Annotated in this window: 95 protein-coding genes and 1 pseudogene (2 of these 96 only partly in view); 56 read left to right on the top strand and 40 right to left on the bottom strand. The window is 38.0% G+C overall.

Annotated elements, in window-relative coordinates; all coding sequences use genetic code 11:
• From H1R81_RS11340 to H1R81_RS11330, 3 genes are all read right to left on the bottom strand, one after another.
• Positions 1-724, bottom strand: the start of a protein-coding gene (locus H1R81_RS11340) for a S10 family peptidase (protein WP_181840817.1). Its footprint begins 794 nt before the window's first position; only the first 724 of its 1,518 coding nucleotides appear in the window; the start codon lies at positions 722-724; the stop codon falls past the left edge of the window.
• A gap of 347 nt (positions 725-1,071) precedes the next feature.
• Positions 1,072-1,833, bottom strand: coding sequence for a carboxypeptidase-like regulatory domain-containing protein (locus H1R81_RS11335; protein WP_181840816.1), 762 nt, complete (start codon positions 1,831-1,833; stop codon positions 1,072-1,074).
• A 60-nt stretch (positions 1,834-1,893) separates the two neighbouring features.
• Positions 1,894-3,378 carry a PKD domain-containing protein gene (locus H1R81_RS11330; RefSeq protein WP_229251102.1) on the bottom strand — a complete coding sequence of 495 codons (1,485 nt, stop codon included), beginning with the start codon at positions 3,376-3,378 and terminating at the stop codon, positions 1,894-1,896.
• 439 nt (positions 3,379-3,817) lie between these two features.
• Here H1R81_RS11330 and H1R81_RS11325 point away from each other — a divergent pair, with 439 nt between their 5' ends.
• From H1R81_RS11325 to H1R81_RS11305, 5 genes are all read left to right on the top strand, one after another.
• Entirely contained in the window at positions 3,818-4,255 is a 438-nt protein-coding gene (locus H1R81_RS11325; RefSeq protein ID WP_181840815.1) for a hypothetical protein, read from the top strand.
• A gap of 154 nt (positions 4,256-4,409) precedes the next feature.
• On the top strand, positions 4,410-5,468 hold the full coding sequence (locus H1R81_RS11320; RefSeq protein ID WP_229251101.1) for a sensor histidine kinase: 1,059 nt from the start codon (positions 4,410-4,412) through the stop codon (positions 5,466-5,468).
• Between the two features lie 115 nt (positions 5,469-5,583).
• Positions 5,584-6,699: a sensor histidine kinase gene (locus H1R81_RS11315; RefSeq protein ID WP_181840814.1), complete on the top strand. Its 1,116-nt coding sequence runs from the start codon at positions 5,584-5,586 to the stop codon at positions 6,697-6,699.
• A 42-nt stretch (positions 6,700-6,741) separates the two neighbouring features.
• Complete coding sequence (locus H1R81_RS11310; protein ID WP_181840813.1) at positions 6,742-7,533, top strand: LytTR family DNA-binding domain-containing protein; 792 nt, start codon at positions 6,742-6,744, stop codon at positions 7,531-7,533.
• Between the two features lie 227 nt (positions 7,534-7,760).
• Positions 7,761-9,089: a hypothetical protein gene (locus H1R81_RS11305; RefSeq protein WP_181840812.1), complete on the top strand. Its 1,329-nt coding sequence runs from the start codon at positions 7,761-7,763 to the stop codon at positions 9,087-9,089.
• A gap of 56 nt (positions 9,090-9,145) precedes the next feature.
• Here H1R81_RS11305 and fmt read toward each other — a convergent pair whose 3' ends face one another.
• Positions 9,146-10,057 carry a methionyl-tRNA formyltransferase gene (fmt, locus tag H1R81_RS11300; protein WP_229251099.1) on the bottom strand — a complete coding sequence of 304 codons (912 nt, stop codon included), beginning with the start codon at positions 10,055-10,057 and terminating at the stop codon, positions 9,146-9,148.
• Positions 10,058-10,295: 238 nt separating this feature from the next.
• Here fmt and greA point away from each other — a divergent pair, with 238 nt between their 5' ends.
• Positions 10,296-10,769 (top strand): transcription elongation factor GreA, encoded by a 474-nt coding sequence (greA, locus tag H1R81_RS11295; RefSeq protein ID WP_181840811.1) that lies wholly within the window; start codon positions 10,296-10,298, stop codon positions 10,767-10,769.
• A gap of 95 nt (positions 10,770-10,864) precedes the next feature.
• Here greA and H1R81_RS11290 read toward each other — a convergent pair whose 3' ends face one another.
• On the bottom strand, positions 10,865-12,118 hold the full coding sequence (locus H1R81_RS11290; protein ID WP_181840810.1) for an MFS transporter: 1,254 nt from the start codon (positions 12,116-12,118) through the stop codon (positions 10,865-10,867).
• Between the two features lie 218 nt (positions 12,119-12,336).
• Between H1R81_RS11290 and H1R81_RS11285 the strand changes: the two genes are divergently transcribed.
• Positions 12,337-13,980 carry a M1 family metallopeptidase gene (locus H1R81_RS11285; protein ID WP_181840809.1) on the top strand — a complete coding sequence of 548 codons (1,644 nt, stop codon included), beginning with the start codon at positions 12,337-12,339 and terminating at the stop codon, positions 13,978-13,980.
• Here the strand turns inward: H1R81_RS11285 and H1R81_RS11280 are convergent, their stop codons facing one another.
• The 4 genes from H1R81_RS11280 to H1R81_RS11265 form a co-directional block, all read right to left on the bottom strand.
• Positions 13,981-15,687: a two-component regulator propeller domain-containing protein gene (locus tag H1R81_RS11280; protein ID WP_181840808.1), complete on the bottom strand. Its 1,707-nt coding sequence runs from the start codon at positions 15,685-15,687 to the stop codon at positions 13,981-13,983.
• 25 nt (positions 15,688-15,712) lie between these two features.
• Positions 15,713-16,855: a hypothetical protein gene (locus H1R81_RS11275; protein ID WP_181840807.1), complete on the bottom strand. Its 1,143-nt coding sequence runs from the start codon at positions 16,853-16,855 to the stop codon at positions 15,713-15,715.
• Positions 16,856-17,046: 191 nt separating this feature from the next.
• Positions 17,047-19,578 carry a cytochrome c biogenesis protein CcsA gene (gene ccsA, locus H1R81_RS11270; RefSeq protein ID WP_181840806.1) on the bottom strand — a complete coding sequence of 844 codons (2,532 nt, stop codon included), beginning with the start codon at positions 19,576-19,578 and terminating at the stop codon, positions 17,047-17,049.
• Positions 19,579-19,655: 77 nt separating this feature from the next.
• The gene (locus tag H1R81_RS11265) at positions 19,656-20,093 is read right to left on the bottom strand and encodes a hypothetical protein (RefSeq protein ID WP_181840805.1); all 438 of its coding nucleotides are present in this window, start codon (positions 20,091-20,093) and stop codon (positions 19,656-19,658) included.
• Between the two features lie 110 nt (positions 20,094-20,203).
• Here H1R81_RS11265 and H1R81_RS11260 point away from each other — a divergent pair, with 110 nt between their 5' ends.
• The 6 genes from H1R81_RS11260 to hemB all read left to right on the top strand — a co-directional run bounded on the left by H1R81_RS11260 (position 20,204) and on the right by hemB (position 26,624).
• Entirely contained in the window at positions 20,204-20,938 is a 735-nt protein-coding gene (locus H1R81_RS11260) for a hypothetical protein (RefSeq protein WP_181840804.1), read from the top strand.
• Positions 20,939-21,027: 89 nt separating this feature from the next.
• The gene (purD, locus tag H1R81_RS11255; protein ID WP_181840803.1) at positions 21,028-22,326 is read left to right on the top strand and encodes a phosphoribosylamine--glycine ligase; all 1,299 of its coding nucleotides are present in this window, start codon (positions 21,028-21,030) and stop codon (positions 22,324-22,326) included.
• Positions 22,327-22,600: 274 nt separating this feature from the next.
• Positions 22,601-24,454: a regulatory iron-sulfur-containing complex subunit RicT gene (gene ricT / locus H1R81_RS11250; RefSeq protein WP_181840802.1), complete on the top strand. Its 1,854-nt coding sequence runs from the start codon at positions 22,601-22,603 to the stop codon at positions 24,452-24,454.
• Positions 24,455-24,477: 23 nt separating this feature from the next.
• Positions 24,478-24,957 (top strand): gliding motility lipoprotein GldH, encoded by a 480-nt coding sequence (locus H1R81_RS11245; protein ID WP_181840801.1) that lies wholly within the window; start codon positions 24,478-24,480, stop codon positions 24,955-24,957.
• Between the two features lie 41 nt (positions 24,958-24,998).
• Complete coding sequence (locus tag H1R81_RS11240; protein ID WP_181840800.1) at positions 24,999-25,628, top strand: LON peptidase substrate-binding domain-containing protein; 630 nt, start codon at positions 24,999-25,001, stop codon at positions 25,626-25,628.
• Positions 25,629-25,652: 24 nt separating this feature from the next.
• Positions 25,653-26,624: a porphobilinogen synthase gene (hemB, locus tag H1R81_RS11235; protein WP_181840799.1), complete on the top strand. Its 972-nt coding sequence runs from the start codon at positions 25,653-25,655 to the stop codon at positions 26,622-26,624.
• Between the two features lie 138 nt (positions 26,625-26,762).
• On the opposite strand, the gene H1R81_RS11230 is transcribed toward hemB, so the two are convergent.
• Entirely contained in the window at positions 26,763-27,257 is a 495-nt protein-coding gene (locus H1R81_RS11230) for a dihydrofolate reductase (protein WP_181840798.1), read from the bottom strand.
• A 136-nt stretch (positions 27,258-27,393) separates the two neighbouring features.
• Here H1R81_RS11230 and H1R81_RS11225 point away from each other — a divergent pair, with 136 nt between their 5' ends.
• Complete coding sequence (locus H1R81_RS11225) at positions 27,394-28,101, top strand: 2-phosphosulfolactate phosphatase (protein ID WP_181840797.1); 708 nt, start codon at positions 27,394-27,396, stop codon at positions 28,099-28,101.
• A 70-nt stretch (positions 28,102-28,171) separates the two neighbouring features.
• Complete coding sequence (locus tag H1R81_RS11220) at positions 28,172-29,179, top strand: dipeptide epimerase (protein WP_181840796.1); 1,008 nt, start codon at positions 28,172-28,174, stop codon at positions 29,177-29,179.
• Between the two features lie 166 nt (positions 29,180-29,345).
• Here H1R81_RS11220 and H1R81_RS11215 read toward each other — a convergent pair whose 3' ends face one another.
• From H1R81_RS11215 to H1R81_RS11200, 4 genes are all read right to left on the bottom strand, one after another.
• On the bottom strand, positions 29,346-30,368 hold the full coding sequence (locus H1R81_RS11215) for a PmoA family protein (protein ID WP_181840795.1): 1,023 nt from the start codon (positions 30,366-30,368) through the stop codon (positions 29,346-29,348).
• A 250-nt stretch (positions 30,369-30,618) separates the two neighbouring features.
• Positions 30,619-31,110, bottom strand: a complete 492-nt coding sequence (locus H1R81_RS11210) for a DUF6691 family protein (protein ID WP_181840794.1) — start codon at positions 31,108-31,110, stop codon at positions 30,619-30,621.
• Positions 31,111-31,120: 10 nt separating this feature from the next.
• Positions 31,121-31,675: a YeeE/YedE family protein gene (locus H1R81_RS11205; protein ID WP_181840793.1), complete on the bottom strand. Its 555-nt coding sequence runs from the start codon at positions 31,673-31,675 to the stop codon at positions 31,121-31,123.
• Positions 31,676-31,786: 111 nt separating this feature from the next.
• Positions 31,787-32,296: an HNH endonuclease gene (locus H1R81_RS11200; protein WP_181840872.1), complete on the bottom strand. Its 510-nt coding sequence runs from the start codon at positions 32,294-32,296 to the stop codon at positions 31,787-31,789.
• Between the two features lie 209 nt (positions 32,297-32,505).
• Between H1R81_RS11200 and H1R81_RS11195 the strand changes: the two genes are divergently transcribed.
• On the top strand, positions 32,506-33,051 hold the full coding sequence (locus H1R81_RS11195; RefSeq protein ID WP_229251097.1) for a YqgE/AlgH family protein: 546 nt from the start codon (positions 32,506-32,508) through the stop codon (positions 33,049-33,051).
• Here H1R81_RS11195 and H1R81_RS11190 read toward each other — a convergent pair.
• From H1R81_RS11190 to H1R81_RS11160, 7 genes are all read right to left on the bottom strand, one after another.
• Positions 33,029-34,660, bottom strand: coding sequence for an amidohydrolase family protein (locus tag H1R81_RS11190; protein WP_229251096.1), 1,632 nt, complete (start codon positions 34,658-34,660; stop codon positions 33,029-33,031). The genes H1R81_RS11195 and H1R81_RS11190 overlap by 23 nt on opposite strands.
• Positions 34,661-34,816: 156 nt before the next feature.
• The gene (locus H1R81_RS11185; RefSeq protein ID WP_181840791.1) at positions 34,817-35,308 is read right to left on the bottom strand and encodes a DUF6691 family protein; all 492 of its coding nucleotides are present in this window, start codon (positions 35,306-35,308) and stop codon (positions 34,817-34,819) included.
• Positions 35,309-35,343: 35 nt separating this feature from the next.
• Complete coding sequence (locus H1R81_RS11180) at positions 35,344-35,919, bottom strand: YeeE/YedE family protein (RefSeq protein WP_181840790.1); 576 nt, start codon at positions 35,917-35,919, stop codon at positions 35,344-35,346.
• Between the two features lie 14 nt (positions 35,920-35,933).
• On the bottom strand, positions 35,934-37,334 hold the full coding sequence (locus tag H1R81_RS11175; protein WP_181840789.1) for an OprD family outer membrane porin: 1,401 nt from the start codon (positions 37,332-37,334) through the stop codon (positions 35,934-35,936).
• 176 nt (positions 37,335-37,510) lie between these two features.
• A complete protein-coding gene (locus H1R81_RS11170) occupies positions 37,511-38,557 on the bottom strand; it encodes a c-type cytochrome (RefSeq protein WP_181840788.1) in 1,047 nt (348 codons plus the stop codon).
• 152 nt (positions 38,558-38,709) lie between these two features.
• The gene (locus tag H1R81_RS11165) at positions 38,710-40,125 is read right to left on the bottom strand and encodes a rhodanese-like domain-containing protein (protein ID WP_181840787.1); all 1,416 of its coding nucleotides are present in this window, start codon (positions 40,123-40,125) and stop codon (positions 38,710-38,712) included.
• 80 nt (positions 40,126-40,205) lie between these two features.
• On the bottom strand, positions 40,206-41,012 hold the full coding sequence (locus H1R81_RS11160) for a sulfite exporter TauE/SafE family protein (protein ID WP_181840786.1): 807 nt from the start codon (positions 41,010-41,012) through the stop codon (positions 40,206-40,208).
• 259 nt (positions 41,013-41,271) lie between these two features.
• Between H1R81_RS11160 and H1R81_RS11155 the strand changes: the two genes are divergently transcribed.
• The 3 genes from H1R81_RS11155 to H1R81_RS11145 all read left to right on the top strand — a co-directional run bounded on the left by H1R81_RS11155 (position 41,272) and on the right by H1R81_RS11145 (position 46,331).
• Positions 41,272-42,345 (top strand): transglutaminase domain-containing protein, encoded by a 1,074-nt coding sequence (locus tag H1R81_RS11155; protein ID WP_181840785.1) that lies wholly within the window; start codon positions 41,272-41,274, stop codon positions 42,343-42,345.
• Positions 42,346-42,425: 80 nt separating this feature from the next.
• Positions 42,426-44,300, top strand: a complete 1,875-nt coding sequence (locus H1R81_RS11150) for a beta-N-acetylhexosaminidase (RefSeq protein WP_181840784.1) — start codon at positions 42,426-42,428, stop codon at positions 44,298-44,300.
• A 78-nt stretch (positions 44,301-44,378) separates the two neighbouring features.
• Positions 44,379-46,331, top strand: a complete 1,953-nt coding sequence (locus H1R81_RS11145; RefSeq protein ID WP_181840783.1) for a hypothetical protein — start codon at positions 44,379-44,381, stop codon at positions 46,329-46,331.
• 10 nt (positions 46,332-46,341) lie between these two features.
• On the opposite strand, the gene H1R81_RS11140 is transcribed toward H1R81_RS11145, so the two are convergent.
• Positions 46,342-47,520: a WD40 repeat domain-containing protein gene (locus H1R81_RS11140; RefSeq protein ID WP_181840782.1), complete on the bottom strand. Its 1,179-nt coding sequence runs from the start codon at positions 47,518-47,520 to the stop codon at positions 46,342-46,344.
• Between the two features lie 147 nt (positions 47,521-47,667).
• Between H1R81_RS11140 and H1R81_RS11135 the strand changes: the two genes are divergently transcribed.
• From H1R81_RS11135 to H1R81_RS11110, 6 genes and pseudogenes are all read left to right on the top strand, one after another.
• Positions 47,668-49,005: a DEAD/DEAH box helicase gene (locus H1R81_RS11135; protein WP_181840781.1), complete on the top strand. Its 1,338-nt coding sequence runs from the start codon at positions 47,668-47,670 to the stop codon at positions 49,003-49,005.
• A gap of 88 nt (positions 49,006-49,093) precedes the next feature.
• A complete protein-coding gene (locus tag H1R81_RS11130) occupies positions 49,094-50,131 on the top strand; it encodes a 6-bladed beta-propeller (protein ID WP_181840780.1) in 1,038 nt (345 codons plus the stop codon).
• Between the two features lie 157 nt (positions 50,132-50,288).
• Complete coding sequence (locus tag H1R81_RS27710) at positions 50,289-51,020, top strand: tail fiber protein (protein ID WP_310588068.1); 732 nt, start codon at positions 50,289-50,291, stop codon at positions 51,018-51,020.
• A 562-nt stretch (positions 51,021-51,582) separates the two neighbouring features.
• Positions 51,583-51,810 (top strand): annotated as a pseudogene (locus H1R81_RS27455) (phage tail protein); the annotation flags it as partial.
• Between the two features lie 26 nt (positions 51,811-51,836).
• Complete coding sequence (locus H1R81_RS11115) at positions 51,837-53,519, top strand: S8 family serine peptidase (protein WP_181840778.1); 1,683 nt, start codon at positions 51,837-51,839, stop codon at positions 53,517-53,519.
• A 65-nt stretch (positions 53,520-53,584) separates the two neighbouring features.
• Positions 53,585-55,486 carry an AAA domain-containing protein gene (locus H1R81_RS11110; protein ID WP_181840777.1) on the top strand — a complete coding sequence of 634 codons (1,902 nt, stop codon included), beginning with the start codon at positions 53,585-53,587 and terminating at the stop codon, positions 55,484-55,486.
• A 128-nt stretch (positions 55,487-55,614) separates the two neighbouring features.
• Here the strand turns inward: H1R81_RS11110 and H1R81_RS11105 are convergent, their stop codons facing one another.
• On the bottom strand, positions 55,615-56,553 hold the full coding sequence (locus H1R81_RS11105) for a LysR substrate-binding domain-containing protein (RefSeq protein ID WP_181840776.1): 939 nt from the start codon (positions 56,551-56,553) through the stop codon (positions 55,615-55,617).
• 275 nt (positions 56,554-56,828) lie between these two features.
• Here H1R81_RS11105 and H1R81_RS11100 point away from each other — a divergent pair, with 275 nt between their 5' ends.
• Positions 56,829-59,186, top strand: a complete 2,358-nt coding sequence (locus tag H1R81_RS11100; protein ID WP_181840775.1) for an ABC transporter permease — start codon at positions 56,829-56,831, stop codon at positions 59,184-59,186.
• A gap of 92 nt (positions 59,187-59,278) precedes the next feature.
• Entirely contained in the window at positions 59,279-59,578 is a 300-nt protein-coding gene (locus H1R81_RS11095; protein WP_181840774.1) for a hypothetical protein, read from the top strand.
• A 100-nt stretch (positions 59,579-59,678) separates the two neighbouring features.
• On the opposite strand, the gene H1R81_RS11090 is transcribed toward H1R81_RS11095, so the two are convergent.
• The gene (locus H1R81_RS11090) at positions 59,679-60,755 is read right to left on the bottom strand and encodes an AI-2E family transporter (RefSeq protein WP_181840773.1); all 1,077 of its coding nucleotides are present in this window, start codon (positions 60,753-60,755) and stop codon (positions 59,679-59,681) included.
• A gap of 124 nt (positions 60,756-60,879) precedes the next feature.
• On the opposite strand from H1R81_RS11090, the gene H1R81_RS11085 reads away from it, so the two are divergent.
• Positions 60,880-61,716 carry a hypothetical protein gene (locus H1R81_RS11085; protein ID WP_181840772.1) on the top strand — a complete coding sequence of 279 codons (837 nt, stop codon included), beginning with the start codon at positions 60,880-60,882 and terminating at the stop codon, positions 61,714-61,716.
• A gap of 16 nt (positions 61,717-61,732) precedes the next feature.
• On the opposite strand, the gene H1R81_RS11080 is transcribed toward H1R81_RS11085, so the two are convergent.
• Complete coding sequence (locus H1R81_RS11080; RefSeq protein ID WP_181840771.1) at positions 61,733-62,389, bottom strand: DUF1361 domain-containing protein; 657 nt, start codon at positions 62,387-62,389, stop codon at positions 61,733-61,735.
• A 50-nt stretch (positions 62,390-62,439) separates the two neighbouring features.
• On the bottom strand, positions 62,440-62,748 hold the full coding sequence (locus tag H1R81_RS11075) for a hypothetical protein (RefSeq protein ID WP_181840770.1): 309 nt from the start codon (positions 62,746-62,748) through the stop codon (positions 62,440-62,442).
• Between the two features lie 161 nt (positions 62,749-62,909).
• Here H1R81_RS11075 and H1R81_RS11070 point away from each other — a divergent pair, with 161 nt between their 5' ends.
• The gene (locus tag H1R81_RS11070; protein WP_181840769.1) at positions 62,910-64,202 is read left to right on the top strand and encodes a sterol desaturase family protein; all 1,293 of its coding nucleotides are present in this window, start codon (positions 62,910-62,912) and stop codon (positions 64,200-64,202) included.
• Between the two features lie 72 nt (positions 64,203-64,274).
• On the opposite strand, the gene H1R81_RS11065 is transcribed toward H1R81_RS11070, so the two are convergent.
• Entirely contained in the window at positions 64,275-65,192 is a 918-nt protein-coding gene (locus tag H1R81_RS11065) for a patatin-like phospholipase family protein (RefSeq protein ID WP_181840768.1), read from the bottom strand.
• Positions 65,193-65,498: 306 nt separating this feature from the next.
• On the opposite strand from H1R81_RS11065, the gene H1R81_RS11060 reads away from it, so the two are divergent.
• Positions 65,499-66,473, top strand: a complete 975-nt coding sequence (locus tag H1R81_RS11060) for a polyprenyl synthetase family protein (RefSeq protein WP_181840767.1) — start codon at positions 65,499-65,501, stop codon at positions 66,471-66,473.
• A 226-nt stretch (positions 66,474-66,699) separates the two neighbouring features.
• Positions 66,700-67,548: a serine hydrolase gene (locus H1R81_RS11055; RefSeq protein ID WP_181840766.1), complete on the top strand. Its 849-nt coding sequence runs from the start codon at positions 66,700-66,702 to the stop codon at positions 67,546-67,548.
• A gap of 4 nt (positions 67,549-67,552) precedes the next feature.
• On the opposite strand, the gene H1R81_RS11050 is transcribed toward H1R81_RS11055, so the two are convergent.
• Entirely contained in the window at positions 67,553-68,008 is a 456-nt protein-coding gene (locus H1R81_RS11050; RefSeq protein WP_229251095.1) for a beta-carotene hydroxylase, read from the bottom strand.
• Between the two features lie 164 nt (positions 68,009-68,172).
• Here H1R81_RS11050 and pafA point away from each other — a divergent pair, with 164 nt between their 5' ends.
• Positions 68,173-69,804, top strand: coding sequence for an alkaline phosphatase PafA (gene pafA, locus H1R81_RS11045; RefSeq protein ID WP_181840765.1), 1,632 nt, complete (start codon positions 68,173-68,175; stop codon positions 69,802-69,804).
• 58 nt (positions 69,805-69,862) lie between these two features.
• Here pafA and H1R81_RS11040 read toward each other — a convergent pair whose 3' ends face one another.
• The 3 genes from H1R81_RS11040 to H1R81_RS11030 all read right to left on the bottom strand — a co-directional run bounded on the left by H1R81_RS11040 (position 69,863) and on the right by H1R81_RS11030 (position 73,344).
• Positions 69,863-70,927 (bottom strand): serine hydrolase, encoded by a 1,065-nt coding sequence (locus H1R81_RS11040; protein WP_181840764.1) that lies wholly within the window; start codon positions 70,925-70,927, stop codon positions 69,863-69,865.
• A 54-nt stretch (positions 70,928-70,981) separates the two neighbouring features.
• On the bottom strand, positions 70,982-72,076 hold the full coding sequence (locus H1R81_RS11035) for an AraC family transcriptional regulator (RefSeq protein ID WP_181840763.1): 1,095 nt from the start codon (positions 72,074-72,076) through the stop codon (positions 70,982-70,984).
• Positions 72,077-72,258: 182 nt separating this feature from the next.
• The gene (locus tag H1R81_RS11030; protein ID WP_181840762.1) at positions 72,259-73,344 is read right to left on the bottom strand and encodes a hypothetical protein; all 1,086 of its coding nucleotides are present in this window, start codon (positions 73,342-73,344) and stop codon (positions 72,259-72,261) included.
• A 418-nt stretch (positions 73,345-73,762) separates the two neighbouring features.
• Between H1R81_RS11030 and H1R81_RS11025 the strand changes: the two genes are divergently transcribed.
• From H1R81_RS11025 to recA, 3 genes are read left to right on the top strand one after another with little or no spacing between them, the layout of a single operon-like run.
• Entirely contained in the window at positions 73,763-74,302 is a 540-nt protein-coding gene (locus H1R81_RS11025; RefSeq protein ID WP_181840761.1) for an SRPBCC family protein, read from the top strand.
• Positions 74,303-74,312: 10 nt separating this feature from the next.
• A complete protein-coding gene (locus H1R81_RS11020; protein WP_181840760.1) occupies positions 74,313-74,543 on the top strand; it encodes a hypothetical protein in 231 nt (76 codons plus the stop codon).
• Between the two features lie 49 nt (positions 74,544-74,592).
• Positions 74,593-75,660, top strand: coding sequence for a recombinase RecA (gene recA, locus H1R81_RS11015; protein ID WP_181840759.1), 1,068 nt, complete (start codon positions 74,593-74,595; stop codon positions 75,658-75,660).
• A gap of 119 nt (positions 75,661-75,779) precedes the next feature.
• Here recA and H1R81_RS11010 read toward each other — a convergent pair whose 3' ends face one another.
• Positions 75,780-76,448, bottom strand: coding sequence for a pseudouridine synthase (locus H1R81_RS11010; protein WP_181840758.1), 669 nt, complete (start codon positions 76,446-76,448; stop codon positions 75,780-75,782).
• Positions 76,448-78,001, bottom strand: a complete 1,554-nt coding sequence (locus H1R81_RS11005; RefSeq protein ID WP_181840757.1) for an NFACT RNA binding domain-containing protein — start codon at positions 77,999-78,001, stop codon at positions 76,448-76,450. The genes H1R81_RS11010 and H1R81_RS11005 overlap by 1 nt, the downstream gene beginning before the upstream one ends.
• A gap of 177 nt (positions 78,002-78,178) precedes the next feature.
• On the opposite strand from H1R81_RS11005, the gene H1R81_RS11000 reads away from it, so the two are divergent.
• From H1R81_RS11000 to tatC, 8 genes are all read left to right on the top strand, one after another.
• The gene (locus tag H1R81_RS11000) at positions 78,179-79,684 is read left to right on the top strand and encodes a xylulokinase (protein WP_181840756.1); all 1,506 of its coding nucleotides are present in this window, start codon (positions 78,179-78,181) and stop codon (positions 79,682-79,684) included.
• Positions 79,685-79,922: 238 nt separating this feature from the next.
• Positions 79,923-80,345: a hypothetical protein gene (locus H1R81_RS10995; RefSeq protein WP_181840755.1), complete on the top strand. Its 423-nt coding sequence runs from the start codon at positions 79,923-79,925 to the stop codon at positions 80,343-80,345.
• A gap of 115 nt (positions 80,346-80,460) precedes the next feature.
• Positions 80,461-81,444 (top strand): M48 family metalloprotease, encoded by a 984-nt coding sequence (locus H1R81_RS10990; RefSeq protein ID WP_181840754.1) that lies wholly within the window; start codon positions 80,461-80,463, stop codon positions 81,442-81,444.
• Between the two features lie 69 nt (positions 81,445-81,513).
• Complete coding sequence (locus H1R81_RS10985) at positions 81,514-82,938, top strand: M48 family metalloprotease (RefSeq protein ID WP_181840753.1); 1,425 nt, start codon at positions 81,514-81,516, stop codon at positions 82,936-82,938.
• Between the two features lie 369 nt (positions 82,939-83,307).
• Positions 83,308-85,767 carry a penicillin acylase family protein gene (locus H1R81_RS10980; protein ID WP_181840752.1) on the top strand — a complete coding sequence of 820 codons (2,460 nt, stop codon included), beginning with the start codon at positions 83,308-83,310 and terminating at the stop codon, positions 85,765-85,767.
• Between the two features lie 50 nt (positions 85,768-85,817).
• Complete coding sequence (locus tag H1R81_RS10975) at positions 85,818-86,174, top strand: hypothetical protein (protein WP_181840751.1); 357 nt, start codon at positions 85,818-85,820, stop codon at positions 86,172-86,174.
• A 123-nt stretch (positions 86,175-86,297) separates the two neighbouring features.
• Entirely contained in the window at positions 86,298-86,909 is a 612-nt protein-coding gene (locus tag H1R81_RS10970; RefSeq protein ID WP_181840750.1) for an OmpH family outer membrane protein, read from the top strand.
• A gap of 49 nt (positions 86,910-86,958) precedes the next feature.
• Positions 86,959-87,843, top strand: a complete 885-nt coding sequence (tatC, locus tag H1R81_RS10965; RefSeq protein ID WP_181840749.1) for a twin-arginine translocase subunit TatC — start codon at positions 86,959-86,961, stop codon at positions 87,841-87,843.
• A gap of 66 nt (positions 87,844-87,909) precedes the next feature.
• Here tatC and H1R81_RS10960 read toward each other — a convergent pair whose 3' ends face one another.
• Complete coding sequence (locus tag H1R81_RS10960) at positions 87,910-88,344, bottom strand: (4Fe-4S)-binding protein (RefSeq protein ID WP_181840748.1); 435 nt, start codon at positions 88,342-88,344, stop codon at positions 87,910-87,912.
• Positions 88,345-88,528: 184 nt separating this feature from the next.
• On the opposite strand from H1R81_RS10960, the gene H1R81_RS10955 reads away from it, so the two are divergent.
• The 8 genes from H1R81_RS10955 (at position 88,529) to H1R81_RS10920 (ending at position 98,392) form a co-directional block, all read left to right on the top strand.
• Positions 88,529-89,758: a carboxypeptidase-like regulatory domain-containing protein gene (locus H1R81_RS10955; protein ID WP_181840747.1), complete on the top strand. Its 1,230-nt coding sequence runs from the start codon at positions 88,529-88,531 to the stop codon at positions 89,756-89,758.
• Positions 89,759-90,001: 243 nt separating this feature from the next.
• Positions 90,002-91,120 carry a Re/Si-specific NAD(P)(+) transhydrogenase subunit alpha gene (locus H1R81_RS10950; RefSeq protein ID WP_181840746.1) on the top strand — a complete coding sequence of 373 codons (1,119 nt, stop codon included), beginning with the start codon at positions 90,002-90,004 and terminating at the stop codon, positions 91,118-91,120.
• 49 nt (positions 91,121-91,169) lie between these two features.
• On the top strand, positions 91,170-91,478 hold the full coding sequence (locus H1R81_RS10945; RefSeq protein WP_220275200.1) for an NAD(P) transhydrogenase subunit alpha: 309 nt from the start codon (positions 91,170-91,172) through the stop codon (positions 91,476-91,478).
• A 35-nt stretch (positions 91,479-91,513) separates the two neighbouring features.
• Positions 91,514-92,914 (top strand): NAD(P)(+) transhydrogenase (Re/Si-specific) subunit beta, encoded by a 1,401-nt coding sequence (locus H1R81_RS10940; protein WP_181840745.1) that lies wholly within the window; start codon positions 91,514-91,516, stop codon positions 92,912-92,914.
• Between the two features lie 130 nt (positions 92,915-93,044).
• The gene (locus tag H1R81_RS10935; protein ID WP_181840744.1) at positions 93,045-94,841 is read left to right on the top strand and encodes an FAD-dependent oxidoreductase; all 1,797 of its coding nucleotides are present in this window, start codon (positions 93,045-93,047) and stop codon (positions 94,839-94,841) included.
• Positions 94,842-94,877: 36 nt separating this feature from the next.
• Complete coding sequence (locus H1R81_RS10930) at positions 94,878-96,716, top strand: 2-oxoacid:acceptor oxidoreductase subunit alpha (protein WP_409013548.1); 1,839 nt, start codon at positions 94,878-94,880, stop codon at positions 96,714-96,716.
• A 4-nt stretch (positions 96,717-96,720) separates the two neighbouring features.
• Positions 96,721-97,773: a 2-oxoacid:ferredoxin oxidoreductase subunit beta gene (locus H1R81_RS10925; RefSeq protein WP_181840743.1), complete on the top strand. Its 1,053-nt coding sequence runs from the start codon at positions 96,721-96,723 to the stop codon at positions 97,771-97,773.
• A gap of 112 nt (positions 97,774-97,885) precedes the next feature.
• A complete protein-coding gene (locus H1R81_RS10920; protein WP_181840742.1) occupies positions 97,886-98,392 on the top strand; it encodes a DUF6265 family protein in 507 nt (168 codons plus the stop codon).
• Between the two features lie 98 nt (positions 98,393-98,490).
• On the opposite strand, the gene H1R81_RS10915 is transcribed toward H1R81_RS10920, so the two are convergent.
• The gene (locus H1R81_RS10915) at positions 98,491-100,590 is read right to left on the bottom strand and encodes a BatA domain-containing protein (protein ID WP_181840741.1); all 2,100 of its coding nucleotides are present in this window, start codon (positions 100,588-100,590) and stop codon (positions 98,491-98,493) included.
• A gap of 269 nt (positions 100,591-100,859) precedes the next feature.
• On the opposite strand from H1R81_RS10915, the gene H1R81_RS10910 reads away from it, so the two are divergent.
• Positions 100,860-103,214, top strand: coding sequence for a prolyl oligopeptidase family serine peptidase (locus H1R81_RS10910; RefSeq protein ID WP_181840740.1), 2,355 nt, complete (start codon positions 100,860-100,862; stop codon positions 103,212-103,214).
• Between the two features lie 39 nt (positions 103,215-103,253).
• On the opposite strand, the gene pnuC is transcribed toward H1R81_RS10910, so the two are convergent.
• Together pnuC and H1R81_RS10900 are read right to left on the bottom strand one after the other, a co-directional pair.
• Positions 103,254-103,907, bottom strand: coding sequence for a nicotinamide riboside transporter PnuC (pnuC, locus tag H1R81_RS10905; protein ID WP_181840739.1), 654 nt, complete (start codon positions 103,905-103,907; stop codon positions 103,254-103,256).
• 3 nt (positions 103,908-103,910) lie between these two features.
• On the bottom strand, positions 103,911-106,976 hold the full coding sequence (locus tag H1R81_RS10900; RefSeq protein ID WP_181840738.1) for a two-component regulator propeller domain-containing protein: 3,066 nt from the start codon (positions 106,974-106,976) through the stop codon (positions 103,911-103,913).
• Between the two features lie 255 nt (positions 106,977-107,231).
• Between H1R81_RS10900 and H1R81_RS10895 the strand changes: the two genes are divergently transcribed.
• Positions 107,232-107,633, top strand: a complete 402-nt coding sequence (locus H1R81_RS10895) for a hypothetical protein (RefSeq protein WP_181840737.1) — start codon at positions 107,232-107,234, stop codon at positions 107,631-107,633.
• 308 nt (positions 107,634-107,941) lie between these two features.
• Here H1R81_RS10895 and H1R81_RS10890 read toward each other — a convergent pair whose 3' ends face one another.
• Together H1R81_RS10890 and H1R81_RS10885 are read right to left on the bottom strand one after the other, a co-directional pair.
• Positions 107,942-111,661, bottom strand: coding sequence for a HAMP domain-containing sensor histidine kinase (locus H1R81_RS10890; RefSeq protein ID WP_181840736.1), 3,720 nt, complete (start codon positions 111,659-111,661; stop codon positions 107,942-107,944).
• Between the two features lie 53 nt (positions 111,662-111,714).
• Positions 111,715-111,993: an iron-sulfur cluster assembly accessory protein gene (locus H1R81_RS10885; protein ID WP_181840735.1), complete on the bottom strand. Its 279-nt coding sequence runs from the start codon at positions 111,991-111,993 to the stop codon at positions 111,715-111,717.
• Between the two features lie 113 nt (positions 111,994-112,106).
• Between H1R81_RS10885 and H1R81_RS10880 the strand changes: the two genes are divergently transcribed.
• Positions 112,107-112,631 carry a hypothetical protein gene (locus H1R81_RS10880; protein WP_181840734.1) on the top strand — a complete coding sequence of 175 codons (525 nt, stop codon included), beginning with the start codon at positions 112,107-112,109 and terminating at the stop codon, positions 112,629-112,631.
• Here the strand turns inward: H1R81_RS10880 and H1R81_RS10875 are convergent.
• A complete protein-coding gene (locus tag H1R81_RS10875) occupies positions 112,624-113,169 on the bottom strand; it encodes a DUF421 domain-containing protein (RefSeq protein ID WP_229251094.1) in 546 nt (181 codons plus the stop codon). The two genes, H1R81_RS10880 and H1R81_RS10875, sit on opposite strands and share 8 nt — an antisense overlap.
• A gap of 164 nt (positions 113,170-113,333) precedes the next feature.
• Here H1R81_RS10875 and H1R81_RS10870 point away from each other — a divergent pair, with 164 nt between their 5' ends.
• Positions 113,334-113,918, top strand: coding sequence for an RNA polymerase sigma factor (locus tag H1R81_RS10870; protein WP_181840733.1), 585 nt, complete (start codon positions 113,334-113,336; stop codon positions 113,916-113,918).
• A gap of 33 nt (positions 113,919-113,951) precedes the next feature.
• Positions 113,952-115,343, top strand: the 5' portion of a protein-coding gene (locus H1R81_RS10865) for a hypothetical protein (RefSeq protein WP_181840732.1). The gene runs 246 nt beyond the window's last position; 1,392 of the gene's 1,638 nt are visible here — the first part of the coding sequence; the start codon lies at positions 113,952-113,954; the stop codon falls past the right edge of the window.

The following is a 115,343-nucleotide window of genomic DNA, read 5'->3' as shown; positions in this document are numbered from 1 at the left end:
ACAAGGCTGTCTGAAAATTCAGGATAGAAGAAATCAGGGAGATACCATTGATATACATATTGTATTTATCTTGCAGATAGCCTGATAAACCCGCTGCTCTGGTGGTACCGTAACTTTCGCCTGCTAAAAATTTTGGAGATGCCCAACGACCATACTTGGTAGCATGCAGGCGGATAAACTCCCCTACTGACTCGATATCTTCTACATATCCTAAAAACTGGCGTTCGTTTTCACCTTGCACAGCCCGGCTGTAGCCTGTGTTTACAGGGTCAATAAATACCAGATCTGTTTTATCTAACCAACTGTACTCATTATTTACATAAGAATATGGCGGTGCTAAGGCTTCCCCTTTATCACTCATTGGAATACGTTTTGGCCCGATACACCCCATATGCAACCAAACCGAAGCCGAACCCGGACCACCATTAAAGGTATAAGTAACCGGGCGTTTTGATAAGTCGCTTACGCCATCTTTGGTGTAAGCAATAAAGAAGATATTGGCCTTGGCCTTACCGCTTTCATCTTTTAATACCATATAGCCAGTGCGGGTGGTATAATTAATGGTTTGCCCGCCAATAGTTACCTGCCCTTTGGTTTCTATAGGTGCCGGAACAGGAGGCAGAACCGCTGGTTTTTCGTCTGGTTTTTTGTCTGTATTCTGGGCAAAAGCTGAGATAGTAATACAAGTAAATAGAAAAAAGATAGCTTGTCGAAGTCTGGTCATGAGCGTTCAGGTAATTGTTATAGGGCAAAAATAGAAAAATTTGTGAGTAAGCAAGCACATATCAGCTATAAAAAAAGTATTCTCGGGATGAAGAATACTTTCGTGGGATTGTGATTAAAAGTTGTGTGATAAATCCTGATTCTAAACCTACTTCTATTTTCTAAATATCTTTTACTACTTGATTAATAATGTCAGTTCATAATGCTCAGCCAATTCATAAGTAAGCAAGCACATATCAGCTATAAAAAAAGTATTCTCGGGATGAAGAATACTTTTGTGGAATTTTGATTAAAAGTTGTGTGTAAATACTGATTCTAAACCTACTTCTATTTTCTAAATATCTTTTACTACTTGATTAATAATGTCAGTTCATAATGCTCAGCCAATTCATAAGGAGGTATAAAAATTCCGGTAGTTGAGTCGCTATAATCTTTCTCATCGTATCTTACTTTAACCTTTAGTTTTTTGCCTGTACTCACGTCTTTTGCCATAATTTTATACTTACCTACAGCTACATCATAAATATGGTAATCATTAGCAGCTACACGTCTTACCAAGGTGTGTCCGGCACTACCATCTACCAATGGTCCATCAGGCACTAAGGTTACTTCTATGTTCTCTACTTCCAGATTATCGAAATCATGTAGTATTTCAATCGTACCACCATAGAAACCATCATCTCCAAAATTGCCTGTACGTTTACCTGTCAATTTCAAAGTAAGGTTTTTAATAGCACCATCATAGGGGGAAAACTGTCCGTCGTTTTCCGTAAAAAGTGCTAAATCATAGTTTTGTCCATTATATTTTACTTTTACACTCCCTCTTACATAAAAAGAACCTGAACCAATACCTGTTGGCAGTTTGATGCTATAATTGCCATTTGCGTCTGTATAACCAATGCGTGCATCAGCATAATCGAGGCTATTGGCTACAATTTTAGCATTGGCAATCGGTTTGTTATTGCTATCAGTCACCCTTCCTTTTACTATCCCTTTCTCTACTTTACCCGGGTGTGAATCAGTGTCGTCTGGCGTAGGTATATTACCTGCCTCTATGGTACATGCCATTGTTGTTAAGGATATTAGCAAAAAATATATAATCGATTTCATGGTTTTATAAATGTTGAGGTAAATAGGCAGAGAGAATTATCTCTCTGCCAAAAAACTGATTTAAAACTTGGCTACATTAGCAGCATTGTTGCTGGCAAAAGTGTTAGTCGTGGCTGCATCACTGTTTACGTCGGCATCAGAGGTGTACAAGATACCATAGCCCCCACTATAGGTCAATCTGGTATTTTTGATAGTTAACTTAGCTCCTTTGCCATAAGCCACTACATTTGCTCTTCTGCCTGATACAATGACAGCACTACCCCCGCCGCTTATTTCTGCATGCTGAATCACGTTCTGATTACTCACTGAATAAATGATAATTCCTCTCCAGTACACTTCATTTCTTCTGACTCCTGTTATCACTACTTTCTTGTCTGTTGTTCCTTGCGCAGATAAGTAGCCGTTCCGATTCACACTAATCATCACATCTCTTTCTACCTCTACCGTTACACCCGGCTTTAGTGTCCAGCCTGTTTCTACTTCCATATTACCTAATATTCTGTATTTAGTTTCGTCCTTAAAAGCAGGCCAGCTTACGTTAGTCCCTTCTTTGATTATAGATGAACTTACTTCCACTACATCACGCTCATTGGCTCCCGTAAATTTCGAATCTGCATCCAGATAGGTAGCATTGATTGCATCAATCAGAATACCCGCCTGCGATTGTCTCTCAAAGCTGTTTCTTTTAAAGTCTTTGAGTACCGCACCCGTTTGTACATATAAACCATAGCCATCGTTCGTAGCGAAAAGACAATCGGATAAACTTATCTGTGCTTTTTTATTGCCGAACATAGCCAGGCCTGCTTTGGTATTTGTAAAGGCAATTTTACCTGCGCCATATTCTACATTCACGAAAGCCATCTTGTTGGCTGCACCTGGCGAATACAGTTTTATACCTGCCCAATATCCTTTTTGCAATTGCATACCGGTAAATCTGATGCGATTTTCGCTCAATCCTACGGCGTCAATCATTCCTTTTTCTTCAATGCTTAAGGCTTTATCACGGTCAAATGCCATCGTTACACCCGGAGCAACAATTAGTTCGGCATTTACTGAAATATCCTTTGTTACCAGATAGTCAGGTTTCATAGGGTCAATAAAACGGTCAGCCAGATGTGTTTTTTCATTGATAGGTTTGTCAATTGTAATAGGCTCTTTGTATTCAACTTTAACTCTAACCCTGTCCTGACTTTTTTCGTTGCCCTGCGTTACTGTCAGTTCAAATTCGTAATACCCAACAATATCAGGTGTGAAAGTTGGCTTTACTGCCGTAGGTTGAGCCAGTGTCAGTTTGCTATTGCTGGGTTTGCTAACGATTGTCCAACTAAAAGTTTTGGTATTGTTTCCGGTAGAGGCCGAGCCATCAAGCGTTGTTGCCTGTATAGGTAATACATCCTGGTCTGCTCCGGCATTGGCTTTCAGATTTACGACGGGGGTCGGTTCAGGTGTTTCTTCTGTTTCTTTACAGGAAATCAAAGCACTGAACAAAGCCAGTGAAAGGGGGATAATAATTGATGTGCGTTTCATTGTGTTTAACTTTTTCATAATTGATAAAATGCTTTAAATCGAAGTATTAATAATTTTCTTTGGCTATCAGTTTGTGATGCAAAACTATGGGTGTGCTTTTTCTGCTCCCATTGTTGCCTGTTTCAATTGCCGGATTCGGGTTATTAATTGTAGTTATGGTCACATGAACTGGTAAATTTTCGGCTGATACCCAAAGGAGATTTCTCTAAATTCTTAGAAAGTATTAATGCATTTTGAGTCCTTTCTGCTCTTATTTAATTACAGATCGACAATAATCTCTTATTTACAACTTATCCGTCTAAAATTACATTTCACACCAGAGAGCCTGCATTTCAGTGAGGATAGCATTTCAGATCAGGTGTCTAAGCCATCATCTTTGCAGAGCGAACAGGAAATCTGTGTAGCAGAAAACTGATTTGCTTTATCAATTATTCAAACAAAATTATTTTTACACGTTATGAAAGCTTTACGTTACTCATTAAAATCTGTTTTAGGCATCTGTATGATGCTAAGCTTATTTCTTACTTCTTGCGATAAGAATAAAGAAAAAGACCCGGCACCGGATTTAGCTACGCAAATCGAAGGTAATTATGCCTTTACCGAAGTGGTGATTGATGGACAAACCATCCCTGCTACCCAGACAAACATTAAAGGCTCTGTTAAGATTACACGTGCTACTGAAACAACAGTAGATGTAGATTTGAATATCCGTCAGAAAACTACCAATGAAGATTTTCTGGTAGGAAAGGTAACAGGTGTGATAGCTTCGCAAGGTAGCGGTATTATTAATTTAATTTATGAGGGAGAGAATGTAGGCTCGGTAAAAGGCAATAAATTATCAATCAAGAGTGTAGATGAAACAGATCAGGAGTTTACTTTAGTAGCGGTCAAGTAATTTAGACCAATAAAATATCCACACTTTTACAAATCGCACATCACTTTTAGCAATTCATACATAAATATGGCCTCATAAGGTACGGTGCATGCAAACATTCGTGAAAGAATTTTTATTTTTGAAAATTGCCTGACACGCACTGTACTGAAATTTCATGAGGCCCCGATTTTTTTCAAAATACGAATGGTGGTATCACCTCACAATGATGCCCATCTTTTTTGTGGCAGGTAACTATTACTTTATTGGTGATAGTTACTTTGCTGATTTTAAGACATTCCTGATTGGAACCGAGCTTGTTTTTGTTCTCTACTGGTTTTCTATTGTCGTGCTTACGATAGCCATTCGATGGGTAATAGCGCGCTTCCCGCATTTCCGCCAAAACGGAATCCGCCTGTTGGTAATGCTTATACTGGTTGGTAGCATGACCATGCTATTAGCTATTTTTGATGTATGGGCATATAGCATCTTCCCTTATCTGAAAGTAGGTTTTGTCTGGGACAAAATATGGCCTATCATGATATTAGGTGTATTCTTCGATTTTTTCCTCTGCGCAGCGCTGGGCTTATTCTACGCCTTCGAAAAGTGGAAACAGAACCAGACTGAAAGCGAAAAATTAGAAAGAATTGCGCTGCAACAACAGTTTGATACACTGAAAGGGCAGGTGAATCCGCATTTTCTTTTTAATAGCCTCAATACCCTCTCATCTTTAATCGGCGAAGATAAAGACATGGCCGAGCAATTTGTAGAAGACCTCTCCAGAATATACCGCTATATGCTACAGGCTGCCAAAGTAGAGTATGCCTGCCTTTCTACCGAATTGGAGTTTCTGGAAACATACGCCCGACTTTTAAAAGTTCGCTATGGTGATGGTTTACAATTTAACTTCCCTGAACCAAATTTCTATAAAGGTATTGTTTTGTCTCCACTAAGTTTGCAGAATCTGGTCGATAATGCCATCAAGCACAATATGATGACAATCAGTAAACCTCTGATCATTACAATTAATGTTTTGCCTGACAGACGGATAAGTGTACAAAATAACCTGCAGAGAAAAATCAGAAGTATAGATACTCAGGAAGCCCTACTATCTAATCTTGTGGCTAAATACAGTTTTTTATCTAATGAGCCTGTTGAGGTAATTGAGCAAGACAACAATTTTACGGTGATCCTTCCGGTAATTATAGAAAAAGAATTAAGCAATTGGTCGGGATAAATCCTCAATTCATACATGGTTTATGAGGATTGATGTAAAGCAGAGGATAGAATCAGCATAAGACCTGCTTATTTTGTTTGTAAAGAAAAAATAAAATGTTTTGATTAATAGTCTGATGAAGAATCCTTTCGCCAATGCTTTAAATGAAAAACCTGAAGCCAAAACAAGCTGGTCGTATGCACTGACCATGCCTGTGTTTCTGATGTTTTTCAGTTATCTGTTGATTGGCTCAGGTTATTTTTCTGACATCAGAACATTTGTTGGGGCTACCATACTGAATGGTTTTTTATTGACCTGTACTTTTTTGATTCAGAATCGAGTCAATACCATTATTGCTCATAGATATTCCAGCTTGAATCAGACCATTCAGCGGGTAGCTGTATCTGTATTTGTTCATGCTGTTTTGTCAGGATTATTTCTGCTGTTGATTGCTACATTATATGTTAAATTCAGGTGGTTTGGTGCTACTGTCAGCTATAAATCTATCATTATAGTCTATGTGATTAATATGATGGCTATTGTTCTGACAATGGTCATTCAAGAGACGTTCCACTCATTAGGGCACTGGAAACACCATGAGTTTAATAAAGAAAAATTGTTAAAAGAAAATATACAAGGACAACTACAAAGCCTGAAAGCGCAGATAAGTCCGCACTTTTTATTTAATAGCCTTAATTCACTCTCAACCCTTATTGCTGAAGATTCTGAAAAAGCGGAAGAATTTGTTGACCAGATGGCAAGGGTGTACAGGTATCTGTTACAAACCAATCAGTCAACGGTAGACGAAGACCAGGTTAATCATCTGACTTCATTAAACAATGAACTCTCATTTATTGAGTCTTATTACCATTTATTAAAGACACGCTATGGAGAAGGTATGCATCTGACTATTAGTGTCAACGAAAAATATTTGTCGTACCTGCTGCCCCCTCTTACACTACAATTGTTGGTAGAAAATGCAGTAAAACATAACATCATCAGGTCAAGCCGACCGTTAACTGTGGAGATTTTCAGTACTAATGACGGCTTCTTGCAGGTACGGAATAACCTTCAAAAGAAAAATGTATCAGGCCTGGAAAATCTGGAGTCAACACGGATCGGCCTGGCTAATATTCAGGCCAAGTACAATCTGTTGGCACAAAATAAGTTTGTAGTATCTGAACCTGTTATTGAAAACGGGCCGGATTATTTTATAGTCACTTTGCCATTGATTGCAAAGTCTATAAGCTAAATAGTAAGGATATAAAAGAAAATTAAACTAATAACTGTTGATATGAATGCATTGATTGTAGAGGATGAAGCATTGTCAGTCCGCCGATTAAAGAAGATTATTAATGAAATCACTTCTGAGATTCATGTAGTAGGCGTAACTGATAGTATAGAAGATACAGTTGATTGGCTGGAGAAAAACAGAGCCAGCCAGCATGGCGATCCTGACCTGATTTTTCTGGATATAGAATTATCTGACGGACAGAGTTTTGAGATTTTTAACCGAACAGAAGTAAAAAGCACGGTTATTTTTACTACTTCATACGATGAATATGCTTTGCAGGCATTTAAGGTAAATAGTATTGATTATTTATTAAAACCAGTTCATCGGGATGATTTACAGAGAAGCCTTAATAAATATGAAGCACTTAAGGCAAAACCGACACAACCTGCTCAAGATTCGCTAAGTGGTATTAAAAAGCTATTAGAAGATTTAAAGCTAAGTGCTACGCCTGAATACCGTGAGCGTTTTTTAGTCAAACAAAATCAGAAGCTACTTTCTATTGAAGTAGGCGAAATTGCTTATTTCTTTACCGATGAACGATATAGTTTCTTTACCACGCACAACAACCAGAAATTTCTGGTAGATTATACTTTAGACGAAATTGCCGAAACATTGAATCCAACCCGTTTTTTCAGAATTAACAGAGGGATGATACTTACGCACAAAACTGTTGAGAAAATGGAACCGTATTTCGGTAATCGCCTGGCTTTGACGCTACGCCCGTCTCATGCCAAACAAGCCCTTGTCAGCCGGGAAAAAGTGGCAGATTTTAAAGATTGGATGGGGAAATAAAAATAATTAAAATTTTATCTGAGGAGAGCAATGCTCTCCTTTTTTGTTGCAATAGACTCGCATTATTCATCTTCCGATTTTGCAATTCATCACATGGTTTTAGCAATTGCCGCGAGCTATTATACAGTTCATGTGTTAGTTGATTTATGGAGTTTTCTCCATCTACTAAGTTTGCATCATGTTATTTGATATCACTCAATTATATGAAAAGCTATTACTTTAAAATTATGAAAACTTTACAAATTGTCGCCATTACACTTCTCACACTCACAGGATTATTATCTTGTGAAACTGACCAGCAAAGTCCTAAACCCGAGCAACCTTCAAAAGGAACAGCAACCGAAGTTGGCAAACCATTGGGAGCCACTACCTCAAAAATAATTGGCGCACAAGGCGGTAGTATCTCTACCCCTGACGGTAAGCTTACCTTGGCTTTCCCGGCAGGTGCCTTAACCAAAGAAACCAATATTACGATACGCCCCGTAGAAAATAAAGCTTGGGGTGGTGTAGGTACAGGCTACGAATTTGGTCCTGATGGCAGTGAATTTGCCAAGCCTGTTACTTTTACTTACAAGTACAATGATAAGGAAATGAGTGGCGTTTCATTGGATAATATGGCATTGGCTTTCCAGGATCAAACCAAAATCTGGCAAATGACTGCACCTTTAACGGTTAATACCAGCCAGAAAACTATTACGGGGGCTATCAGACATTTTAGTTGGTGGTCTATGATTACCCGTTATCGTCTCTTGCCTGAATACGATACAGTACAAATAAAACAGACAAAAGAATTACAGGTAGAATTTTTAGATAATGGTTTTGAATGGCCCTGGACAGACAGCAAAACCCCACCTGCTGATTTGGCCCTACTCATTCCTTTGAATGCGCCTAAATTAGCCGATCGAACAGACATTACTAAACTTTACCTGAATGGCGTAGATTGTACAAATCAACCACCTAAAGATGCAACTTCAGGGTTGTTAGGATTTGTCAATAAAGGAAATAAAGCGGTTATTTTATATACTGCACCAAATAAAAAGCCAGCAGATGCTTACAATCCGGTTGCTATTAGTGTAGAACTATCACATGGTGGTAAAGCCAAACTATTATTAGTAAGTAATTTGTATATTAATACCGAAAACTCATTTAGTGTAGATGGTTCAGACCCAACCAACATTGCTATTCATGCTACGGCCAGTTCAGGTTTATTGTATATGAATTTTGAAGACAATCTGGGAAATACACTGACTGTCTACTGTGAAAATTTAAAGGTTGGTAAATTTCCATTCAATATTAAAAATACCTATGTTGGGGCAGTGCATCCATCAAAGAAAAAAGCGGGGTCTTCCATATACAAACATTGCAGAGAAGATAAGAGTGAATCGGGTACTATTATTATTGAAAAGCTCTATAAAGCTGACGGAAAGACTATCATGAAAGGACAAATTACAGGCACAGTTTGTACCAGACATGAAGCTGATGAAAAATGCAATGTGATTGTGCATGAGACGATGAAAGTTTCAGCCGATTTCACAACTGTGCTGGATATGTATTAAGAAAAGAATCGTCCTTTGGTTTATGAGTAAACCAAAGGACAATTCTTTTTTTTAGCCTACAACCTGAATCCCCTCAAAAAATCTTCTACTCCCATTTTCTTTTTCCCTTCTATCTGTAGCTCTTTTATTCTCAGGAGTTTATCGGCGCACTTAAAGGCTAAAAAAGTCTTTCCGTTTGTTTCCATTTCTCCGGGTTTTATATCTTTGCCCTCCATATCGGTTAATTCAGATTGATATATCTTACATATTTTACCCGATAATGTAGTCCAGGCCGCCGGATATGGCGAAAGTCCACGTATGAAATTATGAACCTTCTCAGCGGGTTGGTTCCAGTTAATTTCACAGGTTTCTTTAAAAATTTTTGGCGCAGGTTTCAATTCAATATCATTTGCCTGTGGTAGTTGCGGGTAATCTCCTGCTTCAATAGCTTTAACTGTTTTCAATACCAGATTTGCTCCTCTTTCCATCAAGCGGTCATGCACCGTACCCGCATTATCGTGCAGGTAAATTGGTTCTTTGTCTACAAATATGATATTACCTGTGTCAATCTCATGTTTGATAAAAAATGTTGTCACTCCCGTTTCCACATCTCCGTTAATCACGGCCCAGTTAATAGGTGCTGCACCCCGGTATTGAGGTAAAAGCGAGCCATGCAGATTAAAAGTACCTTTTGGCGGCATATTCCAGACCACTTCCGGCAACATTCTGAATGCCACAACCACCTGCAAATCAGCCTGATAGGTTTTTAGCTGTTCAATAAAATCCGCGTTCTTCAATTTTTCGGGTTGTAACACCGGAATTCCCTTAGAAACAGCATATTGCTTAACGGGCGTCTGGTTCATATGTAACCCTCTGCCAGAGGGTTTATCCGGTGCCGTTACTACCGCTACTACCTCACACCCGTTGTCTACCAACTTACGTAAACTTGCTACAGCAAAATCGGGTGTCCCCATAAAAACTATTTTCATCTTTTAATCGTTATATAATTATGTGGTCTCAAAAATACTTGATTTAAAAAAAATCTTTGTACCTTTGTTATCTAAATTGCACAAATGAAACAAAATCGAGCAAATAAAGTATTTTTTCGAGTAAAATTCAGGTAGTTTCTGTGATAAAATTTAAAATTTTATCAGGAACGGTCGAATTGTCGCCGTTCTTTTTTTGTCCGCCCCTCAGAAGAAAGGGGTTTTTAAATTTATAAGAGATATGTCAAAACTTCAGTACTACACAGAGGAAGGTTACAATAACCTGAAAAATAAGCTTCATGACCTAAAAGGTAAAGGCAGGGCTGATATTGCCCGCCAGATTGCAGAAGCTCGTGATAAAGGCGACTTATCGGAGAACGCCGAATATGACGCTGCTAAAGATGCACAAGGCCTGATGGAAATGGAGATTTCTAAATTAGAAGAACTGGTAGCTAATGCCCGTATCCTTGATGAATCAACTATTGATACATCTAAAGTTTCTTTATTATCTAAAGTAAAGATTAAAAGTAAGAAAAACGGTGCAATGATGGTTTATACTTTGGTTTCGGAAGAAGAAGCTGATTTAAAACAAGGTAAAATATCTGTCAATTCTCCATTTGGCAAAGGCTTATTTGGAAAAAAAGTAGGTGAAACAGCTCAGATACAAGCTCCTGCCGGTTTGGTAGAAGTTGAAGTATTAGAAATTAGCAGATAAAACATTTCTGTTGCGCCGATATATTAAGAAACCACTTTTCTCAATGATATAATAATAAAGGTCTTTTCTGATAGAAAAGACCTTTATTATTAGTACTACTTTAAGGCCTTTTCTAATTTAAAATCAAAGAGTTCTTTTGACCTTATAAAAAGCGTTCCTGCTATTACCAGAGTCATTACACCCCCAAAGATAACTGTTGGGATAGCTCCTATAAATTTGGTTAATACCCCCGACTCAAAGGCGCCGAGTTCGTTAGAACAGCTGACAAAAATACCACTGACAGAATTTACTCTACCTCGCATATCGTCGGGCGGTAATACCTGTAAGATAGTCTGTCTGATTACTACACTCACACTATCAAAAGCTCCTGTCAGGAATAATGCTGCTACTGATAACCAGAAACTCGTAGAAAAAGCAAAAACCAGTGTTGCCAACCCAAAACCTGTAACAGCAATCAGCATATTGCGCCATGCCTGACGCGTGGGTGGAAAATAGGCAGTACCCAGCATCGTTAATACAGCTCCCAGGCCAGGAGCGGCCCGCATAATACCTAAGCCCTCTGCTCCTACTTTTAAAATATCTTTGGCAAAAACTGGTAAAATAGCCACTACCCCACCAAACAATACCGAGAACATATCTAACAGAATAGCGTAAAACAGTATTCTGTTGCCTGTTACAAACCTGATTCCTTCTTTTAAGCTACTAAAAACGTCAGCTTGTTTTTCGATATTCTGAATGCCTTTTTTTGAAATCCGGGAAACAAAGACGAAGGCAAACAGAAAAAATATGATTACTAAAATAAGGGTATTAGTAAGCCCTAACCAACTGTAGAGGAATCCGGCTGAAGCAGGGCCAAGAATAGACCCTATCTGCCAGAACTGGCTGCCCCACGAGGCCGAATTGGAATAATGTTCTGCTGATACTAAAAAAGGTTTTAATGAAGACCATGCCGGGCCATAAAACCCCCGGGCTACTCCCAAAAAGAAGACGGTCAGGTAAATAAAGTTTTTTTGCTGTAAGATACTGAAACCATGCTCTGTTGACGGATGCGTTACCCAAAGCAAGAGCAGTGAACACATAATGATGATGCCGTAACAAAGCTGAATAATAGTTTTTTTCTCTTTGCGGTCGGCAAAATACCCGCCGAATAAAGCTAATGAAATATAAGGAATTGCTTCAAAAAGCCCGATTAAGCCTAATGAAAGAGGGTCATGTGTGATTTCGTATAGATAGTAACTAATTACTACTTCCTGTATTAAAATTGCTATGGTAAATAAGAATTGTGCGGTAACGAAATACCTGAATTCGGGATACCGGAGCGCAGCATAAGGGTCTTTGGTTTGCTTCATGTTTGATTAATCTGTGAGAAACGAATAAAGCTTCTCATTTTATACGCATAGAATGAAATCCTCTTTCTTAAATTAGTACAATTTTAATCTGAAAACAGTTTTCGAAAACCTAATTTATTTGCCGTTTTTAATACAGAATACAATTTTTGAAATTGTTGATGTGTTTTTATCAAACTAAAGAATTTAGATTAAATTTGCCTACCAAAATCTATTAATATATGAAAATGCTAAAAGCATCACTACTCTTTATCAACACCTTTCTATTTTTTGCTGCTTGCGGACAAATAAAAACTCCGGAATTCAGCCGGGATGATACCCTTCGTGGAAGCATCACTCCCGAAAGAAGCTGGTGGGATTTAAAATATTATGAACTCCGTACCAAGGTAAATCCACCCGAAAGATTCCTGTCGGGTAGCACTACTGTATTTTATGAAGTACTCAAACCTTATCAGGTGATTCAGATAGACCTGCAACCACCGCTCAAAGTCGATAAAGTAACACAAGACGGGGAGGAGCTTTCTTATAAATTAGATGGCAAAAATGCTTATATGATTACCCTGAAGAAAACACAGGAGAAAGGCAAAAACGAATCTATTGTGGTACATTATTCGGGGAATCCTATTGTGGCAAAGCGTCCACCCTGGGATGGGGGTGTGCAATGGGTAAAAGATAAGGAAGGCAATGATTATGTGGCTACTTCGTGTCAGGGTTTAGGTGCAAGCGCCTGGTGGCCTTGCAAAGACCATATGTATGATGAGTGCGACAGTATGCTCATAAGCATAACCGTACCTGAAAAACTGAAAGATATTTCAAACGGACGATTGCGTAAAGTAATTGATAATGATAATGGCACCAAAACGTTTGAGTGGTTTGTAAAAAATCCTATCAACAATTATGGTATCAATATGAATGTAGGCAACTACGAGCATTTTAATGAGATTTATGATGGTGAAAAAGGAAAACTCACGCTTGATTATTATGTACTGCCTGAAAATCTGGATAAAGCCAAAGAACAATTTAAGCAGGTGCCTATGATGCTTAAAGCATTTGAACACTGGTTTGGTCCTTATCCTTTTTATGAAGACGGCTATAAATTAGTTGACGTGCCGTATCTGGGTATGGAACACCAAAGCTCGGTTACTTATGGTAACAAATACCAGAATGGATATTTAGGCAGAGATTTATCTGGTACTGGCTGGGGGTTAAAATGGGATTTCATTATTGTGCATGAGTCGGGGCATGAATGGTTTGCCAACAATATTACGTATAAAGACATAGCCGATATGTGGATTCATGAGAGTTTTACCAATTACTCTGAAAACCTATTTACTGAATACTATTATGGCAAAGAGGCTGGAGCTGCTTATGTGATTGGTTGCAGGAAGAACATCCAGAACAAAACTCCTATTATTGGTATATACAATGTGAATCATGGCGGCTCGGGCGATATGTATTATAAAGGTGGAAATATGCTGCATACCATGCGCCAGATTGTGAATGATGATGAGCGCTGGAGACAGGTATTAAGAGGATTAAATAAAACTTTCTATCATCAGACTGTTGTAAGCAAACAGATTGAAGATTATATATCTGAAAATAGCGGTAAGGACTTCACTAAGGTATTTGACCAGTATCTGAGAGATATTCGTATTCCGGTATTAGAATATAAGATTGAAAAGGGTAAAATATCTTATCAATGGACCAATTGTATTGATGGGTTTAATATGCCTGTGAAAGTTTCTATCAACGGTGGGAAAATGGATTTTATTTATCCAACTACCGGCTGGAAAGCCTTAAAGAAAGATGTGAAGGATATAAAATCAGATGAGAATTTTTATGTAACACTCAAGAAAGTAGAGTAGCTATTTTACCACAGCTACTTTACCGACTAAACTTTCGGAGCCATCTTGGGCAATACAAAAGACCATATAAATACCCGAGATAGTGCGGCTTTCTGTTGAATCATTCAAATTCCAGGAAGCCGTACCTCCATTAGATTTCGTTTCATAAATTAACCTACCAGCAGCATCGGTTATTTTAATTGCACTATTATCTCTCAGGCCAGAAATGGTCATAACTCCCTGATAACCCGGACGAATGGGATTAGGGAATATTTTCACACCACTAAAATCTTCTTTAGGCTCTGAGGCATCGCTCTGGTAAGAAAGTAATCCTTTGGGTGTCAATACAAAAAGTTCTCCGCTTGCTGTATCAATGCTCAAGTCTGTTATTTCATTGGTGGGCAAAGGGCTATTTGTCTCAGTAAAATTTTGTATCAGTTCATCTACAGCAGGTACAAACAGATTCAGCCCGTTATTTGTCCCAATCCATTTTCTGTTACCTCCGTCAATTACTATCTTTTTCACGGTTTCCTGCAATAAAATCCTCCTTCCCTGATTATTAAAAGGGGTATAAGCATCTACTGCCCTTATAAAAATATCTCTTGCCGGAATCACTGCCGCAATGCCATCATTGGTGCCAATCCAGATAGTACCTTCTTTATCTATAGCAATAGCATTAACTATTGTACTTGGTAGGTTTCCTGTATTTTTCCCTATGGTATATAAGCGAGTCTGTCGGGTAGCATCATCAGTTACCCGTACACCATTAGAAACAATCTGCCACCTGAAACCATACTCATCTATCACATCTTTTGAGTATGCCGGAATCTGATTCAAAGAGATATTTTGCCACTCATTATTACTAAAAATATTTCCTGTACTTCCGATAGTATATATCTTCGATTCCAGATAAAAAAGCTCACTGATTTGTCCTTTTGGGCCATTTGGTGAGTAGCTTTTAAAAGAACCTTCCCAGTTGCTAATCAATCCATTAGTCTCATCAGCTATCCAGGCTTTGCCTTCTTTATCGGTTTCTATTTCGTGTGGGGTATTAATGAGAGGGTCTTGCGGATATTGCTTCGGTTTAAATAACTCAATGTCAATGACAGATTTCCAGTTACCAAAAAACTGGAGATTGACATCGGCGGCAAACTTTGCCCCCAGGATACCATCGGGGGTATTTATGAAAATACTATCTCTTGCAAAAGCTATCTGTTTCAGACTTACTGTCTTGCCTCCACTACCTATATTCTGATAGGTTTCTTTGATCTCGGCTTTTTTGGTATCCAACACTACCAAACCAAAATCGCTGGCTAAATAGGCAAAATCACCCTGAAATTCAATAGCATTAATGCGCTTGTTAATCTGAATTGTATTGGTGTTTTTAATGAAGTTTATATTCTGAATATCACCTATCGATCCGTCTGAATCTATCTCTGTTAAATCTAAATTTCCTGTTTCATAGGCAATCAATAGTTTTCTCAGATCCGGGCTATAGCGAATCTGCGCCAGATTGGCTTCTGAAAGACCATCTGCTTTAGATAGTTTAATAGCTTGCTTATTAGTCTTATCGAAGTAGAAAAAACCATTTTCGGAGAATGTATATATTTTTTTCTCTATTATTTCAAGCCCTTTCAGATTAACATAGTTGTTGTGTGTCTGCCAGGTATTGGTAGGGATTTGTGCAAATGCCTGAAAAGTAAAAAAACAGAGAAGAATTCTAAGCATTATATGATTCAAATAGTATTCCGTATCACATCAGAAAATACCCTACACCTCTGGTTTTGGTTGCCAATGGGTGTAAAAAACATATCAAAGCCACAATTGCTAACACAATTCTGAGTTGCCGGTCAGTCAGCCTGGCGCGTACAACCATAATCCCTAAAAAAATCATTGGGAATACATAAGAGCCGCTCCGGGTAGAGTCGTAGGTGGTCATTCCTAAAAAAAGCATTGTCAGGGTTCCACCTGCTATAGCTGTTAATTTAAGATAATCTTTAGTGCTATATAAAATACCAAAAGCCAGAAGCATAATTAGCCAGAAACCCTCTAATACCCAGGTAAACTTAAAACCAAAAGAACGCCAGCTATCCTGTATCATCTGCATAAACTCCCCCTCTTTATAAGTAGCCGACATACCCACATATTTCATCAGATACAAACGTATTGCTGCATAAGCAATAACGCCAAATACTATAGCTATCATCTGCCAGCTGGGTATAAAAGTTATTTTCCGGTTATATTTTATTGTTGGTGCAATCCACCACCATAAGAACACCAATCCGCTGGCAACCGCAGCACGCTCATCACACCAGGTAGCTAAAAATACAGAAACAAAAATAACGAGCGGATTTCGGAAATACATTCCTAAAAACAGGAAGAAAAAGGTGTAGAAGTCTCCATAGCCACAGTTTTCAATAAAAAAAGAACTTCCGAAATAAATACAGGCAAGCGAAATCATAGCCAAAAGCGTCGCCATTTTATCATTAAGCAACTCAAACAGGAACGAAGTCAGCATGAAATACAGTAAAACACCTAACATTAATTGCAAGCCATAAACAAATAAGCTCACATGTCTGATATGTAATACTTTAATAATAACTGGCAGGGTAAGCCGAAAAACACGGTTATTGGACGCTCCTTCTAAATAAACCCGGTGTTCGGTTAAGTTCTGAGCACGGTCTCTGGTTACTTTATATAGAAAAAACTCATCTTTCTTCACAATCGCTTCTTCGTAAAACAGCCTAAAATCATCAAAAGGCATAGTGTTGTTAAAAAATGATAATAGCATTAAGATGCCCGAAACCACTACCACGCGCCATCGCCAATTGCTTGCCTCTAAGAAAAGATTAATTTTCGATTCAAAACGCTGATAGCTATTTTCTAAAAAGGTCATAAATACTAAATGCTATTGTGCAAAGGTAGGTTGTATTACGGCTAAAAATGTTAGAGACGTATCGTAATACGTCTCATTGCCCTGTCTATATTTTAATGATTTTCTTTCGTTTAAAACCGCATTTCAAAATAGATTTATTGGATTACATAGCCCTTTGGAGACGTATCGCAATACGCCTCTGCATAAAAAATCTATTCCGCCCCGACTATCACAAACCTCCTGACAGCCGCAAGGCTAATGCCTGTAATGACCAACAAAAATCCAAGCCAGAGTAAATTAATATGCGGTTTCTCCAGGGCCTTTAATACAATAAACTCCCGTTGTCCTCTACTTGCTGCAAAAGTGAATTTACCAGTGGCAGGGTCAATCTTTGTCAGTTGTAGTCGTAGTCCCATTTCAGTATTTACTTCCGGCTTACTCCATATTTCATGGTTTCTGATAGCAAACACAGGGCGCATGGTTACAGCCACATTTCTGTCTAATACTTTTACAATAGCTCTGGCGGCAGCATCTCCCTCATTGAGTTTCATGCCATCAACTTCTCTTATTCCCTCTACGTTTTCTAAAACTGCCACATAGTCATTTACAAAGAAAGTATCCCCAACAGCAACCGTAAACTGTTCTGGTACACTCCACTCTCTGTCTTCGTCTAATGTTACGAAACGCACGTGGGTATAAATATCTTTATTCCAGAATTTCTTAATATCAGGCGAAGCCACATTTCCCATTTTTTCATTAATCTGAAAACGTGGATAGAGATTAAAGCTCTTTCCGTTTTTATCTGTATAAGCTACCTGATAGTAAGTATTTTCGGCTTCATATTCTAAAGTATCACCCCGTTTATAGAAAGTTTTATCTCCATCTACAACGTCAGCTCTTGCAATACCTTTAAAACTGCTACCCGGAACCGGCATAATGTATTTCTTTTCGATATAGCCCGGTACCTTTCTTACATCTACAAACTGCCCCTTGTAGGTAAAGGAAAAATCACTGAATTCGGTAGGGCGGTTCAGCCATAGCAAGGCATTCTCCTTGTTTTCTTTATCGTTGCCCTGAAATATTTCTGCTCCCGAAAAATTCAGGGAAACGATTTTTTCATAGGCTGATGAAAACATAATCCCGATTAACATCAAAGCTACTCCAATGTGGGTAATAGCTCCTCCGGCTACTTTAAATTTACCTTTCAGAATGTCAGTCAGGATACTTGCATTGGCAACAATACTAAAAGTAGAGGCAGTCAGCAAGATGATGTACTGCCAGTTATTTACTTTAGCAAAAGTGATAATCAAGGCAGTAACCAAAAGCGTAATAATAAGTGGGTTTAATAACTTTGAAAGGCTTTCTTTCTTTACACGATTCCACCAGAAAAACTGAGCAATACCTGTCAGAATTGTTATTACCACGAAAAACCACATCTGAAAGCGAGTATAGTGTTCTACCTGATTAGTAGGCAAAGCCATATTTAGTTTTATTCCAAACACTTCACCAATCTTGTTATATACCGGAATAGAAGTAGTAACGATAATCTGAAAGGCTGCCAGGCTCAATACCAATACTCCCATAAAAATCCAGAACTCACGTGAGAAGGTTGAAATCTCTTTTTCGTCTTTCGGCAAATGCTTCCAACGGGCAATTGATAAACCTGCTGAAGCAATAATGAAAGTAAATAAATAGAGCAGTAGCTGCCCAGAAAGACCTAAGTCAGTAAATGAGTGTACAGAAGCATTACCCAAAACTCCGCTTCTTGCCAGAAATGTAGAGTAAAGGATCAATACATATTGAGCTATTACTAAAATGATGGTATATTTTAGAGCTGAACTGTTTTTTCTGGCCAATAGCATTGTATGAAAACTTGCTACTAAAACTAACCAGGGAACATATACTGCATTTTCGACAGGATCCCAGTTCCAGTACCCCTCAAAGTTGAGGGTTTCATAAGCCCAGATGCCTCCCATCATAATACCTGTACCTAAAATTACGGCGGCTACCAATGTCCAGGGCAAGGCAGGTTTTATCCATTCTGTATATTGTTTTCTCCACAAACCTGCCATACAAAAGGCAAATGGCACCAAAGTGAGTGCAAAACCTAAAAAAGTGGTAGGTGGGTGAATTACCATCCAGTAGTTTTGCAGCAAAGGATTCAGGCCATTTCCATCTTTTGGAATAAAATCCGGGTTTGTTTTCCAGACAGGAATATCCGGCATCGATTCTCTCAGCGTAAGGAATGGAGAACTACCTACTTTAAATTCTCCAAAAATAACTACACCTAAAATCATAGAAGCCAGGAATGTCTGCACCAATGTAAATACAGTAAGCGTTGGTGCTTCTAAATTTTTATTTTTTCGCAGCGATGAGTTAATCAATAGTACACCAACAATCACGTTCCAGAACATCCAGAGCAAAAAACTACCCTCCTGGTCTTGCCAGAAACAAGAAATAGCATAGCCTAAGGGTAAACTCCAGGAAGAGTTATCCCAGGCATAATGGTATTCAAAATAATGATTAAAAATAATACTTAATAATGACGCACACACTGTAATAACAGCCAAAGTATGTACATAAAACGCACGACGGGCAAATCTGAGCCAATCAGTGGCTGCATCTTTCAACACCTGAGCCGTCGGGCGACTTGCTTGCCAATAGGCATATGTAGAAACTAAGGCAGCAACAAACGCAATAATAATGGACAAATGCCCTATATTTCCTAAATATGGTCTTAACATAAATTATTTGATAAACTTGAATTGGTAACTGATTCTCCTGAAGGTTTTGTCCGTTTCCGGGCTAAACCTTTACCAAATCAATTAAACCATGCACTCCAAGGAATACGACTTAAAATCAACACTAAAGCTAAACCAAAGAAAATGGCCGTTTGCTTGAATTTCTTTCCGTTACCCACTGCACGTTTCACACGGGCATTGCCGATAGTTACCAGAATAACGGCAATTAAATTAATAGTGGGGTGTTCAACAGCATACTGACGCAGAGTACTATCTTTCATCGTAGCTTTCATATCAGCAAAGGCAGTTTGTGTAATAGGTGAAATAAACAATAAAATAATCCCTAACAGAAACATGGTATGCGTAGCTATGAGAGCAAATTTATTGATTTTCAGGTGCTTCTCTTCAAAAGCTTTCTGACTACTTGATCCCATTATCCCGTTAATGGTAGCAAAAGCCAAAAGAAATAAGGTCAGATATGCCAGATATGAGTGAATCGGTTGGATAATTTGATACATTTGCTTAAGTCGTTAGATTAAAAAATTTTGCCAAAATTACGTCATAAACTTTTAATAACATACATGTTATGGTGCGAACTTTCAGTTAGCTATCAGATGTTAACAGAACAATGAGATTTCTGAAACCCATATTTATCTTACTTTTCTTCTGTTTTCTGCTTTTTATCTCGGTTTTCCCGCAGGTATTGCGTTGCTCTTTTGTAAAATATGATGACTTTATTAATATAGAGCCCAATTTGTATGCAGCCACTACTTCTACCATAAAACAACAAGATTCATTAAAAAAGTATATTAAAATCGCTAAAAAGCGTGTAGAGGATTTCTGGGGCAGTCAAAAAGGTGACGCCACAATTATATTCTGCAATGATTCAGAGGAATATCAGAAATACTGCCGGACATCTGAAGGAGCAGGTTGTACTATCGGAACACCTGTAGGGTCATGGATAGTTCTAAATACAGACGGTCTTAACCCTGATGTAATTGCCCACGAAATGTCACACGACGAATTAATGACCCGCCTGGGTTGGTGGAAAACCAGAACAAAAATCCCGACCTGGTTTGATGAAGGCATAGCTCTAATGCTTGATTACCGTTTTGTTGAGGCTCAGGATAGTATTCAGCGTTTTAAAGCCTATCGCGATGAATTGTTTTTCTTTTCAGGAAAATCTCTTCCATTAGAACAACTAAAGACTGAAAAACAGTTTTTCGGTCAGGGCGAGTTATATACGAAATTAGCTTATTTCACTTCAGCTTCTGTTGTTTCCAGAAAAATTGCTTATGGTGGGAAACAGGCTATTTATCAAACTATTCTGAAAGTAAAACAGGATAATATATTTGAATTTTAACTAATTGAGTTACCATTTTCTGCAAGCATTTTTTTCTTTTCCAAAAAACTTCCGACCTTTGCCCCTTTGAAACTCAAATTTTAGATTACATGAACATTCTGATTATTGGCTCTGGTGGTCGTGAACACGCATTTGCCTGGAAGATTTCTCAATCAAAAAATCTTACGCAATTGTTTGTTGCACCGGGTAATGCAGGCACGGCACAATTAGCTACCAACCTACCAATTGCCGTAAGTGATTTTACAGGAATTGCGCAGGCAGTAAAAGAGCACAATATCGAAATGATTATTGTAGGGCCAGAAGACCCACTTGTAAAAGGTATTGTTGATTTCTTCAAAAAAGATAAAAGTCTTAAAAAAGTTAAAATTGTAGGCCCTGATGCTGCAGGTGCGCAATTGGAGGGTAGCAAAGATTTTTCAAAGAATTTTATGCAAAAATATGGTATTCCAACTGCTGCCTCTCAAACTTTCACGAAAGATACCCTTGACGAAGGTCTTGCTTATTTAGAGAAACAATCACTCCCAATCGTATTAAAAGCTGACGGATTAGCCGCCGGTAAAGGCGTAATTATTGCAGAAACATTGGCAGAAGCCAAACAAAGCCTGCATGAAATGCTGGCAGAAGCCAAATTTGGTGATGCCAGTAGTAAAGTATTGATTGAGCAGTACCTGAGTGGTATTGAGCTATCAGTATTTGTATTATCAGATGGCAAAAACTACAAAATTTTACCTGAAGCAAAAGATTACAAACGCATTGGTGACGGAGATAAAGGCTTAAATACCGGTGGCATGGGTGCTGTTTCTCCGGTTCCGTTTGCTAATGAAGCCTTTCTGCAAAAAGTAGAAGAACGGGTTGTGAAGCCTACTTTGGCAGGCTTACAGACCGAGGGAATCAAATATGTAGGTTTTATTTTCGTTGGACTAATGAATGTGGGTGGAGAACCTTATGTGATTGAATATAATGCACGCATGGGCGACCCAGAAACAGAGGTAGTTTTACCAAGAATAAAAACCGATATGGTAAAACTGATGAAAGCAACGGCTGAAGGCAAACTGGATAAAATCAAACTTTCGCTCAATCCGAAGGTCGCTATTGCAACTGTTGTAGTTGCAGGGGGGTATCCTGAAGACTACAGAAAAGGAGATTTGATGATAATTCCTAAAGCAGAAAAAGATACCATTATCTTTCATGCTGGCACAAAACTGGCTGGTGATAAAATAGTATTAACCAATGGTGGACGGGTAATTGTATCTGTAGCAATGGCTCGCACCTTAAATTCTGCCCGTCAGAAATCACAAAGATTAGCAAAAAATATTATATTTGACGGCAGATATTACAGAAAAGATATAGGCAAAGACCTTTTAAAGTTTTTGAAAGAACAGGAATAAGATATTTCGAGACTTATTATATATAGATTTTAACACCCGAAATCATAGCTTACAAATAAGAAATAGCCCCATAATTCGCTAAAGAAATACATTATTCTCACACTTTTGCCTGTATCTGTATAAATACAATGATGTTTATAGATGATGAGTTGAGTTAGTTTTAAAAATCATTTTTATTGCGATAACCGTTTATTCGCTAATTCGCAAATCACTAATTCACCATTCTCTTCGACATCACTCTTAACCAAATATAAACTATATATATACAGAGGATATGGGCTGTGGACAATGTTCATCAGGTGGCTGCGGAGCAGTAAAAGCCTTAGATAGAACCGAAAAATCGAATCATAAAACTGTGGCAGGTTGCTCATCAGGCGGCTGTTCGACAGGTGGATGTAATAAAATGAACGCTTACGACTGGCTTTCTAATATGGAAGTGCCCATGAGTATGCGTTACAATATGGTAGAAGTAAAGTTTAAAGGTGGAAGAAAAGAGTATTTCAGAAATACCAATAACCTTGAACTTTATACAGGAGACTTTGTGGTTTGCGAAATGCAGACGGGTTTTCACGTTGGTAGTGTTTCTTTGCAAGGCGAGTTAGTTCGTTTGCAAATGATAAAAAAAGGGATTCAGGACGACGACACCATCAGGAAAATCCTGCGTGTAAGTCAGGAGAAAGACCTTGAAAAACATCAACAGGCCATTGCCCGTGATTTACCTACCATGTATCGGGTACGTGAAATTGCCAAGGAATTAAAGTTACAGATGAAAGTATCTGATGTAGAGTTTCAGTCAGATAACACCAAAGCTACGTTCTATTATTCGGCTGATGACAGGGTAGATTTCCGTGAATTAATTAAACTATTAGCTGCTGAATTCAAGATTCGGGTTGAAATGAAACAAATCAGCCTTCGTCAGGAAGCCGCCCGTGTAGGTGGGATAGGCTCTTGTGGTAGGGAATTGTGTTGTTCTACCTGGCTTACTGATTTCAGGGCTATTCCTACTTCTGCTGCCCGTTATCAGAACCTTTCACTGAACCCCGCTAAACTTTCTGGCCAGTGCGGGCGCTTAAAATGCTGCCTAAACTACGAATTAGAGACTTATCTTGATGCCCTAAGTGATATTCCTACAGTAGAAAAGCCATTGAAGACCGAAAAAGGAATTGCAGTTTTACAGAAAACTGACATCTTCCGCCGCATCATGTGGTTTAGCTACAACAATGATATTAACTGGCATTCTTTGCCTATTCATAAGGTGGTTGAAATCATGAAAATGAATGAAAAGGGGGTTGTCCCAACTTCACTCGATGATTTGAATCTACTTGATATTACTGCTATAGATAAAAATGCCCCAAGAAACTCGGACTTAGACCGTCTGGATAAAAAATATACTGATAAAGGGAAAAAACCTCAACAGTTTAACAGAGATCAGAAAGGAGAATCTAAAGCGCAGAATAATAACCAGAAACCTGCAAATCCGGCTCAGAATAACCAGAATAGCCAAAACGCTAACCAAAAGCAGACAACTCAAGGACAGAATAAAAATAATCAGGGTCAAAACCCACAAGCTAAGCAAGGGGGAAATCCTAACCAAGGCGGAAACCCTAATAAACAACAGAATAATAACCAGAATAATCAGGTTAAACCTCTGCAAAACAATCAGGGAGGCAATCAAAATCAAGGTAGCAATCCTAATAAACAACAAAATAATCAAGGCGGAAACCTAAAAGGAAATCAGCCCACTCAGGGTAATAACCAGAATAAACAACCGAATAACCCTGGTGGAAACCCGAATAATCAGAAAGGGAATCAGCCTAATCAGGGAGGGAACCAACCTAAGCAACAGAATAATCAGAACCAAGGTGGCAATCCCCGGAGTGGAGACTCAAATAATCAAAAGGGGAATCAGCCGAATCAGGGAGGAAACCAACCTAAGCAACAGAATAATCAGGGAGGGAATAAGCCACAGCAGAATCCAAATAACCAAAAAGGGAATCAGCCTAATCAGGGAGGCAACCCAAACAAACAACACAATAACCAGGGAGGGAATAAACCACAACAAGGAAATCAGCAGAAAAACACCCCTCAGGCTAACAATAAACCCAATGACCCGAATCAGCCCAGCTGACAGGTTTCAAATACATTTGCTTAATGAAAAACCTTATTATAGGCTTCGTCCTTTGTTTGAGTGTTTTTGGTTGCGACAGCAACGCTATTTATAAGTCTTTTATAGATTTTAAAGATACAAACTGGTATATCAAGGATGTTCCGTCTTTTACTTTTGAAGTAAAAGACGAAACTATCCCTTATGACATCTATCTGTTAGTCAGAAATGCCTCACAATATCCCTACAATAATCTTTATGTAACCCGATACATTTACGGGCCGGATAATAAGCTAATTAATAAGCGGCTGGAACAGGTTATTTTATTTGAGCCCAAAACAGGTAAACCGTTAGGCAAGGGTTTAGGCGATATATGGGATAGTAAAGTGCTCTCAAGCCATGGGTACAAATTTCCTAAAAAGGGAAAGTACACCATCAAGCTTCAACAATATATGCGGCAAGACCCCCTTCCTTTCATAATGTCGATTGGACTAAGCGTTGAAAAACCTTTGCCGCCGAAACAATAATGCAAAAATTCGGGTTATCCTCATAAACCAACCGGGCTTCTATGAGTTTCTTACCGCTTTTTCCGCTAAATCTGGTAGTCTTTCCGCATGAAGATTTGAATCTCCATATCTTTGAGCCTCGTTATAAGGAACTGATTAATGAGTGTCTCGAAAATCAGACAAGTTTCGGAATTCCAACTTTTGTGAATAATAAACTGGCAGGTTACGGAACAGAAGTACACATTACCCAGCTTTCTAAGCGCTATGGTGATGGCCGTATGGATATTAAAACCAAAGGGCTAAGGGTTTTCAGAATTATAGATTTTCAGAATCCTTTTGAAAATAAACTCTATGCAGGTGGTGAGGTAGATTTTATAGATAATGATGGTCTGAATGAAGCCGTAAATCCGTTTTTATTAACTTTGGTTGATAGACTTTATCTGCTACTGAAAATAAAGGTGGATTACAACAAACCCGAATATCAGCCTTTCAGTTATCGCATTGCCCATAAAATCGGTCTTTCAGTTAATGAAGAATATGAATTATTGACTGTGGCTTCTGAAATCCAGCGTCAGAAGATACTGATGACGCACCTTGAAAGAATCTTACCTATTGTTTCAGAGGTTGAACGAACCAAAGATCGTATTTCAATGAATGGCCATTTTAAGGAATTTGACGCCTTAAATTTTTAACCAGTCTAAAACATTACATAATATATGCTTATTCACCGCCCACGAAGAAACCGCAAAAGCGCTGCTATCAGAGATTTAGTGCAGGAAACTACACTTTCGGTTAATGACTTTATCTTCCCGATGTTTGTCATGGAAGGCGACAACATCAAAAGCGAAATCAAATCAATGCCTAATATCTATCGTTTTTCTCTGGATACGCTCCTTGAAGAACTCAAAGAAGTAACTGATTTAGGTATTAAATCTATCTGTTTGTTCCCGAATTATCCTGAATCAAAAAAGGATAAATATGCTACCGAAAGTTATAAAGCGGGTACACTTTACCTGAAAGCTTTAAGCGAAATCAAGAATAAATTCCCGGATTTAGCACTAATGACCGACATTGCCTTAGACCCTTATAGCAGCGACGGGCACGACGGGATAGTAGAAAACGGAAAGATTCTGAACGATGAAACCTTAGATGTACTGGGCAAAATGGCATTAGCACAAGCCCGTGCCGGAGCAGATATTCTGGGGCCATCAGATATGATGGATGGTCGTGTAGGTTATATCCGTGAGCTATTGGATGATGAAGGCTTTAGTGAAATAAGCATCATGTCGTATTGCGCTAAATATGCCAGTGCATTCTATGGCCCATTCCGTGATGCACTTGATTCTGCCCCTAAATTTGGCGATAAAAAAACTTACCAGATGAACCCAGCCAATGTAAAAGAGGCTTTGATAGAAGGACAACTGGATATGGAAGAAGGTGCTGACTTCCTGATGGTAAAACCGGCTTTCTCTTATCTGGATGTCATCAAAACTCTATCAGATAATTTCCCCTTACCGATAGCTGCTTACAATGTTTCTGGTGAATATGCGATGATTAAAGCTGCCTCACAAAATGGTTGGATTGATGGACAGAAAGCGATGTATGAGTTACTATTAAGCATCAAACGTGCAGGAGCTAATGTGATACTGAGCTACTTTGCTAAGGAGTTTGCACAACTGAAAGCGTAGAATCATTTGCGTTTCGGGCATAAAACACGTAGGGGTTCAAAATTGTGAACCCTACCTTTTATCTAAAAAGAGACAAAGCAATGCCATTGTCTCTATATTTGTTCATTTTCAGGACTTTAAAAACACCGTATTCCTATCTTACTTCCTCAACAACTCCACAATATCAAAATCATGGTCGTTATTCTCATTCTTCTGATATGATTTTCGTGATACCTCTCTCCAATCCTCTTCATTCAGTTTAGGGAAAAATGTATCACCTTCTATATTCACTTTTACTTCGGTCAGAATGATTTTATCTGTGATAGACAAAGATTGCTCGTAGATATTCCCACCACCAATAATAAAGATTTCATCCTCACCTTTTACTTCTTTGGCCATTTCAATGGCACGTTTGATAGAATTAGCTGTTATCACCGATTCATCGTCTGAAACTTTACCATGCCTTGTAATCACGATATTGGTTCGGTTAGGTAAAGGTTTACCAATTGACTCAAACGTTTTTCTGCCCATAATTATGGCATGACCACTTGTCAGGGCTTTAAACTGTTTCAAATCATCAGAGAGTCTCCATAATAATCGGTTGTCTTTTCCTATCGCGCCGTTTTCGGCTACTGCTACTATTATCGTAATCATAATCTTATTTTTATGCCTGCAATTTAGGTTTTTTAATAGGCTTTTACAGCATTTTTTGGCATCTTTGCCAAAATTTAGTCTCAAAGCCAAATCAGATAATCCAATCGCTTATCTGATTTTTTTTCTCGACCATTGAATGAAAAATATTGACGTTTGCCTGACACCCGATTTATTACATCTCCATAGTATCGACAATTCAATAGTAATTATAGCAGATATTTTCCGGGCTACTTCGTGTATGATAACCGGCTTCGCTTATGGTGTAAAAAGCATTATTCCGGTTGAAACGGTAGAAGAATGTAAGAAACTTCAGGAAATGGGCTATATTGCTGCTGCTGAACGTAATGCAAAAAAAGTAGAAGGCTTTGAATTAGATAATTCGCCCTTCAGTTATATGAGCGAAAGACTAATCGGTGAAAAAATCGCCATGACTACTACCAATGGTACCTATTCAATTACCAAAGCAAAAGCCTCGGCAGTAAAGGTTTTAGCAGGTGCCTTTTTAAATCTGAATGCCATAGTTAAGTATTTAAAAACACAACCTTACGATGTATTGGTATTGTGTGCAGGTTGGAAAGGGCGTGTGAATATTGAGGATACGCTATTTGCAGGAGCATTAATTGAAGCACTGGAAGACGAATATTTCGTACCTGAAGATAGTGCCATCATGTCACTACGCCTTTATAAACAGGCCAAGGACGATTTGATTGGTTATCTGGCTAACTCATCTCATATCCGTCGCCTGCAAAACTTAGGTATCCATAAAGACATTGCCTATTGCCTGCAAAAAGACCTGTACGACGTAGTACCTATTTTACGTGGAAACGAATTAGTAAACTTATAGATTGGTTTGAACAGAATGAGTGTAAAAAAGCACTCAATCACTAAATCGCTCATTTTTTACATCCTTCATCATGAAACTAAAATTTCATATCCTTAAGCTGCAGATGCGGCATACTTTTACCATCGCACATGGTTCGCGTGACGACATTGATGCATTTATTGTAGAACTACAAGATGGCGGATTCAGCGGTTATGGAGAGGCTACTCCTATCCCCTACTATGGTGTAACAGCCGAGGGCATGAGAGATAAACTGGCCGAATACCAAACGCTAATTGAAAACTATGATTTACAGAATCCCGAAGATTTCTGGGCATTGATATACCCCCATCTGAAAGATAACCCTTTTGCGCATTGTGCTTTAGACATGGCCGCCTGGGATTTATGGGGCAAGAAACAGGGTCAACCATTATATAAACTATGGGGACTTTCAATCGATAAAGTACCTTACTCTAATTATACCATCGGTATTGATACCATTGAGAAAATGGTATTGAAAATGCAGGAATTTGATTTCCCTATCTATAAAATCAAATTAGGTACCGACCACGATGTTGAAATCGTAAAAGAATTACGCAAACATACCGATGCGCTTTTCAGAGTAGATGCCAACTGTGCCTGGGGTGTAGAAGAAACCATCAAAAACTCGATTGAATTCAGTAAACTCAATGTGGAGTTCATCGAACAACCGATGGAAAAAGGTGCTTATGCCGCAATGGAAGAAGTGATGAAACACTCGGTATTACCTTTGATAGCCGACGAAAGTTGCATCATCGAAGAAGACGTAAAGAAATGTTTCGGAAGGTTCCACGGCGTAAATGTAAAATTAGCGAAGTGCGGAGGGCTTACCCCTGCCAGAAGAATGATCGCTGAAGCCCGAACTTTAGGTATGAAAGTAATGTGTGGCTGTATGACCGAAACGAGTATTGGCATTTCTGCCATCGGGCAATTATTACCACTCTTAGACTACGTAGATATGGATGGCTCTATCCTTATCTCTAATGACCCTGCCACAGGTGTGTATTTAGATAAGGGCAAGCCTATCTTCCCGAATGTGAATGGTACCGGGGCGATGTTGTGAAGAGGCTAAAATAAAATCCTGTAGGGATGGTATATCGGTAGTAATATTTCCCCAATGAATGTCTTAGTCCCGTAGGGACTAAGATTTTAATTCTCTATAAATCTCTACCGATATATCATCCCTATGGAATAATAAATTCGGAAATAATATATTCCTATATTATCTCTCACTTCCCAAAATCAGCTTCCAACTTATTCAAATCAGCATCTGAAACTTCGCCTGACGTTACTACTACTCGGTAGCGGAAAGTAGTTGATTGCTTAGGTGCTAAAGTCAGATTCAAAGTTTCTTTTCCATTAGAGAATACCTTTTGGCCTAATGGATTCACTGAGAAAAGACCATAGCCACGTGAGTGCCAGTAAGCAGGATAGCCAGGGTTTTTAGGATGGTCAATAATAGCTACCGAGATTTTCTCATCACCAATCTGCCCTCTGAGATTAACCCATTCCGAACGTTTTGCCCATGTATCTTCTCCTTCTATCCCCTCTTTGTTACGATAACTACCAGTAATACCTGAATTATCTAAAACGGGCACTTTAGTAGCCACCCCACTGGCATCTGTAAATACTTCAGCTTTATTTGATGGGTGTTCCAGTTGACGCGCCAAACGCATGGCAAACATACCGTCTTTCACGTCTTTAAAGACCACCTCTTTATCTGCGGCTGTCAATGTAGTGGTTCTGTCTATGATACGTTGGTTGGCTGTTCCCTGAAAGGTATAGGTAGTTTCTTCTGTAAGCATCAGTTTACCTTCTTTGTCCAACCAGTCAGCTGTTACAACCAAAGAGCCTTTCTTGCCCGATTTTACTGATTTGATACCTGTATGCACAATTGTACCATACGTGCCTTTAGGGTTCGGAGGCGTATTTGAGTTGTTCCAGAAATCATGGCCGTTTACATCTTCATAATTCAACCAGATACCTACATGGTGCGGATGGTCAACTCTTTCGCCCGGACGAGGGTCTAAAGGCCATCCACGGGTAATAACCGTCCCTTTAGAAGTATAAACAGGATACAAAACCGCTTTTTTAAGCACGTCTGGTCCCGGATAGAAGTACGAAGTAAATGGTTTACCATCTACTAATACGTTTACTTTTTTATTGGCATCGTCTCTGACTAACTTTACCTCTTTGGTTTGTGCAAAAAGTATCACAGGACTTAATAATAATAACAGAACTAATTTTTTCATGTGTTTAGAGGATTGAAAAATGAATAAGCAAAGTAACGCAACATTTTAACATCTCTCTAACGATATATTAGCTTTTTATTATATTTTTTTGACTTTAAATAAGAACTTGTGTTATAATAACACAAATTCGCTATGATGTACACAATTGAGACACCAAGTAATACTATTGTGTATTTTGTGGACATTGTGGCAACACGATCTACTTGCTTTTTTTATAATTTTAAAATTGCATCTGGAAAATATAGTTCTTTTAATGCGGCAATTTTTTCCTGATTAAGCCATAAAACCAAGTTCCGGCTAAGGCACTCAATAAAGTAACCATAAATACGGTAACTCCCGTGCCTATCTGCGCATAGATTGGCCCTGGGCAGGCACCCGTTAATGCCCAACCAAATCCAAAAAATAAACCACCGAAAATCTGCCCTTTGCTGAATGGCTTGGCATCTAATCTGATGGGCTCTCCGCTCAGGCTTTTAATCCTGAAACGCTTGATAACTTGTACAGAGATGATTCCAACGACTACGGCTGTGCCGATAACCCCATACATATGAAATGACTCTAAACGAAACATTTCCTGAATACGAAACCACGAAATAACTTCGGCTTTTACTAACACAATCCCAAAGCCAATGCCTAAAATCAGGTATTTTATCAGACTCCCTATTGTTCTTTTTTCTGTTGAGGTATCAGCCAGATTCTGGGTTTCAAAATCTAAAGTATCTATGTCTTTTATCTCTTTCATAACCTTTGAATTATAAATAAGGTATAACTAACCATGTAACTATAAACCCGCCTATCATAAAACAGATAGTAGCGATTAATGACGGTAATTGAAGATTGGATAAGCCCATGATAGAATGCCCCGAAGTACAACCACCGGCATAGCGTGTACCAAACCCCACTAAGAAGCCTCCAACCACAATAAAGGTAAATCCACGAAGGGTAAACAGGTTTTCCCAGCTAAACAGGTCAGTAGGCACTAAAGTGCCAAACTCCTGAATACCTATAGATTGCAGGTATGCTTTAGTGCTATCAGCTATTTTGATAGGTGCTGGATTAGTCAATAGATGCGATGCTATCCAACCACCTATGATAACACCTGCTACAAAAGTCAGATTCCAGCTTTCCTTTTTCCAATCGTATTTAAAGTAAGAAATCTTAGCAGGAAGAATTGCCGCACAGATATGCCTCATGGAAGACGATATTCCGAATGTCTTATTACCTACCACCAATAGCAAAGGAACAAATAGACCAATAATGACACCAGCTACTGACCAATGCCAGGGTTGTTTGAGAAGTTCAAGCATATTATAAAGTTTTTATTTTAAGGTCACTAAAAATCTATCAAATTAATAGACTGCAAACGTAAGTTTCTTAAAATAAATTCCTTAGCTACTCATGAGTATATTTCCAATCTTTTATGTTTTTTCCTTTATTCCCAGAAACGGAACCCAGTTCTCTTCAATAGAGCCTGCGAAATCGCGTAGGAACATGATAAAAGATGGTTTGTAAGGTTTTCGAGAGAGAGAGAGTTTTGCTTCTTCAGGGGAGAGGTCGCCTTTTCGGGAGTTACAGCGGCGACAAGCAGTTACGAGATTATCCCAGTTTGTTTTGCCTCCCTTAGATTTTGGTGTTACGTGGTCAAGTGTGAGGTCTTCGTGGCTTCCGCAATATACACATTTATTACCGTCCCGCCTGAATACATTCTGCCTACTGAGCATGACACCTTTAAAGGGTAAACTTACATAGCGATGGAGACGTATAACTGAGGGGAGCGGGTAAGTGGTGTCTACTGTTCGGAGGTAGCCTTTCTGGGAGTCAGACACTAACTCGGCTTTGTCGAGATAAACCAATGAAAAGGCTTTTGGAACGGTACAAATACTTAATGCACTATAATCGGCATTTAAAACTAAAACTTTCCTGCCCATACAACATTTAAGATTAGCGGTTTCATATTTGCAAGGCAATATAGCTGAAAATTTTCGGATTTCCAACAGAAGTTTTTTAAGAAATTGTTTTTTCATTCTTTTGAAAACCTCTATTTTGTAGGGCTATTATAAAAGTTCGGAAACATCTCAGATGTTAAGTGAGTTAATTATAAAATCAGAAATAATACTATAAAAAATATTCGATGGATATGTCGGTGGGTAAAGGGAAATTATTAATTGCTGAACCATTTTTAGGTGACCCCAATTTTGAACGAAGTGTAGTACTTTTATGTGAGCATAATTCAACAGGGTCGTTTGGTTTAGTCTTGAATCAGACTACCAGTTTACATTTAGATGATGTTATAGAGAATGTTTATGGCGAACTGCCCTTATTTATTGGAGGCCCCGTAGAACAAAATACACTGCATTTTATTCATCGATTAGGCAACCAGATAGAAGGTGCCGTTGATATAGGCAATGGAATCTACTGGTCGGGTGATTTTGAGAGTGTAAAGACCCTGATAAATATAGGTAAGGTATCTGAGAATGATATTCGCCTGTTTATTGGTTATTCGGGCTGGTCAGCAGGGCAATTGGTTGATGAAATGAACCGGAATTCGTGGATAGTTTCAGAAACCGATGCTCATTTCATTTTTGATACCCCTGCCGACCAGTTCTGGCGTGCCATATTAAAAAGTATGGGCGGAGAATATAAGGTTTTATCTAATTACCCTACTGACCCGCGCCTGAATTAAGTTTGCCTTTGCCATAGATAATTTCACCAGGCTTTTTGCCCGTATGTTTGCCATTCTCTAATACGATTGTTCCGTTTACCAGAACATAGTCAATACCTTCTGAATAAGCATGAGGGGTTTCGAAGGTTGCTTTATCAGCTACTGTGTTTTTATCAAAAATTACTATATCAGCAGCATAACCTGTTCTGATTAACCCCCGGTCTTCTATCTTAAATCTTTGAGCTGGCAATGACGTCATACGACGAACGGCATCTTCCAAACGAAGTACCTGTTTCTCGCGTACATACCTGCCTAATACACGGGCATTAGAACCATAGCCACGCGGGTGCGGCATATTTCTGTTAAACTGAATGACGCCTGCATCTGAGGCTATCATTGTATTTGGGTATCGTAAGATTTTAGCTACATCATCTTCGCTCATTTTATGAAATACCATCTGTGCTCCCCCTTTATCAACCATGTCCATAATCAAATCTGCTTCTGTAGCCAAGTCACTTTTTCTGCCTAAAAGCCTGTTTATTTCACTCACATTTTTTCCATTCAATGTTGAGTCGGCTCTGTAACGGGCAACAAAGGCATAATCATAATTTTTACGCTTATCGGCTTTTACACCTTTTATCATTTCATCACGAATTTTCTTTCTTGTTTCAGGGTGATTCAACCGTGCATGCACCATTGAATCACCATCGGCTAAAGCCCATGAGGGCAGCATGGTTCCCATATTAGTGCTACTGGCAGTATAAGGGTATTGGTCTACATTCACATCTATTCCTTCCAAACGGGCTTTTTCTACAATACCAATCGTCATATCACTTTGTCCCCATAGTGGTTTACTTGAAATTTTGAAATGCGATATTTCAACCGGAATATGTGCTTCTCTGCCTATATTAATTGCTTCTTCTATTGCATCCCTCACCTTCACGCCCTCATCACGGATATGTGAAGCATAAATACCCCCGAATTTAGAGGCCGCTTTTGCCAGCCCTACTACTTCCGGTGTTTTAGAGTAGGTACCTGGTATATAAATCAATCCTGTTGCCAGACCTACTGCGCCATCTTTCATAGCCTGTTCGACCAATGCCTCCATTTTTTGTTGCTCCTGAGCAGTAGGGTCACGGAATACATTCATCATTACCTGTCTTCTTACTGAGTTATGCCCGATTAATGAACCTAAATTGACACTTATCTGCAACTGTTTCAATTCATCAAAAAATTTTGCTAAATTCACCTCCGATGACCCACAGTTTCCCGTAATCACACTCGTAACACCATCATGGATAAAGTTATCAGCCGTTGATACATTTCTGATACCGTCTTCTACATGGGTATGAACATCTATAAACCCCGGACAAACAATCTGATTTCTGGCATCAATTACCTGTTTTCCCTCACTTGCTTCAAACTTCCCTATTCCGGCTATTTTAGTACCTTTAATTGCCACATCAGAGGCAAACCAGGGATTCCCCGAACCATCTGCAATCCTTCCGTTTTTAATTATCAAATCGTATTGCTGGGCAATGCTTGTTGCACTTAGCAGGTTGGCCATCAGAAATAACCCCAAAAGCCCTAATTTAAGAGAAAGTAATTTTCTTTGATGAATGAAGTTCATAATGTATAAGGTAAGTTTAGTTTATGTGTAGTTCTTAAACAAATCTACAAAATTTATCAGATTTAGTGCGTTATAACACAATAAAACCTCTTATGAGCAATAATAAAAATAGCTCCGAGGTATGCCCGGAGCTATTTTAACAAGCCTGTTTAAATATTAGTTAGGAAGTTTATTTTTGAAATAGCCATATACCCATGTTCCAGCGACAGCACTAATCAAAGTAACAATTACCACTACAAAACCACTACCAATTTGCGCAAAAAGTGGCCCCGGACACGCACCGGTAAGTGCCCAGCCCAGCCCAAAAATTAATCCACCGTAGATTTGTCCTTTCTGGAATTTTTTAGGGTGAAAATCTACTTTTTCTCCGCTCATGGTTTTAATATTGAATTTTTTAATCAGAAATACCGAAATCATACCAACAATTACGGCACTACCTATTACCCCATACATATGAAAACTCTGAAACCGGAACATTTCCTGAATACGGAACCATGAAATTATCTCGGCTTTTACGAATATAATACCAAACATAATTCCAACAATAAGGTACTTAAGATTTTCAAGCGGAGGCTCTTTTTTTACCATATTATTAGGAGCCTCGCAGACAAATTCTTCTTGTGTGGCAACTTCTTGACTATTTTTCATTTCGATTGTAATGTCTGTTTAATTAAGATTAAAAATCAGAATAACTTAAATATGTATGGCAGAATGAGATGTGTCATGGTAATTCCTCCAACCATAAAACAACAGGTAGCAATAAGCGACGGCAGTTGAAGATTTGATAAGCCCATAATGGCATGCCCGGAAGTACAACCTCCGGCATAGCGTGTACCAAATCCTACCATAAAGCCCCCTAATACAAAAAATATAAATCCTTTTATAGTAAACAGCGCATTAACAGAAAATAAATCAGCAGGCATTAGCCCTGCAAAATCATGGATTCCAAGTTTTTTTAAATCTGTAATTGTTCGCTCTGAAAGAATAAAGGTATCGGGGTTTTCAAGAAAATTAGTAGCAATTACTCCGCCAAAAAAAATGCCTGACACAAATACGAGATTCCAGATTTCTTTTTTCCAGTCATAGTTAAAAAACGGAATGCCTGCCGGCAAACAGGCGGCACATATATGCCTGAGTGAAGAGGAAATGCCAAAGGACTTGTTCCCAATCAGCAAAAGCGTAGGTACTGTAAGACCAATAAGAGGCCCGGCCACATACCAGGGCCAGGGTTGAGTGATCAACTCCATAATTTGATTCATAAGGTTCGTTTTATTTAATATTGATAATTGAGAATCAGGTTGAGGTGTGTCATATTCACTTTGTTGAGCACGAATCGGTCTTTCTGGTAGGTTTCACCGATCTGGTCTTTCCGCGCAATCAGCAAAAGAAGATTCAAGCCTTTCAGATAATTTTCAAACTGGTAGGTCAGCCCAAGGTTAACCTGGGCATAAGAAGGCATACCATATTTATTGAGCGTGAAGTTTTTTACGTCGGGCAGCTGAAAATATCCGGCACTTAGCTCAAGTCTGATATGATTCTGTATAGTACAGAAAGTATTAACTGTAACAGCGGTTAAATCGCCAAAGCCTTCGTTCTTTTCACGGGGGATAAAGGTATAAAACGGATCTCTGCCCCACTCGCGTGGCATAAGGTAGCGACCTTTATCTGTGATTCTGGTCGCATTCAGAAACCACGTAAATTTGTTTGATTGTTGCCCGAGCCGCCCTGAAATAATATTTGCGCCATTGCCCTTCTGAGCATAGGCTTTTGCAGGGTCTTCATTACCCCCATCGCCTAAAGTATTCTGATGAATGAATTGTCCGCCAAACAGCCAGTTTTTACCTGCGTTTGGTTTTGATTTCCATTCAACTTTGAGCATCCCGGTATTGTTGATATTATCAACATAATTATTCCATAGCTGAATATTCCATCTCTTATTCTGATAACTGATGCCCGCTATGCCTATACCTGAAGAGGAAGTATTATTCTTATATTTAGAGGACTCTCCTGTAACTCCAACGCCAACCGGATAAAGACCGATACTTTCGCCGATATTAAACCATCTTATAGTTGACCGGGGAGACATCTGCCAGATATACGCTCCATAAATCTTCAGGTTTTTCCACTCATTCAAATCTACAACAGCAGATTCTACAAAGGTCGGCCTCATACGCCCGTCCTGCGGATTAATGAAGGGTGTCTGTGGTATTTGCCTACCGACAATAATCTTTGATTTTGTACTTACAAATGCCTTAATATAAAGTTCTTCCAGATGGTTTAAATCTTTATGATTGTCTGGATTTTCAATATCAAATAATCCTATTTCATACCGATTCAACTGGTTGGTGCGAGGATCGGTTTTTTGTAGATTCGAAGAAGCCACATTAAACATAGAATACCCGCTCACCCTTGCCTGAAAGTACCTGAAAACTCTTGGTGTTTCATACCCTATTCCTGCGCCAATTCCCAAAGCATAGTAGTCTGTTAATCTGCCATCATTGATTGTTGTTGAAAAATAAGTCCTTGCCTGAACGTAAAACTTTCCTCCTTTTCTGAGTTGATACCCTAAATTGTTTGTATCTTTTTCTGCTATTGATTCAGGGTTTTGTGCCTGAACCAGATAAGTTGATATAAACAATGCCCCCACCACATAACAGATATTGATTTGTGTCATAATTCTTGCCATTATGATACAAAAGTACATTTGGTCATGATGGGTGTCCGTGACAAAAGTTACATTGAAGGAATAATCCTGATTAATAACCGGAAGAAAAAACTGCACTCATGAAAAAATCATAAATGCAGCTCATGCGTAAACAGAGAATATAAAAAACAGCTTATTTTAATGCTTTATTTTTTCTTATGTGCTTCTTTCCATTCTTTAATAGGCTTATAAGGCCCGTATTTATGTTGTACCTCAGAGAATGGGTCGGCATAAGGGCCAAAAGGATGGTCGAATGGTTTACCGGCTTTATCCGGCCAGTCTTTGCTTAAATCTTTTTCAGGCCGGGGCATTGAATTAACGAATGCAGCTACATCCCAGGCTTCTTCGTCTGTCAGTTGTGGTCGCTTATAGGATGTGCCAAGGGGCATATTGTATTTTACATATCCGGCAAAATTTGAGATACGATACAAGCCTGCTCCGTTATTATAGCTATGAGCTCCCCATAAGGGCGGATAGGTATAGCTTTTACCGTTTGCAGCCATTAACCCGTCACCATTAGCCTGATGGCAACTCTGGCATTTCTGTTCATATACCAGATGTCCCTTTTCTGCGTTAGTTGCTCTGCTGAGCCCTTTTAATTTGAATATGCCTGTACCCCGTGGTGTGGTTTTTCGGGGGACGTCTGAGCCAAGCCATTTAATATAAGCCAAAATAGCTTTCATTTCGTGACTGCTTGAATCAAGTTTTTTTCCATTAAGACTCCTCTCAAAACAATCATTTACTCGCTTTACCTGATTTTCTACTGCTCCTGAGCGCTCTCTGAATTTGGGATAATTGGCCTCAACCCCAAAATAATTATTCCCCCAAGGCTGAGTTCCTGCATTCAGATGGCAATTCTGACAATTCATCCCATTTGAGATTGAAGCCACACTTCCTTTTGGACCAAGGTAATCGGCTGTATGTGCAATCAACTCTTTCCCGTATTTAATCATTGATTGCTCTTCGGCACTTAAGCGAACCAATCGCCAGTCTGACGGAGCTGTCCAGAGATTTGTAAAGTTTGTATCAATCTTTACAAAGGGTTTCTTTGAATCAGTATGGAGTTTTATAGAGGTATTACTCAGAAATGTTCCGGCAATCAGGCTCCCTATTGTAATGAATATCAGTAGTACCAGAATTTTTAAAATGACAAAAAGCCGTTTAACTTCTTTTTCATTAATTTTATTATTCATTCAGACATCTCAAGTTAAAATTATATGCTACATCAGCTACTGAAATACATAGGCTGAATACCTGTTTCTATTCAAATAACCTCTTATAATAACGCTATTATCAAAAACAAAACCCTCATCCGGTAGTTCAGATGAGGGTTTGAAGTTCATTATCAGCAAAATTCACCAACCAATTCACCGATTATTACCGGATTCTCCTTGCCAATCCACTCATTCATTCCGGCTGAGTAATTTTTTACGTTATTAAATCCATTTTTCTTAAGAATTGAATAGCCAATGGCTGCTCTATCACCCCCCTGGCAATAAATTACCACTTGTTTGTCTTTACTTACTTTATCGAGATTTTGTGGTAAAGTGCCGATAAAAATATTCTCTGCACCTTCTATATGACCGCTCTTATACTCAGAAACTCCTCTTAAATCAATAACCTGTACCTCATCTTCTGCGGCTAAAGTTTTAAACTCCTCAATTGTAATAATATCGCTTTTTTCTAATTTTATACCTAAAGAGTTTACATCGGTTATATAACCTAATACATTATCTAATCCGATTCTCATCAGTTTGCGGGTTAAATCCTCAATTTGTGTATCAGAAGCTATTAACATAAATGGTTCTTCATAATTAACAAACCAGCCCATCCAGGTTGCAAATGAGTTATTGCCCTGGATATTCATGCTGCCCGGAATAAACCCTGCCGCAAAATCTCCCTTATTTCTTGTATCTATAAGTTTAATGCCTGCAACCAACCCCTCTTTTACCTGTTGGGCTGATAGTTTGGTTTGTGTTGGTACTTCTGTCAATAAAGGTCTGTTTACTTTATTAAGTTTTTTCATCATAGCAAAGTATTTCGGTGGCTCTGGTTGGTCGGCTAACAGATAATCCACGAATCCATCTTTGTCATCCTGATATTTAAAAGCCCAGTTTCTGATTTTCTCATACCCAACAGTTGAGCTTGGCACAGCACCTAATGCCTTACCACAGGCAGACCCTGCTCCATGACCAGGCCAGACCTGGATAAAATCAGGGAGTTTGTCAAACCTTCTGAGCGATTTATACATTTGTTCAGCACCTGCGTTTTGTGTACCTTTCAAGCCTGCAGCTTTCTCCAATAAATCAGGTCTGCCAATATCACCTACAAATACAAAATCACCTGTAAATAGCATAACCGGCTCAGAACTTGCCGGAGTATCGGTTAATAAAAAACTTATGCTTTCTGGTGTATGCCCCGGTGTATGAATTACTTCAAATTTCAGATTCCCTACGTAAATAACATTGCCATCTTTTAACCCCACGTGGTCAAACTCATATTGCCAGTCTTTTCCTCCCTCATCTGATAAGTACATTGACGCTCCAGTAACCTTTGCCAACTCTCTTGAGCCCGAAAGAAAATCTGCATGAATATGCGTTTCAGCAATATGGGTTATCTTCATATTGTTTTGCCGGGCTATCTCTAAATAAGTGTCTATATCTCTTTTAGGGTCAATCACCATCGCTACTCCCGCCTTCTGGCAACCAATAAAATAGCTCCCCTGAGCCAAGGATTTGTCATATATATGCTGAAAAAACATAGTTATATAAGTTTATTATTTTAAGACAAAATTATTGTTCCACTACTGAATAGTATGTGACATTTATTACACTCCTGTATTTATTTTAATAATAATTCTTTGGTAATTATATAAGCCCCCATAAGTAAGACAAACCAACCGAAAGTTGTTTTGAGTCTATCGCCTGAAATGAAACGAGCCAGATAAGAGCCAACGAAAATTCCTACTATTGATAATCCGGTAAATTCGAGTAAAAAAGGCCAGTCTACCTCAAGATTTGATAAATCACCTAAAAACCCAATCAATGACTTCGCTGCAATAATGAGTAAAGAAGTACCAACTGCTGATTTCATGGGTAGTCTGGCAAACAGTACCAGTGCAGGAATAATCAGGAAACCTCCCCCTGCCCCTACAATACCAGTCAGTACTCCTACAATACTTCCTTCTAATGCAATCATCAGATAATTAAACTTTACTTCCTGACTATTATCTGGCTTATCAGTTTTCTTACTTTTAATCATTGAGTAAGAAGCCGCCAGCATAATGAGTGCAAAGAAGAGCATAACTCCGACATTCTTTGAGATTTCAAATCCATTTAACTCCACAATAGGATCAGGAATAGCCGGAACCAGGTATTTACGGGTGAGAAAAACTGTAATAAACGATGGGATAGCAAACACAAGGGCAGCCTGATAATTGACCAGTTTTTGTTTCATATAGCTGGTTGAGCCCACTAAAGATGTAGTGCCTACAACAAACAGCGAATAAGCAGTAGACAAAATAGGATTAACATTGAGAAGATATACTAAAACGGGCAAAGTAAGAATACTCCCTCCACCACCTATAAGCCCTAAACTAATTCCAATCAATAACGAAGAAGCAAAACCGACAATTTCTATTATATTCATTTTTATAGCGTTTATCATTTAATCGGCTACAAAACTATTGCCTTATATTTTGCGTGTCCGTGATAATTGTTACATAGGCCGGCTATTCTGTTTTAGGTGATTTACTTAGTGAAGCTAATATTTATAATACAAACACACCAGTTTTGTACACTCAAACGTTAATTGTGCAATTAATAAATAGATGAGTTTATCCATCTTTTTTTTCTCATCAGAAGCAATTTTATTATTTTTATATTGAAATGACACCTTAAATGTGATTATGAAAAAGAAACTCTACATGCTGTTACTCTTTTTTACAGGGCTTACAACTACTGCTCAAACTGTTTCGCCACAGGTGAAACGCTTAGCCTCACAAATAACAGGTGGTATCAGTACAGATTCGTTAAAAGTACGTGCCATTTATGAGTGGGTGACTGATAATATTGCATATGATATTGATTTGTTTAATGAAATGAATATCAAGACTGTTGAGCAGTATGCAGAAGCCCAAAAATCTGAGAAAGTGATTCAACGCAAAAAAGCTGTATGTATGGGTTATACCAATCTTTTTCAGGATTTATGTATTGCCTTAAACATCAAAGCTTATAACGTAACAGGCTATAGTAAGAGCCCGGATCTTCACACAAATGCTCTGATCTTTTCACCTGAAAGACACTCATGGAATGCTGTAAAAATTAATAATAAATGGTACTTATGCGACCCTACCTGGAGCGCAGGTTCGATCAATGTACAGACAGGTTTATTCAGAAAACAACTGAATGAAGAGTTTTATCTAAGCGAAGGAAAGGCATTTATTAAAAGGCATATACCATTAGATCCTCTCTGGCAATTATCAGATACTCCTATAAGTATGCAGGAGTTTCGATATGGGCAGAAACCTGCCAGACCTTCAAGATTCAGTTATCTTGATACACTGAGGGTATTTGAGACTTTAGCAGTTGATCAGCAAAAACTGAATGCTGATTTCAGAAGTCTGCGGTTTGATGCCAGTAACGACGAAGCAAAGTCAGGCATTGGATATTACTATGCAAAAAAAGCTGAAATAGACTCGAAAACATGGCATGATTTAGTGATGTCGTTTATGAACAAGAATACAGGTGATTCTTACAGAAGAGCCAGAGAAGAAAAAGACAGAATATACGGTATGCTGGCAAGTATTGAAAAAGACATGAGCCAGGCCCGGTATTATTATTCGTTAGTACCCCCAAACTCCCAATTAAGCCGGATGGCCCTTAACAATATGCGGAATGCGGATAATTATCTTCAATTTATTGAGCAGAACCGGGCAAATCTGAATAAATACTATGATGCGCTAAAAAAGATGAAATACTGACTTACAATATATTTGCTCAGGCTATCGGTTTTTTACTTACTTTTGAGGCCTGTTCTGACTCAAAACCTAAACATTCGCTTATGAAAAAAACGTTTTTTTTGCTTGTATTAAGCATACTTACAATTGATGTTTTTGCACAAAATATTATTCCGAAACCCGTTGAAATTCAATCTACAGCAGGAACTTATCACATAACTGCTGCAACTACAATCGGTGCGAATGATGCTGAAAGTCAGAAAATTGCTGAAATGTTTGCAGCTAAGCTCCAACAATCAGCCGGGCTTTCACCCAAAATTCAAAAAACAGGGACTATCCAGTTTACGATTAATGCTTCTCCCAACACTATTATTGGCAATGAAGGGTACACTTTAGATGCCACAAACACAGGAGTGAAAGTTGCTGCTAATAAGCCTGCCGGATTATTTTACGGCTTGCAGTCGTTATTACAGTTATTGCCTAAAGAAATTGAAAGTAAAGTAGTAGTAAAAGGTATCAAATGGCGTGTTCCCGGTGTTAAGGTAATTGATTACCCACGTTTTGGCTGGAGAGGACTTATGCTGGATGTGAGCCGACACTTCTTCCCGAAAGCTGATGTGAAACGCTATATTGATGATATGGTACGCTATAAATTCAATACACTCCACTGGCATTTGACTGACGATAACGGATGGAGAATAGAAATAAAATCATTACCAAAACTAACCGAAGTGGGTGCCTGGCGTGTAGCAAGAGACGGTCATTTTGGCGACAGAAAAGCACCTGAAGAGGGAGAACCAACGCCCTATGGAGGATTCTACACACAAGACGATGTAAGAGAGATTCTGAAGTATGCCGATGAAAGAGGAGTTACGATTATACCAGAAGTTGATGTACCAGGCCACAGTATGGCAGCTATTGCTGCGTATCCTGAGCTTTCGTGTACAAAAGACCCTAAAACCAAAGTGAATCCCGGGACTAATTTTGCTGAATGGTATGGCGGTGGTAAATTCAGAATGTTTATTGATAATACCCTCAATCCATCGGATGAAAAGGTGTATGAGTTCCTGGATAAAGTGTTTACTGAATTAGCGGCTTTGTTTCCAAGTAAATATATACATGTAGGTGGTGACGAATGCTACAAAGGTTTCTGGGAAAAAGACCCGGGTTGCCAGGCTTTAATGAAAAAGATGAATATGCACGAAGTAGAACAACTACAAGGCTATTTCATGAAACGGGTAGAAGCTATTCTGAATGCAAAGGGCAAAAAGCTTTTAGGCTGGGACGAAATCCTGGAGGGCGGTATTTCCCCTACTGCTACATTAATGAGTTGGAGAGGTGTAAAAGGCGGGATAGAAGCTGCAAAAATGGGGCATGATGTAGTAATGACCCCAAGTACATTTGCTTATTTAGACTATAATCAGGGAGATATAACCATTGACCCTCCTATTTATGCTGGTTTGCGTTTAAGCAAAACCTATAGCTTTGACCCTGTGCAGGAAGGCGTTGACCCTAAATACATTTTAGGTGGACAAGGCAATTTGTGGACAGAGCAGATTCCGACGATCCGCTATGCTGAATATATGACGTTTCCGAGAGCCTGGGCATTGGCTGATATATTCTGGTCGCCTAAAGACAGCAAAGACTGGAACAATTTCATCAAACGCATGGAAGCACATTTTGAAAGAGCCGATGTAGCCGAAATGGGGTATTCAAAAGCGGTGTATGATGCCATTGTAAAAGCAAGCAACAAGGAGGGCAAACTTGTGGCAGAATTAGGCTCTGAAATAGCTGACATAGACATCTATTATACAATGGATGATACCATGCCTGATAATTTCTCTACTAAATATACCCAGCCGTTTGAAGTACCCGATGCGCAAATTACATTAAGAGTGGCAACATACCGCAATGGGAAACCCATCGGGCATTTGATTACTCTAAAAAGAGAAGATTTGAAAAAACGGGCAGGCAGGTAAAATTTTCAGGTTTATATACCTAAAATAGAAGTCTTTTACTCTACTTTTGCAATCAGAGTAAAAGACTTTATTTTTTAGATGGCTCCGGTAAAAATCACAAAGCAAAACCTCTTTCTTGTTTTTTTCAGTCTTATTTTCTTTTCTTTATCATTACCTGCCGGCTATGCAGGTTTCGATATTGATGCTTCATGGCACGAAGCCTTAGTGATGGCTATTGATAAAAATTTTGTATTTGGCAGAGATTTTATATTTAACTATGGCCCTTTGGGGTATCTGAATACGGGTCTTCTTCCTAAAACTGTTTCTCATCTTTTATTAGTTGCTGTTGAGATTTTCACGTTATTTAATTACCTCATTATCATTCGGTTTGCCTTTGCCAAAGCTGGTAAAAAATGGTGGATTGTGGCCGTTTCGGCTTTACTCATTTTTATGCCCTGGGGTTTTATTGCCGATACCTCATTTACACTTTTTTACTTCTTTTTATTCTGGCTATTGCATGCGCAACAAACCCGTAATTCAGTGGGCTTATTGCTGGCTTTTATTATATCGGTCTTTGTTTTCTATATAAAGGTTAATTTAAGCATTGTGGTTTATATACTCTTTTATGCTTCTTTGATTTATTTTTATATAGCTCGTTATTTCACACTTCGAACGGTTATTATTGTGGCTGTTTTACAGGTATTGCTCACCTATGCCCTTTCTTTTATGCTGAATGTAGATATTCCTGCCTATCTGGGAGCAAGTACGAAAATCATAGACTCTTATCAGGATGGAATGGCAGCCATGCTCTTAAGTCAGGCAGAATTTTTACCACTTCTGGTATTCGAGGGTTTAATTTTACTCGTTGCAGGAATTTTCATCCTATTAACTTTTCAATGGAAATCCGCTTATCTTTATATACTTGTGGCAATCACGTGGTTTTTGAGTTTTAAACAGGCACATACGGCCGTAGGGCATTATAATGTTTTCGGGTTTTTCTTGTTTATGTCTCCGTTGGCTGTGCTTTTATATTTGTTTACTGAGGAGAGGCAAAAAATATGGGCAGGCAGAGCCTTTATTGCTATTCTGGTTTTGCAACTTTCGGCTACACAGGTTATTCGTTATTATATGGGAGAGCATACGCTAAAAGGCTATGCACTCACTTACCCCCCTTCTGAAGTAGCCAAGGCCATGAATGAGGGTTTTAAGCTTCGGCAAGTATTAACTATTGTTGCACAGAAAAATCCAGTAAACTATCTTAAAAGACTTTTTACTTATGATTATGAAGATAATTTCAGGAATATTCCGATTAAACTACCGCAATCATTAGTAGACAAAATAGGCAATGAAACTGTCGATATTGTACCGCATCAGGTTACTTATCTGTTTTTTAACCAATTGAATTATAATCCTCGTCCGGTTATTCAGTCATATCAAGCTAATAGTGATTGGTTGATGCAGAAGAATGGTGAGAAATACCTTTCTGAAACGGCACCGAAGTTTGTGGTTTATCATGTAGAATCTTTCCGGGAACAGAATCCTTTCTGGGTAGAAACAGATTTAACAAAGGCTTTATTAAAAAACTATCAGCTGACAGATACCACATTGATAGCAAAAGATACTTTCTTTGTTTTCCAGCATCAGCCTATCTCTAACATACTGAAAACAGTTAATACCAAAGATATTACTTTTAGGCTTGATGAAGACATCATTGTACCTATCACCGATAATCCTATCGTTTTTTCTGCTGATATAGATTATAGTCTCAAAGGAAAAGTAGCACGCTTATTCTTCCAACCGCCCTATTTGCATTGTCTGGTTACCTACGAAAATGGTAAACAGGAAAATTTCAGGGTAATAGATAAGATTCTAAAAGGAGGAATTTTTATTAGCCCGAAAGTTACGACCCAGGCAGAGGCCGCCTCATTTTTCCTGAATAGAGGTAAAAATAACCTAAAAGTCAGAAAGATACGTTTCTGGGCGAAATACAGCGGAGGATTTGGTGAAAGTTTTAAAGGCCGGTTTCAGGAATATACAATGCCCGCTTACTAAGGGTGCCTGACTAAGGCATTGTATATTTATAGGTTTTCCAGCTTGTTTCATTACCGGTTTTATTAGCATTGACAAAAAACTCCTTATCTGACAACCAACCGAAGTTAGCTACATCTGAAATCTGCCAGGTTTTACCGGTTTTCAATTCATAAATCCACAAGTCGGCATTATTAGATACATAGCTGGCAAACAATACGTAATCATCTTTAGGGGAAAATGATGTCCATTGAATATTATCTGGCCACTCAAACAATTTAGCAGGTGTTTTTCCGCTATCTGCTAAATCCCACCTTACTACTTCGCGTGTATCAGAACTTGAATTAGGTTTAGTCCTTATCTGATCAATATTTTTACCATCGCGCGACCAATCAAAATCATAAAAGGCTTCATTTGAGTAAAGTCTGACGTTTTCTATTACTGTGTCATAAATGAATAGGCCTGTCTTATTATAATCGGTATAAGCCATTTTAAATCCATCAGGCGAAAAAGCGCAATTCCAGATTCTTGCTCCCGGAGGCATTTTTATTTCAATAATCTTGTCAGACAGAAAATCGTAATAATCATAAGCCCGTTCTCTCTCTCTGGTTGTTTCTAAAACCAGAAGTGTTCCTTCCGAATAAAAACCTTTTATCTGATAGCTTTTGCTGGCGGAATTCCTGAAAATCACTTTTTTAGATTTATCTTTCCAGTTCTGTAAAGTTACTTCACCAGTACTGGCATCAACATAGGCCAGATAAGGGCTTTTATCAGAGCTACTCATAAACCAGCCATTTGGTAGCTCCAGCAGTGTTTCAAGCGGCTTTATTGAACTTGTAGTAAACATTATGGGTTTTGAAAACTCCGACTTAACACCATTTTTCAGGCCTTTTACGGCTACAAAATACGTTTTATCTGCTTTCAGATTCTCTAATTTCACGGTTCTTGAAGTAGTAGTAGACGAGAGCTTCATATTTGAGTAGCCCGATGCTTCTTCTGAAATCCATACTTCTGCCTGTTCAAAAGTCGTTGCCACAGGGTTAGCATTCTTAAATGTTACAGCAGCAATATCTAATGTTACCCCATCATTGATCTTTCTGGCCGAAACACTCATCGAAGCAATTTCGTCGTCTGGTAATGGTTCCTGTTTTTTTTGACAGGCCGTAATTAATAAACATACAAGACAAACAACTAATAATAAACTCTTTTGCATTGGTTATGGTATTTTTTTCTATGACACAATTTTCATCAAATCAGTTGGGAAACCCCGAAATTAGGCTAAGTTTTAATATTTGACTAATTTTGCATCAAATTAATAACGAATGTAGTAAGTATTTTCTGCTCATTCAAACCAATATACATGGAAAATTCTTTTGAAAAGTTTGAGTTGAATCGCCAGCTCTTGAATGCCATAGCAGATAGCGGATACACAGAGCCTACTCCTATACAGGAAAAAGCTATTCCGTTGATTCTGAAAGGGCATGATGTATTAGGCATTGCTCAGACAGGTACAGGCAAAACAGCCGCTTATCTGTTGCCTATATTGATGAAAATAAAATATGCACAGGGTACAATGCCTCGTTGTATTATTTTTGCACCAACCCGAGAATTAGTGATTCAGATTGATAAAGCAATAGCTGAACTCGCCAGATACACTGATTTGCGCCACACAGCTATATACGGCGGGCTTGGCCCCAAAACACAGATTGAGACTATTCAGAAAGGAATTGATATTATTGTAGCAACCCCCGGGAGATTCATGGATTTGTATCTGCGTGAAGAAATTGCGGTAAAAGATCTGAAAATCATGGTATTGGATGAAGCCGATAAAATGATGGATATGGGTTTTATGCCGCAAATACGCAAGATTTTAGAAGTGATTCCACGTAAAAGACAAAACTTATTATTCTCGGCTACTTTCCCTGACAAGGTTGAAAGATTATCGGAGGAGTTTTTAGAGTTTCCTACACGTATTGAGGTAACGCCACAAGCTACAACAGCCGAAACTGTGAAACAGCGGATGTTTGAAGTGCCTAATACTCAGACAAAAATCAATCTGCTGAAATACCTCTTTGAGAAAGAAGGCGTAAAGAAAGCCATTGTTTTTACGAGGTCGAAAGAAGTAGCCGACTTTGTGTATAATTCGATGGTACAAAAGATTGTTCCTTTTAGCAAAATACGGGTGATTCATGCCAATAAAGGTCAAAACACCCGTATCAATTCGATGGAAGCTTTTCGTGAGGGAGACGTAAATGTATTAGTTGCTACCGACGTTGCCGCCAGAGGAATTGATATTCAGCAGGTATCTCATGTAATCAACTTCGATGTGCCGCTTATTTACGAAGATTATGTACACCGTATCGGGCGTACCGGAAGAGCCAATCAGGTTGGAGAAGCTGTTACCTTCCTGACTATTGCGGAAGAATATCATATAAAAAAGATTGAGAGGATTATCCGTATGGAAATTCCGCGAGAACAGATTCCAATTGAGGTAGAGATAGCAGATACTCCTTTTGAAGAAAATCAGACCTATCTTCGTGAAGTTGATGATCAACGTAAAAAAGAAGATCCAACCTTTAAGGGAGCATTTCATGAAAAGAAAAACAGAAAACCGGAGGTTAAAAAGGGTAAGCCCTCTTCTCAGGCAAAGAAAAACAATAAGCCGGACAAAAGGAGGGGAACTCCAAAACGAAGATAAACAATAGAATAAAAGCATGGTTTCTTGTGAGTCATGCTTTTTTCTTATATTTAAGCTAAAATTATCAGACAATATTCAACCTCATACCATGAACCAATACCTGAACCGTCGTGATTTTGTTAAGTTAGGTGGCTTAGCAACTGCAGCGACACTACTGCCTGAAATGAGTTTCGGCAAAAATGATGAAATAATCATCGGTCATAATTCACATAAATATCGCGTCAAAACAGGCTGGGGAGTATTAGATGCATCCAGGAATCCTGTCAACGATTGCCATGAAATGGTAGAAGACTCAAAAGGAAGATTGATTCTACTGACCAACGAAACCAAAAATAATGTATTAATCTATGATAAGTCTGGCAAGTTGCTTGAAACCTGGGGTAATTCCTATCCGGGTGGGCATGGTTTAACCATAGCCGGACAAGGAAGTGACCAGTTCTTATTGATTTGTGATACCAGCCGCCATCAGGTAATAAAAACTGACCTTGCCGGAAAAGTGATTTTTAAAATAGACTATCCGAAGGAAACAGGAGCGTATGACTACCCAACCCAGTTTAATCCTACTGAAACGGCCGTTAACCCTGCCAACGGAGATATTTATGTAGTAGATGGTTATGGCCTGAACTACGTAATGCAATATGATGCAAAGGGGAAGTTGATTCGGCATTGGGGCGGAAAAGATATGTTCAAGTGTAATCATGGTGTAATTGTAGATACTCGTAATAAAAAGAATCCTACATTGCTGGTTACTTCAAGGGTAGAAAATTGCTGGAAACGATTTACTTTAGATGGCAAATCGGTTTCCACAATTGAGTTACCCGGTACATTCATCTGCCGTCCGGTTATTAAGGGCGAAACACTTCTGGGAGCTGCCTATCGCTCTACTTCCGGCGACAATCCTAATTCAGGATATATTACAATTTTAGATAAAAACGACCGTGTAATTTCTACACCTGGTGGGAGTGCCCCTGTTTACACCGATGGTAAATTAGAAACCCAACGCAAAGAAGACCCGTTTAATGTATTTATGCACCCACATGATGTGTATATGGACTCAGACGAGAATATTTATGTACCTCAATGGAATTCCAAAAAAACATATCCGATTAAACTGGAGAGAGTATAAGTAAAACCAGAAAAAGACAGATTTGAAAGATGCACTAAAACTGCATCTTTTTTTTGTGCTTAAAATCATTGGATAAAAATTTTGCAGGGTTTTCAGGTCATTTTCAGGATTCATTTTTACTATAAACCTACCTTTGAATCATAAAAAAACTCATATCATGAAAAAACACCTACAATTAGCTCTTACTGGTTTAGTGCTTTTCTTTTGCTCAATTATGATTGTTAATGCTCAATCTGCGACTATTACATCTGATGGTGTACTTGTACCTAAAATTTCGCTTACTTACCAGTTAAGCTCTCCCGACCCTATTGTTAATCCGACTGAAGGTCTTTTGATCTTTAATATAGGAGATAACCAGCCTAAAGGCTTTTATTATTGGAATGGGGATGCCTGGCAAACATTAAATACTGCAATACTCACGGCAACGGCTCCATTGAGTATATACACAAATAACGTTCAATTGAACGCAGGTACAAGTGTCGGCGATTTACTAACCTGGAATGGGTATAACTGGATTAATACTAATCCTAACCCTTCTGAAGACTCAAAGATACGCCAACCCTACACTGCCGTGAATTTTTGTATTGCTTTACAAGGGATATTTCCCTCAAGAAATGGAGATTCACCGTTTTTAGCTGAGATAGCCATGTTTGGGTTCGGATTTGAACCTCGCGGCTGGGCCTATTGCGATGGAAGGCTCATGAATATTGCCCAAAATACTGCGCTTTTTTCTTTATTAGGTACTACTTATGGAGGTGATGGAAGAACAACTTTCGGACTACCTGACTTAAGAGGGAGAAACCCTGTGCACTATGGTGCCGGCAATGGCCTAACCCCAATATCCTTAGGTGAGATGGGTGGAAAAGAAACAATATCCAATAAATACTGAAAACTATAAAAAAATAGCCTGTTTTATCTCAATTTTTAAAACATACTTATGAATTAGTAGGTTTTAATACTGATATTTTTCTAAAAAAAAGAATATCTTTGATGAGTTATAAAACTTAAAATTACAGGCTATGAAAAAAATTATACCTGGATTGATAGCAATCCTATGCATCAGCCAGTTAGTCAGTGCCCAGTCTGCCGCTATTGTACCTGATGGTGTACTTGTACCTAAAATCACCTTAACAGCCGATTTAAACTCTGCCAGTCCGATTATCAGCCCGGCAGAAGGACAGTTAATTTTTAACACCGGTGCTAATCAGAAAAAAGGATTTTATTACTGGACAGGTTCAGCTTGGCAGTTCTTAAACCCGATTAACGCAGGAACAAGCTCTGGACAGCTTTTAACATGGAATGGGAATAATTGGGTAAATACAAGCCCGAACCCGAGTACTATTACGGCTTTAAACAATCTACAGCCTTATCTGGCTGTTAATATATGTATTGCTTTACAAGGAATTTTTCCATCAAGAGATGGTGCTGAACCTTACATAGGTGAAATTACTATCTATGGTTTCAATTTTGCCCCCAGAGGCTGGGCAATGTGCAACGGGCAGTTACTTTCAATTGCACAGAACACTGCTCTTTTTTCTTTGTTAGGCACTACCTATGGAGGAAATGGGCAGACAACCTTTGCCTTGCCGAATTTGCAGGGAAGAGTGCCTATCCATTTTGGACAAGGGGCTGGTTTAAGCCCTTATTTCATAGGACAGCAAGGAGGGGTTGAATCGCATATTTTCAATAACAGGTACTAAAAACAATGAGCAAATATTTTCTTAAAGCCTGTTTTATTTTACAGGCTTTTTTTTCTCCTATACTATTCGGGTTTGGTCAAAGCAGTAAAAATGACTGGGTCTGGAAACAGATAGGAATCTCGTCAGAGTTCAGATTATTAAACCCTAAAAAAGAGCTTGTTATTGCTATTATAGATGACGCATTTGACCTTAACAACTCATTTCTTAAAAATTACTTCTATAAAAATCCTAAGGAAATTCCCGGAAACTCTATTGATGATGATAAAAATGGTAAAACTGATGATATAATCGGTTGGGATTTTTCTGACAACGATAATAATGTCAATCCACCTGTTCAGAATATCCAACGTTTTTCACATGGTACTAAAGTAGCGGGTATTCTTATTCAAACTTTGCAAAAGCTCTGTGTCCAGACTTCATCCTTTAAAATTATACCGATTAAAACATCATCAGAATATAAACAAAGCAATTATATCATTGATGGGTATGCCGGAATTAATTATGCTTTAGAACAAAAAGCCGATATTATTATTACGTGTTGGAGCGGAGGTTTATTTGATGTAGAAAAAGAAGATATTTTAAAAAGAACTCAGAGTCAAGGTGTTATCCTGATTGGTTCTGCAGGCAATTTTTATGCTGATAAAGCGCTGATGCCCTCGGCTTTTCCGTGGGTAATTGCAGTAGCAGCTACAGACAAAAAAAAGCATAAATACTCAGTATCAAATTATGGCAGCTTTGTAGATATTTCTGCGCCTTCTGATTCAATTGCCACTACCTACCCTTCTGATACAGAGTTTAACAACTATCTATCAGCAACTTCAGCAGCCACACCGATTGTTGGCGGTGTAGTGGCTGCTTTTATGGCTGCTTATCCTGACCTGCAAGCACAGGATGTTGACCGCCTTCTGAAGAATACAGCCGAACCTATCGAACAATACAATTCTTTGTATCATGGTAAACTAGGGGCAGGCTTAGTCAATGTCTTAAATCTTAAAAACTATCTCGAAAGTCAGGAGTTACCAAAACGTTTTTCACAAACCAAAGGTTATCTCCCATTATGGCAAAAAGGAGAGAAAACATTATCGTTTACAATTACTCCCACAGGTAAATATCCTACGTACAATCTTATTTTGTCAAAAACCTTATTTACCAAAAGTAATATCAATGTTTCACTTTTTCAGGATAAACAAAGAAAAGACACTATACTGACGGCCACACAGTTATCTCAACCATATACTTTCAGAGCTGACTCATTTCAGATAAATTTTGCGACTAAATCTTTTAAAGGCAAAAATACTTACCTCTATTACGAAGCACAGCCTATTGATTCGAGCGGTTTATATTGCAGAGATAAAATTATTATATCAGGCGAAGAGGGGTATATTGAGGACGGTAGCGGGGCAGAAAATTATGCTAACCGTTGCAGTTGTCAATGGTTGATTGAAGTGCCTAAAGGCAAGAAAATCAGAATCAATTTTGAAGAGTTTGACACAGAAGCCAAAATAGACCAGGTATATTTCTTTGCCGAAGATGGTACAGAAAGTACTATTTTAGCTATTTTCAGTGGCTCTGATATTCCGCCTGTTATTACCAGTTGGTACAATAAGGTATTAGTATGGTTTGTTACCAACGAATCTGACAGCAGTAAAGGCTGGAAACTACACTATAAAGCTGTTGATGATAAATAGTGTTTTTCGCTTTTACTATTGCTCCCTTTTCTACAAAGTGCATTTTTTAGTTGTACCTTTGCGAGATGAATTATTTCAAAAAATTATTAGACTTACTCAGAATTGAGCGGGAAGAAGACCACAATCAATATAGAAAACTCACTGAACAAAGCTCTGTATCCGAACGCAGAGCCAATGGATTAAGCTGGTATCCGATTGCCATCAGAGGAATGGAGATGAGCAGGGGTGATTACCTGACTGTTGAAGTAGAACGCACTACCCATCAGGACATTTCGCATCAATTAAGAACCGGAATGCCCGCTGTGCTTTTCAGTAACCATGATGCGAAGAATGACCGGGTAGAAGGTACAATATCTTTCCAGAATAATAATCGACTGAAAATTACACTAAGAACCGATGAGCTCCCGGAATGGAGTCGTGAAGGGAAATTAGGGATAGACGTTCTTTTTGATGATAATAGCTATGATGAAATGCAAGATGCCCTTAAGCAGGCATCAGCCATTGCAGAAAAGAATGAAGGCCAATTAGTTAATATTTTAATTGGCGAAAAAGCTCCTGGTTTCCATACTGAAAAGCCTCAGTTCTTTGTCAGAAATCTGAATGAATCGCAGACAGGGGCAGTTGAGAAAATTTTACAGGCCAATGATTTGGTTATTGTACATGGTCCTCCGGGTACAGGAAAAACCACTACTCTGGTACAAGCTATCAAAGCCTTAATTAACAAGGAACATAAGCAGGTGTTGGTAGTAGCTCCAAGTAATACAGCCGTTGATTTATTGAGTGAGAAATTACATTTGGAAGGGCTGAATGTAGTGAGAGTGGGCAATCCGGCCAAAGTAACCGAACGATTGATGTCATTGACGCTGGATAGTAAAATGACTGACCATCCTTTGATGAAAGAAGCGAAAAGGCTGAAAAAACAGGCGCAGGAGTATAAAAATATGGCGCATAAGTATAAGCGTAATTTCGGGAAGTCTGAACGAGACCAGCGCAAATTACTCTTTGATGAGGCCCATAAGATTATGAAAGAAGTGGGCAATTCGGAGCAATATATTATAGATGATATAGTTGCCAAAGCACAGGTAATCACAGCTACATTGGTAGGCTCGAATAACTACACCATCAGAAATCTGAAATTTCAAACGGTGATTATTGATGAGGGCGGACAAGCTCTTGAACCTGCCTGCTGGATACCTATCCTGAAAGCGGAGAAGGTAGTTCTGGCAGGAGATCACTGCCAACTTCCCCCTACCATTAAATCAACCGAAGCCGCCAGAGAAGGGCTTGCCACTACCCTGCTTGAAAAATTAGTTGCTCTTTACCCCGAAGCCGTGGTATTATTAGAAGAGCAATACCGCATGAATGAGCAGATAATGGGGTTTTCGTCACGGATTTTTTATGAAAACCGTTTGAAAGCCAATGCTGCCGTAGCTAAACATCTATTGTTTGATAAAGATACACCTATAGCATTTATAGATACGGCTGGTTGCAGCTTTGATGAAAAATTAGCAGGAACAAGTACAACAAACCCGGAAGAAGCTATTTTTTTATTTAAGCATCTGAGTCTATTAGTTGCAGAGCTTAAAAAACATTATAAGCCCGAAACTTTCCCGACCATAGCTATTATTTCACCTTACAAAGAGCAAATTAATCTACTCCAATCAGAATTAGGGCATTCGCCTGATTTAAAGGAATATCTTTCTAAAATTTCAGTAAACACCATCGATAGTTTCCAGGGGCAGGAGCGAGATATTGTGTATATCAGCATGACCAGAAGTAATAGCGAGGGTAATATCGGTTTCCTTTCAGATATAAGACGCATGAATGTAGCTATGACCCGTGCCAAAAAGAAATTAGTCATTATCGGTGATAGTGCGACCTTAGCCTCTTTTCCGTTTTATGCCGATTTCATTACCTATGCAGAACAATTGAATACCTACCAGAGTGCATGGGAGTTTATGGAATAATTGAGTGAATGAGTGAGTTAGTGATTATTTTAATAACGAATTAGTGAATAGCGAATTAGCGAATAAATTAATAATAAGTTAGTTTTGATTCGCTAATTCACTAATTCGCCATTCAAGATTAATCACTCTTATATCTCCACGACAAACTGCTCCATAGGTCTTTCGGGTATAAACTTTGCTACGGCTTCTTTTATTTCCCGTTTCAGCACCTCGAGCAATTTGGTTTTGATAAAATGCCGATAGGTAACCAGACTGATTTCACGTACGGGTACAGGCAACATAAATTCGCGGACCTGGTTTTTCCTTTTATCATCAAAATTAATCATCGCTAATTCCGGGATAACGGTAATTCCTTTATTAATTTCAACTATCTTCAATAAAGACTCTATACTCCCCGCTTCATACTCTAAATTGCCCAGATCAGTATTTTTCTTCCGTAGCTCACATAAATTCATCATTTGTGAGCGTAGACAATGCCCTTCTTCCAGTAGCCATAAACGATTTACATCAATATCTTCAGGCAGGATATATTTTTTATTGAGTGTCTCTTCATTGTCTGAAACAAAAGCTACCAATTTTTCATAAAACAAAGGATACTCTTTCATACCTTCTGCTGCTATAGGCGTGGCTAAGATACCTACATCTATCAAATCATTGCTCAACTGCTCAATAATCTGATTCGTATTTAATTCACTGATTCTGATTTTTACCTGTGGGTATTTTTTTAGCAAATCGTATAAGAATAATGGCAGCAGATAGGGGGCTAAAGTAGGGATAATGCCTATGCGCAGTTGCCCCTGCACTTCATTTTTGACAGCCTTGGCCACTTCTTTTAAATACCCTGTTTCTCTTAAAACTACCTGTGCCTGTGCAATAATTTTCCGGCCTATATCTGTGGGGACTACCGGTTGTTTACTTCTATCGAAGATGATTACCTCTAATTCCTCTTCTAATTTCTTAATCATCATGCTGAGCGTTGCCTGTGTGACAAAGCAGGAATCAGCGGCTTTCAGGAAGTGGCGGTGTTTATCAACAGCCACTATATATTCTAATTGCTGTAAATTCAAGATTCATAGATTTTATCTATACAAAAGTAATAATTATAAATTTGACCGAAGAAATTATCCGGTTATATTGTTTATTATTTCTGAAATTCTCAAGCAAGTTAATCATACCCGACTCTGACTAAAAAATGCTTGTCCATAATTGAACAAAAAGTGTCCAAAAACGGACAACATATCTTTTATCTATAATACATAACACCTTAAAAATCAAGCACTTAACCTTTTTGGCATAAGGTTTGTCGATAGATATATAAAGACCTGTTTCTCAATACAAAATTATGATAAGTAACTACTTAAAAATTGCATGGCGGAATTTGTGGAAAAACAAAACTTTCAGCCTGCTCAACATTCTGGGTTTAGCTTTGGGTATGGCTTGCAGCCTTTTGATTATGCTCTGGCTGCAAGATGAAATCAAGAAAGATAAGTTTCATCAAAATGGTGCGAGGTTGTACAGAGTAATGGAAAACCAGTTTTATGCCGGAGAAACCGTTACCTATGCTTCGACCCCTGGTATTTTATCTCAGCACATTACGAAGGATATTCCCGAAATTGAGATGGCAAGCCAGATGCTTTGGGAAGAAGCCCCATTGTTTACTGTTGGTGATAAGTTTGAGAAAGAAAAAGGCCGCTATGTGAACGGCGACTTTCTGAATATGTTTACGTTTGAATTAGAGAAAGGTGATGCCCGAACAGCCCTTAAACGTCCTGACGGTGTAGTAATCTCTAAAAAATTAGCCGATAAGTATTTCCCTAATCAAGACCCTCTTGGCAAAATTATCAGGGTAGATAACCGCGATGATGTGATGGTAACGGGCGTGTTGAAAGAGATTACAGAACAGTCATCACTTAAATTCGACTTCCTGATGAGCTATGAGCGTTGGTTGAAAACCAATGACTGGGCCAAAGAATGGGGCAACAACGGGCCTCGTTGCTATGTAATGCTCAATAAAAACGCTTCTTTAGACAAAGTAAATGCTAAAATAAAAGGGTATATCAAGACCAAAAATAAAGATAGTAATGTAGAATTGTTTATACAGCCTTATGAAGACGTATATCTTTACTCTAATTACAAGGCGGGTATTCAGGATGGTGGTAGAATAGATTACGTGAAAATGTTTACTATCATTGCCATTTTCATTTTGGTAATTGCCTGTATTAACTTTATGAATCTGGCTACTGCCCGTTCTATCAAAAGAGCCAAAGAGGTGGGTGTAAGAAAAGTAGTAGGTGCTGTACGTTACTCATTAGTAGCGCAGTTCTTAGGCGAATCTTTGATTATCGCTTTCCTAAGTCTGATTTTTGCTATTTTCATTGTTTTCTTAATGTTGCCTGCGTTTAATACGCTTACAGAAAAGCATTTAAGTCTTGATTTCACCGACCCGATGTTCCTGTTAATCCTTTTAGGTTTAACTGTGGTAACAGGCTTTGTGGCAGGTAGCTATCCTGCGCTGTTTATGTCGTCTCTGAGACCGGTGGTTGTATTGAAAGGTGCCTTGAAATTTAAACCAAGTGCTACATTTTTCCGTAAAGGTTTAGTTGTTTTTCAGTTTGCGCTTTCTATTATGCTTATTGTAGGTATGATGGTTGTATATCGTCAGATAGAATTTATTCAAAGCAAAAACTTAGGTTTCGACCGTGAGAATATGTTATATATGCCATTAGAGGGTGATTTGTCAAAAACTTTCCTTTCGTTTAAGCAGGAATTGACTAATATGCCAGGCATTAAATCAGTAACCTGCTCACAGGCAGACCCATTGCAGGTGGGAAGTTCGACCCAAGGTGTAAACTGGCCCGGAAAAGATACAACCAAAATTATTTTATTCTCACAAAACCCTGTTTCTTACGATTACCTGACTACCATGGGAATTAAGTTGAAAGGTGGCAGAGATTTCTCTCCTGCTTTTAGTACTGATACCACTAACTATGTAATCAACGAAGAAGCGGCAAAGAAAATGGGTATGAAAGACCCGGTGGGAAAAGAAATGACTATGTGGGGAAGAAAGGGAACAATTATTGGCTTAGTAAAAAGTTTTCATATTAATTCTTTACACGAAAGCATTCCTCCATTGATTCTTAATATGCAGAGAGGCAAAGAAAACTGGGGACAAGTGATTGTGCGTACACAAGCCGGACAAACCAAGGAAGCTATTGCAAGTATGGAAAAGGCTTTCAAAAAGTTTAATCCTCGTTTTCCGTTTTCGTATAGATTTACTGATCAGGAGTTTGCGGCCCAGTATAAAGGTGAAAACGTGGTGAGTAAATTAGCCAATTACTTTGCGTTCTTAGCCATTTTTATTTCTTGTTTAGGCTTGTTTGGTTTAGCCATGTTTACTGCCGAACAACGTACCAAAGAAATTGGGGTCAGAAAAGTATTAGGGGCAAGTGTGGTAAATATTACGGCAATGTTATCAAAAGACTTCCTGAAATTAGTATTGATTTCGGCCGTGATCGCATTCCCGTTAGCGTGGTATCTGATGAAAAACTGGTTGCAGAAATACGCTTATCGTATCGAAATCCAATGGTGGTTTTTCTTATTGGCAGGTATTTTAGCCGTTTTGATTGCTTTACTAACCGTAAGCTATCAATCTATCAAAGCAGCATTAATGAATCCTATAAAATCTCTTAAAACGGAGTGATAGCATGGGGCAAAGGGCAAGGGGCAGGGAGTCCAAAACTCTAAACCCTATGCTCCGCGCCCTCTGCCCTATGCTCCATAAACCAACGAAGCATGGCCCATATAGCTATCCCGATTCCGTCGCTTCCGGGTAAGCAGGAAATCGAAATCGAAGTTACCATTAATGGTTTAAAGCAACAGTTACATTACCGGGTTGAGTTATTCTATTGGGATGAATGTGAGTTCCCGACAGTTGACCGCGCCGAATGTATCCGAAACATGTTGTCGAGGTATGATCAGGATTGGACGCTGTATTATATCGGCTCTCCTACTGAGGCGTTTGTACCTATCACCTTTGTAAAAAGAGCAGATTTGCCTTTACAAAGAAAACTAACAACCGGTGTAGAGTTATGATAAGATAATTTTACTACGATCGATTAACCTTAATTACAACTGAGATCTTATTAATGCTTCCTTTTATAGATCTATAAAAGGAAGCTTGTTTTTATTTTCGCTATCCTCTTCGTTTTTTCACATCAACATGGTCGGCATCTCCAATTAAAAAGCCATAAGGCCGTAATCCTTCAATTGAATCAAAAATCACTTTTATAATAGCCGTAATAGGCAGAGCTAATACCAATCCTGAAAGACCCCACAGATTTCCAAAGATAATTAAAGCAATAATGGCTGCCATTGAATTGATACTTACCTTAGAACCTACCACATAAGGAGTAATAAAATTACCCTCTAAGAATTGAACTCCGCCAAACAATGCACCTACCCCAACCGCATACCATGCTGAGTCTTTTGTTATTAGGGCAAACAAAATAGGCAGTAACGAACCGATAGCTACCCCAATATAAGGGATAAGTACCAGGATAGCTGCAAAAAAACCAAAGAAAAAAGCATGGTCTATACCTAAAATAAGCAAGCCTAAAGTATTGAGGATACCTATGATGCCAATGACAATAATCAACCCTACAACATAATTAACTACTACATCTTTTACTTTTTTCAGAACCACATCTACCCGATGGTTACTGACGGGCTTTAAAGCTTTATAGAAAAATACTCTGATAAAGTCACGGTAAAGCAACAGTAAAAAAACATACAGAGGTATTAATGTCAGATTCCCCAATAATCCGGTAGTGGTAGAAAGGGTATTGGTGATAAGGTCGCTGTTATTTTTCAGAAATTCGGTCAGATATTTTTGCCCCTCTATCCGTTGTTTGGTACGGCTGATGTGAAAAGTGTCACGAATTAAAAACTGAACATTTCTATACCATTTTTCGGCTTTTTCTGTTAGTTGCGGCAATACCTCTTCCAGATCCATTATCTGAATGTAGATAATATAAAAGAACAGGGTCACAAACCCCAGCGTCAATAAAATGGCCAACGTAATAGCCAACCAACGAGGCCAGCCATACTTTTCTAAAAACTGTGAGACAGGTACCAGTAATAAGGCGAATATGCCGGAAAAAGTGAGCGGAATCAGCAAATCTTTCAGGATATACATTCCGTAAATAACTATAACCAATGAAACAAGCACGTATGCCAGACGGGCATAAAAGGGCTGTTGGCGTGGTAGCATAAGAATAGGTTAGAAATAATTAGAGAGTATTTATAAGTACCTGTTTTCAAACAACTCAAAATTAATTAACTTGTTGCTAAATTCAAATTTTCAGAAAACGATTTGAAAAATCTATACATTATTCATGTTTTTGTATAAAATTTATATGCTGTTGTTTTCGATGAAAATTGCTGTTTGCAATTGTCATTCTGAAATAAGTAAAAGTGGTTTCCAGAAACCTGCAACCCAGTACACTATCAGTAAAACAGGTCGCCTGCCTGTGTGTATTAACGAAAATTCTGGCCTCGCCCCTGCATGGCAGGAAAATTACTACTGGACACATAATGACGGCGGAGGAAATACTGAGCTCTATATGATTGACAACAGAGGCTATATTTTTGATACTCTTTTTGTAAACGACTCACAGAATATTGATTGGGAGGAATTAACCAAAGATGATCAGGGGTATATTTACATTGGTGATTTTGGCAATAATAGTCAGGCTCGCCAGGACCTTTGCATTTATAAATATAAAAATAATACCACAGAAAAAATTACTTTCCGTTATACTGACCAGACAGAGTTTCCGGCACAAAAAAGAGTGTTCGATTGCGAGGCATTTTTCTGGTATAAAGGCAATCTCTATCTATTCTCAAAAGACTGGTCAAACAACCATCAGAGCAAACTCTATGTAATGCCAGATAAAGCAGGCGATTATACTGTCAGCCCAACAGATAGTATCTTCCTGAAAAGCCCGGTAACAGCTGCCGATATAAGCCCGGACGGAAAAGAGTTTGCTTTGCTATCTTATGGTAAAATTTTCACTTTTGAAATTTCAGGCGATAAAATCGATTTTTCTAAACCAAAATCGTGTATAAAGATTGGACGCAGCCAGATGGAAGCCTTAAACTACATAAATAATACCGATTTTATTATGACTAATGAGCAGCGGAAGATTTATACAGTGGTACGAAATAAATAGGAAATTATAACCAACTCTATGCACGTTTCAATTCAGTATTTTGAGGATGCCCGAAATTGCGGAAAGCCACATAAAAGCCTAAAATAACAAAGGCATAAGTGAATGTCAGCTTAAATGCCATAGGGTTTTTGAACTGGTGTAGAACCCTGCCTGCAAACCATATTGGTTCCCTTAGTAAATCCCAGCTATTCAGACGGCAGTATCTACCTAAATAAATACCAAACCCTAATAGAATAAGACTTCCTACTACTACGCTCCATGATTGAATTTTACCAAGCATTACTTCCAGAACCTGATGAACAATGCTTAAAGAACTCAGTCCAATCAATAAACCTGTGATGGCAAAAGTAAAAATCAATAGGCTATCGAACCAGAGGATATTCTGAGAGTAACCTTTCAGGTGCAATAAATCGGTAATGATATACGGGGCATTCGGGAAAAACAATAGCCACAAGAAAAGGATACCATAAGTTGCTGGCAGAAAATTTTGCTTTAATGCTTTATAAGCCACCTGCGCCAATAAGAGAGGAATCCATGCCAAAAAGAGATTATATAGCAAAAAGCTATATTTCATATCATCTTTCAGAATGATACGAGCAATAATGAAAATACTGCATAAGGCTGAAAGAGAAATCAGGCCTTTTGTTGTGCGGTTGATAGTGATAGTAAGCATAGTATTAGAGAAACTTTTATAAGAATCTTTTCAAATTACCTGATTTACAATTATACCCCTGCTCCTTTTCTCTTCCACCACTTCAATAAAGGATTGGCTATTAAAGCTATCATGAGAACAAAAACTATTTGCAGAAACATAAAGATTAATATCCCGAATAAAAAGCCTACACCTTTTTCATCATGCCATATATACTGATCTAAATAATATATTCTCCATATCCCTGCAATAAAAAGCAGTAAGTTAAGTAATACAAATATCCAGTAGTAATTTTTCTGCACTTCGGCAAGGTGCTTAGCAGAAAAATGGATACAAATGATTAACACCAATATTAGCACAGCAATAATTGTCAGAATCATAGTCAAAGTTGTTATATATGGGTTTAACTATTTTTTAATTTGATAGTATCAGACATCTAATCTAACACTAAAAATTGATAACGATTCGTTTCAATAAAAAACTTTAAAATTTCTTGGAATATTACTAACTTGCATCACAAATATTATGCAAGCATACTATAATGGAAACCTACGGCAAAATCCTTAACATTGCAATGCCCATATTTCTGGGCTTAGTATTGTTAGAAAAACTTTACGGCTGGTTCACTAAGAAAGAGCCTTTCAAAACAATGGATATGCTTTCGAGCATGACCTCAGGTTATACAAACATCATCAAAGATGTATTGGGTTTGAGTGTATCATTGCTCACTTATGCCTATATGGTGAAACACTGGGCTATTTACAAAGTAGAGTCTACTGTTTGGGTATATATCATAGCCTTTATAGCTTTAGATTTCTCGGGCTATTGGGTGCATCGGATGAGCCATCAGATTAACTTTTTCTGGAACAAACACGCCATTCATCATAGTAGTGAAGAGTTTAATCTGGCCTGTGCTTTGCGGCAAAGTATTTCTACCTTTGTTAATCTCTTTACCGTTTTCTTATTGCCTGCGGCATTGTTAGGGGTTGATGGAAAGGTGATAGCCACGGTAGCTCCTTTGCATTTATTTGCCCAGTTCTGGTATCATACGGTATATATCCGCCGTATGGGTTTTCTTGAAAAAATCATAGTTACACCTGCTCACCATAGAGTACACCACGCTATTAATCCTGAGTATATAGACAAGAATCATTCACAGATATTCATTATCTGGGACAAACTCTTCGGCACTTTTCAGGATGAATTACCCAATGTTCCACCTGTTTATGGTATCACTCGTCCTGCAAGCACATGGAATCCTATCAAAATCAATTTCCAACACCTGTGGTTATTGCTAAAAGATGCTTACCGAACTAACAGCTGGCGAGATAAGCTGCGTATCTGGTTTATGCCCACAGGTTGGAGACCTGCCGATGTGATTGATAAATATCCGGTACATAAAATTGATGACCCCTACCATTTTGAGAAATACGCCCCAAAGGCATCTTTGTTGATGCAGGTATGGATATGGGTACAGTTCCTGTCTACTTTTGCTTTGGTTAGCTATTTCTTTGCTAACCTTGCCAGTATCGGTAGTCCGAATATATTTATCTATGGTGGTTTTATCTTCCTGATTGTTTTCAGCTATACAGAACTGATGGACAGAAATCCTTATGCGCTATTGTATGAAACATTGAAGAATATCATCGGTTTGTTTATGATTTACCAGATGGGAGACTGGTTTGGTATCAGTGCTAAATTGCCGTGGGCAACAGCGGCTATTGCGGCTTATTTTATTCTATCTACTTTGGTAACAGCCTATTTTGTATGGTTTGATATTCGGAAAGATAGCATTGTAAAAGAAATTGTTTTTTCCGAGGTGGCGCATTCATAGGTACATAATTATAAAAAAAGGTGGCCGCAAATGCTTATTTGTGGCCACCTTTTTTTATATATCGACAATTTCCTACACTCTCTCAAACAATTTCTTATAAGCATGTTCATAGCCTTGTTTGATTACCTCTCTGATATCGTTTGAATCAAAATCTGTCAGTTCCAGATGAATAGGCTCCTCAGGACGTATAATTGTCAGATTAATTTTTCTGGCTAATTTAAACGAGCCTATGCTCATATAATTTTCTGCATAGTTTTCTGCCCACTCAATATCACTGTTCTCAAACTGATTCACCGTAATATCTTTCACACGCTCTATCAGGCTCAGAAAACTTCTGTAATTAAAATGCTCCATAGGACGGTGCTTGGGGTGTGTTGCAATACAATATATCTCGGTTGCGCCATCTTTAATAGCTTTTTTTACTGGTACTACTTCTCTTAAACCGCCGTCCATATAAGCCTCACGGTGGTCGCCGCCAATTTGTATGGCAGGCATAATGAAAGGCAGAGAGCTACTTGCCCGCAGATAATCCAGAAAATATTGCTCAAGAGGATCGGCATAACGCATTTCGCCTGTATTGATATTCACAGCCCCAACTTTCAGATAGATAGGGCTTCGGCGAAGCATATTCACATTAAGGTATTTTCTTAGTTTATCGTGTAATGGATTGGTGTCTATCAATCCATCAAAACGACTCATAATAGTATCAATACCTAAAGAGAATCTTGATTTCAGAATACCTATATCCGAAGGTTTGGTGATATTCTCAAGCCAGAATCGTAATAGTTTCTTATTTACTGTATCCCAGTCAATTTCGCCTTTCTCCACAAATTGTATCCCTGCTTCGTTTACCATAAAACTGGCATTTAATGCCCCTGCAGAAATACCATAAATCATTTCGGGTTTAAATCCTGTTTCTAAAACTGCCTGAATTGCACCTACCTGCCACGCTCCTTTAAGTGAGCCACCGCCCAAAACTAATGCCTTCATGTATAATGGTTAAAATTGAATTAGCGAATTAGGGAATAATTCATAAATTTTCAAATATATCGTCCAAAATTAAATTTGCCTATCAATCTAATCAGTTTTATATTTGAAGTAAAATTAAAAACAATAAGACTCGTCGGCTTGAATAATTTTATTGATTGATGCCAGGAATTAAAAATTAAGACAATTATTAGTTTTTTTTGGATAAAACCACTAAGATTTACACAATTTACTTAATTCTGCATTAAAAATCAGATTTCGGTCGTAACATTGTACCATCAGAGTAAGCTATCACTTACTCACTTCTTCATGTCTTTGAATATAAAGCAAATACAGGCTCCTATTGAGCAGGAATTGAAGGTTTTTGAGAAAAAATTTCGTCAGTCAATGAAAACTGATGTAATGCTGCTCGACCAGATAATGAGTTATATTGTACACCGGAAAGGGAAACAGGTGCGTCCGATGTTTGTTTTTCTGATGGCAGGTACATTAGGCACTATCAGTGAGTCTACCCATAGAGGTGCTGCCATGATAGAGTTGCTACATACGGCCACTTTAGTACATGACGACGTAGTTGACGACTCTAATTATCGTAGGGGTTTCTTCTCAATCAATGCGCTCTGGAAAAATAAAATAGCTGTATTGGTAGGTGATTATCTGCTGTCACGCGGCTTATTGTTAAGTGTTAATAATAAAGAATTTCAGTTACTCGAAATTATGTCGACGGCCGTGAAGGAGATGAGTGAAGGAGAGCTTTTACAGATGGAAAAAGCACGCAGGCTCGACATAACTGAAGATTTATACTATGAGGTAATCCGCCAGAAAACAGCTTCCTTGATTGCTTCCTGTTGTGCTGTGGGTGCAGCTTCGGTAGGTGCTGACGAAACAGTTGTGGTAAAATGTAAGCTTTTAGGAGAGAAAATAGGCATGGCATTTCAGATAAAAGATGATTTGTTTGATTATGGTGATGCTGAAATCGGTAAACCTACAGGTATTGATATTAAGGAGAAAAAAATGACGCTACCACTTATTTATGCCTTGAATCATGCTACCTGGTCTGAAAAAAGAAATATCATTAATTTAATAAAAAATCACTCAGAAAACCCGAAAAAGGTGGAAGAAGTGATTACCTTTGTAAAACGCTCAGGTGGTATTCAATATACAACCGAAATAATGAAACGCTACGTAGACGAAGCCAAAGAGATTTTGTTTACTTTCCCCGATTCTATTTTCCGCCAATCTTTACATGATTTGATTCAATTTACGATTGAACGAACTAAATAAATAGAATATTCAGAATCAACTATTTGTTCTATTTATACAATTAAAGCAATACGTGCAATTCTTACAAAACAACCAATTAAGAGCATACATATTGAATGTTCAGTAAATTTCCATAATCCAATTCATACAACTTAACCTGGATAAATAAAACATTCAATACATATCTATATTCTAATACATACAATTAAATCTAAAAATATAATATATTTTAAATTTTCAAAATAAAATGAAAATATATTTATCATTACTCCTACTCACTATTTATTCTGTAATTTCTTTCGGACAAAATGCCCCCAGAAGAATTGATGCGCTAAGAATAACTGATTATATATCCCGGCTTCCTTCCGCTATTAAGATTACTATGGCTGTAGAAGGCGTGTCTGGTGAAGAATTCTTTAGCTATCGCCCTACTGTCAGAGTTCCATCGGCAAGTGTCATAAAAATTCCTATTCTGCTGGAATTGATGGAGAAAGTAAAAGTAAAGCAAATAGATTTAGAAAAAATCTATACTTTACAGGCATCTGATAAGGCCGGAGGATCGGGTGTAATTGCCAATATGCCTGAAGGCAAGAAATTTACTATCCGTGAATTAGCTCAGGAAATGATACGCTCAAGCGATAATACAGCTACCAATATTCTGATCAGAGCAGTTGGAATGGATGCCGTAAATCAAAATTTAATGCGCCTGGGTAGTACAAAAACCCGCCTGAATCGTATTATGATGGATACAATGGCTGTAAAACAAGGGCGTGAGAATTATGTAAATACTGTAGAGATCAATGATTTATTACGAAAAATCTACAATAAAGAAGTAGCCACACCAGCCTTGTGTGAGGAGATGATTGAAATATTGAAAAACTGTGGTGATACTACCACTATACCACGCAATTTGCCTAAAGATGTAGTAATTGCTCATAAAACCGGAGGGTTAACTTATGTTCGTGGCGATGCAGCAATTATTTACACCCCAAAACCTTTCATTGTTTCTATCTTTGTTGAGGGCTTTAAAGAAGAAACCACTGCCGAAAGAATTATTGGGGAGTTAGCAGAAATCTGTTGGGAAAATCTGAAATAGGCAATTACTCTCTTTTCTTGGGGTCGTATTTCTGAGGTGCATACAAAAAACCAAACGCCTCTGCCCCATCTTTGGTATGTACCCGATGATGCACATAGTGCGCATTCATGATTCGTTTCAGGTATTTGTTTTTAGCCACAAACTTTATTTTTACTCTGCGGTGCACAATAATATCATGAAAAATAAAATAAGCTACACCATAGCAGGTAACTCCGGTGCCAATCCAGGTCAGAAACCAGAAATCAGAATTAATATTCCCATAAATAATACTTGAAGCCGCTATGATACTAAATACTACAGCATAATAATCATTTCTCTCAAAGAAACCTTTGTGGTGTTGATGGTGGTCTTTATGCCAGTTCCAGCCAAAACCATGCATAATATATTTATGGGCAAACCATGCCATAAATTCCATAAAACAGAAGGTACCTATTACAATCAGGGCTTTTAATAAAAACATTTTAGTGCTTAGATATAAGGTTTAAATCTATGAAATCGTCTAACTTGTCTTCTTAACACAAAATTAGCATGGATTGTTTGATTTTGCTTGAAGAAGATTCCTAATTTTGAATCCTGTTTTTCTTTGTAACACCAATACTCTTTTATAAACAAAAATTATTCACAATGAAACGTCTTACCTATCTTCTACTCTTATTGAGCCTCCCGATTTTTGCACAAAAAACGCAAAAGGCTTCTGCACCTGCAAAACCTAAACTGGTTTTAGGTATTATGGTCGACCAGATGCGTTATGATTATCTAACGCGCTACTATGATAAATACAGTGCGGGTGGCTTTAAGAGATTGATGAATCAGGGTTTTAACTGCCGCAATAACCATTATCATTATGCCAGCACAATTACAGGCCCCGGCCATGCGGCTGTTTATACAGGTTCTGTTCCGGCGGTGAATGGTATCATAGGTAATGATTGGTTTGACCGTTTTTTAGGTAGAACGGTCTATGTAGCTGAAGATACAACCGTAACGGCCGTAGGAACCGACATAGCAGGCACCGAGGGAAAACGCTCCCCTGTAAACATGAAAACCACAACTATTACCGACCAATTAAGGTTAGCTACTCATTTCAAGTCTAAGGTAATTGGTATAGCCGCTAAAGACCGTGGAGGTATTCTACCAGCCGGGCATTCAGCCAATGCTGCATATTGGTTCGATGGAAAATCAGGAAACTGGATTACAAGTACTTATTATATGCAGGAATTACCCCAATGGGTTAAAGATTTCAATGCCAAAAAATTGCCTGACTATTATAAAACTCAAAAATGGGAAACCCTCCTGCCTATTGCTCAATATACTGAAAGCGATGAAGATAATCAGGAATATGAAAACGTAATGCCCGGCGAAAAACTACCTGTATTTCCGCATTCAATTACAAGTAATTCAGCCATTCTTACTTCGCCGTTTGGCAATAATATGACCAAAGAAATTGCTTTGGCAGCCTTAAAAAATGAAAAAATGGGGCAAGGAGCTTTTACTGATTTCTTATGTGTAAGTTTCTCATCTCCAGACTATGTTGGTCATGCTACCGGAACACGTTCTATCGAAGTAGAGGATACTTATTTACGTCTTGACCGTGATATTGAAGAAATTCTGAATCATTTGGATGCTACTTTAGGCAAAGGCACTTACACCGTTTTCTTAACAGCCGACCACGCTGCTGCTGATATACCTGCTTTTTTAAACAAAAACAAATTGCCTGGCGGTGTCTGGATGGGTGCAAAAGAAGTAAATTACCTGAACGGCCAGATGGTAGAGAAATATGGTGCAGGTAAATGGATATTATCTACTGATAATTATCAGATTACCATGAACCGCGAATTGATGAAGAAAAACAAGGTGGAAATGAACGAAGTATTTAAACTGGTACAAGATGAACTTCTTTCCATGGGTTCTCCGGTGTATCAGGTAGTTAATTTCCATGATATGGCTAATACGGTAATTCCACCATTCTATAAAACACTCATTGAAAATGTGTATAACCCAAAACGTAGCGGTGATTTTATGGTCTTATTAGAGCCGGGCTGGTTTCATAGCGGAAGCAAGAAAGGTACAACTCATGGCACCATGTGGCAATATGACCGCCACGTACCGCTATTGTGGTATGGCTGGAATATTCCGGCAGGTGAAACAACTCAACAAACGTATATTGCCGATATTGCAGCTACTTTAGCTGCCTTGCTTAAAATACAGGAGCCCAGCGGTTGTATAGGCACCCCGATTGCACCGATATTCAAGAAATAGGGAATTAAGTACTTAATTGAAAATGTTCATCAGAACAATTCTGATGAACATTTTCTTTTTACAAACACGCCTCAATCATCAGATGATGTAAATCCTGGTGGTGTTGCCTTGAAGCTTGCTTTCCTCTCCACATAAATAATCCTTGTTGCAGGAGTGCTCGCCCTGTATCGTTTCTTGAAACTACTACCAATCTGTTTTTGCGATCAACAATCATAAATTGTCCACCCCAGCCTGATGCCCAGAAAGTTCCTTCGTCTGTATCATTGAGCCATAAGTAAGCATAGTGGTCAAAAGGTTCATTATTCCTATCTTCTGAGTATGGATAAGTACTATCTGCTACCCATTTAGCCGAAACAATGGTTTTACCTTTCCATTTGCCATCATTTAACATTAATATACCGATACGAGCCAGATCTTCCGCTGTCATAAAAATGATATATTGTTTATGTTCTGAATAATCCGGTTGCCTATAAATCACATAATCTGCCTTGAATTTCTTCATACCCAAAGGCTTAGCCAGCCATTCTTCAATTGCTTCACCAATGCTTAAGTGAGTTTGCTGCTCAAAAATGGTTCCTAAGACATTAAAACCCCAGTTGTTATAGTAAAAAAACTCTCCCGGCTTGTGCATACCTCGCTGCGGGCGAGCGGCTTTCATTTCTTTGGTTTCTCCTGCTGCTTCAATATAAATGCCGGAACGGGACATCAATAAATCTCTTACTGTACAAGTCTTTTCAATAGCTGTCAAAGGAGCTTTAATATCATCAATCTTTAATTCTGCCAACGTTTGATTCAGTTGAATTAACCCTTTATCGATAGCTATTCCGTATAAGACACTCATGATACTCTTACGCGCCGAATGGGTCATGATAGGCAAATGAATATCACCCCACGAAGCCAGCAAACTATCATTTTTTACAGCAATAAAAGCATCATACTCTGTTTTGTCTTTCAGAAACTGATAGGCTTGATAGATTTTTTCAGGATTTTCAGGATGGGTAATAGCCGGCAGTGGCTGATAGGTTTTATTGGCGCTATTCCAGAATTTAGGCGAGCATGATACAATAGCCGCAGCACTTGCCAATAAGGCGATAAGGATCATAACTTTTGTTTGCTTTTTCATGATTATCTTTTGTTTTTTCAGCAAAGAAAAGCTGCCTGTATGCGATGAATCCTCTCAAAAAGGCTTTTGAGAGTTATTTTTGTGAAGAAAATCTTTAGGAGATTGTCCTGTAATAGTTTTAAAAACCCGATAAAAGCTTGCTTCAGAATTAAAACCAGACTCTAAGGCTATTCCCAGGATAGAAAGATGCTTGTAATCTTGAGTAAGCAGGCGGTGTTTTACCTCCTCTACCCTTTTTTCATTAATAAAGTTTCTGAAATTCTGCTGGAACTCTTCGTTAATTACTGCCGAAAGCACTCCCTCACTGACCCCAATTTGCTTTGCTAAAGCACTTAGATTCAGTTCAGCATCCAGATATACTTTCTCCTGATTGATTGCCTTAAATAATTGCTCTTTAACAGTCAAAATTTGTTTTGTGCTCAAAGAAACCGTTGAACGTTTTTCAGCCTGAAAAGCCACTTCAAAATCTTTTTGCTGATAACCCACAAATCCTAAATAATAAACCAGGACAGCCAGATAAAAATAGAAAAACTGCCACTGGATAAAATGCTTTGAACCCAAATTGTAAAAGATTTCCAGGGGAATATTAATCATCAGAATAGCCACTAAAATTCCCATAGCGATCAATACATTGCGCAACCAGTTGTAGGCGGGATAAGAAGCATTAGATATATTTGTGTTCAGCCATTGCTTGTACGCCTGTATTTGCCTGAAACTTAACACCCAATAAACAATACCTGAGACTACCGATAAAACATCTTCAAATTCTTTAATGAGATTATAATATAGCCCTTCGGCTAATTGGTCTTTTATAGTAATATCATTTGTTTGCAGGGCTACTATATATACCCAGATAGCATGGCACATAAATACAACCATTGGCAAAAAATGAAGAGAGGTATTTCCTTTTAACTGATAGTTCTTTTGGGTAAGAGATAGAGTGTACAAATAGAAAAGCGGTTGAATCAATAAATCGAAAGCTAAAGGAAGATAACGCCACTGGGGTTTCTGCCAGAGCTCTAATGTGTGAATCAATATCTTAAAACTTAAAACTATAAAGGTTAGCAGAATAAAGGCTAACAGGATTTTATTAGTTCTGGCAGGTTTGTGTAACAATAGTAACATAGCACAAATAAACCCTTGTGCCATGCCTAATATAACGATTATGTCGAAAATTTGCAGGTTGATATTTTGTCTCCGTTTTAATTATTTTGTAAAGGTTTTTCAATCGAAGGAGTACTTGTTCTTATGACAATTGGTAGAAGCGGCGCATTGCCTTGTCTCTACTTTTATAGATATTCCGGCCTTTATTAAACGCCAACAATAATATTTCAATGCAACTGATATTTCAAATAAAGCCCTTCTGAGTGTTCAAATTTACCGTTTTGTACATCATAATGAGGTTCTACCCTTAATGAAAGATTTAGCCCTTCTATTACTTTCCAGTCTTTTACTAATCTTAAAATTAAAAGACTTCTGTAAGGTTCGTAGTAACCATTGCTATTGAATTTACGTGAATACGATTGAAATAAATCATTACCCATAGGTGCATAAAAGAAATGCCCGAACCAATAACTTACACCTATCTGAAACTTAGGGTGTTGCCAATAGCCATTTAAGTAATAGGCTGTTCCTTTATATGGGGATTCATAATAACCAACATAGTAATTATCTGCTACAAGGCTCTGATTAGTCAGGAAATCTTTTTGTACCCGTATCCCTAAAGCAGTATTTACCCGTGTTACTACAGGCAACACAGACTGAACGTTTTGTCCACCCGCATGGTACACACTTGCCTGTACTAATCCCTTTACTTTAAAACCTTTTACCATTAAGGCAGGGCTATAAAATGAGAGTCCATTCCATATATTCTCCTGATGTGTCTGCCCGGGGCTGGTGCTTCTTTGCCAGTCAAGCCAGATATCAAAGAAGGTCTCGTCAGTGATACTGCTATTTTTGAGGGTTGTAGTTTTTTGATATTTTATCTGTGCACCATGTTCTAAAGGAGCACTCACTAATCGCTCAAAACTCATCATTGGTTCAATCATTCTATGGTTGATATTCCCTTCTATATTCCCGAATAAGAATCGCCAGTCTTTCTGCTTTATCTGGATAGTAAAAGTAGGTTGAATCTCTTTAAAACCATTAGTACCGAACTCTTTTCGGGCAAAAGCGCCTAATTCGACAGACACTTTTTCATGGGGTTGATAATTCACCTTAGGGTTCAGATAATACCCGATAAGGGTATATCCATCGGCAATATTATTAAAATATTCGTTATTTCTGATATATCCTAAAGACGAAAACTTAAATTGAATTTTTCCAAGTTTTGATTTATTATAAAAATAGGTATTTTCCAGAGCACCTGTATTGGTTTGCGCGTGTGTTTTTGAGAAAATTCCCATTAAAATTGCCATACAAAAAAATTTCCAATTATAAAATCCATTCATCATTAAAAAAATCCGTTCATCATATTTTTTGCGCATAATATTCTAATTTTATATATCTTTGTATTGTCTTAAAGGTTGAGCACTAATAAAACACTTAGAAAAAACTGTTAGTGTCAGAGCGAAGCCAAAGCACAAAAAAACCAAAACATCAATTGTATTTTTTTTATAAAACCCTAAACACTTCCCATTACTCAAAACAAGCTTTTTTCTTTTGAGCAGGAAAGTAAAGAAAAAAAACGAATTATAGATGCTTTGGCTCATTGTAAAATTATTATAAGGGAAGGAAAAGTGTTAGAATAAACAGGTTGAGGTATTTGATGAAGGGCGGATTATTAAAGCAGCTATTATCAATTAAATAAATATTAACCTTAAATTTTAAAAAAAAATGAAAATTCTAAAAACTATCCTATTTGTAATTATCGGTATTGTAGCTCTTTGCTTAATAGCAGCACTATTTATTAAGAAAGATTATGCAGTTGAAAAAGAAGTGGTAATTAATCAACCAAAAGCAGTTGTATTTGATTACATTAAAATGCTCAGGAACCAGAATAATTTCAGTGTATGGGCAAAAATGGACCCTAACATGAAAAAAGAATTTAAGGGCACAGACGGCACAGTAGGTTTTGTATCAGCCTGGGATAGTGAGGATAGTAACGTAGGAAAAGGTGAGCAGGAGATAAAGAATCTTGTTGAGGGCGAAAGAGTTGATTACAAGTTACATTTTATTGAACCTTTTGAATCAACAAGCGATGCCTATATGACAACGGAAAGCGTGGACTCAACCCATACTAAAGTAAAATGGGGTTTCGTAGGAAAAATGAATTATCCGACCAACCTGATGTTAGCTTTTATGGATATGAACGAAGCAATCGGAAAGGATTTTTCAACAGGACTAACTAATTTGAAAGGACTACTCGAAAAATAATTCTAAAAAAATGGCTGTAATTAAAACAAAATACAAGGGGAAAAGTGTTAAAGATACTCTGAACACAACTGAAACCAAGAAAAAACGTTTAGATTGCTTCGACTTATTGAAAATGGCAAGTCAGCAGGAAACAGAGAAAAAAATAGAAAATGTATTAGTTGTATCGAATCTATTAGTAAATTTTCAGCGATTAATTAAAGAAAATTTTATTTCGACTTCACTTAATACACCAATTAAATAATTATTTAATCTAATACACAGTAAACAAAACAATCCAATAAATATAAAAAATGGCAGCAGAAAAAGACAATACCAGCGACAAATTGAAGATTCTCCAGACTACTATGGAGAAATTAGATAAAACTTTTGGTAAAGGTACAGTAATGAGATTGAGCGATACAAAAGTTTTAGAAATTCCTTCTATTTCTACTGGTTCACTTGGGCTTGACCTCGCGTTAGGCGTAGGTGGTTTTCCGAAAGGACGTATCATTGAAATATATGGACCTGAATCTTCTGGTAAAACTACCCTGGCTATGCAAGCCATTGCAGAAGCACAAAAAGGTGGTGGGATAGCCGCGTTCATTGATGCTGAGCATGCCTTTGACCGTGTATATGCCCAGAAATTAGGTATCGAAACCAAAAACCTACTTATTTCTCAGCCTGATTATGGGGAGCAGGCTCTTGAAATTGCCGAACATCTGATCAGCTCAGGCGCAGTAGATATATGCGTGATTGACTCAGTGGCTGCCCTTGTACCTAAAGCCGAATTGGAAGGTGATATGGGGGACAGTAAAATGGGTCTTCAGGCCCGTATGATGTCTCAAGCCATGCGTAAATTAACAGGTACAATTAACAAAACAGGTTGTTGCTGTATTTTCATCAACCAGTTACGTGATAAAATTGGTGTGATGTTTGGCAATCCTGAAACTACAACAGGTGGTAATGCTCTAAAATTCTACGCTTCGGTCAGAATTGATATCCGCCGTATTGGGGCTATTAAAGATGGCGATGAGGTATTGGGTAACCGTACTCGTGTGAAGGTGGTGAAAAATAAAGTAGCTCCTCCGTTTAAAGTAGTAGAATTTGATATTCTCTACGGGCAAGGGGTATCAAAAGCAGGTGAAGTACTTGACCTGGCAGTTGATCTTGAAATTGTAAAAAAATCAGGCTCCTGGTTCTCTTATAATGGAAGCAAATTAGGACAAGGACGTGATGGGGTAAGAGATATGTTGAAAGATAATCCAGAATTGCTCTCTGAATTAGAAGATAAGATCAAGGGTGTAGTGGCAACCAATGCAGATGCACTAATGGACACCAAACCAGGTGATCAGGACGGCGTTGTAGACAAAGACGAGTAAAATAGATACATTAGGATATAAGTTTGGATTCAAAAAGGCCACCCATTGGGTGGTCTTTTTTTGTATATTCTACCCCTAATTGACAGCCTCGCCCACAAGAACGAACAGATGATGAGTCACTATATTTGCAAAATTCTATACTCTCCTGCTACTAAATCCCCCAACTCAATTGTACCCATTCTGACTCGTATCAGTTGTAACACCTCATAATGCAATTTATAACACATCCGCCTGATTTGACGGTTTAAACCTTGAATCAGAATGATTCTGAAAGTGAAATCATCTATCTGTTCTATCCGGCAAGGCAAAGTCATTTTTCCCATAATTTTAATGCCATTGGCCATAGATTCCAGAAAATTTTCGTCAATAGGTTTATCAAGTGTTACGATATATTCCTTTTCAGTCTTATTTTCATTGCGTAGCATTTTGTCATAGAGTGTTCCATCATTAGTCAGAAATAGTAAACCTTCTGATTCTTTGTCTAACCTTCCTACTGGAAATAATTCTTCTTCAAATGGGAGAATTTCTTTCAGATTATCAGCAATAGCAGTATTCAAGGTAGTTTCTATGCCTCTTGGTTTATAGAAAGCAATGTAGATGAGTTTCTTTCCCTCTTTTAATATTCCATCATGATAAACCACTTCATCAGTCTGGCTTAGTTCTACATTAGTATAGACAACCAAACCATTTACCAGAACCTCACCCGACAATATAATTTCTAAAGCCCTCCGATTCGATACCCGTAGCTTCCACACTAATAGATATTGCAAGCGATTTCGGAAAGTCATTAGTTAGGCATTTTGGGTTCTACCATCACCACTTCCTCCTTCTCCACAATTACCTGCCCTTCTGCTAAATCCTTTGTTTTTCTGACAAATTTCTTCTGGGTCAATATTACAGGGGCAAGGGTTTCATTTCTTCGTTTAGAATAATAGGCGGCCAGAGAAGCTGCCGACTCCTTTACAGTATTTGGTATTTTTTTCCCAGCCTTATATTTTACTACTACGTGTGAGCCTTGAGCATCACGGGCATGCAGCCATAAGTCTTCTTTATAGGCATATTGTTGGGTAAGCAGGTCATTGTTTTTTGCATTCCGGCCAACCAGAATTTCAAACCCATCTACTTCAAATCTTTTGAATAAATCTTTATAACTGATGGACTGAGAAGAACTGCGAACAAGCTTGTTGGTTTTCAGATAATTGCGAAGGGCTTTCAGGTGCTCGGCTTGTTCTATTTTTTCTATATGCAGATTCAGATTGCGTAGCAGTTGTTCACGGCTTTCAATATTTTCCATAATTTTCTCAATTTCTATCTTTTCATTCTTGGCTTTGCGATAGAAATTCTCTGCATTTTTCTGAGGCGAAAGTTCGGGTTTCAGTTTGATTGTAATATCCTTCTCCCGATAAAAATCAAATAGTTCTACTTTTTCAGCTCGCTCAGGTATCTGATGAAGATTTGCCATCAGAATATGCCCTATCTCTTCATTTTTAATAGTAGAATCTACATTCTCTAACCGTTGGTAGGCATCTTTCAGATAGAGGTCTGTTTGCTTCTTTTCCTTTGTTAGTTTCCTGAGAATCTCTGCCTTTTCCTTATCAAGCGTACTGACTTTATTATAAAGAACATAGAAAGCATTTATGGCTTCGATAGGATGCTTAAATTCTTGTAAAACTTCTCCTATCGGAAGGAGTGATAAATGCAATTGATGTTCCCAGCGAATAATATAGTATCTGGGATTTTCTAATTTATGAAGTACCTCCTGTAATTTTTCCCACGTAACGGGTTCCTCTTCCAGATAAGCATTTACTACTTTTCCAAAAGTCGGGAATAGTTTACGATAGTCCTGATTATTCGCAACAAAAGCTTCGTAAGATTGGTCAATGGGACGATCTAAAGTGCTTATACGGAGATTTTTATCAGCTACAATTTTACTATGGAAAAGGTCAATTACTTCATCATTCTGAAAAAGAATAATATTCGAGCGATTACCATATAGTTTAAATACTACTGAAAAACCCTGCTCGAAATTAATGGCAAAACATCGTTCGTTCAGAAATTGCTGCACACTCAAAACCTCCAAGTCCATCAGTTGATTAAATAAACCAACACTGTTTTTTCTGGCTCTTTCAAACTGGTCGGTAAAATATAAACAGGAGAAATCGGGGAAGACAACGGCTTTAAGGAAGAATTCTTTATAGTTTTTCTTTTTCCCTCGGGCAGCAGCAAAACCAAAAACCAATTCATCTTTTTCCTGACTGAAGCATTCCATGAGTTTCAGTCCGGTAATTTTGGTCTCTATTTGCCTGGTGAGTTGCCGTAGGAAATAATAATTATTTTGCACGATTCAATAGTAATAAGTCTGCAAAGGTAGGTTAATTTGAGTAAATAACCGAAAAGAGGTAGTTTTGATAAAATTCTGTTTTAACACAGCGTTTCTGAAACAAGTCCATTCTTTGTATTGATTTTGTTTTCCTCTACTAAAAGTGTAACTTTGACAATTAAAATTTCAACCTAATATATGTTACTGCTCGGAATTGATATTGGTACCTCTTCTATTAAGGCATCTGTGGTAGATGCTGATACACAACAAGTGATTGCCTCTGCACAATACCCTGATGTAGAAGCACCTATCTCCTCGCCTTTTGCAGGCTGGGCAGAACAAAGCCCCGAAATGTGGTGGAATAATACCATTGAAGCCATTAAGCGTGTAAATGCTTTGGGCAAACAGGATGACACCAAATTCGACTCCAAAGAAATTGGTGCCATTGGTATTGCCTACCAGATGCATGGTCTGGTAATGGTAGATAAAAATAAAAAGGTATTACGCCCATCTATTATCTGGTGCGATAGCAGAGCCGTGCAAATTGGTGAAAAGGCTTTCAGTGAAATGGGTGAAGAATTATGTCTGAATCATTTGCTGAACTCTCCGGGTAATTTTACAGCTTCAAAATTAGCCTGGGTAAAAGCCAATGAACCACAGATTTTTGAGCAATGTCATAAAATCATGCTACCTGGTGATTATATCGCCATGATGCTGACAGATGAAATCACGACTTCTAATTCAGGTCTATCAGAAGGTATTTTCTGGGATTTTCAGGAGAATAGCGTTTCAAAAGATTTATTGAACTATTATGGTTTTGATGAAAGTATCATTCCTGAAATCAGACCTGTGTTTAGTGAGCATGGAAAAGTAACCTCTTTAATTGCTGATATTTTAGAAATCAAAGCTGGTACGCCAGTCACTTATAAAGCAGGTGACCAGCCCAACAATGCCCTTTCTTTAGATGTATTGAATCCGGGCGAAATTGCTGCTACCGCAGGTACATCAGGTGTAGTATATGCCGTAAGCGACCAGATTTCTTATGACCCGCAATCTCGTATTAATTCATTTGCCCATGTTAATCACCAAATAGATGGAGCAAATCGGGTAGGGATCCTCCTATGTATCAATGGTACTGGAATACTGAATCGTTGGGCAAAAGACAATTTCGGCAAAGATCTCACTTACCCAGATATGAACAAACAAGCCGAACAGGTAACCATCGGTAGCAATGGTCTCTTAGTAATGCCTTTCGGTAATGGTGCAGAGCGTATGCTTAATAACCGCATTTTAGGTGCCTCTTTCCATAATCTTGATTTCAATATTCATTCACAATCACATATATTCCGGGCTGCACAAGAGGGTATTGCTTTTTCTTTGAATTATGGTCTGGGTATTATGCAGGCAAATGGTGTTGAGCCAAAGGTAATCCGTGCCGGAAAAGCCAATATGTTTCTGAGCGATATTTTCAGCAATGCTTTAGTGAATGTAAGTAATACCCCGATTGAACTCTATGATACCGATGGTGCTAAAGGCGCTGCATTAGGTGCAGGATATGGAGTAGCGTATTATAGCACGCCAAAAGAAGCCATGAGCAAACTGAGAAAACTGAAAGTAATAGAGCCAAAGTCGGCAGATGTAACGGCTTATCAGGAGGCTTATGAGAATTGGAAGGTGGTTTTGGAGAAGTTGATGGAGGGCTGATTTAACTACTATGATTTTAGACAGGCTCAATCGGTATTATACTGGTTGAGCCTTTTAATTATAAGAAAATGCAACACATATTACTCCAATAAATCAGGTAAAAATTTACTGCTAATGTTTATCCTTATCCTGTAATCTTCCAAACAAGATACCAGACAATAAATTTAACTGTATAAACTACTACCATATTTCATTTTTTAGTACTTTGCTATTTATACGTTAAACCTATCCTATCGTTATGCAAGACCAAGAAAAGTTCTCTCAATTCATCTCCGAAATCGTTTATAGTGAAATGGACGAAACCCAACAGAGCATCTTTGAACTTGAGGGGAAAGAAATGATAACAAAACTATTTGAACTTGAAGATACCCTGGATTATAGTAGGTCAAATAAACCCCTCAACTTAGATTTTGGCTTTGGTTCAGAGGAGATGGCTGCAATTGTTAAACAAGTTATTGAGGTGGCCCCAATATTAATATCATCATTTACACTGTATTTAACTATCCGTCGTGATTTAAATAAAGAAAAAGAAGACAGGTTGAAAGAATTAAAAGCCCAATGGAAAAGCAGGTTGATTTTAGATGAGAATATAGATGATAAAATAGCCGACGCACTCGTAAATAAATATGCAGATAAATTACTTAAAATAGCAGATGAGTAGCTTGTCATTTGGTTTCTTGTTAATACTACTATTTATTTTAATTCTCTTTATTTTAATTAGAAAAGACTCATATTCTATCGATAAGATAGAGGTTAAAAATATTTCTCGTATAAATATGGAGAAAATAATTGATTCTTTAAATGAATTAGATATTGATTGGGTAAAACTTAAAAAATGGTACGTCAGACAAGCAAAAATACAAGCAAGAAAACAAAGACTGAATTTACCTATTGCCATACTTTTCTTTATTGTATTAAATACCGCTAATATCCTTTTTCTACTTTCCTACCTTGAAGAAAAAAAAGAACAATTAAATAGAATGGTTCGATATGATAATTCCATAATAATCGATGATATAGGAGGTTTGCGGTCTGATCACACAGAAGAACGCAAAAAAATAGACGATACTTTAATCGGGCTAATAACTTTTGCTTTTTTTTTCACCATAACTTTCATACAAATATATCCATTTATATTTTTTCGTTTAAACCATTATTTAAAAGAGGTTAATTACAAGAGGTTAGATCGAAATTCTTTTCAATCGCTTTGGTCACTCATTGATGATTTATCTCAATCAATGTCTTTAAATATGAACGTGCAACTATTCTACTTACAAGAGAATAATTTTGAAGCGCATATCCTAAAGGAAAAGGACAATATTAATCTTTTTTTAAGTAGAAAAATGATTTCATTTTATAGTCAGGATTTGCAGAAATTTAAAGTAATTCTAGCACATGAATTTGGCCATGTAATACAGGGAGATACCAAATTTTTACTATCCGGAGTGCAGTCCCTAAGAAAATCTTTTATCATTTCATATATTGGATTTATTATAGCATATATTATCGGGTTGGAATATGGTGCCAGTGCTGTATTAGCTATAACTTCCTTTATTTATTACTCCATTTTCAGGAAAAGAAGGCACGAAGCAGAATATTTGGCTGATATTGCCTCTGTATGCTATTTACAAAACAAGACAATTGCAGAGGTCTTAGAACTTTCCATAATAAAAGATACGCCTTTCTATCCGACTAAAATGAAACGCCTTAGTAATTTATATAACACTTTACATAGATTTCAAACTAACCATATAGGATAGTTTATTTATAAGGGTTATCATATATATACTATTGCTGAATAATTTCAGATAAATTATTAAATCTAGCAGATGATTAGCTTACCATACGGTTTTTTAGTACTACTGTTGCTCTTTTTACTACTTCTATATTTTGTAAGTAGAAAGAGTAACGACACCCTATCTAATTTATATGACAGAAATAAAGAGGACCATGTTGATTCAAATGAAAGAGAAGAATTCAGTAGAGTTATTGATCTGCTAAGTGTTTATTGGCCCCGATTACAAGGGTGGTATTTAAAACTAACCCAAAAGCATAATAACAAGCTTAGTAAGGAAAACCATGAGAATGAAATTAATGATACCAATAACGAAGCCGAGGAGGAGGCATTCGTTAATACTTTAAAGGCTAATTGGCTTCGGCTACAAGAATGGTATTTAAAACAAGCCCAAAAACATGGAAAAAAGCAAAGACGAAATTTATCAACAACCGTCGTTTCATTTGTTATAATAAATATCCTTAATCTTCTTTTTGCGTTTTATTCTTTGAACGAAGTAAATGTAGAGTTAACAAAATTTGAAAAATTTAATAGAGTTTTTTATAACGACTATGATAATCTTGAAGAAATTATTGCATTTCCATTAGAAGAGATTCCTGTTCCTGATCAAGATGAAATGTATGAGATTTTAAAAAAATATAAGCCAACATCAGATGAGGCTTGGTTCGCTATTAAAAATTATAATGAAAAGCAATTAGAGAAAATAGACAAAGCCTATCAAAAACTATATCAAGGGATAATTGCTTTTATTTTTGGTTTAGTAATAACTTTTATACAGATATATCCATTTTTATTCTTTCGCTTCGAAAATTATTTAAAAAATACCAGCTATAAGAAAATAGACCGGAATTCATTCCAATCTATTTGGACTTCAATTGATTATATAGCTAAGTCTATGAACATAGATATGCCCGTTAATTTGTACTATTTGCAAGAAAACAATTTCGAAGCCCATGTGATAAATAATGAAGAGCATATTGACCTTTTTTTAAGCAGACAAATGATTTCGTTTCATAGCCAGGACATAGATAAATTTCAGGCCATTATTGCCCATGAGTTTGGTCATGTAATACAAGGTGATACCAAATTTTTATTATCAAGTGTTTACTCTTTAAGAAAATCTTTTGTTATATCTATTATTGGGTTAATAGTAACCTTTTTAATTGGTATCGATTTCTGGAGTTTTGTTGCATTATCTGTCGCATCTTTTTTCTTTTATACCAACTTTGTAGAAAGAAGACATAAATCAGAATATTTAGCTGATATTGCTTCATTATGCTATTTGCAAAATGATAAAATTCTGGATGTACTGAATTTATCTGTGACAAAAGATAGTCCTTATTATCCAACTAAAATTCAACGAATTAATAACTTAAATAAAATTTTGCATAGGTTTCAGTCTGACAACGCAGATAATAATTTAAAATACAGAGTCGAAGATTTTTTAGCAGACATTTAGTTAATAACAATCTGCTTAGAGTATGTTTAAAAAACAATTACTGAAGCTAAGCTTTTATCTTTTAAACTCCTGATTTAGTTATTCATAGCGTGGCAAAATACTGACTGCAATTGATGCAATGCATCTGTGTAAATGACATTTGTTTAACTCTATTTCGCGTCATCAGTGCATAAACCACAATATTAAAAAAATCCTAAAAATCATCTGAATAACAAAATCTTCAATTCTTTTCATTACATTCGCAACAGAATGAATAGTATGTTTGCATACAAATAATGTATTCTATTTAAAGAATTATTTCTGATAACAAACAGCCTGTTTCTGACTAACAGTTAACCAAAATCCTGCCTTTTCAACACTAAGTCATTTATGAAATTCATTAAGTTTCTTGTAAGTTTACTCATCGCTGCTGGTTTAACTTACGTATTAAACAACCCCTTGGGAGCACTACCTGCTCTTGGAAAACTATTTGACCCGTTTGGGGGCTTCTGGCAAAATGGCGGCACTAAATCTTCTCCTGATGAACTCAAATTAGAAGGTATCAAAGATGAAGTAAGCGTTATCTTCGATGATAATCGTGTACCTCACGTTTTTGCCCAAAATGAAGACGACCTTTATTTTACACAGGGTTATCTGGTAGCGCAAGACCGCCTATGGCAAATGGAGTTTTATACCTTAGCCGCATCAGGCCGATTATCAGAAGTAGTAGGTGAAAGAGCCATTGAACTCGATCGCTACAACCGTCGAATGGGTATGGCCGAAACAGCAAAAAAAATCGCAGCTTCCTACAAAAAAGATGATATTGCTTTTAAAGTTCTGACAGCCTACGCAGCCGGAGTAAATGCTTATCTCAAACAATTATCCTATAAAAACTTACCGGTAGAATATAAAATCATAGGCTATCAACCTGAAGAATGGTCACCTTATAAAACCATCCTGATGTTGATGAATATGCGCCAGGTATTAAATGGCGGTAGTGAAGATTTCAGAATGAGTAATGTTCTGGCTAAATATGGACCTGATGTTGTAAAAGACTTATTCCCTGATTATCCTATTGTAGAATCTCCGATTATTCCTGTTGGCACAAAATGGGATTTTACTCCAGTACCTGTTCCGGCAACCCCTGCCGAAATAGCTGCTAAACCTGCCGATAAAGTTGGTGCAGTGGCTTTTAATATCCCTGCGCCAGCTCCTGAAATTGGTAGTAACAACTGGGCAGTTGGTGGTAGTAAATCGGCGACGGGCTTACCAATTTTAGCGAATGACCCCCACTTAGGGCTTACTTTACCCTCAATCTGGTATCAAATGCAACTATCTACCCCTACCCTCAATGTATATGGTGCTTGCTTACCCGGTACACCCGGAGTAACCATTGGTTTCAATAAAGATATTGCCTGGGGTGTAACGAACGTAGGGTCAGATGTAATGGATTTCTATCAGATAAAATTCAAAGATAAATCTCAGAAAGAATACTGGTACAACGGCACCTGGAAGCCAACTACCATGGTTATTGAAGAATTTAAAATTAAAGGAAAAGAGTCTGTAAAAGACACGGTTTATTATACACATCATGGTCCTGTATTATATAACCGCGCCAGCGAAAGTAACTTTTCTAAAAATGTACCTATCGGCCATGCCATGAGATGGGTAGGACATGAGGTTGACAATTCAGACTTAATGGGTTTCTATTATCTGAATCGCGCGAAAAACTATGATGATTATCGCAAGGCACTTACTTACTACAAAGCCCCTGCCCAAAACTTTGTTTTCGCCGATAATCATAATGATATTGCCATTACACCCAACGGCAAGTTGCCTTTGAAATGGAAAGAACAAGGCAAGTTTATTCTGGATGGTTCTAATCCGGCACATGACTGGCAGGGTTGGATACCAGCCGAACAAAATCCGACAGTTAAAAATCCTCCTCGTGGGTTTGTAAGTTCGGCTAACCAATTTTCTACCGACCCTACTTATCCTTATTATTTAGGTTGGAAGTTTGCCCCTGCTGAAAGAGGTATCCGCATCAATGAGCGTTTAGAAGCAATGCAAAAAGCAACGGTTGATAGTTTACGCTCAGTACAGAACGATAATTTCAACGTGGAAGCACGCAGGGTCTTGCCAGATTTGATGAAAATATTAGCGGCTGATTCTACCAATAAAGACAATGCGGCGTATCAGGCATTAGTGAAATGGAATATGAAAAATGACCCTTACGAAGTTGCGCCGACTATTTTTGAAAGATGGGTGAAAGAATTGAGAATATGGGTTTGGGAAGATGATTTTTCTGCACAAAGTGAAAAAGACCCGATGAGCCTCCCTACCAGAGACCGCACCTGGGACATGATAAAAAATCAGCCTACTGCCAAATGGTTTGATAATATTAATACTAAAGATAAAGTAGAAACGGTAGAAGATATTGTGAGAGGAAGTTTCAAAGCTACTGTTGATTCCCTGACTGCCAAATTAGGCCCATTAAATGCCGAAGCCTGGGCATGGACAAAAGTTAAAAGTACCGATATTAATCACTTAGGCCGACTACCTGGCTTTGGCAGACAGGATATTCCGAATGGTGGTGGTCCGGGTATCGTAAACGCTACTTCTGAAACACATGGGCCTTCGTGGCGTATGGTAGTACAATTAGACAAAGAATGGCCTAAAGCTTATGGATTATATCCTGGAGGTCAATCGGGTAATCCCGGAAGCCCTTATTATGATAATATGGTTGACAAATGGGCAAAAGGTGAGTTGAACGAGCTCCTCTTTATGAAAACAAAAGATGAAAAGAGTAGCCGGATAGTGTCAACCACTAAAATCGTGTCAGATAAGTAACCGAATAAAAAGACGCTATCAGATTATTAAATCTTAAACGAAATTATCCAATGCCTTTTATAATTATTCTTGTTGTCAGTGCTATTGCACAATTATTCCTCCCCTGGTGGGTGATTGCCCCGATTGCTTTTTTGGTGGGAATGCTGAAATCAAAATCTGCCGGAAGTTCTTTCTTTGCAGGGGCAGGAGCTATTGCTACCCTGTGGATAGCCTATGCGCTTTATCTGAATATTTCTTCTGATGGACTAATGCTTACCCGCATTGGTAATCTGTTTTCAGAAAGTCTGAAATTCTTGAAAAATATCCCCTATTCTATTTCTTTTTTTGTCATTATGGCACTTATCGGAGGTTTAGTAGGGGGTTTCTCGGCTTTGGCAGGCTATCAGTTCAAGCAATTAGTCAAATAAAAGCCTTTACGATCCCTCTTTTTCTGAGGGATTTTTCTATCTTTGCAGGCTTTATTTGCAAAAAACTTTATCAAATACTTTTCATAGTACACAGACATCAGGTGTACGCTAATTAATTTTCAAATGAAAAAACTTTCAGTTTTCGTTCTATTAGTTTCTCTTATTGCGTGGGGTTGTGACAAATCATCTTCTACTTCAACAACGGCAGGTGGTAAGCAAGTAGCGGGTCGTATTGTATATGTAAATACCGACACCTTGCTTAATAAATATGACTATTATAAAGACATCAGCAAGGCTTCTGAAAATAAAAGATTTCAGTTAGAAAATGACCTACAGAACAAGGCTCGTACGTTCCAGAACAAAGTAGCGTTTTTTCAACAAAGAGCCCAGCAAGGCCATATGACTCAGGAACAAGCGCAAACTACTCAAATGCAATTACAACAGGAAGAACAAAACCTGATGGCATATCGTGATAAAAATGCACAACAATTGGCGCAGGAAGAAGCGAAGAAAACAGAGGATATTCTGAATAAAATTCACGATTACCTGAAGGAGTTCAATACAGGTGATAAATATGACATGGTAATTGGTTACTCTAAAGGAGGTGGCGTGTTATTTGCTAAAGAAGACCTCGACATTACCAAACAAGTATTGGAAGGCCTGAACAAAAAATATGCTGAAGATAAAAAAAGCGGAAAAATAACTATTGAAAAAGATAGTACTGCCAAGAAGTAAAAACCATTTTGCACTTCTTGCGTATATTTGAAAGAAAATTATTGAAAAAATGCCATTAGATCAAACTCCGTATTACGACTACGATGACGAGCCGAAAGAAGAAGAAGCGGGCAAGGAGATGTCGTTTTTAGACCACCTTGAAGAGCTTAGATGGCACTTAATCCGTGCCGCTGCCGCTATCGTTTTCTTCATGATTTTTGCTTTTGTTTATATTGAAGAAATTTATGAGACTGTTATCTTAGGGCCGTCTAAGATAGATTTCTGGACTTACCGCATGATGTGTAAGTTAGGACAAGCTGTTGGTGCACAAGGACTTTGTGTGGATAAACTCCAATTCAGTTTAATGAGCCGTGAGGTATCAGGGCAATTCATTATGGCCTTTACATCTGCGGCAATCATCGGTCTGGTATTCGCTTTCCCGTATGTATTCTGGGAAATATGGCGTTTTGTGAAACCGGGTTTAAAACCTACTGAAATGAAATCAGCCAGAGGTGCAGTTTTCTATGTTACTTTCTTATTCTTTTCGGGGGTTTTATTTGGTTATTTTATTGTTTCGCCATTGGCTATCAACTTTTTAGTTAATTTTCAGATTAGTAAGAGTATCGAAAATCAATTTGATATAGGTTCTTATATTTCTTTATTAGCTACCCTTACTTTAGCTTGTGGAGTGGCCTTTCAGTTGCCTATAGCTATATTTGTACTAACTAAAATTGGTGTCATCGGCCCTGAGTTTATGAGAACCTACCGTAAACACGCGGTGGTTGTTATTCTGATTGTAGCAGCTGTAATTACACCATCACCCGATGTTACGAGTCAGCTATTAGTAGCTTTCCCGTTGTACATTCTCTACGAAGTAAGTATTATTATATCGGCAAGAGAAGAAAAAAGACGACTGGCTGATTTAGCTGCTGAGGGAGGAGAAATAAAAGATTAGTCTTAAAATATTCAATAAAAATGGGTTATCATAAAATTCTTGATAACCCATTTTTACTTTGATTCTTCAGGCTATAAAACCTATTTTGGTATGTGTACCATCACAAAAAGGCTTGTTTTCAGAAGAGCCACAACGGCACAGTGCTGTAACCTTATGCTTCCTGGTTATATTACCTTCTGAATCCTTAATTGATATATTACCATAGACTAATAAAGGCCCGTTTTTGGCAGTTTCTACAATTGTTTCACTATCTATCTGCTTCTCCTGTTCGCCTGCTACGTTTTTAAAATAAGATAGTGCTCCTGAAGGACATTTATCTATTTGCTCCATAATTTTCTCACCGCTCTCGTGTTCAGGTGTTACCCACGGCCGCTTTCGAGGGTCGAATACATGAGGTAAGCCCCGAAAACAGATAGCTGAGTGAATACACATATGTGGCTGCCAGACAACCGTTACTTCATCATTTGCGTAATGCTTGGTTATTTTCTTTTGTTCTTCCATATCGGTCGTAAATTTTATTCAATAATAAGGAAATTTAGATTTATTTCAAATCTGCTTTTCTTTGCTTTTAAAATGGTGTCTGTAAATTTCCGTTGAAGATTTTCAGAATTATTCAAAAAATAACTAAACAATTAGTTATACCTTTGTATTATAATTGATGAAATACTTGTCTTATAAAGCCTGCATGCGTACAACAACTATTACAATTACTTTACTATTATTCTGTTTTTCTTTAGCCGGCTTCTGTCAACTAAACATAGAAGGGCGTGTAATTGATGCGGCAGATAAAAAACCTTTGATTTTTGCCAATGTGTTTATCAGTAATACAACCAAAGGCCAACAAACCGACGACAAAGGCAGATTTAAACTCATAAACGTGCCATCTGGTACTATTGATCTGGTAATAAGTTATGTAGGATATCAAACCTTCTCTTTACAATTAAAAGCCGATACATTACGAAAGCCACTGCTGATAATGCTGAACGCCGATGCGATTGAATTACAGGGAGTGACAATTAAACGACTGAAAGATGGCTTCAGAAAATACTATCACATTTTTGAAGAAGGATTTATGGGTAAAACAAATTTTTCAAAAGAATGTAAACTGAAAAATTCTGAGGCCTTAACATTCAGTATGAATAATGATGATTCTGAACTGATTATCAGAGCCGAAGAACCATTGAAAATTGAAAATAAAGCTTTAGGATATGTAGTAAAATATCAGTTAGAAGAGTTCAGATACAACTTTAAAGAGCGTTATATTTCTTTCTGGGGTTATCCGTTCTTTGAAGAAATGAAAACAAGAAGTGACAGACGAAGAAAACAATGGATCGAAAACAGAAATAAAGCGTATTATGGGTCTTCACAACATTTTCTGAAAGCCCTGACCGAACAAAAGCTCAGCGAAGAAGGCTATGTGATGCACACTCTGATCCGACAGAATAAAATGCTTTTTTCTGTGCCTTTGGTAGCTGAAAAACGAGATAGCACAGGCAATATAGTAACCGAGGCATCTAAAGAAAAAATGATGGTTGATTCTGCTGATCTTAAGCTAAGGATCAATCAGTCTTTAAAGAAATTAGCTACTAATGGTTTTGCCAGATATATACAGTATTTAGTCAGAACTCCACTAAAAGAATCAGAAATAGTAAGCTCTCATAAGGATGTATTTAACATTGAATTTACAAATCATTTATATGTAATATACAACAAAGAATTTGAAGAGCCACAATTTGCAGATGGCGGGCAAAAAAATATACCTCAAACTTCTATTCTATCATTACTGGAATCTCCGGCAATTGTCGAAAAAAATGGTCATCTGATTAATCCTTTAGCTATTGTCTTTGAGGGAAGATGGGGCTATGAAAAAATGGGCGAGTTACTTCCACTTGATTACCTACCTGATTTACCTTAGAAATTACATAAGTTTTTTTTTAATCATATAATCTTCTGGTTTGATTCTGAAGCAGATTTTCAGAATAAGCCACGCTTTCCTGATTATTTTTTAATCAATTCGTCGAGACAATAGCAAAAGACATAGGTAAAAACCCTCCCGTTAGTCGAAACATTTTTTAACGGCAATTTAACTTATGAATATATTGATAAATATTTGAATTATTTCTATATTAGAGGCGTAATAAATAAAGCTTACTACCCAGTGAAAATAGTAATAATTAAAGAAACCAAAGCATTTGAAAAACGTGTTGCCCTAAGTCCCGAAGTCTGCAAACAACTGATTCAAGCCGGATTTGAGTGTGCGATTGAAAAAGAAGCCGGAGTCTCCTCCTTTTTTGACGATACAGCTTATGAAGCCATTGGTGTTAAATCTGAAAAAGATAAATCTTCTCTACTTTCAGGTGCTGATATCGTATTGAAAGTAAACCCGCTTACGGTTGAGGAAGTCGGGCATATGAAAAAAGGTGCTGTGTCTATCTCATTCATGTACGCGGCTACAAATCCAGAGCTCATAGAAGCCAGTGTCAGGCAAGGTATTTCTGCTTTTTCGGTCGATGCGATCCCCCGTATTTCCAGAGCCCAGAAAATGGATGCACTGAGTTCACAAGCTAATCTTGGGGGCTACAAATCTGTTATTATTGGTGCTTATCATTTAGGTAAAATCTTCCCTTTGCTCATGACTGCCGCAGGTACTATTAAACCTGCTAAAGTAGTAATTATGGGTGCAGGGGTGGCCGGCTTACAGGCTATTGCGACGGCCAAACGCCTGGGAGCAGTAGTGGAAGTAAGCGATATTCGCCCCGAAACCAAAGAGCAGGTACAATCATTAGGTGGAAGGTTTATCGAAGTGCAAGGTGATGATTCTGTAAAAATTGAGGGAGGCTATGTGAAAGGCGTATCAGAAGATTTTCTCAAAAGGCAACAGGAAGTAATTGCGAAACACATCAGTGAAGCCGATTTAGTGATTACCACTGCCTTGATACCTGGTAAAAAAGCCCCGATGCTGGTGCCTGAAGAAGTTGTAAAAAGCATGAAATTAGGTTCTGTAATAGTTGATATGGCCGTAGAACAGGGTGGTAACTGTGCTTGCAGCGAATATGGCAAGACTGTTACCAAACATGGTGTAACTATCGTTGGTGAACCAAATATTCCTTCGCTTCTACCATTGAATGCAAGTGAATTATATGCCAAAAATATTTCAACTTTTTTATTACACCTGGCAAATAAAGACGGTTTCAAGTGGGAAATGGATGAAGAAATAACTAAGGGTTCATTGATTGTGCATGAAGGCAAAGCAGTGCACCCATCTGTGGTAAAATAGATTCAATACTAATATTCAACTCATTAAATTCTAAATAACCTTATTTATAATGATTAACGATATAGTCAGTTTTTTAGGCGAAAATATTGAGATGATATACATTCTGATATTATCTGTTTTTGTAGGCGTAGAGGTAATTGGCAAAGTACCTGCGGTGCTACATACCCCTTTAATGAGTGGTGCAAATGCTATTCATGGGGTGGTGATTGTGGGAGCTATTATTGTGATGCTAAATACGCCTGTTGATAATATATTGGCATTAGCACTGGGTTTTGTAGCAGTGGTATTAGGAACACTCAATGTAGTTGGAGGCTTTGCCGTAACAGACAGAATGTTGGAAATGTTTAAGAAAAAATAAAGAAGACACACACCTACCCTATCAAATTCAGTGCAATGGAGATAAAATACATTCTGGATATAGTCTATTTAATAGCCTCTGTCACTTTTGTAATAGGCTTAAAAATGTTAAGCCACCCCGACACCGCCCGAAGAGGGAATCTGTATGCCGCATTCGGTATGACCTTAGCTATAGCAGGTACTATTCTATGGTATAATCATCCTGACGGTTATACGTCAAGAGAGCCTTTGAAAATCATTCTGATTTTAGCTGCTATAGGCATTGGTACTGTAGCTGGCTGGCTAACAGCCAACAAAGTACAAATGACCAAAATGCCTGAGTTAGTATCACTTTTCAATGGAATGGGGGGTGCTTGTGCGGCCTTAATCGGCATTATGGAATATGAACATAATATTGGTAATACAGGAGCTCTGGCAACCATCATTGCAGGCATGATTATCGGCTCAGTGTCTTTCAGCGGAAGTATCATTGCTTTTCTGAAACTGAACGAAACCATGAAAAAGCCTGTCAGGCTACCATCTTATAATATTCTGAATACAATTATAATGGTAGCATTGATTGTCTTCGGTATCTATATTGTTTATGCACAACCAGAACACATGCTATTGCCTGTGTTGCTTTTTGTTTCAGCTTTGATATATGGGGTCTTATTTGTGATTCCGATCGGGGGGGCTGATATGCCAGTGGTAATTTCCTTACTTAACTCTTTTACTGGTCTGGCAGCTGCTTTTGGGGGATTCCTGTATCAGAATCAGGTAATGCTTACCGGAGGGATTTTAGTAGGTTCTGCTGGTACAATCCTTACTTTAGCTATGTGTAAAGCGATGAATCGTCCATTAAGTAATGTTATTTTCGGTGCATTCGGTGGTGGCGGAGCGAGTGCCGCAGGCAATGATGTAAAAGGCAGTATAAAAGACATTTCAATTTCGGATACAGCCATTTTAATGAACTATGCTAAAAAAGTTGTAATAGTGCCTGGTTATGGTTTAGCGGTGGCACAGGCTCAACACGTGATCCATGAATTAGAAACATTGCTCGAAGAAAGAGGCGTTAATGTTGAATATGCTATTCATCCTGTAGCAGGACGCATGCCGGGGCACATGAACGTTTTATTGGCCGAAAGTAATGTATCTTATGATAAATTAGTTGAGATGGAAGACATCAATCCAGAATTTGCCAAAACCGATGTGGTTTTAGTAGTTGGAGCCAACGATGTAGTAAACCCTGCGGCCAAAACCGATCCATCTTCTCCTATTTTTGGTATGCCTATTTTAGATGTTGAAAATGCTCATAACGTAATAGTAAATAAAAGAAGCATGAATGCAGGTTATGCAGGTATTGATAACTTATTGTTTTATCAGCCAAAAACAAGTATGCTTTTTGGTGATGCGAAGGGAGTGCTAACCAAATTGGTAAGTGAGTTAAAGCAGATGTAAAATTTGTACTTTCTTGACAAAATATCATAGAATCATTGCCAGTTTAGTCAAATACAAAATATTATTTGGCTTTGAATTTTAAAATTAAGTAGCTTTACTTACGATTTAATTATAAAAATATATTCAACCGTTGGAACCGACAAATGTCAATGACCCAGAGTACTATCATAAGGTAGTAGATTGCCAGTACGCTTGCCCTGCACACACCCCTGTGCCCGAGTACATCAGATTAATTGCGGCCGAACGCTATACAGAAGCGTACATGATTAACTGGGAATCTAACGTATTCCCGGGTGTATTAGGACGTACCTGCGACAGGCCGTGTGAACCTGCCTGCCGCCGTGGAAGAGTAGAAGAAGAACCCGTAGCCATCTGTCGATTAAAAAGAGTTGCCGCCGATAATAAAGGCAACATTAAGAATCTTATTCCAAAAGCTCCTGAAAAAGGAAACGGCAAAAAGGTAGCTTTAATTGGCGCAGGCCCAGCTTCTTTGACAGTAGCCAGAGATCTGGCCCCTATTGGTTACGAAATACATGTTTTTGATGAGCAAATCAAAGGCGGTGGAATGATGCGTAGCCAGATTCCGTCTTTTCGCTTGCCTGAACACGTTTTAGACGAAGAAGTCAATAATATTCTCGATATGGGTATTCATACCCACTTCAAAACCTATGTTTCAAGCCTGAAGGATGTTTTAGCCAAAGATTATGATGCTGTTTTTATTGGCACAGGTGCCCCAAGGGGTAGAGATTTAGCCGATTTACCGGGTCGTAAAGAAGGAGCTGCTAACATTCATATAGGTATTGAATGGCTGGCAAGTGTAGCGTTTGAACATACGAATAAAATAGGCAAAAACGTAATTGTATTAGGGGGTGGGAATACTGCTATGGACTGCTGCCGGACATCTCGCCGATTAGGTGGTGAAAACGTAAAGGTAGTAGTGCGTAGTCCGTTTACTGAAATGAAGGCTTCTCCCTGGGAAAAAGAAGATGCCATGCATGAAGATATTCCGATTCTGGATAATCATGTACCCAAATCGTTTGTGGTTGAAGATGGGCAACTAAAAGGAATGACCTTTGAAAAAGTGCACGCCGTATATGATGAAAAAGGCAAACGCTCACTCCTGCCAACTGGTGAAGCCCATGTATTTATTGAAGCTGATGATGTTTTGGTTGCTATCGGACAAGAAAACAGCTTTCCCTGGATTGAACGTGATTTAGGAATTGAGTTTGATAAATGGGAAATGCCCAAAGTAGATGCAGTTACCTTTCAGTCAACAAATCCGAAAGTGTTCTTTGGCGGTGATGCAGCATTAGGACCGAAGAATGTTATTACGGCCGTAGCACAAGGGCATCAGGGTGCTATTTCAATAGATTTATTCTGTCAGGGCAAGTCACTAAATGACCGACCGTCTCCATATACTAATCTGGTTTCTCAGAAAATGGGTATTCATGAATGGAGTTATGATAGTGTAGTAGCTACCGATCATCGTTTTGTAGTAGCACAGGCAGATAAGGCCGTGACACTGAAAGACCGTAAAAAAGAAGTTGAATTGGGTTTCAACAAATTGGAGGGTTTCAAAGAAGCACAACGTTGTCTGAATTGTGATGCACAGACTGTATTTACCGAGAATCGCTGTATAGAGTGCGATGCCTGTATGGATATTTGCCCTACTTCCTGCATTACATTTACCGTGAACGGTACAGAAGAAGACTTAAGAACCCGCCTGATGGCTCCGGCATTAAACCTTGACCAAGAGTTGTTGGTATCAGGTACTCTGGCTACAGGTAGGGTAATGGTGAAAGATGAAGACGTATGTTTGCATTGTGGTTTGTGTGCCGAAAGATGCCCGACATCTGCCTGGGATATGCAGAAGTTTTTCTATAATGTTACCAAAGCCCATCATGGTTGCCAGACAGCAACAGCCTGATAATAACAAGACTATTATTTAATAACGATAAAACTAATGCCCGACAGGGACGGTCCGACGATTCGGCTTAAAATGTCAGAACTTATTAATGATTTTGTAGTACGCTTTGCCAATGTAAACGGTACAGGGTCTGCCAGTGCCAACGGTATGTTTGCTAAAGCCATCTTCCGCATGGGGATTCCCGTTACACCAAAAAATATCTTTCCTTCCAATATTCAGGGCTTACCAACCTGGTACGAAGTGCGCATCAGTGAAAAAGGTTATTTAGGCCGACGTGAGGGGATAGATTTAATGGTATCGGTTAATCCACAAAGCATGTTAAAAGACGTACAGAGCGTGCGTCCTGGCGGATATTTCATGTATGATAGTACCAAACCTCTTCATAAAGAATACATCAGAGAAGATATTACCTATTTGGGTATTCCATTGATGGGCATTTGCCTGGAGCAATATTCAGACCCCCGCCAACGACAATTATTCAAGAATATCATTTATGTTGGTGCGCTCTCAGCTCTTCTGGACATTGAATTTGGCGTATTAGAGCAACTCCTTGCTGAGCAATTCAGGGGTAAAGAAAAACTGATCCCTGCCAATGTTCAGGCGTTGCAATTAGGGGTGAAATATGTGAAGGATAATTTTAGTTATCCTTTAGATATCAGGGTAGAACGCAGAGATAAAGTAGGTAATAAAATCATGATTGATGGCAATGGTGCCTGTGGTTTAGGTGCCGTATTTGCCGGAGCCACTGTAGCAGCCTGGTATCCGATTACTCCATCTACATCAGTAGTAGAAAAATTTGAAAAATATGCTAAAAAGTTCAGAACAGATAAGGTAACAGGCAGAAAAAACTATGCCATTGTACAGGCAGAAGATGAGTTAGCGGCCATAGGTATGGTGATTGGTGCCAATTGGAATGGAGCAAGGTCTTTTACGGCTACCAGCGGGCCGGGAGTTTCGCTGATGAATGAGTTTTTAGGATTGGGCTATTTTGCCGAAGTACCAGCGGTATTGATAGATGTGCAACGCACAGGTCCATCAACAGGGATGCCTACCCGTACACAACAGTCTGATATTACTATTGCAGCTTATGCTTCGCATGGCGACACCAAACATATATTATTACTCCCCAGTAACCCTAAAGAATGTTTTGAGTTAACTACCGATGCTTTTGATTTGGCCGAACGTCTGCAAACTCCGATCATCGTTTTAACAGACCTTGATTTGGGTATGAACGACCATATGAGCGAACCTTTTGAATGGGATAAAGAAAGACAATACGACAGAGGCAAGGTATTGTCAGCCGAAGAGCTCGAAAACATGGGTCGTTTCGGGAGATACTTGGATGTGGATGGTGACGCGATCCCTTACAGAACTTATCCTGGTACCCACCCAACCAAAGGGTCTTATTTTACACGTGGCACTTCACGTGATGAGTATGCAGTTTATACCGAAGACAGCGCAGTGTATATCAGGAATATGGAGCGTCTTGTAAAAAAATGGGAAACAGCTAAAACCCTGATGCCGAAGCCCTATTTCTATCAGAAGAAAAATATGAGCCCTATCGGGGTTATTTTCTTTGGTACTTCTACTTATTCCTCAGAGGAGGCGATAGATTTATTGCGTGAACAAGATGTGGCAATGGATGCTATGCGCATTAAGGCATTTCCTTTTAATGAAGAAGTGGAGCAATTTATAGATGATCATGAAATTGTTTATGTGATTGAACAAAACCGTGATGCCCAGATGCGTTCTTTACTGATAAATGAATTAGAAATCAATCCAAAAAAATTGATCCGTATTCTCAACTACGATGGAATGCCTATTACAGCTGATAAAATTGTAAAGGAAATTACCAAAACCCTTGTAACTACCTGAAAACATGACATACATTCGTCCAACGTTTCGGCATCCAAACTTACCGAAAAATAAAATAAACTATACCAGAAAAGATTACGAAGGCGCGCTTTCAACCCTTTGTGCAGGCTGTGGTCATGATTCCATCAGCGGGGCTATCATTCAGGCTTGTTTCGAATTGGCAATTGAACCTCATCGTTTAGCCAAAATGTCAGGTATCGGGTGTTCGTCCAAGACTCCCGCCTATTTCTTGGGCAATTCGCACGGCTTCAATTCTGTGCATGGTCGTATGCCTTCGGTAGCAACAGGAGCTTATCTAGCTAATCGTGATCTGGTTTATTTTGGTGTTTCAGGTGATGGTGACACTGCTTCTATTGGTATGGGACAGTTTGTCCATGCGATTCGCCGTAATCTCAATATGGTATATATAGTCATGAACAACGGTTGCTATGGGCTTACTAAAGGGCAGGACTCGGCCACGGCAGATGCTGGTTCTGTGAGCAAGGCAGGCTCGACTAACATGTTCAATGCCATTGACTTAGTAGGTCTGGGGCTTGAATTAGGTGCAACATTTGTAGCCCGTAGTTTTTCAGGTGATAAAACCCAGTTGATTCCGCTGATAAAAGCTGCTATGTCTCACCCGGGTTTTGCCTTGATTGATGTGATATCTCCTTGTGTTACTTTCAATAATAATACAGGTTCGACCAAATCTTATGATTACGTGCGCGAACATATAGAGGCTACTTCAACCATTGATTTTGTACCAACTATGGAAGAAATTACGACTTCGTATGAAGAAGGAGACAGCAAAGAAGTAACCCTGCATGATGGTTCTATTCTTAACTTACAGAAACTCAACCAGGGCTGGAATCCCGAAGATAAATTATCTGCGATGATTGCGCTTCAGAATGCCAAAAGCAAAGGAGAGATTCTGACAGGGTTGATTTATATTGAGCCAAATACGCAAAGCCTGCACGAAGTTTTAGGCACTTGCCAGACTCCTTTGAATGCACTAAAAGAAGATATTCTTTGCCCTGGAATTGATGCCTTAGAAGCATTGAACCAGAGTTTAAGATAAAATATAAATTAAATAAAGGGCTTATATATGAAACTTGTAAATTCATGTATAAGCCCTATTTTTGTGCATACTATTTTACCTGTTCTTATTATCAATCTTTACCTACATTTCTATGAAAAAATCAATACATACTATTTCCCTTCTTGCTTTATTTTTCAACTGCTTAATATTCAGTAAAAATACTCAGGCACAATCGAAAGCAAATCTCAACGATGTATCTTTTATGCACGGACATTGGCAGGGAACATTCAACGGCGGCCCTATCGAGGCTTTTTGGGCAAAGCCCTCAGGTGACAACCTTACGGGCTTTATGCGCATGATGAAAGACGACAAAGTAACCATGTATGAGATGCTTATTTTTGAGCAAACTGACAAAGGCCCGATTGTATTAGTAAAACATTTCAAACCCGGATTGATTGGTGTTGAAGACAAAGAAGTATCTGATCGGTACAACTTTATAGAGTCTAAAAAAGAATGGGCATTGTTTGAAAAACAAGATGGTTCTATCCGTATCATTTACGAAAAACGTGGGGCAGATGTATTAGTAATTCAACGCGGCAAACAGGAAAACGGTAAATGGGTATTTGCTGATCTGTTTGTGTTTAATAGTGTGAAGTAAGTCCAAAACTGTAGAGACGTATAGCAATACATCTTTACGAAAACAAAAGACCTTTTGAGCCAATACTCAAAAGGTCTTAATATAATATGAAACATCTCTTACCCTTTCATAAACCGAATCAGAAGAATCTCAATTGCTAAGAATAACAAAGCTAATATCACACAATATTTCCAGAGAGGTGTACCGATATTAGTTTCCTGAAACGTTTTTACGAAATCTCCATCTAATAAATTATCGAAAATAGTTACGTTCTTTTGTCCGGCAAAAAAACTTTTCAATTCTTCGGGTGTATAAAACTCCATTTTCGATTCTTCATTGTCGTGGTTCAACGCCAATAGCTTCTCAGTTTTACCCTCCAACTGCAACTCATAATAGCCAGATTCCAATAGCTGATTATCGCTCAATTGCGTTGCTTTAGGTAGTTCTAAAGTCAGTTGATTTCCATTGATTCTTTGAATCGGAATAATCTCTAAGTTATTCTTATTAGCCTCCGAGACAACACTCTTCAGCTTATAGGTTGCATTTTTCTTTACATTTGGTATGTCAATCGTAATACTTCCCTCACTAAAATTATAGGCTGCTCGTTCCTGTCTTACACTCATTGAAGCAATCTTATACATGGTTGGCACAAAAAAAGCGTGTTCGGCAAAGTTACCATAGGTTCTCTCTAACGGTGAAGCACAGATATAAACTCTGCCTTGCGTCAGATTAGTAGCTGTAATAAAGTTTTGCAGATTCCTGAAAGTCAGTATCTTCTCTCCTACTCCAGACCAGTTCCAGACGGGTTGCATAAGGGGAGTATTAGCTACGCCTTGCAGGGTTGTTCGTTCAAATACGTCGGCATAAAATGGATTCTGGCGGTTAGGTTCTGCAATAGGCAACTGGCTTTGTGGTAATGGTGGTTGGCTGATTACAGTAATACCCTGTATTCCAAAACCGCTTAAAAACTGGCCATAATCTTCTGCATCAGGATTTGACGGTGGGATTACCAACAGGCTTCCTCCCTGACGAATAAAGCCCTCAAGGCTTGCCCTGAAAGTACCAGCTATCTGCTCAACTCCTTCTAATACAATCAGATTAGCATTTTTAAATTGCCCCACATCAACGTTATTGGCACTATAAGACTGATAAGCAAAGAGGCTGTCATTATCAAATATTTTTCCGACATAATCTGCTGCACTGCGTTGCTGATAAAGATGTAAGATCTGGATCACAGGTGAGGCATCCAAGACAAAATAGTAATCGTTGTCGAATGTAATCGGCTGATCATCAAAAGACACTTTACCTTTATGAAACCCCTTGTCTTTTACTGTAAAATTAAATGTAGCCGTTGCAGTGCTGTTTGGTGCAATATCTACCGAAGCAGTAGAGGCCTGAGCATTATCAATAAATAATTTGACCGGTAGTTTTTCAACTTCATTATCACCCGAATTAAATACCTTTACATATAGCACATTGTTCTGCATTTCTCTGATAAAAGGCGAAGCCAGCCACACCGAATCAACAAATACATTCTGAGAAGCCTTACCTTGTACAGGCACCAAAAATAGCTTATCCAAAGAATCTATTCTGAAATTTTTTAGATTACCTGAGGTACTTTTCTGAAAATCAGAAAACCAAAAAAACTGATTATTGGCACTCGCATTATGTTTCTGCGCTAAACTTCGCTGACGCTTGTAGACACCCTCAAATGTGCGTGGATTGGGTGATAGCCCTATTGAGGTTAATCTGTCTTTTACTTTGGTAGCATTGGTAACGGCCTGGTCTTCACTTGAAAAATCATTGGTTACCAACTGTATATTAGGCGACTGGCTGAATAAAGTCAGGAGTTCGTCTATTTTTGTAACGGCAAGGTCTAAATAGCGTTTGTTTTCTGTTGTATTCTGCATACTCAACGAGTTATCCAGATACAAACTGCTGACACCTAAACCTGACGAGCGGTTAGGACCCACATTTTTGGCAGGCAAAAAAGGTTGAGCAAAAGCAAAAGCCAGAAACGCAAGAAAAAGAACCCTTGAGCACAATATCAACCATTGCTTGATACGTCTGAATGAGCTTGTCTCTGTTTCGACCGCTTTCAGAAAGGCAACGTTCGTAAAAAATACCTTTTTGGTACGACGAAAGTTAAAGAGATGAATAATAACTGGCACCGAAACAGCCAATAAACCCCACAAGAAAGACGGAAAGAGAAACTGCATATATCAAGTCCCTAAAGGTATATCATTAAAAATTTTTAATAATTAAACGTAAAAGTCTGAAATTCCTTTCAATGTTTCATTGATATTTTACGTTTATTCGACACATCAGCCAATTATTATGCCAAAGCAAGGTAATATTTACACTGAAAGTAGAATTGAGAAGTTTTTCAGTTAATAGCTAATCAATCATAAATAAATCAAAATAAATCAGATTAGCAAACTTAATAAAATAGAGTAATTTTGTCAAAACTAATTACTCCCTGAATCACATGAAAAAACACTTCATTTTACTATCAGTTTTACTGTTTTCTTTTGCATCCCAAGCCCAGTTAACCGTCGAGAAAATTATGCAGGAACCCTATAAATGGATAGGCACATCGCCCAGCAATATTTTCTGGTCAGAAGACTCCAGAACCATTTATTTCTCGTGGAATCCTGATAAAAACAAAGGAGATTCTCTCTATAAAATTGTACTGCCTAATAAAACTCCTGTTAAAGTTTTACCTAAAGAAAGACGAGCCTTACCGGCTCAATCAGGTACCTATAACCGTGATAACTCGCTGAAAGTATATGAAAAACAGGGTGAATTATACCTTATGTATTGCAAAACCCTGAAAATCAAACAACTCACAAACACTATTGAGCGTGAATCAAACCCGTATTTTAGTGGTGATCAAACCAAAGTTATCTTTTTAAGGGCAGGTAATATATTCAGCCTGAGTCTGGAAGATGGGATTATCTCACAAATATCAAATTTCGTAGTAGGTAGTAAAAAAGCAGAAGCCAAATTAAATGACGAAGAAAAATGGTTGAAAGCAGATCAACTGGCCATGTTTGAAATATTGAAAGAACGTAAAGACAAAAAAGACGAAACCGAAAAAAATACCAAGTCCGATCAGCCGAAGCGTCCGAAAGAAATATATTTAGATGGCAAGAACCTTGAAGCTCCGGTTGTAAGCCCTGACATGCGCTACATCACGTATCGTCTTTCTACCCCAGCTACCGGGACAAAAACTACCATTGTACCAAGTTACGTTACAGAGTCTGGTTTTACGCAAGACTTGCCTGCCCGAACCAAAGTGGGTAGTCCTATGAGTAGTTACGAGAGCTTTGTATATGATACCAAAAAAGATACGGTGTATCAGATTAGTACCAAAGACCTTGTTGGTCTTACTCAGCAACCTGAATTTCTGAAAGATTATCAGAAACAAAACGATACTACCAAAAAGAAGCCTGCCGGCCGTAAACTCATTATTACAGCCCCTAACTGGTCAGAGAATGGATCAAATGCTGTGGTAGTGGTGCGTTCTTTTGACAATAAAGACCGCTGGATTATGCTTTTAGACCCAGCCACAGGGAAATTGAAACTATTGGACCGCCAACATGATGAGGCATGGATAGGTGGCCCTGGCATGGGCTTTACACTCAGTATGGGTAATATTGGCTGGGTAGATGAGCAAACGCTTTATTTCCAGTCTGAAGCTGAAGGCTATTCACATCTTTATACAATTAATGTGCTAACCGGTGAAAAGCAACAATTGACCTCCGGTAAATTTGAAGTACAACAGGCACAATTATCAAAAGATAAGCAATGGTTTTACATGACCACCAATGAGGTGCACCCAGGTGAAACCCATTTTTATAAAATGGCAGTGAAAGGTGGAGAAAGAACCAGGATTACAGGTATGGTAGGAGGCAATGATGCCACGCTTTCTCCTGACGAATCTCAAATTGCTATTCGTTACTCTTATATGAATAAACCTTGGGAATTGTTTATTCAAGATAATAAACCTGCAGCACCAGCCGAGCAACTCACTAATTCATTAACAGATGAATTTAAGGCGTATGCCTGGAAAGAGCCACAAATTATTACTTTTAAAGCCCGTGATGGGGCAGATATTTATGCCCGCATTTATGAGCCAGCCAAAAAACTAAAGAATAAAAAGGCTGTTGTTTTTGTGCATGGTGCAGGGTATCTGCAAAATGTACATAAATGGTGGAGCCAGTATTTCCGTGAGTATATGTTTCATAATTTATTGGTTGATAAAGGTTATACGGTTTTAGACATTGATTATCGGGCCAGTTCAGGCTACGGTCGTGACGTCCGGACAGGTATTTATCGTTTTATGGGTGGCAAAGACCTGACTGATAATGTAGATGGAGCTAAGCTTCTGGTCGACAAATACGGTATCGACCCTAAAAAAATAGGTATTTATGGAGGCTCTTATGGTGGTTTTATTACTCTTATGGCCATGTTTACCACACCCGATGTTTTTGCCGCAGGTGCAGCCCTAAGGCCTGTAACAGACTGGGCAGCATATAATCATGGCTACACGGCTAATATTCTGAACGAACCTCAGACAGATAGTTTAGCTTACCGTAAAAGTTCTCCTATCTATCATGCCGCAGGTTTGAAAGGGCATTTGTTGATTTGCCACGGTATGGTCGATGTAAACGTGCATATCCAGGATTCTTACCGATTGGTACAACGCCTGATAGAACTTAAAAAAGAGAACTGGGAAATGGCGAGTTACCCGATGGAAGACCACGGCTTTGTAGAACCCACCTCATGGATGGATGAATATAAACGGATTCTGAAGCTGTTTGAGGAAAGGTTGAAGTAATATTCAGGAAGAGCCGTATAACCTATACGGCTCTCACTTTCATAATGCTCTCTTATACTCTTTCGTCCAATTTACTGCACCAAATAAGGCTATTATACAAAATACTGCATAGAGCAGTGAGTAGAGTTTTACCTCCTTTATATAATACATATATGTACTGATAATATCTACACCTAACCAAACCCACCATGCCTCCACTTTTTTGCGAATGAGCAGGAATGTAGCAAAAATACTCATTACAGTCGTAAAAGAATCCATATAAGGGAAAGCACTTGGCAGGCTAAAAACCATAGGCAACCATTCATGAAGATTTTTGGCAAATGTACCTAATAAGGCAGTACCCATTAATCCGATAAGCGTAAGTAACCCGAATTGCTGCAAAGATAATTGACTTATTTTTAATTCATTTTTCTTATTAGCTTCCTGCTCTTTCGGGTATTTCCATTGCCAGAAACCAATCAGGTTGGTGATAAAAAAGAACACCTGCAAGAACATATCAGGATATAACTGAATCTGATAAAACATAATGAAGGCCAGTACTACATTGGCAAGCCCCACAATCCAACTCCATACATTTTCCTGAGCCGAAAGAATCACTGCTACTAAGCCAGTAAGCGTAGCATAAAACTCTAAATGGCTCATTTTTACTCCCCAAAGCTCAAAAAATATATTATTGATATCGAAAAAATCCATGCCTTATTCTTTTTCTTCCAAGATAGGAATTGTGATCGTTATTTTAGTACCCACAGGTCTTTTTTCTTCATCATACAAATCTTCTGTGATCACCTTGCCCAGGTTAGTATTATATTGTTTATTAAGTGTCTCTATGGTTTCCAAAACGTTTTTAGTGCCTTTAGAATCCCTACGGTTAGCACTCAACTGGTTTAGTTCCCTTGATTTGGCACGTCCTACTCCATTGTCTTCAATCGAACATGAGACAGTATTTTCATCTTCATTTAGTGCATATTTCACGATTATTTTACCTACACCATCTGTTTTCTGCATCAGACCATGCCATATTCCATTTTCAATGTGGGGTTGCACAATCATAGTCGGAAACAATACTTCATGAATATTGATATTGTCACCAACCTTAATTTCAAAATCGAATCTCCTGTCTCCAAAGCGTAACTGTTCTAATTCAACATATAATTTCAGGAAACTCACATTTTTCTCAATCGGCACATACGGTTTATCTGTATTATCTAATATCTGTCGGATCAACTTTGCGAACTTGGATAAATATCTCGATGCCTCCTGATTTTCGTTATACAGAATAAAACTATTAATTGAGTTGAGGCAATTAAACAAAAAGTGAGGGTTCATCTGCGCCCGTAACGCACGCATTTCTAATTCGGCAATCTTTCTGTTTAACTGAGTTTTTTCTGTTTCTTCCCGTTTCACCTGATTCAACCTGAAAGTAAAAAACAGGATAATCCCACCAATAGCAAGCCCTAATAAAGTATAGCCAAACCAGCCGTGTTTCCAGAATGGGGCAGTTACCCGAACCTTTACTTCTAATGGTTTATCGTTCCAGACGCCATCTGAATTAGCAGCTTTAACCTTGAATACATAATCACCAATGGGTAATTGCGAATAACTCACAAAATGCCTGTTACCACTCTGCACCCAGTCGTTGTCAATGCCTGATAACTGATAAGCATACTGATTTTTTTTAGGGGAAATGAAATCTAAAGCCGCAAAATCAAATGAAATAAAGTTATTCAGATAGCTGATCTCTATGGGTCTGGTATGGTTATAAGCAAATGGTTGATTCATTACTTTTACTTCTGTAACAGCTACCTGCGGTTTGTAGGTATTGGTAGGTATTTTATCAGGATGAAAAATATTAAACCCATTTACACCACCAAATGCCAGTTCGCCTGTCGATAATTTAATAGCCGCGCCACCATTGAACTCATTATTCTGCAAACCATCACTTACATCATAATTAGTAAAGGTTTTTCTCTTTTTATTGAACTTAGATAACCCGAAATTAGTGCTGATCCATATATCATCTCCTTTCGGGAGAGCAAAATAGGCAATATTGTTAGGCAAGCCATCGCTTACATTATAAGAAACAAATTTATTTGTACCTATATCGAAATAGGCAAGCCCTTGTGTATAACTCGTAATCCAGAGGTGATTATCGTCATCCTGAAAAATCGACCCAATGTCATCTAACAGAATATTCCGGTTTATGCACTGCGTTTGAATAACGCTGATTTTTTTTGTTTGATAGTCGTATTTTAAAAGATTAATCCTTCCCCCGATCCAGACATTCCCTTTCCGGTCTTCATGTAAAGTATTTACCAATTCCAGTTCATTTTCAGTAGCGGTAAATGTATCAATCTGATAAGTTTTGGGGTTATATTTTACTACGCCATTCTGCGTGCCTAACCAGATTGTGCCATCTGAGGCCTTGATAATTTTCTTAATAAACTGGTTAGTAAATCTTTTTGTGAGCTTAGCGTGTTCTGGTGTGAGTGCAGATATACGCTTGGTAGCCAGATCAAACTCTACCAGGTTATCAGAAGTGCCAAACCAGTAAATGCCGGGCTTGATCTCAATAATAGAAAAAATACGATTTTGCTGAATATTTGCACTTAATATGTATTCAAATGTGTTGGTTTTCCGATTCCATAAATTCAATCCTCCTCCATCTGTTCCTACCATTATGTAGTCTCCGGCCTCACAAAAAGTAAGAATAAATTTATTGTTCAGGCCATTTTCCATATTAATGGTTCTGAACTTGATATTATTGAGATTTATCTTACTTATACCTGAATTATTACTACCTACCCATATAACTCCGGTGTGATCCTCATATGAGGTAAAGAGAGGTGAGCCGTGCACAAGATTCGGTTTATTGTCGTCGGAAGGCAACATAAGCAGAGAACCATCAACAGGATTATACTTAAAAAGCCCTGTGAGCGTACTTGCCCAGATATTTCCATGTCGATCATTATTGATTCCATTGACACTGAATTCTTTCAAATCCGGAAAAAACTTCTTGAAATCAATTATTTTCACTTCATTCCAATTATCATCCAGGCCAATCATGCCTAAGTTATCTACATTTACCCAGGTTATTTTTCCGGACTTTAACATATTGAAAGATACGCTCTCATTAAAATTCCTGAAAATCCGTTTAGTTGCTTTCGCAGAAGCAAGATCGTATTCAAAAAAGCCCTCACTGGTTGAATAAAAAATCTTACTGAAATTGCTATTCAAGACCAGGTCAAACGAATTGCCCGAAATCAGTTTTTTATGAACTTTCGTCAGAATATTAAACTCATAAATACCCTGATTGGTAGCGAGCCAGAAAATATCTTTGCCATTTGGATAGATTGCTCTTACCCGAATACCCGTCATATAATTGTGAAAAGACTCGTCGTTCAGATTCATTTCGGATATACCGCTTCCTGTAGTAATCCACAATTTGTTTTCGGCCTGGTAGATATTATATATACGGGCATGGGGCAATGAATTTTTGGGTTTATCCGGATCAGGACGAAAAACCTTAAACTGATACCCATCGTACCTTAGTAAGCCATCGTGTGACCCAAACCACAAAAAACCCCTTGAGTCTTCCATAATAGCTACTACCGTATTCTGCGTCAGCCCATTGGTATTATCAAAATGCTCTATTATACCGCTCCCGATTTCTTGTGCACATAGTGATAACCTGAACAAACAAAATAAGAAAACTGAAAAGATTTTCGTAAAGGAAAGTTTGATGTATGGGTGATTGATTTTCAAGCTTTTATCAGGTTAAAAACAGGTCTAAACACCATTTGTCTCGTAAATTTTATTCAATATAAATAAAAAGTTTTTTATCAATCAAACGGCAAATCCTGGCTTCTTTAAAATGCGTATTGATTTTCTGCCAAATATCAACTAACCTCTGCCATCTATGAATTCAAACCTGCCAGAAAAAAAACTGCGCCTTTACTAAAAAAAAATAGACTTATATTAGTCTGCAAGACAGTTAGGAATACAGCATAATTAAAAGCCATGAATTTATTTTTCTTGATACCAACGGGAGCCTTTATTGTAGTTGTGTTTTGGGTGGCACTCCTCAAAATGATAGCTCATTTAAGTGGGTGGGATAACCTGAAGAATACCTATGAAACCACTTATACACATAACGAAATAAACTATTTTGGTGTCTCTGGCAAGGTAGGGAAGTTTTATTATAACCGGATTCTGAATGTCTCTCTTTCAGAGGCTGGTTTGTTTTTATCAGTAAGTCCTTTGTTCCGATTCGGACACCCTTTTTTACTGATTCCCTGGAGCGATATAAAGAATATACATGAAAAAGGCAAAACGCTTTTCTGTGAAGTAAATGGGATTCAGATAGGATTATCTAATAAAATTCATAATATCTTTAAAAGCTATCTAAGTGCTTATTCATAAAACAGTATTTAGATGGCTTATATTCCTACTTGTAATTGTGTCTAAAAGCAATACGAGCAGTCTGACTGCCAATTAACAATTATTCTTGCCGAAAATAAACTGCGCACGGCCGTTCCTATAGTCTTATTTTATGTTACTGAATCACTTACTAATTTTGCACATAAAGAACGCAGATTTTTATAGTTACAGAAATGAAGACCAATTATGTAATAGCTGCTCCAAAAAACAAAAAAGGAATCAAGAAATCGGGTTGGCTGGTAAAAGTTATTGGCCTTGCATACTGGTTGAGAAACTGGCTTAAATAAATCTTATTTGGCTATAGCTAAAGGTAAATCAATAAAAAATGTTGTTCCGCGCCCGTCTTCGGTTTCAAACCAGATATTACCTCCGGCATGCTCCACCCCACGGCGAGCCATAGCTAATCCCAAACCTGATCCTCCGATTTTTGTTGTGAAGTTCGGCAAGAATACTTTCTGACGATGATTTTCCTGTATCCCCGACCCGTTATCCTGGATCTCAATAATGACTTTATCATCTTCGCTTTTATAGAGCCGCAGATTAATAATTGGTCTTTTCCCGGCAGGAACAGACTGAATACCATTGATGATAAGATTTGTAACCACACGACTCATAAACTGTCTGTCTCCTACAACCCATGCCTCCCTCTCTTTAATATAAGCGTTGAGTGCAATCTTTTCATCTTCAGCATATAAATCGGCCGATTTCTGAATCAGCGGTACTAAATCAAAGGTTTCGTTGCGAGGTACTGGCATTTTAGCAAACTCCGAAAATGAATTTGCAATCTCGCTGATATTATCAATCTGCTCGGTCAATGAATTCAAAGCTCTTTCTATCCGCTCTTTGGCTTTGGGGTTATCAACAGTCAAGGTTCGTTGCAATTGTTGAATAGATAACTTCATGGGTGTAAGCGGATTCTTGATTTCATGCGCAACCTGTTTAGCCATTTCACGCCAGGCTGTTTGCTTTTCGCTCAACGAAAGTGCCACTTTACTCTCTTCCAATTTTTTTAACATCTTGTTATATTCGCGCATTAAAAGCCCTATTTCATCATCCGAATTCCAGTCTAATCGCTCATGCAATTTATCAAGATTAGTTTTTTTCAGTTTCTGGGCTACAATTCTCAACGGATTCGTCAGGACATTAGAGGCAAAATAAGAAATGATTAATAAAATCAGGAAAAGCCAAGTAAAGATGTTCAATATAGACGCCACTACCTCTGTTACCTGACGGTCTAAAACAGGCTTGGCATCAAAAAAAGGAATTCCGATTACCCCCAAAGGCTTGCTATCCTGTCCTTTAATAATCATATAGGCAGTCTTATAAGTAAGGCTACCCAAAGTCTCAGTCAGTAAGGCCTCATTTTCTTTTTCTTCAATAATACGCCGGTAAGCTATCGGATTAATGAAATGAGAAATCAAGCCATATTCATAGACTAATGGACGAGTAGTCAGACTCAGCTTGCCATCCAAATTATAGAGATTTATATCTAATTTGGTATCGTGTGCCAAATCGTTTATTTCCTGCTCTAAAAAAGCCCTGCTCATGCGTTTCTGCGTAAAATTTTCTAATTGCAGCTGTACAGTAGAAGTAATATTCTTGGTATTATCGAGATAGGCTTTTTCCTGATTACTTACAAAGGTTGAGTTAATAACGCTTAAAGTGATAATCACCACCAAAATCAAAGGCACTAAAAATGCAGCATTGAGATATAACTGAATTTTGGTAGAAAAATTCACATTCATATTTCTGAAGCTATACTTCAAAGTGTACATCAGCATTACAAATACAATGCAAAGTACCGAAAGTAAAAACAGGAATGAGAAATTAGGAAAAACACTTTGCCATATCTGGTATTTTGATGAAATAACAATTTTACGCCCATTCTGCCCGATTTTACCTATATGATTATAATCATTCAGTTCTACCCCTTTTTCATAAAGATCTTTGTTACTTAACATCGACACCGGCAGCTTACGCATATAATTATAGTTACCCGAATTGAAGATTAACTGGTTTTTCTCATCATAAATAGCATAACTATAATTTCGGGTTTCGGGTGTTTGCGCAAATTTTTTATCCATAAGCAATTCAGGATAAACACTTTCGGCAAACTCATCTCTTAATTTCAATTCAAGTACTACGTGACCTATCAGGCTATTATTTTTACTGACAGGTATAAATGCTACATATTGCTTAATGAAATTATTTCCGATGTCATCAATAAAAGAGATATTCGGGTTATTGGTTTTGTATTCAGGTTTACGAAAACTCTCTTCGTAATAACTCAGATTATTAGCGCCTTCTGATAGGTCTAACGATTTACCTGTTTTATCAAATGCCAGCACATCAGTATCGTATCTGTCAAAGTACAAATCAAGATGTTTGCTTTTAATAATCTGCTGGGCTTGTTCACGGGCTAAAGTTGCCCGGCCTAAAGCCGCACTTATAGCCGTATCCTGCTGCACAGTTTGTACTACTCTTGCCAATAGTCCTTCTCCTAACACATCGTTTTCTGCAAGATACTTCTGCCCGAACTTCAGTTTATCGTAAAAATCCTTTTTCTGTTCTTCATGAAAAATGACAAACATAGCAATAAATGCAAAAACAAAAGCTCCCGTAAAAAAGTATATGGTTGTTTTATATTTAAAATTATAGAAGAATCGTGGAAATTTGTTAGCATATACCAACAAGAAATAAAGCCCTGCTATCAGATAAACCCATCTAAACTGATCGATGATACCTGTTATTAACAGACCAATCAATACACCTATGAGCCACTTAAGAACTGCCATTTTAAAGTTCTTATTCAATCTCAAAAAAAGGCTGCAAAGCAGATGATTAATCAGAAAGAATATAATAGACAGAATAATATAGAATAACAGAGTGGCTATTTTCAACGAAGAGAAAGATATACTCAGAGACAAATCTAAAGTAAACTGAGATTTCTCGTAAATGCTACAAAGGTTTCTGAAAAACAGGGTTGTAACACCCATTGAAGTTGCAACCAATATTACTGAAACAATACCCTGAAATATTGGAGAAGTCTTGGAAAGCTTATAGTAGGTGTTTGACCGATAGAAAAACGTAGCGAGATAACCCACCAGTATAAAAACAACAAAGGCATTGAGCAGCATATCTCCTAACGAGGGAGCCAGTGCACTTATAGTTAAAAATTTGGGATTGAAAAGATTCGATTCATAAACAATAAATGGAATGCTGTTTGATAGCATCATGAGCCGAATAAAAATCAGATAGGCAGCTAATAAAGCAAAGGCACGCCCAAACTGATGTATCTTTATCAGATTAGAGATCCATTGCGCAATATATACACCCAATAGAAGAATACTGATAGCTAACAAGAAAAGCGTATTGCTCGGGATATTGGAATTAGTCAGTTTCTCAACCTGTGGCGGTATTACCGAAAAAAGGAAATGGCCTTTATCGTCAGTAATATTCAGGAATGCCTCTTTGCTTGCCTGGTCTGATACACTCTGAGGTTCGGTTGAAAATAGCTTATGATTATACCCGTTATGCAGGTAATCGTTTTCATTATGAAATTTACGATAGAGGTTTATTAATGAAAAAACCTCTATTGTTCCGCCTTTATTACCAAATTTAATTGTATTAACAATGTATTTACTATTTTCTGTACTTAATAGTTTAGTTTCTGTATTGCCTGCTAATTGCTGATAAGCGGGCACAAAACGATGGTCAGACCAATATACTAATTGTCCATTCCGAAAAATATAATAAGGATAAACCGTTACAGCCTCAAAGTTCAGGAAAGTGCTTTCAGGGGCTTTCTGATACTTTGTACCTATGCTGAAAAGTTCATCTTTAGACCGTACGACTTCAGTCCTTATTCTTTCTCTGATAGCATTTACATAGTGTTCCTGCGATGCCCTTGGGGCATCTTTCTCAAAAATAAAGAAATTCAGGGCAGCAGCTATAGTAACAGCTATGGAGAGAATAAGGAAGAGATGTTTCTTTAATAACTTCAAATCCATGTTCACCTATTTATTCTCGGTAAAAAAATAATCGAAAACCATGCCAAAAGCAATCAATCTTTCAGAATTACAAAGCCCATTCCAGCCTCGGTTTGTGTGTAGTCTATCTTTACTCCAATCAGGTACATCAGGTGTTTGCGGTCTATCACTACCTTTACTCCTTCTATGTCGTATATTTCATCATGCTCGGTAGCTTTATCTAATCCTAAAAGATAATTTACCGAACATGCCCCACCTTTCAAACCTACCCTAAGTGCGTATCCGGCAGGTATTTGTGGAGAATTCAGGGTTTTACTTATTTCTTCTTTTGCTATTTCGGTAAATACTATCATTAGATCAGACTCGTTATTCATCAAGCATCAACAAAAATAATCACACATTCATTACATTAGCTAATAGAGTAATTTATAATTTTGCACCACAAAATTCTGAAAAAAGAAATAGAATGGCTTTATTGACCGAATTACTGAAAATTCTGATTCCTGCTGCGGCGGTATTATACGGTATGTACCTTACCGTTCAGACTTTCCTACAAAAGCAGTTTGAACAAAAACAACTGGAAGTCAAACAAAAAAATGCAGAGCTGGTTACGCCACTACGTTTGCAGGCTTACGAACGCATGACCCTTTTCTTAGAACGGATTACTCCAAATAACCTATTGGTAAGATTAGGCAATAGTGCTATGCACGTGCTTGATTTCCAGCAATTACTATTAAAAGAAATCAGAGAGGAGTTTAATCATAATCTTTCCCAACAAGTTTATCTTTCGCACGAAGCCTGGGAAAAAATCCGTCTGGCAATGAACGAAGTAGTAACATTGCTGAACACATCAGCAGCGGATTTAGCTACCGATGCTCCCGCGATTGATTTATCAAAAAGAGTTTTTGAACGGGTAATCACCGAAAACAAACAACCAACTACTGATGCCCTGAAATATCTCAAAGAAGAAATTCAGACAATGTTTATGTAGTAGCATTCGGGTTTCGCAAGGTTTTATGGATTCGTTTCCGATGTGATTTTGTTTTAAAATCATCGATTAACACACTTATATTACCATCTACTTCTAACATTGCCAGATCAACATTCTCTATTTTTTCAACACCATGTTCTCTGATAGCTGCTTCCAATTCGGCATGGGTAAAGCCCGCTATCAACAGGTTTTTTTCCTGTACAGCACCTTTGTAAATAAGCATAATGGGTTGCCCTTGTATGAACCTACCGATAGAATCGTATCGACCTATCAGTTTTTTCAGAATAAAATTTGCTATAAATAGTCCTGCGGCCGCTGTCAGACCTCCTAATAAAGAGTTATCAGGCCCTACCATCGCATTTTGAACAGCATTGCTGATAAGCAGTATAAAAACCAGATCAATAACCGAAAGTTGAGCTAATTCTCTTTTGCCAAAGAGTCTGATGGCAAGAATCATGAACAGATAAACTGTTACTGCTCTTAGCATTACGCTTAAATAATAGTCCATAATCCGATAAACTATATAGTTTAAATTCAAAAGTAGTGAAACTTTTGCGAGTCTGAAAAAAATAATACTAAAGGCAATAAAGCTCTTTCTTCGTCTTGTTTTTATTGCTTTTTGTCGCTTTTTTTACTAATGTTGAGTATTATTTAATTGCAGAACGCAACCGCAGAGTTTTTTTTTTCGTATTCAAACCAGTTATGGTAAATCATTTGCCTGATAGTCCGGAAGAATTACTTATTGCAAGTTTGAGGGGTGACCGAAAAAGCCAGGAAAGGCTTTATAGGCTATTCTATGGCTTTGCAATGGGGGTTTGTTTACGTTATAATCAGAATCGTGAAGAAGCATTAGAAATTGTGAACGATAGCTTTATGAAGGTGTTCACAAAAGGTGAACAATATGACGCCAGCGGAAGACATTCATCATATCCTTTTAAAGCATGGTTTAGAAGAATCATCGTCAATACAGCATTAGATTATTACAGGAGTCAACAAAAACACTATTTCCACGAAAACCTTGACGAAGCATACGATGTTTCATCTACTGACGGTAATGCTTTAAGCCAACTGAATCATGACGAACTATTAGAACTCGTACAGCGACTCCCTTCTGGCTATAGAATGGTATTCAATTTATTTGTAATTGATGGATTTTCGCATGAAGAGATTGCGCAGCAACTACAGATTTCGATAGGAACATCAAAATCAAATTTATCACGCGCACGAGAAGCACTCCGAAAAATGATTATGAAAATTGAGGGTGCATTGACTGATAACAAAAATTAACAGGCTCTCTGTATCAGAAGCCGTTTATATAAGATGAGCAAAAACTTACATGATTTATCAGATGAAGAGTTTGATGACCTTTTCAGAGAATCTGCTGAAAAGTCGGGCATCGGCTTTGACCCTGAAGCATGGAACAAAATGAGTCAAAAGCTTGATGCGGCGAATACGCCTCCGTTAAGCCCGGGTAAAGGAGGTAATCCACTGAAAAAATGGATTTTACCTGCCATGATTGTGTTGTTACTGTTGATTACGGGCACTTATTTTCTGGTAAGAAAACCATCGGGAGCAGTAACAGAAAAGAAAGGAAATATTAAAGAAAATTCGGTAAAGCAAACAGATAAAGTCGGAGAAAAAGATGTAGCAACAGATAAGGTAGATACAGAGAATCAGGAAAATGCCAAAGAATCTGCCATTTCAAGTGATAAAGTTCAACCAGAGGCAGTAATTCAAAAAGATGCCAAAACGACTACTAAAGCGTTGAAACTACCTGCTGAAGCTGAATCACCTATAATCAAGCCGAATAAAAGGGCAACTACAGAAAATTCAGCTATTGAAACACAATCGACCAATCAGAGTAAAAAGCCTTTTGCAGGAAAGGTGAAAAACGCAAAATTCGCTCTTACTGACAAAAGCACTACCGATTATAACAAAAACGATGCTGCTCAAATAAGTCAGGAATCGCCTGATTTAGCAATTACTAAAAATAAGACAAACACCATAATTACTAAAGTTAACACAAAAGCCAAATCTAAACTACCTATATTACCTGAGAATAAACAAGACAATGCTAATGGCTTAACTAAAAACAAAACACAACGGGATGCTTTAAGAGATAGCCATACATCGGATAAAACTGATGATATAAGTGCTAATAATGTAGTTAATCCAGATGCAAAAACCACCCCTCAAAGTCAAGATTCATCAGGAGATTCGGTCTATAATATTGAAAAAATGCAGTGGATATCTATTGATGTTTTATCACCAAACAAACATCCATTTGTTATTGATTTAAAACTGCCAAATATCCGTTTTGAATCGCCTATGCTTGCACCTGTAACAATACCAAGGGCTAATACAGCATTCAGAAAAGGCTTAAATATAAGATTAGCCTTATCTCCGGATTTGAGCTTTATCCCCTCAAATAAAATATTTAAAGTAGGTAGTAACTGGGCGGCTATTCTGGAATATCGCTTCAATAATCGTTTTAGTATTCAAACAGGTGTAATTCGTTCGATGAAGTACTATGGCGCTTTGCCAAGCCAATATGAATGGAATGTGTACTGGGCTATGCCGTCGCCTTTGAAAGATATTGATGCCAAGTGTAAAATGTTGGATATTCCATTGAATGTAAGATATGATTTATCCCAGAAAACAAATAGCCGATGGTTTGTTGGTGGCGGATTTACCAGTTATATAATGTTAAAA

It is taken from the genome of Emticicia sp. BO119 (assembly GCF_013912375.1).
Taxonomy (GTDB): Bacteria; Bacteroidota; Bacteroidia; order Cytophagales; family Spirosomataceae; genus Emticicia.
This window is presented reverse-complemented; position numbering and strand designations above follow the sequence as displayed.

Excerpts from the sequence above, each read along its gene's own strand:
- H1R81_RS10955 (WP_181840747.1), top strand. The coding sequence starts at position 88,529 with ATGCGTACAACAACTATTACAATTACTTTACTATTATTCTGTTTTTCT.
- H1R81_RS10910 (WP_181840740.1), top strand. The coding sequence starts at position 100,860 with ATGAAAAAACACTTCATTTTACTATCAGTTTTACTGTTTTCTTTTGCA.
- recA (WP_181840759.1), top strand. The coding sequence starts at position 74,593 with ATGGCAGCAGAAAAAGACAATACCAGCGACAAATTGAAGATTCTCCAG.
- H1R81_RS11080 (WP_181840771.1), bottom strand. The coding sequence starts at position 62,389 with ATGCTTACTATCACTATCAACCGCACAACAAAAGGCCTGATTTCTCTT.
- H1R81_RS11160 (WP_181840786.1), bottom strand. The coding sequence starts at position 41,012 with ATGAATATAATAGAAATTGTCGGTTTTGCTTCTTCGTTATTGATTGGA.
- H1R81_RS10990 (WP_181840754.1), top strand. The coding sequence starts at position 80,461 with ATGGAGAAAATAATTGATTCTTTAAATGAATTAGATATTGATTGGGTA.
- H1R81_RS11110 (WP_181840777.1), top strand. The coding sequence starts at position 53,585 with ATGAATTATTTCAAAAAATTATTAGACTTACTCAGAATTGAGCGGGAA.
- H1R81_RS11265 (WP_181840805.1), bottom strand. The coding sequence starts at position 20,093 with ATGTATCAAATTATCCAACCGATTCACTCATATCTGGCATATCTGACC.
- H1R81_RS10895 (WP_181840737.1), top strand. The coding sequence starts at position 107,232 with ATGAATTTATTTTTCTTGATACCAACGGGAGCCTTTATTGTAGTTGTG.
- H1R81_RS11020 (WP_181840760.1), top strand. The coding sequence starts at position 74,313 with ATGGCTGTAATTAAAACAAAATACAAGGGGAAAAGTGTTAAAGATACT.
- H1R81_RS11055 (WP_181840766.1), top strand. The coding sequence starts at position 66,700 with ATGAAAATATATTTATCATTACTCCTACTCACTATTTATTCTGTAATT.
- H1R81_RS10940 (WP_181840745.1), top strand. The coding sequence starts at position 91,514 with ATGGAGATAAAATACATTCTGGATATAGTCTATTTAATAGCCTCTGTC.
- H1R81_RS11275 (WP_181840807.1), bottom strand. The coding sequence starts at position 16,855 with ATGACCTTTTTAGAAAATAGCTATCAGCGTTTTGAATCGAAAATTAAT.
- H1R81_RS11060 (WP_181840767.1), top strand. The coding sequence starts at position 65,499 with ATGTCTTTGAATATAAAGCAAATACAGGCTCCTATTGAGCAGGAATTG.
- H1R81_RS11200 (WP_181840872.1), bottom strand. The coding sequence starts at position 32,296 with ATGGGCAGGAAAGTTTTAGTTTTAAATGCCGATTATAGTGCATTAAGT.
- H1R81_RS11115 (WP_181840778.1), top strand. The coding sequence starts at position 51,837 with ATGAGCAAATATTTTCTTAAAGCCTGTTTTATTTTACAGGCTTTTTTT.
- H1R81_RS11335 (WP_181840816.1), bottom strand. The coding sequence starts at position 1,833 with ATGAAATCGATTATATATTTTTTGCTAATATCCTTAACAACAATGGCA.
- H1R81_RS10945 (WP_220275200.1), top strand. The coding sequence starts at position 91,170 with ATGATTAACGATATAGTCAGTTTTTTAGGCGAAAATATTGAGATGATA.
- H1R81_RS11175 (WP_181840789.1), bottom strand. The coding sequence starts at position 37,334 with ATGACACAAATCAATATCTGTTATGTGGTGGGGGCATTGTTTATATCA.
- H1R81_RS11185 (WP_181840791.1), bottom strand. The coding sequence starts at position 35,308 with ATGAAAAATAGTCAAGAAGTTGCCACACAAGAAGAATTTGTCTGCGAG.
- H1R81_RS10975 (WP_181840751.1), top strand. The coding sequence starts at position 85,818 with ATGCCTTTTATAATTATTCTTGTTGTCAGTGCTATTGCACAATTATTC.
- H1R81_RS11320 (WP_229251101.1), top strand. The coding sequence starts at position 4,410 with ATGAGGCCCCGATTTTTTTCAAAATACGAATGGTGGTATCACCTCACA.
- H1R81_RS11100 (WP_181840775.1), top strand. The coding sequence starts at position 56,829 with ATGATAAGTAACTACTTAAAAATTGCATGGCGGAATTTGTGGAAAAAC.
- H1R81_RS11325 (WP_181840815.1), top strand. The coding sequence starts at position 3,818 with ATGAAAGCTTTACGTTACTCATTAAAATCTGTTTTAGGCATCTGTATG.
- H1R81_RS10995 (WP_181840755.1), top strand. The coding sequence starts at position 79,923 with ATGCAAGACCAAGAAAAGTTCTCTCAATTCATCTCCGAAATCGTTTAT.
- H1R81_RS11195 (WP_229251097.1), top strand. The coding sequence starts at position 32,506 with ATGTCGGTGGGTAAAGGGAAATTATTAATTGCTGAACCATTTTTAGGT.
- H1R81_RS11090 (WP_181840773.1), bottom strand. The coding sequence starts at position 60,755 with ATGCTACCACGCCAACAGCCCTTTTATGCCCGTCTGGCATACGTGCTT.
- H1R81_RS11050 (WP_229251095.1), bottom strand. The coding sequence starts at position 68,008 with ATGTTTTTATTAAAAGCCCTGATTGTAATAGGTACCTTCTGTTTTATG.
- H1R81_RS11035 (WP_181840763.1), bottom strand. The coding sequence starts at position 72,076 with ATGGCACAAGGGTTTATTTGTGCTATGTTACTATTGTTACACAAACCT.
- H1R81_RS10870 (WP_181840733.1), top strand. The coding sequence starts at position 113,334 with ATGGTAAATCATTTGCCTGATAGTCCGGAAGAATTACTTATTGCAAGT.
- tatC (WP_181840749.1), top strand. The coding sequence starts at position 86,959 with ATGCCATTAGATCAAACTCCGTATTACGACTACGATGACGAGCCGAAA.
- H1R81_RS10890 (WP_181840736.1), bottom strand. The coding sequence starts at position 111,661 with ATGGATTTGAAGTTATTAAAGAAACATCTCTTCCTTATTCTCTCCATA.
- H1R81_RS11310 (WP_181840813.1), top strand. The coding sequence starts at position 6,742 with ATGAATGCATTGATTGTAGAGGATGAAGCATTGTCAGTCCGCCGATTA.
- H1R81_RS11085 (WP_181840772.1), top strand. The coding sequence starts at position 60,880 with ATGTTTTTGTATAAAATTTATATGCTGTTGTTTTCGATGAAAATTGCT.
- H1R81_RS11215 (WP_181840795.1), bottom strand. The coding sequence starts at position 30,368 with ATGAAAAAATTAGTTCTGTTATTATTATTAAGTCCTGTGATACTTTTT.
- H1R81_RS11150 (WP_181840784.1), top strand. The coding sequence starts at position 42,426 with ATGAAAAAAACGTTTTTTTTGCTTGTATTAAGCATACTTACAATTGAT.
- H1R81_RS10920 (WP_181840742.1), top strand. The coding sequence starts at position 97,886 with ATGAAAAAATCAATACATACTATTTCCCTTCTTGCTTTATTTTTCAAC.
- H1R81_RS11145 (WP_181840783.1), top strand. The coding sequence starts at position 44,379 with ATGGCTCCGGTAAAAATCACAAAGCAAAACCTCTTTCTTGTTTTTTTC.
- H1R81_RS11330 (WP_229251102.1), bottom strand. The coding sequence starts at position 3,378 with ATGAAAAAGTTAAACACAATGAAACGCACATCAATTATTATCCCCCTT.
- H1R81_RS11170 (WP_181840788.1), bottom strand. The coding sequence starts at position 38,557 with ATGAATAATAAAATTAATGAAAAAGAAGTTAAACGGCTTTTTGTCATT.
- H1R81_RS11155 (WP_181840785.1), top strand. The coding sequence starts at position 41,272 with ATGAAAAAGAAACTCTACATGCTGTTACTCTTTTTTACAGGGCTTACA.
- H1R81_RS10925 (WP_181840743.1), top strand. The coding sequence starts at position 96,721 with ATGACATACATTCGTCCAACGTTTCGGCATCCAAACTTACCGAAAAAT.
- H1R81_RS11030 (WP_181840762.1), bottom strand. The coding sequence starts at position 73,344 with ATGGCAATTTTAATGGGAATTTTCTCAAAAACACACGCGCAAACCAAT.
- ricT (WP_181840802.1), top strand. The coding sequence starts at position 22,601 with ATGGGCTGTGGACAATGTTCATCAGGTGGCTGCGGAGCAGTAAAAGCC.
- H1R81_RS11280 (WP_181840808.1), bottom strand. The coding sequence starts at position 15,687 with ATGCTTAGAATTCTTCTCTGTTTTTTTACTTTTCAGGCATTTGCACAA.
- H1R81_RS10915 (WP_181840741.1), bottom strand. The coding sequence starts at position 100,590 with ATGCAGTTTCTCTTTCCGTCTTTCTTGTGGGGTTTATTGGCTGTTTCG.
- pnuC (WP_181840739.1), bottom strand. The coding sequence starts at position 103,907 with ATGGATTTTTTCGATATCAATAATATATTTTTTGAGCTTTGGGGAGTA.
- H1R81_RS10885 (WP_181840735.1), bottom strand. The coding sequence starts at position 111,993 with ATGATAGTATTTACCGAAATAGCAAAAGAAGAAATAAGTAAAACCCTG.
- H1R81_RS11220 (WP_181840796.1), top strand. The coding sequence starts at position 28,172 with ATGAAACTAAAATTTCATATCCTTAAGCTGCAGATGCGGCATACTTTT.
- H1R81_RS11210 (WP_181840794.1), bottom strand. The coding sequence starts at position 31,110 with ATGAAAGAGATAAAAGACATAGATACTTTAGATTTTGAAACCCAGAAT.
- H1R81_RS11025 (WP_181840761.1), top strand. The coding sequence starts at position 73,763 with ATGAAAATTCTAAAAACTATCCTATTTGTAATTATCGGTATTGTAGCT.
- H1R81_RS11040 (WP_181840764.1), bottom strand. The coding sequence starts at position 70,927 with ATGAAAAAGCAAACAAAAGTTATGATCCTTATCGCCTTATTGGCAAGT.
- H1R81_RS11305 (WP_181840812.1), top strand. The coding sequence starts at position 7,761 with ATGAAAACTTTACAAATTGTCGCCATTACACTTCTCACACTCACAGGA.
- H1R81_RS10985 (WP_181840753.1), top strand. The coding sequence starts at position 81,514 with ATGATTAGCTTACCATACGGTTTTTTAGTACTACTGTTGCTCTTTTTA.
- H1R81_RS27710 (WP_310588068.1), top strand. The coding sequence starts at position 50,289 with ATGAAAAAACACCTACAATTAGCTCTTACTGGTTTAGTGCTTTTCTTT.
- H1R81_RS11190 (WP_229251096.1), bottom strand. The coding sequence starts at position 34,660 with ATGAACTTCATTCATCAAAGAAAATTACTTTCTCTTAAATTAGGGCTT.
- pafA (WP_181840765.1), top strand. The coding sequence starts at position 68,173 with ATGAAACGTCTTACCTATCTTCTACTCTTATTGAGCCTCCCGATTTTT.
- H1R81_RS11225 (WP_181840797.1), top strand. The coding sequence starts at position 27,394 with ATGAAAAATATTGACGTTTGCCTGACACCCGATTTATTACATCTCCAT.
- greA (WP_181840811.1), top strand. The coding sequence starts at position 10,296 with ATGTCAAAACTTCAGTACTACACAGAGGAAGGTTACAATAACCTGAAA.
- H1R81_RS11010 (WP_181840758.1), bottom strand. The coding sequence starts at position 76,448 with ATGACTTTCCGAAATCGCTTGCAATATCTATTAGTGTGGAAGCTACGG.
- H1R81_RS11075 (WP_181840770.1), bottom strand. The coding sequence starts at position 62,748 with ATGATTCTGACAATTATTGCTGTGCTAATATTGGTGTTAATCATTTGT.
- H1R81_RS11140 (WP_181840782.1), bottom strand. The coding sequence starts at position 47,520 with ATGCAAAAGAGTTTATTATTAGTTGTTTGTCTTGTATGTTTATTAATT.
- H1R81_RS11230 (WP_181840798.1), bottom strand. The coding sequence starts at position 27,257 with ATGATTACGATAATAGTAGCAGTAGCCGAAAACGGCGCGATAGGAAAA.
- H1R81_RS11180 (WP_181840790.1), bottom strand. The coding sequence starts at position 35,919 with ATGAATCAAATTATGGAGTTGATCACTCAACCCTGGCCCTGGTATGTG.
- H1R81_RS11240 (WP_181840800.1), top strand. The coding sequence starts at position 24,999 with ATGAGTTTCTTACCGCTTTTTCCGCTAAATCTGGTAGTCTTTCCGCAT.
- purD (WP_181840803.1), top strand. The coding sequence starts at position 21,028 with ATGAACATTCTGATTATTGGCTCTGGTGGTCGTGAACACGCATTTGCC.
- H1R81_RS11290 (WP_181840810.1), bottom strand. The coding sequence starts at position 12,118 with ATGAAGCAAACCAAAGACCCTTATGCTGCGCTCCGGTATCCCGAATTC.
- H1R81_RS10960 (WP_181840748.1), bottom strand. The coding sequence starts at position 88,344 with ATGGAAGAACAAAAGAAAATAACCAAGCATTACGCAAATGATGAAGTA.
- H1R81_RS11130 (WP_181840780.1), top strand. The coding sequence starts at position 49,094 with ATGAACCAATACCTGAACCGTCGTGATTTTGTTAAGTTAGGTGGCTTA.
- H1R81_RS11315 (WP_181840814.1), top strand. The coding sequence starts at position 5,584 with ATGAAGAATCCTTTCGCCAATGCTTTAAATGAAAAACCTGAAGCCAAA.
- H1R81_RS11000 (WP_181840756.1), top strand. The coding sequence starts at position 78,179 with ATGTTACTGCTCGGAATTGATATTGGTACCTCTTCTATTAAGGCATCT.
- H1R81_RS11135 (WP_181840781.1), top strand. The coding sequence starts at position 47,668 with ATGGAAAATTCTTTTGAAAAGTTTGAGTTGAATCGCCAGCTCTTGAAT.
- H1R81_RS10880 (WP_181840734.1), top strand. The coding sequence starts at position 112,107 with ATGGCTTTATTGACCGAATTACTGAAAATTCTGATTCCTGCTGCGGCG.
- H1R81_RS11245 (WP_181840801.1), top strand. The coding sequence starts at position 24,478 with ATGAAAAACCTTATTATAGGCTTCGTCCTTTGTTTGAGTGTTTTTGGT.
- H1R81_RS10970 (WP_181840750.1), top strand. The coding sequence starts at position 86,298 with ATGAAAAAACTTTCAGTTTTCGTTCTATTAGTTTCTCTTATTGCGTGG.
- H1R81_RS11165 (WP_181840787.1), bottom strand. The coding sequence starts at position 40,125 with ATGTTTTTTCAGCATATATATGACAAATCCTTGGCTCAGGGGAGCTAT.
- H1R81_RS11205 (WP_181840793.1), bottom strand. The coding sequence starts at position 31,675 with ATGCTTGAACTTCTCAAACAACCCTGGCATTGGTCAGTAGCTGGTGTC.
- ccsA (WP_181840806.1), bottom strand. The coding sequence starts at position 19,578 with ATGTTAAGACCATATTTAGGAAATATAGGGCATTTGTCCATTATTATT.
- H1R81_RS10930 (WP_409013548.1), top strand. The coding sequence starts at position 94,878 with ATGCCCGACAGGGACGGTCCGACGATTCGGCTTAAAATGTCAGAACTT.
- H1R81_RS11065 (WP_181840768.1), bottom strand. The coding sequence starts at position 65,192 with ATGAAGGCATTAGTTTTGGGCGGTGGCTCACTTAAAGGAGCGTGGCAG.
- H1R81_RS11095 (WP_181840774.1), top strand. The coding sequence starts at position 59,279 with ATGGCCCATATAGCTATCCCGATTCCGTCGCTTCCGGGTAAGCAGGAA.
- hemB (WP_181840799.1), top strand. The coding sequence starts at position 25,653 with ATGCTTATTCACCGCCCACGAAGAAACCGCAAAAGCGCTGCTATCAGA.
- H1R81_RS11070 (WP_181840769.1), top strand. The coding sequence starts at position 62,910 with ATGGAAACCTACGGCAAAATCCTTAACATTGCAATGCCCATATTTCTG.
- H1R81_RS10980 (WP_181840752.1), top strand. The coding sequence starts at position 83,308 with ATGAAATTCATTAAGTTTCTTGTAAGTTTACTCATCGCTGCTGGTTTA.
- H1R81_RS11260 (WP_181840804.1), top strand. The coding sequence starts at position 20,204 with ATGAGATTTCTGAAACCCATATTTATCTTACTTTTCTTCTGTTTTCTG.
- fmt (WP_229251099.1), bottom strand. The coding sequence starts at position 10,057 with ATGAAAATAGTTTTTATGGGGACACCCGATTTTGCTGTAGCAAGTTTA.
- H1R81_RS11285 (WP_181840809.1), top strand. The coding sequence starts at position 12,337 with ATGAAAATGCTAAAAGCATCACTACTCTTTATCAACACCTTTCTATTT.